This window comes from Lysinibacillus piscis, assembly GCF_026012395.1.
Classification (GTDB): Bacteria; Bacillota; Bacilli; order Bacillales_A; family Planococcaceae; genus Lysinibacillus; species Lysinibacillus piscis.
Window position 1 is genome coordinate 1,211,102 of the sequence record NZ_BRZA01000001.1, and the last position, 92,453, is coordinate 1,303,554.

The 92,453-nt window shown below is 37.7% G+C and carries 78 protein-coding genes, 1 other RNA gene, 1 riboswitch and 1 other annotated feature (1 of these 81 cut by a window edge); of the genes, 29 read left to right on the plus strand and 50 right to left on the minus strand.

The window, feature by feature from the left end; translation table 11 throughout:
- Together OPF91_RS05875 and OPF91_RS05880 are read right to left on the minus strand one after the other, a co-directional pair.
- Positions 1–410, minus strand: the start of a protein-coding gene (locus tag OPF91_RS05875) for an ABC transporter ATP-binding protein (RefSeq protein WP_264987760.1). Its footprint begins 1,312 nt before the window's first position; 410 of the gene's 1,722 nt are visible here — the first part of the coding sequence; the start codon lies at positions 408–410; its stop codon lies beyond the left edge, outside the window.
- Between the two features lie 18 nt (positions 411–428).
- Positions 429–1,322, minus strand: a complete 894-nt coding sequence (locus tag OPF91_RS05880) for a DMT family transporter (RefSeq protein ID WP_264987761.1) — start codon at positions 1,320–1,322, stop codon at positions 429–431.
- A 183-nt stretch (positions 1,323–1,505) separates the two neighbouring features.
- On the opposite strand from OPF91_RS05880, the gene OPF91_RS05885 reads away from it, so the two are divergent.
- On the plus strand, positions 1,506–3,515 hold the full coding sequence (locus OPF91_RS05885; protein WP_264987762.1) for an EAL domain-containing protein: 2,010 nt from the start codon (positions 1,506–1,508) through the stop codon (positions 3,513–3,515).
- A 50-nt stretch (positions 3,516–3,565) separates the two neighbouring features.
- On the opposite strand, the gene OPF91_RS05890 is transcribed toward OPF91_RS05885, so the two are convergent.
- Both OPF91_RS05890 and OPF91_RS05895 read right to left on the minus strand, forming a co-directional pair.
- Entirely contained in the window at positions 3,566–4,027 is a 462-nt protein-coding gene (locus OPF91_RS05890) for a threonine/serine exporter family protein (protein WP_264987763.1), read from the minus strand.
- 12 nt (positions 4,028–4,039) lie between these two features.
- The gene (locus OPF91_RS05895; protein ID WP_264987764.1) at positions 4,040–4,792 is read right to left on the minus strand and encodes a threonine/serine exporter family protein; all 753 of its coding nucleotides are present in this window, start codon (positions 4,790–4,792) and stop codon (positions 4,040–4,042) included.
- 200 nt (positions 4,793–4,992) lie between these two features.
- Here OPF91_RS05895 and OPF91_RS05900 point away from each other — a divergent pair, with 200 nt between their 5' ends.
- Positions 4,993–6,399, plus strand: coding sequence for a polysaccharide deacetylase family protein (locus OPF91_RS05900; RefSeq protein ID WP_264987765.1), 1,407 nt, complete (start codon positions 4,993–4,995; stop codon positions 6,397–6,399).
- A gap of 39 nt (positions 6,400–6,438) precedes the next feature.
- On the opposite strand, the gene OPF91_RS05905 is transcribed toward OPF91_RS05900, so the two are convergent.
- Positions 6,439–8,943 carry a leucine-rich repeat protein gene (locus OPF91_RS05905; protein WP_264987766.1) on the minus strand — a complete coding sequence of 835 codons (2,505 nt, stop codon included), beginning with the start codon at positions 8,941–8,943 and terminating at the stop codon, positions 6,439–6,441.
- A 93-nt stretch (positions 8,944–9,036) separates the two neighbouring features.
- On the minus strand, positions 9,037–12,963 hold the full coding sequence (locus OPF91_RS05910; protein WP_264987767.1) for a cadherin-like beta sandwich domain-containing protein: 3,927 nt from the start codon (positions 12,961–12,963) through the stop codon (positions 9,037–9,039).
- Positions 12,964–13,084: 121 nt separating this feature from the next.
- Between OPF91_RS05910 and OPF91_RS05915 the strand changes: the two genes are divergently transcribed.
- Positions 13,085–14,011, plus strand: a complete 927-nt coding sequence (locus OPF91_RS05915; protein WP_264987768.1) for a nuclease-related domain-containing protein — start codon at positions 13,085–13,087, stop codon at positions 14,009–14,011.
- Between the two features lie 139 nt (positions 14,012–14,150).
- Here the strand turns inward: OPF91_RS05915 and OPF91_RS05920 are convergent, their stop codons facing one another.
- The 3 genes from OPF91_RS05920 to OPF91_RS05930 all read right to left on the minus strand — a co-directional run bounded on the left by OPF91_RS05920 (position 14,151) and on the right by OPF91_RS05930 (position 24,401).
- Complete coding sequence (locus tag OPF91_RS05920; RefSeq protein WP_264987769.1) at positions 14,151–17,309, minus strand: InlB B-repeat-containing protein; 3,159 nt, start codon at positions 17,307–17,309, stop codon at positions 14,151–14,153.
- A gap of 159 nt (positions 17,310–17,468) precedes the next feature.
- Positions 17,469–21,236, minus strand: a complete 3,768-nt coding sequence (locus OPF91_RS05925; RefSeq protein ID WP_264987770.1) for a leucine-rich repeat protein — start codon at positions 21,234–21,236, stop codon at positions 17,469–17,471.
- A 210-nt stretch (positions 21,237–21,446) separates the two neighbouring features.
- The gene (locus tag OPF91_RS05930) at positions 21,447–24,401 is read right to left on the minus strand and encodes an InlB B-repeat-containing protein (RefSeq protein WP_264987771.1); all 2,955 of its coding nucleotides are present in this window, start codon (positions 24,399–24,401) and stop codon (positions 21,447–21,449) included.
- A 196-nt stretch (positions 24,402–24,597) separates the two neighbouring features.
- On the opposite strand from OPF91_RS05930, the gene OPF91_RS05935 reads away from it, so the two are divergent.
- A complete protein-coding gene (locus OPF91_RS05935; RefSeq protein WP_444980432.1) occupies positions 24,598–25,284 on the plus strand; it encodes a response regulator transcription factor in 687 nt (228 codons plus the stop codon).
- Positions 25,281–26,687, plus strand: coding sequence for a sensor histidine kinase (locus OPF91_RS05940; protein WP_264987773.1), 1,407 nt, complete (start codon positions 25,281–25,283; stop codon positions 26,685–26,687). Before OPF91_RS05935 ends, OPF91_RS05940 begins: the two co-directional genes overlap by 4 nt.
- A gap of 24 nt (positions 26,688–26,711) precedes the next feature.
- Here the strand turns inward: OPF91_RS05940 and OPF91_RS05945 are convergent, their stop codons facing one another.
- From OPF91_RS05945 to OPF91_RS05970, 6 genes are all read right to left on the minus strand, one after another.
- Positions 26,712–28,823 (minus strand): beta-propeller domain-containing protein, encoded by a 2,112-nt coding sequence (locus OPF91_RS05945; protein WP_264987774.1) that lies wholly within the window; start codon positions 28,821–28,823, stop codon positions 26,712–26,714.
- Between the two features lie 111 nt (positions 28,824–28,934).
- Positions 28,935–29,555, minus strand: coding sequence for an RloB family protein (locus tag OPF91_RS05950; RefSeq protein WP_264987775.1), 621 nt, complete (start codon positions 29,553–29,555; stop codon positions 28,935–28,937).
- Between the two features lie 2 nt (positions 29,556–29,557).
- Positions 29,558–30,835, minus strand: a complete 1,278-nt coding sequence (locus OPF91_RS05955; RefSeq protein WP_264987776.1) for an AAA family ATPase — start codon at positions 30,833–30,835, stop codon at positions 29,558–29,560.
- Between the two features lie 94 nt (positions 30,836–30,929).
- Positions 30,930–32,123, minus strand: a complete 1,194-nt coding sequence (locus tag OPF91_RS05960; RefSeq protein WP_264987777.1) for an acyl-CoA dehydrogenase family protein — start codon at positions 32,121–32,123, stop codon at positions 30,930–30,932.
- Between the two features lie 9 nt (positions 32,124–32,132).
- The gene (locus OPF91_RS05965; RefSeq protein ID WP_264987778.1) at positions 32,133–33,305 is read right to left on the minus strand and encodes a saccharopine dehydrogenase family protein; all 1,173 of its coding nucleotides are present in this window, start codon (positions 33,303–33,305) and stop codon (positions 32,133–32,135) included.
- Positions 33,306–33,331: 26 nt separating this feature from the next.
- Positions 33,332–34,810, minus strand: coding sequence for an aldehyde dehydrogenase family protein (locus tag OPF91_RS05970; protein WP_264987779.1), 1,479 nt, complete (start codon positions 34,808–34,810; stop codon positions 33,332–33,334).
- A gap of 163 nt (positions 34,811–34,973) precedes the next feature.
- Between OPF91_RS05970 and OPF91_RS05975 the strand changes: the two genes are divergently transcribed.
- Complete coding sequence (locus tag OPF91_RS05975; RefSeq protein ID WP_264987781.1) at positions 34,974–35,774, plus strand: TIGR00266 family protein; 801 nt, start codon at positions 34,974–34,976, stop codon at positions 35,772–35,774.
- 99 nt (positions 35,775–35,873) lie between these two features.
- On the opposite strand, the gene OPF91_RS05980 is transcribed toward OPF91_RS05975, so the two are convergent.
- The 7 genes from OPF91_RS05980 to OPF91_RS06010 form a co-directional block, all read right to left on the minus strand.
- Complete coding sequence (locus OPF91_RS05980; RefSeq protein WP_264987782.1) at positions 35,874–36,839, minus strand: 2-hydroxyacid dehydrogenase; 966 nt, start codon at positions 36,837–36,839, stop codon at positions 35,874–35,876.
- Between the two features lie 133 nt (positions 36,840–36,972).
- Complete coding sequence (locus OPF91_RS05985) at positions 36,973–38,199, minus strand: MFS transporter (RefSeq protein WP_264987783.1); 1,227 nt, start codon at positions 38,197–38,199, stop codon at positions 36,973–36,975.
- Between the two features lie 63 nt (positions 38,200–38,262).
- Positions 38,263–38,527 (minus strand) — a binding site (T-box leader).
- A gap of 122 nt (positions 38,528–38,649) precedes the next feature.
- On the minus strand, positions 38,650–39,483 hold the full coding sequence (locus tag OPF91_RS05990) for an undecaprenyl-diphosphate phosphatase (RefSeq protein ID WP_309297411.1): 834 nt from the start codon (positions 39,481–39,483) through the stop codon (positions 38,650–38,652).
- Between the two features lie 15 nt (positions 39,484–39,498).
- A complete protein-coding gene (locus OPF91_RS05995; protein WP_264987784.1) occupies positions 39,499–40,578 on the minus strand; it encodes a metallophosphoesterase in 1,080 nt (359 codons plus the stop codon).
- 165 nt (positions 40,579–40,743) lie between these two features.
- Positions 40,744–42,918, minus strand: a complete 2,175-nt coding sequence (locus OPF91_RS06000) for a sensor histidine kinase (RefSeq protein WP_264987785.1) — start codon at positions 42,916–42,918, stop codon at positions 40,744–40,746.
- Positions 42,919–42,933: 15 nt separating this feature from the next.
- Positions 42,934–43,089, minus strand: coding sequence for a hypothetical protein (locus OPF91_RS06005; protein ID WP_264987786.1), 156 nt, complete (start codon positions 43,087–43,089; stop codon positions 42,934–42,936).
- Positions 43,067–43,759: a response regulator transcription factor gene (locus OPF91_RS06010; protein WP_264987787.1), complete on the minus strand. Its 693-nt coding sequence runs from the start codon at positions 43,757–43,759 to the stop codon at positions 43,067–43,069. The genes OPF91_RS06005 and OPF91_RS06010 overlap by 23 nt, the downstream gene beginning before the upstream one ends.
- A 161-nt stretch (positions 43,760–43,920) precedes the next feature.
- Between OPF91_RS06010 and OPF91_RS06015 the strand changes: the two genes are divergently transcribed.
- A complete protein-coding gene (locus OPF91_RS06015; RefSeq protein ID WP_264987788.1) occupies positions 43,921–44,151 on the plus strand; it encodes an excisionase family DNA-binding protein in 231 nt (76 codons plus the stop codon).
- Positions 44,152–44,195: 44 nt separating this feature from the next.
- Here the strand turns inward: OPF91_RS06015 and OPF91_RS06020 are convergent, their stop codons facing one another.
- From OPF91_RS06020 to OPF91_RS06030, 3 genes are all read right to left on the minus strand, one after another.
- Positions 44,196–45,182, minus strand: a complete 987-nt coding sequence (locus OPF91_RS06020; RefSeq protein ID WP_264987789.1) for a homoserine dehydrogenase — start codon at positions 45,180–45,182, stop codon at positions 44,196–44,198.
- 310 nt (positions 45,183–45,492) lie between these two features.
- Positions 45,493–45,879: a hypothetical protein gene (locus OPF91_RS06025; RefSeq protein WP_264987790.1), complete on the minus strand. Its 387-nt coding sequence runs from the start codon at positions 45,877–45,879 to the stop codon at positions 45,493–45,495.
- A gap of 272 nt (positions 45,880–46,151) precedes the next feature.
- Complete coding sequence (locus OPF91_RS06030) at positions 46,152–47,453, minus strand: O-acetylhomoserine aminocarboxypropyltransferase/cysteine synthase family protein (protein ID WP_264987791.1); 1,302 nt, start codon at positions 47,451–47,453, stop codon at positions 46,152–46,154.
- A 109-nt stretch (positions 47,454–47,562) separates the two neighbouring features.
- Positions 47,563–47,677, minus strand: a riboswitch (SAM riboswitch).
- A gap of 257 nt (positions 47,678–47,934) precedes the next feature.
- Between OPF91_RS06030 and OPF91_RS06035 the strand changes: the two genes are divergently transcribed.
- Entirely contained in the window at positions 47,935–48,366 is a 432-nt protein-coding gene (locus OPF91_RS06035; RefSeq protein WP_264987792.1) for a hypothetical protein, read from the plus strand.
- 30 nt (positions 48,367–48,396) lie between these two features.
- On the opposite strand, the gene OPF91_RS06040 is transcribed toward OPF91_RS06035, so the two are convergent.
- Positions 48,397–50,076 carry a hypothetical protein gene (locus OPF91_RS06040; protein WP_264987793.1) on the minus strand — a complete coding sequence of 560 codons (1,680 nt, stop codon included), beginning with the start codon at positions 50,074–50,076 and terminating at the stop codon, positions 48,397–48,399.
- Positions 50,077–50,197: 121 nt separating this feature from the next.
- Here OPF91_RS06040 and OPF91_RS06045 point away from each other — a divergent pair, with 121 nt between their 5' ends.
- From OPF91_RS06045 to OPF91_RS06055, 3 genes are all read left to right on the plus strand, one after another.
- The gene (locus tag OPF91_RS06045; protein ID WP_264987794.1) at positions 50,198–50,848 is read left to right on the plus strand and encodes a lysoplasmalogenase; all 651 of its coding nucleotides are present in this window, start codon (positions 50,198–50,200) and stop codon (positions 50,846–50,848) included.
- 28 nt (positions 50,849–50,876) lie between these two features.
- Positions 50,877–52,106: a peptidase T gene (pepT, locus tag OPF91_RS06050; RefSeq protein WP_264987795.1), complete on the plus strand. Its 1,230-nt coding sequence runs from the start codon at positions 50,877–50,879 to the stop codon at positions 52,104–52,106.
- 89 nt (positions 52,107–52,195) lie between these two features.
- Positions 52,196–53,146: a DMT family transporter gene (locus OPF91_RS06055; RefSeq protein ID WP_264987796.1), complete on the plus strand. Its 951-nt coding sequence runs from the start codon at positions 52,196–52,198 to the stop codon at positions 53,144–53,146.
- 493 nt (positions 53,147–53,639) lie between these two features.
- Here OPF91_RS06055 and OPF91_RS06060 read toward each other — a convergent pair whose 3' ends face one another.
- A complete protein-coding gene (locus OPF91_RS06060) occupies positions 53,640–54,065 on the minus strand; it encodes a DUF4395 domain-containing protein (RefSeq protein WP_264987797.1) in 426 nt (141 codons plus the stop codon).
- A 116-nt stretch (positions 54,066–54,181) separates the two neighbouring features.
- Here OPF91_RS06060 and OPF91_RS06065 point away from each other — a divergent pair, with 116 nt between their 5' ends.
- Positions 54,182–54,889, plus strand: coding sequence for a Fe-S oxidoreductase (locus OPF91_RS06065; RefSeq protein ID WP_264987798.1), 708 nt, complete (start codon positions 54,182–54,184; stop codon positions 54,887–54,889).
- A gap of 201 nt (positions 54,890–55,090) precedes the next feature.
- Here OPF91_RS06065 and OPF91_RS06070 read toward each other — a convergent pair whose 3' ends face one another.
- The 3 genes from OPF91_RS06070 to OPF91_RS06080 form a co-directional block, all read right to left on the minus strand.
- Complete coding sequence (locus tag OPF91_RS06070; RefSeq protein ID WP_264987799.1) at positions 55,091–55,603, minus strand: YobA family protein; 513 nt, start codon at positions 55,601–55,603, stop codon at positions 55,091–55,093.
- A gap of 71 nt (positions 55,604–55,674) precedes the next feature.
- Positions 55,675–56,355, minus strand: coding sequence for a GNAT family N-acetyltransferase (locus OPF91_RS06075; RefSeq protein WP_264987800.1), 681 nt, complete (start codon positions 56,353–56,355; stop codon positions 55,675–55,677).
- A 12-nt stretch (positions 56,356–56,367) separates the two neighbouring features.
- The gene (locus OPF91_RS06080) at positions 56,368–57,480 is read right to left on the minus strand and encodes a mandelate racemase/muconate lactonizing enzyme family protein (protein WP_264987801.1); all 1,113 of its coding nucleotides are present in this window, start codon (positions 57,478–57,480) and stop codon (positions 56,368–56,370) included.
- Positions 57,481–57,552: 72 nt separating this feature from the next.
- Here OPF91_RS06080 and OPF91_RS06085 point away from each other — a divergent pair, with 72 nt between their 5' ends.
- Complete coding sequence (locus OPF91_RS06085; protein WP_264987802.1) at positions 57,553–58,791, plus strand: helix-turn-helix domain-containing protein; 1,239 nt, start codon at positions 57,553–57,555, stop codon at positions 58,789–58,791.
- A gap of 47 nt (positions 58,792–58,838) precedes the next feature.
- Here OPF91_RS06085 and nhaC read toward each other — a convergent pair whose 3' ends face one another.
- The 5 genes from nhaC to OPF91_RS06110 form a co-directional block, all read right to left on the minus strand.
- Complete coding sequence (nhaC, locus tag OPF91_RS06090) at positions 58,839–60,272, minus strand: Na+/H+ antiporter NhaC (protein ID WP_264987803.1); 1,434 nt, start codon at positions 60,270–60,272, stop codon at positions 58,839–58,841.
- A 221-nt stretch (positions 60,273–60,493) separates the two neighbouring features.
- Entirely contained in the window at positions 60,494–60,637 is a 144-nt protein-coding gene (locus tag OPF91_RS06095) for a hypothetical protein (RefSeq protein ID WP_264987804.1), read from the minus strand.
- A 138-nt stretch (positions 60,638–60,775) separates the two neighbouring features.
- A complete protein-coding gene (locus OPF91_RS06100; protein WP_264987805.1) occupies positions 60,776–61,321 on the minus strand; it encodes a superoxide dismutase family protein in 546 nt (181 codons plus the stop codon).
- Positions 61,322–61,412: 91 nt separating this feature from the next.
- Entirely contained in the window at positions 61,413–62,144 is a 732-nt protein-coding gene (locus tag OPF91_RS06105; RefSeq protein ID WP_264987806.1) for a LysM peptidoglycan-binding and 3D domain-containing protein, read from the minus strand.
- Between the two features lie 203 nt (positions 62,145–62,347).
- Positions 62,348–62,791 carry a DUF2269 family protein gene (locus OPF91_RS06110; RefSeq protein ID WP_264987807.1) on the minus strand — a complete coding sequence of 148 codons (444 nt, stop codon included), beginning with the start codon at positions 62,789–62,791 and terminating at the stop codon, positions 62,348–62,350.
- A 299-nt stretch (positions 62,792–63,090) separates the two neighbouring features.
- On the opposite strand from OPF91_RS06110, the gene OPF91_RS06115 reads away from it, so the two are divergent.
- The gene (locus OPF91_RS06115) at positions 63,091–63,729 is read left to right on the plus strand and encodes a YfbR-like 5'-deoxynucleotidase (RefSeq protein WP_264987808.1); all 639 of its coding nucleotides are present in this window, start codon (positions 63,091–63,093) and stop codon (positions 63,727–63,729) included.
- Positions 63,730–63,855: 126 nt separating this feature from the next.
- Here OPF91_RS06115 and ssrS read toward each other — a convergent pair.
- Positions 63,856–64,048, minus strand: a non-coding RNA gene (ssrS, locus tag OPF91_RS06120) — 6S RNA.
- Between the two features lie 109 nt (positions 64,049–64,157).
- Here ssrS and OPF91_RS06125 point away from each other — a divergent pair.
- Positions 64,158–64,493 carry a zinc ribbon domain-containing protein YjdM gene (locus OPF91_RS06125; protein WP_264987809.1) on the plus strand — a complete coding sequence of 112 codons (336 nt, stop codon included), beginning with the start codon at positions 64,158–64,160 and terminating at the stop codon, positions 64,491–64,493.
- 333 nt (positions 64,494–64,826) lie between these two features.
- Here the strand turns inward: OPF91_RS06125 and OPF91_RS06130 are convergent, their stop codons facing one another.
- A complete protein-coding gene (locus OPF91_RS06130; protein WP_264987810.1) occupies positions 64,827–65,027 on the minus strand; it encodes a cold-shock protein in 201 nt (66 codons plus the stop codon).
- A 284-nt stretch (positions 65,028–65,311) separates the two neighbouring features.
- On the opposite strand from OPF91_RS06130, the gene OPF91_RS06135 reads away from it, so the two are divergent.
- Positions 65,312–65,770: a hypothetical protein gene (locus OPF91_RS06135; protein ID WP_264987811.1), complete on the plus strand. Its 459-nt coding sequence runs from the start codon at positions 65,312–65,314 to the stop codon at positions 65,768–65,770.
- 203 nt (positions 65,771–65,973) lie between these two features.
- Here OPF91_RS06135 and OPF91_RS06140 read toward each other — a convergent pair whose 3' ends face one another.
- Together OPF91_RS06140 and OPF91_RS06145 are read right to left on the minus strand one after the other, a co-directional pair.
- Positions 65,974–66,612 carry a 3-oxoacid CoA-transferase subunit B gene (locus OPF91_RS06140; protein ID WP_264987812.1) on the minus strand — a complete coding sequence of 213 codons (639 nt, stop codon included), beginning with the start codon at positions 66,610–66,612 and terminating at the stop codon, positions 65,974–65,976.
- Between the two features lie 2 nt (positions 66,613–66,614).
- Positions 66,615–67,322 (minus strand): CoA transferase subunit A, encoded by a 708-nt coding sequence (locus OPF91_RS06145; RefSeq protein WP_264987813.1) that lies wholly within the window; start codon positions 67,320–67,322, stop codon positions 66,615–66,617.
- Between the two features lie 381 nt (positions 67,323–67,703).
- Here OPF91_RS06145 and OPF91_RS06150 point away from each other — a divergent pair, with 381 nt between their 5' ends.
- The 3 genes from OPF91_RS06150 to OPF91_RS06160 all read left to right on the plus strand — a co-directional run bounded on the left by OPF91_RS06150 (position 67,704) and on the right by OPF91_RS06160 (position 69,350).
- Positions 67,704–68,387, plus strand: a complete 684-nt coding sequence (locus OPF91_RS06150) for a hypothetical protein (RefSeq protein WP_264987814.1) — start codon at positions 67,704–67,706, stop codon at positions 68,385–68,387.
- 232 nt (positions 68,388–68,619) lie between these two features.
- Entirely contained in the window at positions 68,620–69,036 is a 417-nt protein-coding gene (locus OPF91_RS06155) for an SRPBCC family protein (protein WP_264987815.1), read from the plus strand.
- Positions 69,033–69,350, plus strand: coding sequence for an ArsR/SmtB family transcription factor (locus tag OPF91_RS06160; protein ID WP_264987817.1), 318 nt, complete (start codon positions 69,033–69,035; stop codon positions 69,348–69,350). Before OPF91_RS06155 ends, OPF91_RS06160 begins: the two co-directional genes overlap by 4 nt.
- 42 nt (positions 69,351–69,392) lie before the next feature.
- Here the strand turns inward: OPF91_RS06160 and OPF91_RS06165 are convergent, their stop codons facing one another.
- Complete coding sequence (locus tag OPF91_RS06165; RefSeq protein ID WP_264987818.1) at positions 69,393–70,166, minus strand: YqhG family protein; 774 nt, start codon at positions 70,164–70,166, stop codon at positions 69,393–69,395.
- A complete protein-coding gene (locus OPF91_RS06170) occupies positions 70,114–71,661 on the minus strand; it encodes a DEAD/DEAH box helicase (protein WP_264987819.1) in 1,548 nt (515 codons plus the stop codon). The genes OPF91_RS06165 and OPF91_RS06170 overlap by 53 nt, the downstream gene beginning before the upstream one ends.
- Before the next feature lie 158 nt (positions 71,662–71,819).
- Here OPF91_RS06170 and OPF91_RS06175 point away from each other — a divergent pair, with 158 nt between their 5' ends.
- A complete protein-coding gene (locus OPF91_RS06175; protein ID WP_264987820.1) occupies positions 71,820–73,916 on the plus strand; it encodes a choice-of-anchor I family protein in 2,097 nt (698 codons plus the stop codon).
- 47 nt (positions 73,917–73,963) lie between these two features.
- Here OPF91_RS06175 and OPF91_RS06180 read toward each other — a convergent pair whose 3' ends face one another.
- Positions 73,964–75,013 carry an NAD(P)/FAD-dependent oxidoreductase gene (locus OPF91_RS06180; RefSeq protein WP_264987821.1) on the minus strand — a complete coding sequence of 350 codons (1,050 nt, stop codon included), beginning with the start codon at positions 75,011–75,013 and terminating at the stop codon, positions 73,964–73,966.
- 153 nt (positions 75,014–75,166) lie between these two features.
- On the opposite strand from OPF91_RS06180, the gene OPF91_RS06185 reads away from it, so the two are divergent.
- The 4 genes from OPF91_RS06185 to OPF91_RS06200 all read left to right on the plus strand — a co-directional run bounded on the left by OPF91_RS06185 (position 75,167) and on the right by OPF91_RS06200 (position 78,466).
- Positions 75,167–75,820, plus strand: coding sequence for a dienelactone hydrolase family protein (locus OPF91_RS06185; RefSeq protein ID WP_264987884.1), 654 nt, complete (start codon positions 75,167–75,169; stop codon positions 75,818–75,820).
- Complete coding sequence (locus OPF91_RS06190; RefSeq protein ID WP_264987823.1) at positions 75,813–76,769, plus strand: LytTR family transcriptional regulator DNA-binding domain-containing protein; 957 nt, start codon at positions 75,813–75,815, stop codon at positions 76,767–76,769. The genes OPF91_RS06185 and OPF91_RS06190 overlap by 8 nt, the downstream gene beginning before the upstream one ends.
- A 144-nt stretch (positions 76,770–76,913) precedes the next feature.
- On the plus strand, positions 76,914–77,762 hold the full coding sequence (locus tag OPF91_RS06195) for an ABC transporter ATP-binding protein (protein ID WP_264987824.1): 849 nt from the start codon (positions 76,914–76,916) through the stop codon (positions 77,760–77,762).
- The gene (locus OPF91_RS06200; RefSeq protein WP_264987825.1) at positions 77,759–78,466 is read left to right on the plus strand and encodes an ABC transporter permease; all 708 of its coding nucleotides are present in this window, start codon (positions 77,759–77,761) and stop codon (positions 78,464–78,466) included. Before OPF91_RS06195 ends, OPF91_RS06200 begins: the two co-directional genes overlap by 4 nt.
- A gap of 14 nt (positions 78,467–78,480) precedes the next feature.
- On the opposite strand, the gene OPF91_RS06205 is transcribed toward OPF91_RS06200, so the two are convergent.
- The gene (locus tag OPF91_RS06205; RefSeq protein WP_264987826.1) at positions 78,481–79,062 is read right to left on the minus strand and encodes a GNAT family N-acetyltransferase; all 582 of its coding nucleotides are present in this window, start codon (positions 79,060–79,062) and stop codon (positions 78,481–78,483) included.
- Positions 79,063–79,158: 96 nt separating this feature from the next.
- Between OPF91_RS06205 and pdxR the strand changes: the two genes are divergently transcribed.
- On the plus strand, positions 79,159–80,520 hold the full coding sequence (pdxR, locus tag OPF91_RS06210) for a MocR-like pyridoxine biosynthesis transcription factor PdxR (RefSeq protein WP_264987827.1): 1,362 nt from the start codon (positions 79,159–79,161) through the stop codon (positions 80,518–80,520).
- Positions 80,521–80,583: 63 nt separating this feature from the next.
- Entirely contained in the window at positions 80,584–81,393 is an 810-nt protein-coding gene (locus tag OPF91_RS06215; RefSeq protein WP_264987828.1) for an EcsC family protein, read from the plus strand.
- Here the strand turns inward: OPF91_RS06215 and OPF91_RS06220 are convergent.
- Positions 81,379–82,344, minus strand: coding sequence for a quinone oxidoreductase family protein (locus OPF91_RS06220; RefSeq protein ID WP_264987829.1), 966 nt, complete (start codon positions 82,342–82,344; stop codon positions 81,379–81,381). The genes OPF91_RS06215 and OPF91_RS06220 overlap by 15 nt on opposite strands.
- A 53-nt stretch (positions 82,345–82,397) precedes the next feature.
- On the opposite strand from OPF91_RS06220, the gene OPF91_RS06225 reads away from it, so the two are divergent.
- The gene (locus tag OPF91_RS06225; protein ID WP_264987830.1) at positions 82,398–83,018 is read left to right on the plus strand and encodes a hypothetical protein; all 621 of its coding nucleotides are present in this window, start codon (positions 82,398–82,400) and stop codon (positions 83,016–83,018) included.
- 175 nt (positions 83,019–83,193) lie between these two features.
- Here the strand turns inward: OPF91_RS06225 and OPF91_RS06230 are convergent, their stop codons facing one another.
- The 4 genes from OPF91_RS06230 to OPF91_RS06245 form a co-directional block, all read right to left on the minus strand.
- Positions 83,194–84,147 carry a methyl-accepting chemotaxis protein gene (locus OPF91_RS06230; RefSeq protein ID WP_264987832.1) on the minus strand — a complete coding sequence of 318 codons (954 nt, stop codon included), beginning with the start codon at positions 84,145–84,147 and terminating at the stop codon, positions 83,194–83,196.
- A 137-nt stretch (positions 84,148–84,284) separates the two neighbouring features.
- Positions 84,285–85,469, minus strand: coding sequence for an NAD(P)/FAD-dependent oxidoreductase (locus tag OPF91_RS06235; RefSeq protein ID WP_264987833.1), 1,185 nt, complete (start codon positions 85,467–85,469; stop codon positions 84,285–84,287).
- 44 nt (positions 85,470–85,513) lie between these two features.
- Complete coding sequence (locus OPF91_RS06240; protein WP_264987834.1) at positions 85,514–85,942, minus strand: DUF1641 domain-containing protein; 429 nt, start codon at positions 85,940–85,942, stop codon at positions 85,514–85,516.
- 298 nt (positions 85,943–86,240) lie between these two features.
- Positions 86,241–86,864 (minus strand): TetR/AcrR family transcriptional regulator, encoded by a 624-nt coding sequence (locus OPF91_RS06245; RefSeq protein WP_264987835.1) that lies wholly within the window; start codon positions 86,862–86,864, stop codon positions 86,241–86,243.
- A gap of 118 nt (positions 86,865–86,982) precedes the next feature.
- On the opposite strand from OPF91_RS06245, the gene OPF91_RS06250 reads away from it, so the two are divergent.
- On the plus strand, positions 86,983–89,142 hold the full coding sequence (locus OPF91_RS06250; RefSeq protein ID WP_264987836.1) for an MMPL family transporter: 2,160 nt from the start codon (positions 86,983–86,985) through the stop codon (positions 89,140–89,142).
- Positions 89,143–89,712: 570 nt separating this feature from the next.
- Here OPF91_RS06250 and OPF91_RS06255 read toward each other — a convergent pair.
- A complete protein-coding gene (locus OPF91_RS06255; protein WP_264987837.1) occupies positions 89,713–91,230 on the minus strand; it encodes an MDR family MFS transporter in 1,518 nt (505 codons plus the stop codon).
- A 158-nt stretch (positions 91,231–91,388) separates the two neighbouring features.
- Between OPF91_RS06255 and OPF91_RS06260 the strand changes: the two genes are divergently transcribed.
- Positions 91,389–92,270 (plus strand): TetR/AcrR family transcriptional regulator, encoded by an 882-nt coding sequence (locus OPF91_RS06260; protein WP_264987838.1) that lies wholly within the window; start codon positions 91,389–91,391, stop codon positions 92,268–92,270.
- Positions 92,271–92,342: 72 nt separating this feature from the next.
- Here the strand turns inward: OPF91_RS06260 and OPF91_RS06265 are convergent.
- Positions 92,343–92,453, minus strand: a 111-nt coding sequence (locus OPF91_RS06265; protein ID WP_264987885.1) for an IS3 family transposase, incomplete at its 5' end; no start/stop codon positions are given.

A 92,453-nucleotide genomic window follows, 5' to 3' on the forward strand; every position in this document is an offset into this window, starting at 1 on the left:
GCACGTAGCATAATGCGCAAGCTCATAAATAGCACTGTTTGCACTTGTGTCACATCATTCGTCAGCCTTGTAATAAGTGAAGCGGTTGAAAACTTTTGATAAGTCGATAATGTAAATGCTTGAATTTTCTCAAACATGACATTGCGCAAATCATAGGCAAAACTTTGCGCTGTATGTGATGAAAAATAAGAATTAATAACACCTGCCATAAAGGCCGTCAAAGAGATAGCAAACAATACTGCTCCCCATTGTAAAATCATTGCTTGATTTTGTGCCCTCACACCATCATCAATAATTTTAGCCATAATAAGCGGTTGCACAAGCTCCACAAATAATTCCAATAACATTAAGCATAAAGCAATAATAGCCGTCCATTTATATGGTTTGACATAGGAAAAAACCTCTTTCATATATATCACTCCTTACTGTTAAGCCTTCTCTCCAGCTATTGACAGCCATGTAACGCAAAAAAGCATAACAAATATGCCAACTACTTGCCAACCGCCTAAAGTCGTAGAAAATACCAGCATCGAAATGAGCATAGCTGTTAGCGGTTCAACACTTGATAAAATACTTGTCTCCACTGCGGAAATATATTTCATGCTCGTTAAAAAAAGAACGAATGCCAACGTGCCAAAAACAATGAGTGCCAGCATCAAGCCCACTATGCGAAAATCTGTAAAAACAAGCCATTCTGATGATTGCCACACACGACCGATGATACCTAAAGCTGTGCCACCTATTAACATTGCCCAGCCTACAACAAGTAATACACTCCATTCCTTCATTAGCCGTGCAGGATACAATGTATAAAAAGCAAAAGTAAGGCCAACCGCAATACCCCAAAATAAGGCTTTATAGCTGACAAGGAAAGAATCAATTGACGCATTTGTTAATAGTAAAAATAAACCGAACAACGTACCTAAAATACCAATGACTTGATAACGTGGCGGAAATTTTCTCATCGTCAATGATATGTACAGCACAATAAAAATAGGTGCTAAAAACTGTAGCAATGTCGCAAATATAGCATTGCTTTCATGAATGGCTGCTACAAATGAATACTGCACACCTAACATACCGACAATACCAAAAATCACAAGCTGCCTTCCCCAAAGTGTATGTTTCCAAATACTAAAAATTGGTTGTTTTGTTAACGCGACATATGTAAGCAATAATAAGCCTGCTATGAATAAACGAATTGTTAACATAAAAGAAACCGTTAATGGTGTGTGGTTGAGTAACCATTCCATTAAAGGCCCCGTTGCTCCCCATAACATTGCTCCTGAAACAATAAATATAATGCCTTTTAACCTTTTCATCACATTCCTTCTCCCTACATAAGAACTAAAATATATTTTATGCTACTTATTATTTTTATTTTTTACTAAAAAAGTCCTTATTTAAGTCAAAAAAACTATTCATCTTAACATTAATAATGACGAAATCCTAATAATTAATTATAATTATGGTATATATAGATTACCCAAGGAGATTGAATAATTATGAGCCATTTGCACAAATTAATTACTAATAATGAGCATTTTTTGAATTCACTTCCTTTCCCTTCGATTATCGTAAATGAGCATGGTCAAGTTGTTTTATATAGCCACCAAGCCGAACAGCTTTTTGAGCTTCCAACGATAGATGTTAAAGGACATACTACTCTAACTATTCAAAAAAATCTACTACGCCAACTTTCTATAGAAACGTTGCAATCCATTCTTGAGAATGATAAAAATGCTTATATTGAGCAAGTTCTAGTGAATAGTTGCTCAGACAAAGAATATACGACTGCCCTATTCACAAAACCATTAATGGAGCAAGGTAAAAAATTCATCCTTATGACTTTTATACTACCTGAATGGTTTACATATTCTATGACAGACGACGCCATCATCTCTGACTTAAAAAAAGGGTTGGATGCCACATTTATGACAGTCACGATGGATACAGATGGCTTTATTACAGAATGCAATGCTGAATTTTTAAAAGTAAGCCACTGGACACCAAAGCGTATTATTGGCAAAACATTTTGGCAACTATTCCCTGACAATGAGGTAAGCGAGAAAATAATCAATGCGATTTGGCATCAGTTAAACCAACAACACACATGGCAAGGTGAAGTCGAAAAAATTACTAAAAACGGTCAACCTTATTGGGTGCTCCTAACAGCTGTCCCTCTTTTTAATACGCAAACAAATGAGCAACAATTTATGTTAATTGAAAAGGATATTACAAAATCCAAAAATATGCAGCATCAGCTCGAAAAAATTGCCTATATTGATACTGAAACAGGCTTAATGAATGCTCATCGCCTTGAAAAAATAGTCACAACGATGATTGCAGAAGAAAAACACTTTTCATTTGTTTATTTAAGCATTGATAAATTTTACACATTAAAAGAGCTGCATAATCATTCCATTATCTTAGAGTTTTCTAAACGATTGAAAACCTATTTCCAAGATAGTACAATGGCTCGTATTAATGAAAATGATTTTGTGATTATTACGCCATTAAGTGAATGGTTCACACAAGGTTTCCTTCATTATTTACAGCAACACCCTATTTACAATCACAATGTTGCAATACCTATATCTATTAGTGGTGGTATTACACGCTACCCAGAAGATCAAATGACGTTTTCTCAATTAATGAAAGCGTCCATTGCTACGATTGCAACGATTCGTGAAGCTGGTGGCGATAAAATCATGTCATTGTCTACAGCGACACATAAAGCATTAAGTCGAAAAGCATTAATTGAAAAGCGTTTATTGCAGGCATTAAACCAAAAGGATTTGAAAGTATTTTATCAGCCACAGTTTGACCTGCATTCCAGTAAAATTACAGCTGTCGAAGCATTAGTTCGTTGGGAAGATGAGGAAATTGGTATTGTGACGCCCGATGAGTTGATTCCTATCGCAGAAGAGACAGGTCTTATCAATAATATCGGTTCCTTCATGCTAGATAAAGCATGTGAACAAGCTATGTTATGGAAAAAAGCTGGCTTCGATCTAAAGGTATCGATTAATGCATCTGTACGAGAATTTCGTGATAAAAACATGGCTAAGTCCATACTTGATACATTAGCGAAAGTAGGCTGTCCTGCAAATCTTATCCAAATCGAAATTACAGAGAAATTCGCACTTGAAGCTGAGTCAGAAACCTTTATTACACAGCAAATGCGGAAACTTGAAAATGCTGGAATCGGCTTTGTATTGGATGATTTCGGTACTGGCTATGGCTCATTCAAATATATCCAAATACTTCCTATTGATACATTAAAAATTGACCAAACATTTGTCAATGCCTTATTAAAATCAGAAAAAACGCAAAAGCTAGTGCACGGCATGTTACAACTTGGGAAGTCTATGGATTTAAAAGTAGTCGCAGAAGGTGTAGAAACAGCCGAACAAGTACAGCTTTTAAAAACGTATGGCTGCGACATCATACAAGGCTTTTATATTAGTAAGCCAGTCACACCAGCAGAAATTGAAACAATGCTACAACAATAGCATATACTAAAGGGGATTACGTTATTTACAGTAAACGTAATCCCCTATTTTTAAGAACGGCTATACTTTTTTTCCTTATTGGTAAGAATCGCTTTGAAAATGAGACGTATAAACACCTCCGCAAACACAAGTCCTACAACGATAGCACCTGTAATTAGAAATGCTTTCAAACCATACTGTAAGCCTTGTAAATAATCATCCTCTACCACATTTCTCATCGCATTATAGGCCATTCCCCCTGGTACTAACGGAATAATACCAGATACAATAAAAATCACCATTGGCATTTTAAATCGACGCGCATAGAGGTGAGCGACAATGGCAATAACAAAAGCACCAAAAAAGGAAGCATTCACAACATCCATGCCTCGTTCTGCTAAGATAAAGTAAATTCCCCAGCCAACAACACCAACAAATCCACAGTGAAACAACACTTTTCTTGGTGCGTTAAAAATAACGGCAATCCCTGCTGTCGCAAAAAAGCTCACCATTAATTGTATAATGACATTCATACAGATGGCCCCCTAAAATGATAAAATAACAGCAATCGCTGCACCAATGGCAAAGGCTGTGAGAAATGCCTCCATCCCTTTAGCAATACCAGCCATAAAGTGTCCAGCCATTAAATCCCTTACCGCATTGGTAATTAAAATTCCTGGTACTAATGGCATGACAGAGCCGATAATAATTTTATCTAATTCCTTACCAAGACCAAGCTTTACAGCAATAAAGGCAACAATAGCTACCGCAAGAGACGCTGTAAATTCTGAGAAAAACTTTACTTTTGTTAACTGACTAATAAGAAGGAGTACATAGAAGCCAACACCACCTGCTAGAAAGGCAATTGGAAAATCAGACCATGTACCTTGGAACATAATAAGGAAGCAAGCACTGGCTAAAGCGGCTGCAATGACCTGCATATATGTTGGTAAAAAATAATTTGTTTTTTGTATCGACTTTAGCTCGTCATATGCGTCCTCTAATGTTATGATGTGAGATGTGAGTTTACGAGATACTGAATTTACCAAAGCAATTTTTTGCAAGTCTGTAACTCGACTAGAAATTGACGTAATTCTTGTTGGCTGTGTTTTACCAAGCGAAAAAATGATTCCAGTGGGTGTAGCGTAACATTGTGCATCGGGCATATTTTGAGAACGTGCCATACGGAGCATTGTGTCCTCCACCCGATACGTTTCTGCTCCACTTTCAATCATCATGCGTCCTGCAAGTAATAAACAATCCATCGTCATTTCGTTATCCATTTCTTGTAAGGTCATAACAACTCATTGCCTCCTTCGTAATGAATATAAGGTTCTTTGCCAATAGTATCGAACTGCTCCGAAAAACTCAACTGAAAATTTCAGCAATGTCAACTAGTGTAAATTACCATTAAATCTTTGCAAAATTGTATAACTTTTTCGATGATGAACACGTCTAAACATACATATAGAAAAAAGAGAGGAGCGTACTCATCGCCATGTCAGAACGCAACAAAAGACGGGGCCCATTAATTGATCTACTGTTAATTGCCCTTATTATCGCATTAACATCGATCATTCTTGTCATTCTTTTATCGAAAGATGGTTTAAAGTTTCAAAAAATCAGTGCCTCCAAAGAGACGCCCGTAACATCCATCGATAGTAATTTATCCACAGAAAGCTCAGCCTTTCCAGGTATTCGAATTGTAACAGATATGTCTAATGATACACATACACCATTTGCAATTCACTACCCTCAAACAGATAATGAAGCTTTTAATCAGGCTGTTTTACAGTACATAACGAAGTCTAAAGAAAACTATCTGTTAGCCATGAACAAAAATAAAAATAAAGACGCTATGGGTGAACTCAATATTAGCTTGGAAACCTTCCCATATCGAGAGCACTACTACTCATTTGTCCTTACGAAAATACTTTACCTTGGTGGAGCAAATCAAGAAGTAACAATGAAGACGTTTTTCATTGATAATGAAACACATAAGCAACTGACAATTAAAACATTGCTCCAAAATGATGAGAATAATTTAGCTACACTTGCAGCACATGTACGGAAAGATTTACAGCAAAACCCACAATTAAAAGATGATTTATTCGCTGATGAAGTCATTAAAGCAACAGAGCCAAAATGGGCAAATTTCGAGCGCTTTGCCATTGTAGAAGATTCCCTACAGTTTTATTTTGATGACTATGAAATCGCTAGTGGCGCTGTGGGTACACCGATTGTTAAATTACCACTAACATTAATCAATCCATTGTTAGCCTCAGAATTTCAAATTGCTATGGAAACAATGAAGCCTGTCACACCACCGTCAACAGATAATACTTCGGTAAAGCGTATTGCACTAACATTTGACGATGGGCCACATCCAAAAGTAACAGAGCAAATTTTAAATACATTGGATAAATATCATGCCAAAGCAACCTTCTTTATGTTAGGTAGCCGTGTGCAATACTATCCAAACATTGCAAAAGATGTACTGGCTCGTGGACATGAGATTGGCAACCATACATGGACACATCCTGTCTTAACAAAAATGACAGCAGAGCAAGTAACAAGAGAGTACACATCCACTGCAAAAGAAATCGAAAAAGCAAACGGTCATGCAGCTACTCTGTTTAGACCTCCATATGGTGCAACGAACGATACAGTAAATGCTCAAATCCCAGTCCCTGTCGTCTTATGGACAATTGATACAATGGACTGGAAGCATCGCAATGCCCAGCAGCTATTGCCATATGTGAAGAAAAATTTACACAACAATGCCATTGTTCTTATGCACGATATTCACCAATCGACAGCAGATGGTTTGGATGAAGTGCTCGCTTATTTACAAAGTGAAGGCTATGAATGTGTCACAGTATCTGAAATTTTACAATATCGTTAATCAAACAAGCACATCTCGAGAGTGAGATGTGCTTGTTTTTTAATTGAATGTACGATACAGTATTGCTACAAATTGCGCACGTGTCAGAGGGTCATTCGGTTTAAAGTATCCATTTGAACCTAAAGCGATGCCTTCTCGTTCTAAAGCGCTAATATAACTATACCCCCAATGATTTGTATCTACATCTTTAAAGGAGCTTGTACCACCTAGAGGAATATGCAAGGCTTCTACTAAAATTTTCGCCATTTGTGCACGTGTCAACATAGCATCTGGATGGAATGCTCCGTTTGAACCATCAATAACACCTGCCTGCTGTAGCTTCATAATTGACTCATAATATGGATGATTTACTGGTACATCTGTAAATGATACGACCTCACGAATCGGCTCTAGGTCAAAGGCACGCTCCATCATGACCACTACATGTTGGCGTTTGATGAATTCATTTGGTCGGAATGTACCGTCTAGATAGCCTCTGACAATGCTCTGCGTTGCGATTTCTTCAATCATTTCTCGTGCCCAATGATCTGAAATATCACTAAAAGTTATGAAAGGCGTTGGTGGTTCTACAGGTTCTGGTATAGGCACTGGTACTAGTTTGCTATTCTCTAGCCATTTAGCATAGAGCTTCGTTGTTGTCGTCACACGATCTTTTTCCAAATCCCATTTTACAATGAAATTCGGGTCTTTATACCATCCCTCAAATGTATGGCCCTCTTTCATTGGAATCGGTGGGTCTTTAATAAGCTCATTTTCTGTAATCATTCGATTGTTTATCATCGTACCGCCATTTGTTTCAAACCATACTGTAAATAATTGGGGGAAATCATCTTCAATTATGGGTGTACTATTGTATAACCATTTGGCATATAAAGTGACATTTTCCCTGACAACATCTGTAGCAAAATTCCACTTGGTTACAAATGTTGGTTCCTTATACCATCCTGTAAATACATATCCTGTTTTTGTTGGGCTTATTGGCTCAATCCCAGCTGTATCATGTGTTACTAATTGATTTGGAATACTGCTTCCACCATTCGTATTAAAGAAAATTTCATGCTTCGTAACTTCCCATTTCGCATATAGAGTGGTATTTTTCGTTATCGTATCTATCGCAAAGTCCCAAGGTGTAGTAAGTGTATCATCTTTATACCAACCTACCAATGTAAACCCTACTTTTGTTGGAGCTGGTGGTGCATCTGTTATCATCCCATCCTGAACCAATTCATAGGGAATCTCACTGCCTCCATTTGTCTTAAAATCAAGTATATACGATGCCCATTTTGCATGTACTGTCATTGCACTTACTACCATAGGAGGATTCGTATCATCCCATACAAAGGGCATGCCATCTTTTTGATACCATGCTAAGAAGGTATTATCCTGCATAGCTTGCTGTCCAAATGCATTAGGATATATAGTAGCTGTACCTTCAAATTGCACCTCACTCAACCAATTTTCAGCAAATGCTGATATGCCAATTTGGATACTATCAGGAAGTTTCACATGTGTTAGTCGATTATTTTTAAATACTCTTGAATCAATTTGAGTAACAGTCGATGGAATTTCTACATGTATTAATTGGTTATTAGCAAAAGCATCATCTTTAATGTGTGTAATGCCTAATGGTAGTTCTACCTTCCTTAATTGATTATCCCTAAGTATTCCTATTTCAATAACCGTCATGTTGGGTGGTAGTTCGACACTTGTTAATTGATTATAAGCAAATGCCTGTCTACCTATTGAGATAATACTGGATGGCAGGTTAACACTTGTTAATTGATTTTGAGCAAATGCGTTTGCTCCAATGGAAGTAACACTTGATGGAATTTCTATTGCTGCAAGTTTATTTTTAGCAAATGCACCATCCCCGATAGAAGTAATATTCGATGAGATATCTATCATCGTTAGCTCATTCTCCGTAAATACTTCCTCTTCAATAGTGGTCACACTTGGTGGAATTTCTACACTTGTTAACTTATTTTTAGCAAATGCACCAGCATGAATAGTGGTCACACTCGATGGAATTTCTATATTCATTAGCTGATTTTCCTTAAATAGCCCCTGCCAAATAGTTGTCATATTGGATGGTAGTTTGACACTTGTTAATTGATTAATAGCAAATGCTTGTCCTTCAATCAATGTGACACTATCAGGTATTTCCACACTTATCAGTTTGTTACGCATGAATGCAAACCCTCCGATAAACGTAACACTTGATGGAATTTCGATATTCGTCAATTCATTTCCGTAAAATGCGCCTTGCCCAATAGTTAGGACATTATCTGGTATTTTTACACTTGTTAATGCTTGATTCTCAAATGCTCTCTCCCCTATTGCTGTAACTGGTTTACCTCCAATTGTTGAAGGTATTTCTACATCCTTGATGGTCATATTTGTATAGCCAGTTATCGTAACCTCTACACCATTGTCTGTAAATGTGAAATCCGCTTCAGTATTGCCTGCTGCATAGACCAATTTCACCTCTCTATATGTAATAAGTATTAACAGAATAGCTAAAAGATAGTTTATTTTTTTTAACATCATTCTACTCCTTTCTATTTAATTGCCACAAATACTATAGCAAAAACAGGCGCTATAATTATGGTCACCTGTTTTTGCCTTCTACTTATCTTGTTAATTATTCGTGCGTATATTTATCGCTGCTTCAATTTCTTTGAATGCCCAATGTGTCGCTTTCACATCTGTGAAACTTGGCGTTACTATACCGCTCAATGGCTCACGCTCAAACATACGGTTCATCATGACCACAGCTTGTGCTCGTGTTAAATGGGCATCTGGCGCAAAACTACCATCTTGACGACCATTGATAATGCCCGCTGCACGGTTTGCTTCAATAATCCACTGCGCCCAGTGACCGTTTGTATCATTGAACGTAATTGTCACATTTTCTTCGATGTGTAGCTGTTTGAAGTTCGCTACTACAGTCGCCATTTGAGCACGAGTAATATTTTCTTCTGCACGGAAGTTGCCATTCGCATCGCCATTCATAATACCCTGCTCTTTCACAAAGGCAATCGCTCCCACTGCATGATGTGTGCTAGCGATATCTTTAAATGGTGCTACGCTTACGGACGTACCATCTTGATAGCCTAAAATACGAGCAATCATTGTTGCTACTTGGGCACGTGTGACGTTTCTTTCAGGGCCAAATGTGCCATCAGAGTAGCCTTTAATATAAGCTGTATGTGTGTCCGTTGTTTCCTCTGCTGTTTGAATAATTGTAAAGGTACTGAATTTATTGACAGTGAAACGCAAGCCCACCTGTCCATTTGTCATTGTCGTCACTTTTGGTGTAACTACTTTCTTTTCACCATCCGAATGCTCAATAAATATAGACAAACTTGCTAAAAAGGCTTCACGCTCTACTGAATTGGTTGGAAGTGTTACGTCTTTTAATGGCAAGGTTACAACAACAGGACGCTTCGGCAGGTTCGTTTCAATCGTCACTGGATTGGTCACCACATGTATGTTATTGTTTGCCAATACTTTGCGCACTGTACGTTCATTGTCTTTTTGCTCTAGATTTAAACCGAAATAGAAATCACTATCCACACCCTCCATTGAGCTATTTTCAATCACAAGTTGTGCATCATTTGTAGCAATTTCTAAACCAACGCCTTTGTCATGTAAAATTTTTGTAGATTCCTTTGGCACGGCTACCATCATATGATTCGCTGCATTTTGTTCATTTTGAATAGCAATGCGTACCATCGCATTGTTAATTGACTGTACTTTACTAATAGCTGCTACGATTTGTGCTGGTGTGATATTCACAAAACTTGTGATACTTCCGCTAGCTTGGTCTATTTCAATTTTTACTGTACCAAGTGATTTATCTACAGGAGGTGTTGGTATTACTTCTGTTGGTGTTGACGGTAATGTGCCGCCTCCACTTGGTGGTTTTGGTATCTCCACTTGACGAGCTCTTACCACATTTATCGTGTACGTTCTAGTTGTCTGACCTTGTGCTGTCACGTTAAGCCGAATTTCATTATTTCCTACACTCAATGCCAGTGCTGGTGATGGTGCACCACTCTGCACAGGAAATGGCCCGCTTATTAATGTTCCACCACTGTTATAAACACCCACTGTAACAGTGGCATTCATAGCGTCTGACAATGTTGGTGTTACCGTGATACTACTTACGGAATGCTCCACATTTGCGACATAGGTTCCTGCGAATGCGGGTATCAAAGTTCCACTTGATAGTGTTAAATTGTTCAAATCCGTATTACTACTTGTCCCTCGCTTCACTGTCACTGTGTAGGTCTTTGTTGTGCCATCATGTGCTGTGACTAGCACCATGATTGTATTATTCCCTATACTAAGTGGCAAGGATGGAGACATTGTACCGCTTGCTACAGGAAACGGTCCACTCACTAACACACCACTGTTAGAATATAGACTAACCGTAGCTGTGGCATTCACTGTATCAGATAAAGTTGGCATAACTGTGATACTGCTTACTTGATAATCTACACTTGTCTTGAACGTGCCTGGCACAAATGATGGCAATAGTTCACCACTCGACAGCGTCAAATCACTCAAGTCTGCATTCTTACTCTTCGCTCGATTTACCACAACCGTATATATCTTTGTTGCTAGTCCATCCTCGGCTGTAACTTGTATCGCAATTGTATTATCCCCCACCATAAGTGGTATCAAGGCCGTACCGTTAGTGATTGGCCCACCATTCACAGTCACCGTTGCACTAGCATCTGCTGCTGTTGGTGTGATAATAATATTCTTTATATCATGATCCACATTAGATGTATAACTGGTTGTTCCTGCTCCAAATGCTGGGCTTAGTGTACCATCTGATAGCAGTAAACCACTCAAATCTGTATTTTCGCCTATTGTCCTTGTTACATCAATTGTATAGGTTTTTGTTGTCGTACCATTTTGTGCAGTCACAATCACTGTAATTGGATTACTACCTATGTTTAGTGGAATTGTTTGGGATACCGTGCCATTCGTTACTGCTTGCCCATTCACCTTCACCGTAGCTAATGGGTCCAGTGCTGTTGGTGTTACAGTTATGGCACTTTGACTGACATTTGCTGAATAGCTTGTTGTATTGAAATTAAATGCTGGGCTTAGTGTACCCGTAGATAGCGCTAACTGACCTAGGCTGGCATCACTGCTTGCTAATCGCTTGACAACAATTGTATAGGTCTTTGTTGTGACACCATCCTCAGCCAAAGCCACTAGTGTAATGGGATTATCCCCTACATTTAAGTTAATATCTCCTGATTGAGTGCCACTTGCAACATCTTCACCATTTACTTTCACCGTTATAAAATTGTCAGCCGTTGTTGGTGTTATGCGAATCGTACTTATACCATTCACCACACTCGCTGTATAATTGGTTGTATTAGCAGCAAATGCTGGGCTTAGTGTACCACTCGACAAAGTGATATTGTTTAAGCTCACATCACTGGATGGGATATAGGATGTTTGTTTACGTATCGCATAATTGAATTTATCAGCGATATACAAATTAGCATCGTTATCTAGTGCTAAGCCAACTGGACCATTTAATTGTGCAAGAGTTCCTGAACCTCCATCTCCTGAATAACCATAATTGCCTGTTCCAGCTATTGTGCTGATTCTACCACTCGGCATCACTTTCCGAATTCGATAGTTATCTGTATCTGCAATATATAGATTCCCGCTACTGTCTACCGTTATACCTTCTGGTTCATTCAATTGTGCGTCAATAGCTAGTCCACCATCGCCTGAATAGCCCCGACTTCCTGAGCCAGCCACTGTGCTGATGATTCCATTTGTGTCAACTTTCCGAATTCGATTGTTGTTTGTATCAGCAATATATAGATTTCCGATATTGTCCATTGCGATTGTTTGTGGGTAGTTTAACTCTGCGTCAACGGCTGGACCTCCATCTCCTGAAAATGTTCCATAACCTGCACCCGCTATTGTGGTGATAATACCATTCGTAACTTTGCGAATTCTGTGATTTCCTGTATCAGCGATGTACAGACTGCCAGTATTATCTATCATGATTCCACTTGGGCTTTTTATTTTAGCTGTATCAGCAGAACTGTTATCTCCTCCAAAGTCACTTTCTCCCGTACCCACGACTGTAGAAATAATGCCATCCGTGCCTACTTTTCTTATCCTGTTGTTATATTTGTCTGTGATATATATATTACCATCAGCATCCACCGCCACTCCAGATGGGCTCCTCAATTCTGCGTTAAGCGCTGAGTTTCCATCCCCTGAATAGCCATAAGTTCCATTACCAGCTATTGTGCTGATTTCTTTGGTTATAGCATCGACTTTTCGTATCTTATTGTTTGTTGTATCAGCAATGTATAAATTGCCATTGTTATCAACTGCCACTGCCGATGGATTAGCTAATTCAGCGTCCACTGCTAGTCCTCCATCACCCAACTCACCATATCGTCCACCAGCCACGGTAGAGATTTCTCCACCCGTTCCTGCATAGGCAAATGGTGGCTGTACAATCAAACTTAAAATAAGTATGCAAACTGTAACTAATGACATACTCCGCTTCATTTCACATTCCTCACTTTCTAAATCCTGATACTATTAATTTATCAAATTCGCAAGAGACTTTTCTTAATGAAATCTTAATGAATTTTCAGTAAACTATTATGTAGTTAGGAGGTGAAATAGATTGAAATATAGACAGCTTGAAGCCATTTTGAGGAGGGTTGATGAACACTATGCTGATTATCCACACTTTGTGAAGCAATATGCTTTAACCACTGCTGGTATCGCAGGTGAGGAGGAGGTATTTTATTTTTTACAAGAACTTACGATACCACATCAATTGTTGCGCAATTTTTGTCTAGTAGATTATACAGGACATAGACATGAAATTGACTTTATTGTTATTTTTTCTTCTTTCATTATTTGCTTAGAAGTGAAAAACATAACAGGACAGCTAGATTTCAATGTCGAGACATCGCAGCTGTTGCGCACTCGCTCTGATGGCATGATAGAGCGATTTTCAAATCCTGTTGAGCAGCTAGTACGCCATACTCGTTTTCTTTCTACGCTTTTCCCCCATGTTCCTATTGTCGGCGCAGTTGTTATTGCAAATCGTCGTGCAATTATTGGCAACCATGACTCCCATATCCCGATTTTCCATGCAGATTATATTCATAGCTTTATTGAAAAAAATTTAAACCAATATACCAAGCCTATTCTTGATATAGCTGTATTTCACAAACAACTTACAGCGTTACATTCACCAATAAGTAAGCCGTTTTCTTTCACATTAGCTCATTTGAAAAGTGGTGTGTTTTGTGCAAAATGCTCCGTTAAAATGAAGTTTATACAAGGGAAATTTGTTTGTTCACAGTGTCATCACCAAGATAAATTGGCTCATTTTCAAGCACTACACGATTTCCGCTTATTAGTGAGTTCAAAAATTACCAATCAGCAATTTTGTCAGCTCTGCGACATCACATCGCGGTACGCAGCAAAGCGCTTGCTAAAATTTTTACCTGTTGTCCAGCAAGGTCGTGCCACTTATTATGAAATTCCTGAGCAAATTCTTACTATGACATCCTACGAAGGTTGCATTTCGCCCGATTAGTATGCAAATTCGCCCGTAAAATGTCCAACTTCGCCCGATTCGCAGCTAATTTCGCCCGTAAATTATATAACTTCGCCCAATTAAGCCCGTAAAATGAAAGGAGCCAAGCATATCTCCTTTTCAGAGGATATGCTTGGCTTTAATGAAAGGCTCGGTATAGCAATGCGACAAATTGCGCGCGTGTTAACGGGGCATTTGGGTTAAAGTAACCGTTTGAACCTAGAGCGATTCCTTCTCGCTCTAGTGCTGTGATATAGTCATAGCTCCAATGTGTTTCATTTACATCTTTGAAGGTATTTGTGCCACCTAATGACAAGTTCAACGCTCCTACTAGAATTTTCGCCATTTGCGCACGTGTTACTATCTCATCTGGATTAAATGCTCCTTTTGAACCATCGATAATGCCTGCCTGTTGGAGCTTCATAATCGCCTCGTAATATGGATGGTTTACTGGCACATCTATAAACGATGCTGCCTCACGGATTGGCTCTAGCTCGAGGGCACGTGCCAACATCACAACTACATGTTGACGCTTGATAAATTCATTGGGGCGAAATGTACCGTCTGGATAGCCGTTGATAATGCCTTGTGTCGCGATTTCCTTTATCATCTCATTTGCCCAATGTCCCGCAGTATCGCTAAATGTTACCAAAGGCTCGGTCGGCTCCTCTGGTTCAAGCATGGGTTCGGGCTCTGGTGTTGTCATGCGATTTTCTATCCATTTGGCATACAGCTTAGTTGTTGTTGTCACATGATCCGTTGCAAAATCCCATTTTGTTATAAATGTAGGCTCCTTATACCAACCATCAAACGTATAGCCTGCTTTTACTGGAATTGGTGGGACTTTGATTAGCTCATTGTCAAAAGCAACTTGATTATCTATTAGACTACCACCATTTGTCTCAAATGATAGTATAAATACGGACGGTAAACGATCCATATTTATCGGTATATTTGCCCATTTTGCATATAGGGTTCTATTTTCTTTCACTGTATCCGTAGCAAATTTCCATCGTGTAATAAATGTAGGTTCCTTATACCAGCCCTCAAATGTATAGCCACTTCTTGTTGGAGATAGTGGCGCAATAACCGCAGTATCATATGTCACCGTTTGTGCTTGGACTATACTGCCCCCATATGTGTTGAAGGTTACTGTATGCTGTGCCACTTCCCATTTTGCATACAATGTTGTATCTTCTGTCACTACATCTGTATCAAAATCCCATTTTGTTGTGAAAGTGTCCTCTGTATACCACCCTTCAAATGTATAGCCTACCTTTGTGGGAATTGGTGGCTCGGTCACTTTATTATTGTAATCAATTGTTTGACTGGGTGGGACAGGACTATCTCCATCTACTTCAAAAGATACTATATGTTGAGCTACTGCCCACTTTGCCTGCAATGTTGTATTTTCCATTACCGTATCCACTACAAAATTCCATATATCTGTATCTTTATACCATCCGTCAAATGTAAAACCGATTTTTGTTGGGTCTGATGGTTTAGTTACTTTATTGTTGTAATGAATCATTTGTGGTGGTGGAGTTGGGATACCTCCATCTGTATCAAAGGATAATTCATATTGAATTGTTTCCCATTTTGCATAGAGCGTCACATCAGCATTGTTTATTGTCAGCGAGTCACCTGCAGCATAATTTGTTCCCCCTCCATTTGCTTGGCGATTCCAGCCAGCAAATGTATAGCCTGTTTTCTCAAGTTGACCACTGTTCCCAAGTACTGTTACACTATCGCCATTTCCATAGGTTTCCTTATCAGTAGGCACAGTTCCTCCTGTTGCCTCATTCGCATCATAGCTTATCATATATGGAAATGCTTCATAAGCACCTAAATCAATTACCCCTCCTTGAATACGCAGTTTACCATAAAGGTCTTGCAGCACATTAACTAATTCAGGGTAACTAGAATTCCCCTTATTAATTGCTGGTGAACCTGCTTTTAAACGATAATTCAAGTTAGTTGGGTCGATAAATACTTCTTCTAATAAGTAGCTAGTCGGACTCTCTAAATGACCTTTACTACTATATAACTGGGCTCCATTATTCCCTAAATTCAAAAGACTATTAGTAACTTCTCCAGCATACTTATTATCATAGGCTGGACCATTATTACCTATGATAATACTATTGCGAATTTTACTCGTTGCATCCCCACCATGAATAACCGCTTTATTATCATCAGTCTCATTTCCACTTATTGTAACATTCGTTAACGTCATTATACTATTCCAATTATGAATACTGCCTCCAGCGCTGGTTGCCGTATTGTCGCTGAATAGCGCATTCGTTATGATTGGGTTACTATCACTGTTGTTCATAGCACCCCCACTGTTCGCCTTATTTTTACTAAATATCACGTTTGTTAGGATTGGGTTACTATTCTCATTGTACATAGCGCCTCCAGCGGTATTTGCCTTATTTCCAATGAAGGTTACATTCGTCAAGGTTGGGCTACTGTTCTCATTGTACATACCAGCGCCAGCCTCATTATTACCGCCTCCTGCATTTGCATTCCCACCTGTAATTGTGACACCATCTAGAATGGCTGTATTATCTAGACTCAAGCCACCATGATAAAATACATGGTAGCTATTATCACCAATATTATTTTCTGTGCCAATATCTCCACTTAAAATTGTTTTATAAGCCGCCACATTACGTTCGTCCCTTGTCTGCTCTATCCCTGCAAAGCCACCATAGATAGCTACACCGTTTTTCATTTGAAAGGAAATTGCACGGTTTGTACCTGTTGTTGGTGTATATGTCCCCTTAGCAACCCAAATCTCCTTCCCTGCTACAGCCTGCGTTAAAGCACTCTGTAGGTCTGTATAGGCATTGGCCCAGCTCGTACCATTATTAGCACCTATTGCTGCGACATTGACATAAATGATATCGGTAGCTGCTGCAAATAGCATAGCTAAAGAATTTTGAAATGGTGCAATGCGAATCTGGCGCTTTTCAATTTCAGATTGTCCGATGACTTGCAACCATATATGGTGTGTGCCTTCTGTCTCTATCGTCAGTGACTGGTTCACATCAAATGGTTGCCACGTTTCACCTAAGTCTTGGGAGATTTGTACAGTAGCACTATCTGATGAACTAGTCGTTACATGCATTGTCACAGGACTTGTAGCGACCTCTCCTTCATTATAGGGTTGCCCATCTGTCTGTAACTGAATGGTCAGTGTAGGCGTAACGGCAGCTGCTTTTATAGGCAAACTACTGAAAATTAATAGACAAACTAGCAGAATTGACACAGTTTCGTGCAATGATCGATTCATTTTATTCCTCTCTCTCTTTGAAGTGAATTGTCTAAGTTCATATATTATTAATTTATCAAATTCAAAAAAGACTTTTCTTAATGAAATCTTAATGATTTTGATTCACTAACAGAACAAGCCCACCTTCTTTACAAATAGATAAAGAGGGCAGGCTTGTTATTAGAATTGAATGTTCATTGCTCGATACATAAATGCTACAAATTGTGCTCGTGTGACAGGTTCATCTGGCTTGAAATAGCCATTATCCCCTAAAGCAATTCCATATGCTTCAAGTGTCGCAATATAATTAGAGCTCCAATGTGTAGCTGGTACATCTTGAAAGTCACTCGTTCCACCTATTGGTAATTCAAAGGCACGCACGAGAACTTTTGCCATTTGTGCTCGTGTTAACGGTTCTTCTGGCAAGAAAAATCCATTTACTCCATCCATAATCTCTGCTTGCTGCAATTGCATAATGACCTCATAATAGGGATGATTTGATGGTACATCCTTAAATGGTGTAGCCTCACGCTTTGATATTAATGTGAAGGCACGTCCAAACATAACTGCAATATGTTGGCGCTGAATTGGTTCATTTGGGCGGAATGTGCCATCTGGATAGCCTTTAATAATGCCACGAGTCGCAATGCCCTCAATCATATCTTTTGCCCAATGCTTCGAAATATCTGAAAAAGTGATGGGCTTTGTTGGTGTTATATGCTCATCTGGTGTTGGTTCTATAGGCTGTTCTGGCTTTGGCTCGTTTGGTTTCGGTGTTACTATCGGTGGCTCTGGTGTCGGTTCATTTGGTGTAGGAACATAACTACCTCCACCACCCGATACATTGTCCTGACGCCACTGTGCATGGAGCACAACATCAGCTGTATTTATTGTAAACTTGTTACCAGCAACATAATTGGTTCCTTTGCCATCTGCCTGTGTATTCCAGCCTGTGAATGTGTAGCCTGCTTTGATAAGATTCCCTTTATTTGCTACCGTTACACTTGCACCTTCTTCATAAGCATTGGCATCTACTGGTGCGGTTCCTTCTGTTGCTCCATTGCCATTGTACGTTACTTTATATGTTGGATTTGCTTCCCATTTTGCATAGAGGGTGATATTGGATGCTCCCATCTTCAGCGTAGTCCCTGCAGCATAATCATTTCCCGCTCCATCGCTCCAACCTGTGAACGTATAGCCTGTTTTAACGAGACTTCCTTTGTCGGCAACCGTTACATCCTGCCCTTCCTCATACAATTGACCATCTTTTGGCACTATCCCCTCTGTTGCTCCGTTGCCATCATACGTTACCTTGTATGTTGGCGTTTCAATCCATTTTGCATAGAGGGTGATATTGGATGCTCCCATATAAAATATATTGCCTGTAGCGTAATCATTTCCTACTCCGTCACTCCAACCTGCAAATGTGTGACCCGTTTTTGCAAGATTTCCTTTCTCCGCTACACTGACACATTCTCCTGTATCATATGCGTTGGCATCCTCTGGTACTGTACCTGTTGCTCCATTACCATTGTAGGTTACGCTGTAGGTTGTAGAATTCGGAGCTCCCTCAGCATAAATTTTCATCGGCTTTGCTACAATACCATTCCACAAATTTGTATAATCGATATCTTCATACCATTCAAATGTGGAAGAACTTGGATTTTGTTCTGCAAACGCCTTAGCTTCCAAACTAGGTGCTCCACAAAAACGAACGCTAGATAGGTAATTATTTAAAAAGGCTGAATTTCCGATTGTTGTGACACTACTCGGAATCATCAAGTACTTAAGTTTATTAATATGAAAGGCATACTTGCCAATTGTTTCTACACCTTCTGGAATCACCAAATTCTTTATACTATTAATAGAAAAGGCTGAATCCCCAATCATTTTAAGATTGGTTGATAATTCAACATTTTCTAAAACGAAATTAGAGCTAAATGCTCCTTCTCCAATCGATGTCACACTATTAGGGATTTTGATATTTATGATATTATTCCCACTAAAAACACGCTTTTCAATAGATAGAAGATTTGTTGCTTCAATATCGACTTGCTCTAGCTTATTTTCTTCAAATGCCTTTTCCCCAATAAATGTGACATTCACTGGTATCCTCAACTCTGTTAGCCAATTCATTGAAAATGCCTGTGCTCCAATAGAAGTTAGACTATCAGGTAACTCTATGCTTGTTAAACTATTTCCGATAAAGGCTTTATCTCCAATTGTTGTAAGATTCACTGATAAATCCAATTCCACTAGATAATTATCAGCAAATGCCTTTTTTCCAATAGTAATTACGCTATTTGGAAGCTCAAGATACGTCAAATCATTTAACTCAAATGCGCTGTCCCCAATGGATGTAATAGTTGCTGGCATGTCTATAGCTGTTAAATATTTTTCATAAAAAGCTCGATTTCCTATTGCTGTTACTGGCTTACCATTAATAGTAGGAGGAATCACTAAATCTATCTCTTCATCGCCAATATAGCCTATAATTGTAACGCCCGTATCATTATCAATTGTTAGAAAATCTCCTTCATTTCCAACTGCTGTCCACTGTGCATACAGCGTAATGTTCTCTGTACCCATCTGGAATATGTCATTTGCTGTATAAGGTGTGCCATTGCCATTCGATTGCGTGTTCCAACCTGTAAATGTATGGTTTGCTTTTTCAAGGTCACCCTTATCTTTTACGGTTACACTATCTCCTTGGTTATAAGCTGTTGGATCGAATGGGGCTGTTCCTGTTGCACCATTTCCATCATAAGATACACTATAACTTGGAACTCCTACCCACTGTGCATAAAGCGTGATATTTCCTGTGCCCATATTGAAGGTGTCACCTACTGCATAAGGTATTTCACCTCCATTCGGTTGCGTGTTCCAACCTGTAAATGTATGATTTACTTTTTCAAGGTCGCCCTTATCTTTTACGGTTACACTATCTCCTTGGTTATAAGCTGTTGGATCAAGCGGTGCTGTTCCTGTTGCACCATTGCTATCATAACTGACACTATATGTTGTAGTTACAGGTGTATCCTTTGTATATATTTCCATCGACTTTAATACTTGATTGTTCCATGACTTTGTAAAGTTTTTATCCTCATACCAGCCATCAAATTGTGATGTGGCTTGATCTATAAATACATCGTCCCCTAAAGTCAAAGCTCCAGCAAAACGTACTGTATGCAACTGATTATTGGCGAATGCCTCGTCTCCAATAGACTTCACCATTGCTGGTATCGTTACACTTGTTAATTGATTCCCTATAAATGCCCAGTCTCCTATTGTGTTAACACTTGACGGTATTTCTATGTGCTCTAGCTGATTGTCCCTGAATACAGAATCGCTAATCGCTGTAATGCCATTCGGTAGCTTCGCATTCTTTATATTGTTATTATCAAATGCATAATCCCCTATATACGTAATACTATTGGGTAGCTCTATTTCCGTTAAACGATTGAACATAAAAGCTCCATTTTCTATATGCTCAATGCCTTCTGATAGCTTCACGCTCGTTAATTTATTATAGTAAAATGCCGAATCATCAATCTTCTTAACACTTGCAGGAATGTCTATCGTTATCAGCTCATTAAATGCAAATGCTAGATTACCAATATACGTGAGATTCGATGGTAACGTTACGCTTTCTAACCAATTATCGGAAAATACCTCGTCCCCAATCGATGTGATACTATCTGGAATTATTACCGTTCTTAATCCTTTATCATAAAATGCCGCATCTCCTATCGCCGTCACTGGTTTTGACTGAATAAATGCTGGAATTTCTACGTCTACATCATTTCCTTTATATTTTGTAATCGTGACACCCGTAGCATTGTCAATTGTTTGAAAATCTGCTTCACTTCCTGCTGCCTCAACAGAAATTACTCCCCATTGTGAAAAAAGTAATAGAAAAACCATTAGGATATTTCTTGCTTTTTTCAATATACTCCACCTTCTTTACTAAATTTATCCACAAAAAATTGGATACTATTAATTTATCAAATTATCAAGGGAAGTTTTCTTAATGAAATCTTAATGAACAAATATTCATTTTCGCATGATACTCATAAAACAAGCATCCCCTCTCCCTTTTAAACAAAGGTAAGAAGAAATGCTTGTTGTCGTTTTTTACAGCTTGCCAAACGTTCATATTTATTGTAAATTCATCGCCCGATACATAAACGCTACAAATTGCGCACGTGTGAGAGGATCATTCGGTTTAAAATAGCCATTCGAGCCTAAAGCGATTCCTTCTCGTTCTAACGCTGTGATATAGTGATAACCCCAATGTGTTTCATCTATATCCTTAAAGGAGCTTGTGCCACCTAATGGCATTTTCAACGCTGTTACCAGAATTTTAGCCATTTGTGCACGTGTTATTATTGCATCGGGATTAAATGCTCCTTTTGAACCGTCGATAATACCTGCCTGTTGGAGCTTAGTAATTGCTTCGTAATATGGATGACTTGCTGACACATCTGTAAATGGTGTTATCTCTCGAATTGCTTCTAGTTCAAAGGCACGTGCTATCATTACCACTACATGTTGACGTTTAATAAATTCATTTGGTCGGAATGTACCGTCTGGATAACCTGTAATAATGCCACGAGATGTAATGTCCTCAATCATTTCTTGTGCCCAATTATTTTTTATATCACTAAAAGTAATAACAGGTTTCGATGGCTTTTCTGGTATTGGTGTTGGAATCGGTTGGCTATTATTCTCCAGCCATTTCGCATACAGTTTCGTTGTTGTTTTTACACGATCTGTTGCAAAATTCCATTTTGTGATGAAAGTCGGTTCTTTATACCAGCCATCAAATATATAGCCTGCTTTCACTGGAATTGGTGGATCTTTAATAAATTCATTCTCTGTAATCATTTGGTTGTCTAATAGTGTGCCACCATTTGTTTCAAACCATACTGTAAATCGCTCTGGTAAACTCTCTTCAACCATCGGTACACTGTTATATAGCCATTTTGCATATAATGTTCGAGTTTCAGTTACAACATCAATCACAAAATTCCACTTTATTTTGAATGTAGGTTCCTTATACCAGCCACCAAATGTATAGCCTGCTTTCGTTGGTGTTGGCGGTTCAATTACTGCTGCATCATGTGTTACTATTTGACTTGGTATGGCATTTCCTCCACCTGTATCGAAAGTTAATGTATACTGCACTACCTTCCATTGTGCATACAGTGTAACATTGTCTGCCTCCATACGCAGAACATCCGTTATCATTGTGCCTTCCCCATTTTTTTGCGTATTCCATCCCACAAATGTATATCCCATTCGTGCAAGACTTCCTTTATCCGCCACCGTTACAATTTGACTTTCTTCATACTCTGTGACATCTGTTGGTACAATTCCTATCGTTGCACCATTACCATCATACGTCACTTTGTACAATGGATTCCATTGCGCATACAGTATAACATCTGCTGTTTTTATAGCCACTTTACTTCCTACTGTATAAAATGTGCCACTACCATCTTTTTCTGTATTCCAACCTTTAAATAGATGCTGTGCTCGAATAAGGCTTCCTTTATCCACTGTTGTTGCCTGTTGACCTTCTTTATATCCAACGCTATCAGTTGGAACAGTTCCTGCCGTTGCACCATTGCTATCATATATCACTCTATATAACGGCTCCCATTGTGCGTACAATGTAATATCTTTTGCTTCTATAGCTACTTTACTTCCTATCGCATAAAATGTACCACTACCATCTTTTTCTGTATTCCACCCTGTAAATACATGTTTTTCTCGCACAAGATTCCCTTGATCCGCTACAGTTACGCTGGCTCCAGCCTCATATAATTGCGTGTCCTCTGGCGTACTTCCTCCTGTTGCACCATTGCTATCATAGTTCACTTCATAAGTTATATGCCATTGTGCATAGAGTCTATCGACAGTGCTCGGTACAATATAACCAGTCCCATACTTTGTGCCACTACCGTCTGGATTCACACTCCAATAAATAAATTCCCCATTCTTCGGTGGTGTTAAACCTGTATCACTCGGTGCAATAAATTGACCATCCACACGAACCATTGATAGGATATTTTCACTCCCAACACGCCCTGTGCCAAGATGAAGTATCATTACTTCTAAGTCATTAGCACTACCTACTTCAAGGACTGGACGGAATCCCCAGTTAGATAAACTCCCCTCACTTTTTGAATTATAAATCAAATTGTGGGGATCTATATGTCCTCTCCCGCCTCGTATCGTGTACAATGTTGGATGTGTATCCTGTATCCAAGAAAACGGAGCCCAATTTTTTAGCCAACTAGCATTTTTATTTAAGATTTGATCCCATTCATTTGTAGTAGGGTTGGCAGATTTATCAATATCCACTCGTTCATTTCCCCCACTTAATGAACGTATTGTATAATAATTATTATAAGGTCTGCCGAAAATCAAGTTATTGTCCCTCAATGTATTCCATGAAACAAGATTTGTGACGATATAATCTGCCACAAAAAGACTACGGTCACTTGCAATGGCATTTGTCGTTGCTTCTGCCCTGCCATCTGCTGAACTATCGAGACTATAAGCATTGATTGTTCCTACATAAGTAAATGGTACATACTGTAGCCTCGTATCAGGCAACGCAGTATTTACTGTGCCTGGTATACTTTGTCCTGACAAATCAAAGTAGTAGGTTTGTCCTGTTGGAAGTGTAAATTGTTCGGCAGATAATGCCCCCAAAAGCATAGTCTTACGTTTGGCTTGCACTGTCACTTTAATTGTGGGTAGTTGGGTATCCTTTGCTATTGTTAGATTGTTCGGTAAATTCAATGTAGGTGTAAAGATATAGTTACCTGCTGTATGCCCATCATAAGTTGGACTACTGTTCCATTTAGATACCGCAATTGTTGCTGTAGCGTCTGTTGTTACTGTCGTTATCAGCTCTTTTGGTAAAGTAAGCTCAGTGTATTCTGTGCCTACCTGAACCGTTTGAACTGTAATATCCCCTGCTAAATCCACAAAGGCCGTAATCACTTCAGAATCCTGTGCCTCGCCCTCAGCAAAAGTCATTGTTGGTAGCATAGTCAACACCATGCACACTGAAATCAGTATTTTGATAATTTGTTTCATTGTCTGATTACCTCCTATTTGTTTTCATTTCCCTCTGTGAATAGATGACGAGTATATGGCTTCACTATCAAATATTGCTTGTTCCACTTATTATTAATCTATCAAATAAAAACAAGACTTTTCTTAATGAAATCTTAATGGACTCGTGACGGGAGGTTTTTTTATCAGTTATAATCGAGAATGGAGGCGATAAATGATGAATCGAATTCTAGTAGTGGATGATGAGGCGGATGTTCGCCAGCTAATCCGACTACACTTACAGCAAGCGGAAATGTGTGTATGTGAAGCTGTATCAGGGTATGATGCCATTGCTCAACTAGGTGAACGCGCATTTGATATGATTATTTTGGATTTAATGATGGATGATGGGAATGGCTTTGAGGTATTACACTATTTAAAAGAGCAACGTTTACAGTCACTCGTCATTGCATTAAGTGCTAGACGGGAAATAGAAGATAAAATTACGATACTTGGATTAGGCGCTGATGATTATGTGACAAAGCCATTTAGCCCAGTTGAACTTGTGGCACGTGTACAGGCACATTTAAGACGACATTCTTCAAAACCTCTTCATCAAACAAACACCATACGCTTAAATAAATTGGTACTCGAAATCGACAATACTACCTTACATTACAATGAGAAAAAACAACAACTAACAATTATTGAATGTCAGCTTTTGCAATTATTTATGCGTAATGCGGATTGTGTTCTAACGAAAAGAGAAATTTATGAGCAGATTTGGCAACATAAACATTATGACGATAATAATTTAAGCGTTTTTATTAGCCGACTACGCAAAATATTAGAGAAAACAACTGGCAACCAGCATATTCGTAGTATTCGAGGGATAGGTTATCAGTTTTCGGGAGATGAACTTTGAAAAATCAGACTAAAATGTGGCTTCTGATAATTATCAGTATTTTTAGTAGTCTTATTATTTTTATCGCTGCTAGCTTTATCATGGGTGATTTCGGCAACAAAGGATATGATATAGGCGATTTAAAGACGATTTCGAATGAGGTTCTTACAACTATCGACCAACAGGAAAAGGGAATTTCGTCAATATTAGATGCCGCACATGCTGAACATCCGGCAGTTCATTTTGAATGGATACAAGCAGATGGTACAGCCATTTATAATACGGCTGGTACTCCTCAAAATTATGATTTTCAACAATTAGCCGATCATTTCCTCAGCATCCCCTATAATCTTTGGACAGAGGGGGAGACGATTAGCCTTGTGTATAAAACACATTTACAACAGCAACCCTATTATTTGCTAATGAAATTACCTAGTACAGCGATGCAGCCAGGGCAAGTTTACTTTTTCCTTCGTACAACCAAAGTCCTTTTAACATTGCTATTACCTTTAATCATTGCTTTTATGGTGCCATACTTACTCGCTATTTGGTTCTTTTCTCGGATGAACCGACGCATTCATAAACTCAATCATGCACTTACCCAAGTGAATCTTCAAAAGGATATTATTGTACTACAGGATACTTCTAAGGATGAAATAGGACAACTGACACAGCATTATAATTCGATGGTAGAGCGTATTCAAAGTCAGGTTATTGAAATTGAGCAATTTGACAATAAACGAAAACAGCTGTTATCTAATCTTTCTCATGATTTACGAACACCATTAACAATGATTTTAGGCTATGCGGAAACAATTCGTAATGGCTTATATAAAGATGACCGAGAGCTACAATCTAGTGCCAAAATTATTTTGCAACGTTCTCGTTATATGGATAAATTATTAGACCAATTGCTAGATATTACAAGACAAAATACCCATGCGTTGACATTACAACTCGCACCACATAATATCTCTGAAATGCTCCGAAAAATTTTGGCTGATTATTTATTATTTTTAGATGGTCAAGATTACATAGTAGATGTTCATATTGAGGATACAGATATTATGATACATATCGATGTAGCATTAATGGAGCGTGCCATTCGTAATATAATCGACAATGCCCTTCGTTATGGTAAGGAAGGTCACTATCTTGGTATTATCCTAAAAGAACAACAAAACGATGTATGGATTACCATTAAGGATAAGGGGCCAGGAATAGCCTCAGCAGAGCAAGAACGTATCTTTGAAAGATTTTATCGTGTCCATCAAGGGCGGCAAGGAGATGGGCTTGGCATTGGGTTATCCATTGTACAGGAAATTGTGGACTTACATCAAGCTAGTATCCATGTAACAAGCGTTCCTTATGAAGAAACATTATTTCAAATACGACTTCCTAAAAAAGAGGACGAGCTCAACTAATCATGAGCTCGCCCCTTTATGATGCTATTTAATTGGAAGGGTATCTAATGCTTTGAAATCTGTTAATTGATAGCTTTTTACTTCATTTGGTGCAATTGTGTAGAGTGCATCTCCACTATAGACAACACGTTGCACAAGTTGCTCCCAATTTTCATACTGCGCACCATCACTTTTTTGAATGATGTTAGCCTTCAGTGTAATGCCCTTTTCTGCTGTAATTTCATAAATTTGTGCTCCTTGTCCTTGGTAAACAACCTCATCCTTTTTACCCTCATCATATAAAATCACTGGGAAGCCATAGTAGTTGTAGTCTTTATGGCGGAACAAGGCTTTAGGATTGTATTGCACCTCTGAATGAGAGCCCTTGCCACCAATTTTTACGGTTGCCTGCTCTTTTGGATTTTTAAAATCTGATACATCAAACAATGACATCTTCATATTCGTCGTTACTGTAAAATTACGTTTTGAATACGCATCATAACGTTGCTCTGTGTCATAACCAATGCCGATTAAATGTGTATCATCTAATGGGTGTAAATAGTTGCTGAAGCCTGGAATTTTCAGCTCACCAAGTACTGCTGGGTTCTTTGGATTAGCAACATCAATGACGAATAGTGGGTCCACTTGCTTAAAGGTTACCATATAAGCTTTATCACCCATAAAGCGTGCAGAGTAAATTTTTTCACCTGGTGCTAAATCTTTAACTGCCCCAAGCTCTTTTAGCTGCTCATCTAAAATGAATAGATGGTTGCGAGATATATCTTTCTCATCCCATGTGTTACCTTCTGTTGTAGCAATGCGGAAATTGCCTTTATATTCATCCATTGAATATTGATTTAATACCGTTCCTTTTACTTCGGCTGTGCCAACAAAATTCAAGTTCGTCCCATCTACAGTCCATTTAAAAATTTGTGTATCTACTGCTCGTGGCATCCAAATCATATCCATCACCATTCGACCTGCTGGCATGACCGTTTCGCCATTATACATCGGCGTTGTGAGATACAGGGAATTTTCTGACATATATAGCCCACTACTACCACCTAAATAGCCCTTCGTATTCGCTGTAGCCTTTGCACCATTCTTTAAATTAATAGCTGTAATCAAGCTGTAAGTGCCATCCATTGTATTTGGTAAAATAGCTATTTTATCAATAGCTAAACTTCGATATGCTTTGCTTGCCATACTATCATACACTTTTGGCTTTAAATCAGGCGTAGCTTCTTCACGTAAAATCCAATAGTTTGGATGCATATTGCCAATTAAGTACAATGTATCCTTCGTAATACGCATATCTTGTAAATAGCCTTCTTGCCCAACCTCTCGCACAAGTTTTGGCTTCTGAGGATTAGAAATATCGTAAATCGTTGCCATTGTCATACTTGTACCCACTTTTTCAAGATACTCATCACCAATCGCAATTAATAAATTTTGATAGATAGCTAGCTTGGAAATATACTGTGATTCTTTTAACTGAATTTTTGTTGCTAATGCTAAATTTTTAGGATTCTTTGCATTGACAACCATAATAGTACGATCCTTCACCGTATAAATATAGCCATCCTTGACAACAACGATATCGCCTTCTTCTACACCGTCTACCTGATTGTTTGTAGTAGAGGATTGCTCACTTTTATTAGAGGCTGTATCCGCTGCACTTTCAGACACTGCTGAAAAATTATCTGACTGCACATGCCTTGTCGATTGCTGATTTGCCAGCACCACTTCAAAATATTGCTGTAGCTCTTTATCAGATTTAACCGTTTCAATTTTGTCAATTACATTAAACGAGATTACATGTGCTTTCGTTTTCAGTTCACTTTGTAAGAAAGCTTTCTCCTCTACATGTAATTGATAGCTTCCTACTGTTAGCTTACTGACAATAACCGTTTGTTGGTCTTCGCTTAATGTGATGGTTGCTGTGACTTTTTCATTTTTTCCATTTGTCACATACACATCTCCCACTGCAATACTATCCTTTTTTAATTTTTGGCTAAAAGATGCTTGCCAGTTTTGTGTGTTCATAACTGTATTCACTGCCTTTGCCTCTGCTGTTGGTAGCATCATAAACGCTATAGTTAGTGGTAGCACAATAAGCGTTGCCACAACCAATAGGACAATCCCTTTACTTTTCATTTTCCCAGCTCCTTTATATTACTCGTTTACCAATTAGACTACTGGTTGTGCAAAAAGTTACACCATTTTTCAAAAAAGACTGTCGAGAAAAATTCTCAACAGTCTTCCATACTAATCCCATTTATTTGGTGAATTTTCATTTAACATGTTTACAAGGTTATGTACAGTAGTAACACCTACCTGAGTTGATGGACTTTCACCATGGAGTTCTCGGTCTGCATAACATCTTGTTGCTACCTCTATTGCCACCTTTTGACGACTTTTTAGTAACATATAGAGATTATCCATGTTTTTACTATACCCTTGCTTCTCTTTCAAAGTATTTTTGAAACTTTTATCTGCTTCTTTTTCTAACTCTTTCTGATGAATTTTTGGAGATTTCCCAAAGTGCATTAAAACCCATATTTCAAAGCATTTATTGCTGTAAGCAACCTCTATGCCATGTTTATTGGCTAAATCAATCGCTTGGTCAAAATCTGTAAAATCATCTTTATCAAATACACACCATACACTATCATATTCATTTTGATTTTTAAATTCGAGCGCTTTTTCAACCAACTTACTCGTACCTTTATGAGATTTTTTCACATGAATAACACACCCACTATATGTTTCAAAGGCCTTAAAGTAATTCGGTTCGGTTTCTTCTCCACCACATACAATCAAGATACTTTTATTCTCTTCCCTAGTGCCTGTTTTACGTTTTAAATGCGAAAAGCGATTTTTAGCCATGCTTACTCACCCTTGTTATCAAAATTAGTCTCTAACACTTTGATTTCTTGCGGTAAAAGAGGAATCGCTCCATACTTGCCTTTCAAATAGTTTCTACTATAAACTTCATCACTTCGCACTCTTTTATTGTTAAATTTATATTCTACCAACGAAACCACATGTGATCGCTCTCGATTATCCTTTTCTACAAACCAAATTTGGTCTCTTCTTAAAAGTTCATTGGATAAATTAGTGATATTATGTGTAGTAATAATTAATTGTGCGTTGTTTTTATTTGTTTTTTTAGAATTAAACATTTTGATAATCGCTTCTGAAATTAAAGGATGCAGTTGGGCGTCCATTTCATCAATTAATAATGTACCACCGTTCTCTAAAGTATTGACTATTGGTCCAGCAAGAGAGATTAATTGATTTGTGCCTGTAGATTCTAAATCATTTGCTAAAAAATTCACTTTGCCTATCACTATGCCCTTATGATCATAGACATTGTGTTCTGTAAAAATCTCATAGTATACGTCTCTATCAATAAGTTCCCTTACTTCCTTAGGCAAATGGACTAATGTATCGTTATGTTCCTCTACACTCAAGCCATCAATACTAATATCTAGTGCCTGTATAAATTGCATAATAGAATTGTAATCATTTTGATTGTTCTGCTGTAATAAAAATTTCGTAAAATGCCCAGGTTCGACTGCCAAGCCTGATAAAACATTCAAATGCGTTCTAAAATACTCCATAATCTCCATAGCGAAAACAGTATTTGCACTCCCTAATATTGAAATAAACAGTACATTATTTCTTGTCATACCCCACTTTAAATCAATCGACTCATCATTCAATTTCCCTTTCATTAAATCCATTTGATTCCGCTCATAAATTAACTCTTCATTAATATAAAGCCATTCTTTCACGACTTCTTTTGGAGTTACTTCAAAACCATATCGATATAAATCATGCTGGTGATAAAAATTTATTTCAAAACAAGAAGGTTTCCCCTTAGAATCTACATCTAATTTAAAAGGCGCTACACGAATCCCATTGCCATCTTGAGAAATTCTAAATGAATCAACAACAAAATCCCTCATAAACCCCATGGCACTGAGCAGATTACTTTTGCCACTTGCATTTGCTCCATAAATAGCAGCACTTTTTACTACTGAAAAGCCTTCTTCAATTTCCACTATATTATCTCGTAATTCTGTCATTTCTGTTGCAACCAAGCTGAACGTTTCTTTCGTTTGAAACGATAGATAATTGCCAACCGTAAATTGTAATAACATACGCTTACCTCTCTTAATAGTGAGATTTTTTCACACAAACTACTATAACACAATTAAATATAAGCAAAAAACCCTGACGAATCAGGGTTTTTGTTTATTCATCAAACGGCCATTTTGGCAACATATGATTCAATGACTTATCGTGTCGTTTACCTAGTACATATTCTGCCTGCATCATCGTATGAATTTCACGTGTGCCTTCATAAATAACAGGCGCTTTAGAGTTCCGCAAATAACGTGCCACTGGGTAATCATCTGAATAGCCATATGCACCATGTATTTGCACTGCATCATCCGCTGCTTTATTGGCAAAATCACAGGCTTGCCATTTCGCTAACGAAGTCTCTCTTGTGTTGCGAATGCCTTTATTTTTCATCTCGCCTACACGATAAACAAGCAAGCGGCTCATTTGATAGCCTGCCTCCATTTTAGCCAGCATCTGTCCAACAAGTTGATGCTCTCCAATCGGCTTGCCAAAGGTTTCACGCTCATGGCAATACTTCACACTTGCCTCAATACAGGCTTGCATCAAACCAACAGCCCCTGCCGCAACGGTAAAGCGACCATTATCCAAGGCTGCCATGGCAATTTTAAAGCCCTCGCCCTCTTCACCTAGTCGATTTTCTATTGGTATACGAACATCCTCGAAAAACAGTTCACCTGTGTTCCCCGCACGAATACCGTATTTCCCTTTAATCGCCTTTGAGCTAAAGCCAGCCATAGAACGCTCGACAATAAAGGCACTAATACCATGATGCTTCTTTGATTTATCTGTATATGCAAACACGATGAAATGATCGGCAATATCGCAAAGTGAAATCCATGTCTTTTGCCCATTTAATACATAAAAATCACCATCTCGCACAGCTGTTGTGGACATCGCTGCTACATCCGATCCCGCACCTGGCTCCGTTAAACCAAAAGCTCCGATACGCTCTCCCTTCGCCTGTGGAATCAGATACTTTTTCTTTTGCTCCTCTGTACCCCATTGCATTAATGTCATACTATTTAAGCCAATATGCACGGATACAGCTGTACGAAATGCGGTATCACCTCGCTCAAGCTCCTCACAGACAATGGCAAGTGAATTATAATCCATGCCACTGCCACCGTATTTTTCAGGCACACAAACACCCATCAAGCCTAATTCAGCAAGCCTCGTCCAAATGGTTGTATCAAAGCCACCTTCTGCATCCCATTTAGCAATATGCGGTATAATTTCATCGTCCACAAATTGCCTTACCGTTTTTCTTAACAATTCCTGTTCCGTTGTAAATTCAAAATTCATCTCAAACACCTACCATTTCACAATCATAGCTGATTTATGTGAAGTTTCTTTAATGACAACGCCACGCTTTGCCATTTCCTCAATATACGCATTACCTGGCACAATCGACTCTGGTGCAAATACACCACGTTCTGTAATAATGCCCTCACCAATCATTTGCGCTACGACTGAAATCGTATTTGCTGTAGCACGTGCCATCGCCGTTTCATTGACAGTTAAATCCTTTTTCACAATCATCTCATATTCATATGTGACTTGTTGCTGTGCCTTTTCACCTGCCACAATGACACGTAAAAGCACGGCATCTGATTTATTGCCAAGCTCTAGCTCCTTATGCAGTGCCTCACGTACAACAGCGCGCACAGGAATATTTTGATTATCAACAGATACGAAATTATTATTATTTAAGAAGCCTAAATCCGCTAAAAGCTGAAACTTCTCTGCATGGCCTCGATAGCGAATTGTTTTATATTCCAGTGTTTGCACATTTGGGAATGTTTTATAAAGTGTCGATATACCACCAGATGTATAGAAGGCTTCCATCACACCAAAATCATCGAAATAAATTGGCTCAATTCCTGATAAAGATGGTACTTCCTCTAATCTTCCTTTTTGAATCACTTTTGAGGGCTGGGTGTAGTGGTCAAATACACCTTCTAAAGAGAATACACGTGTATAATTTAACGGTGGCTTTGGCTCTACTGGAATACCACCCACATATAGCTTAATAGATTCCACTTCATCTAGCTTCGATGCCCCATAGCCAGTTAAAATATTAATCATCCCTGGTGCAACGCCTAGATCAGGTATAATTGTGACGCCTTTTTCCTTCGCTGCTTCGTTCAGCTCTAAAATATTTTCGGTTACACCACCAATATGCCCACCAAGGTCCACCGAATGCACGCCCATTTCAATCGCTAGCTGTGCCACACGTTCGTTGAAAGCGTAGAACAATGCATTAACGACCACGTTTCCTTTAGAAATTACAGCTCGGAGTGAATCATCTTGCTCCGCATGTAGCTCCACTACCTCGATTTTATCTGTGTTTAATGTAGCCACAAAATTTTGTGCTACCTCTGTGTTAATATCTGCCAAAAAGACACGCTCTACTTTACTATTTTGAATTAAATCACGTGCTACTTCTTTCCCCATTAAACCTGCACCTAATACAACAACCTTCATTCAAAACATCCCCTTTGTATTGAATCTTATTCTGTATCAATCTGTGCTCGCTGTAACTTACCACTATAATCTATATAAATACTCTTCCACTCTGTATAAACATCTAATGCCGCTACACCTGAATCACGATGCCCATTGCCTGTTCCCTTCGTACCACCGAAAGGTAAATGGATTTCTGCTCCTGTTGTACCTGCATTCACATAGACAATACCTGTATCTAAATCTCGCTGTGCTTGGAAAATCGTATTGACATTTTGAGAGAAAATAGAGCTCGATAAACCGAATTTCACACCATTATTTACTTCAATTGCCTCATCTAAATTAGCTACTTCAATTAAAGACACAACAGGACCAAAAATCTCCTCCTGTGCAATAATCATATCGGGCTTCACATCGGTAAACAATGTTGGCTCATAATAAAATCCTTTATCATAAGGTGCATCTGTCAACATGCGCCCGCCAGCTAGTAATGTAGCCCCTTCTTGTTTGCCAATTTGGACATAATGATTAATCTTCTCTAATGCCGCTTTATTAATCACAGGGCCTACTTTGATGCCTTCATCTAAGCCATTGCCAACCGTCAGCTGCTGCATAGCATCGAGCAATCTCTTTTCTAACTCCTCTTTTACATCTTTATGCACAATGACACGACTACATGCTGTACATCTTTGGCCAGCCGTCCCAAAGGCACTCCATAAAATACCCTCTGTCGCTAGCTGTAAATCTGCATCATCCATGACAATAACTGCATTTTTACCACCCATCTCTAAAGAAATTTTCTTTAGATGTTTACCTCCTAGTTCGGCTACCTTACTTCCCGTTGTCGTAGAGCCTGTAAATGAAATAACCTTGACATCTGGATGCTCGATTAATGCCGTTCCCACTGTTGGCCCTGTACCAAAAACAATGTTCGCTACACCAGCAGGCAAGCCCACCTCTTCAAAGATTTTCCCCATTTCATAAGCCATCATGGGCGTTTCATTGGATGGTTTCCAAATAAACGTATTTCCCGCAACGATGGCAGGAAACGACTTCCATGTAGCAATTGCCACTGGGAAATTCCATGGTGTAATTAAGCCGACTACCCCAATTGGTGCACGCACACTCATAGCAAATTTATTAGCTAGTTCTGACGGCGTGGTTTCTCCAAACAAACGTCGCCCTTCACCAGCCATATAATAAGCCATATCAATACCTTCCTGTACCTCGCCTCTTGCTTCCTCAATCACCTTGCCCATCTCTTTCGTTAAAACGGTCGCCAAATATTCCTTTTTCTCTTTCATTTTTTGACCGATTGCATATAAATAATCCGCACGTTTTGGCGCTGGTACTAATGCCCACTTTTTCTGAGCTGTTTTAGCTGCTACTACAGCTTCGGCTACTTCTTTACCTGTAGAACGTGGTATTGTCGCCAGCTGCTCCCCATTAGCTGGATTGGTTACAGCCATATTTTGCAAATGTGTAGAAGCTACCCACTCTCCACCGATATAATTTGTAATTTCCATTACATACACCCCCTGAATCGTACTCAAAAGACTATACAGTCTACTCTTTATATTCGATATTTGCTAGCTTATTCCTTTTACAAAATATTTTAATATTTTTGAAACCAACATTACCGATAATCGTATACAATGATAGTAAATATATTCTTGGAGGAATATGACGATGAATAATCATGAAATCGACTACAAAATATTTGGGCATGATATGCAGTATGTGCAAGTAGAGCTTGACCCACAGGAAACGGTCGTAGCAGAGGCTGGCGCATTAATGATGATGGACGAAGCCATTCACATGGAAACCATTTTTGGTGATGGCTCACAAGGTGGCGCTCAAAGTGGCTTTATGGGTAAATTGCTTGGGGCAGGGAAACGTTTAATTACAGGTGAAAGTTTATTTATGACGACATTTACGAATGTTGGCTCAGGGAAGCGTCATGTTTACTTTGCTTCCCCATATCCAGGAAAAATTATTCCTATGGATTTAAGCCAATTAAACGGCAAAATCATTTGTCAAAAGGATGCTTTTTTAGCTGCTGCTAAAGGCGTTTCTGTCGGTGTGGAATTTCAAAAGAAAATCGGTGTAGGCTTCTTCGGTGGTGAAGGCTTCATCATGCAAAAGCTTGAGGGAGATGGCATGGCTTTTGTACATGCAGGAGGAACTATTCATGAGAAAATATTACAGCCTGGAGAAGTATTGCGTGTCGATACAGGTTGCTTAGTTGCGATGACTTCCAGCGTAGACTACAATATTGAGATGGTTAGTGGTGTCAAAACAGCTTTATTTGGTGGGGAAGGTATTTTCTTTGCGACATTACGTGGTCCAGGTAAAGTATGGATTCAATCATTGCCATTTAGCCGTTTAGCAAGCCGTGTATTCGCAGCTGCTCCTGTTTCTAAAGGTGGCGGAGGTCAATCTGCTGGTGAGGGCGGTATTGGTGGATTGTTTGATTTGTTTAATAAATAAAAGCAGTAAAAGACGGTTTATACCAAAAATATTGGTGTAAGCCGTCTTTTTTAATCTGTCTTTTACTGCTGTTTTTGAATTTGTATATACTCTAATCGCTTAGTAATCTATGCGATTTGTCACAGCTGCACCCTTTCCATAGGCTACAAGCTCTCGTACATTTAAGTTGAGCATGGCTTCTCTTGTTTTCAATGAAGCACTTCCGATATGCGGCAATGCTACAACATTCGGCAACGTCAGTAATGGATGATCCATTGATATTGGCTCTTGCTCAAAAACATCTAAGCCAACTGCCCACAATTTACCGCTTTTTAATGTTTCATAAAGTGCTACTTCATCAATAATACCGCCTCTTGATGCGTTAATTAATACAGCATCATCCTTCATCATGGCTAATTCTTCAGCACCAATTAGCTTATCGGTGTCGCTATTATATGGCGTCATAATCACTACAAAATCGGATTTTTTCAGTAAATCTTCTAGCGGTGCATAGCGGAATCCATACATTTCCTCATCTTCATAGCGTCGTCTGCGATTATTGTATAAAACCTTCATATCAAAGCCGATTGTCCGTCTTGCTACAGCCTGCCCGATACGTCCCATACCGATAATACCAATGGTCGCTCCTGCTACATCCTTCCCAACAAGTTGCATCGGATACCAGCTTTTCCATTTACCCTCACGTAAATAGCGTTCCCCCTCTGGAATTCTACGTGCGGTTGCTAATAACAAGCCAAATACTAAGTCAGCCGTTGTATGTGTTAGCACGCCTGGTGTATTTGTCGCCATAATCCCACGCTTACGCAATGCTTTAATATCAATATTATTAAAGCCAACTGCTAATTGTGCTACTAATTTCAAATGAGGTGCATGCTCCAGTAATTCTTCATCCACTTGATCCTCTAATGTTACCCATAATGCCTCACAATCGGCTACGGACGCCAATAGCTTCTCACGCGGCATGACCAGCTCCTCCTCGTCCCATTGCTCAATATCATAATACGCCTGCAACGGTTCCACGATATGCGCTGGAAACTTTCGTGTAATTAGTAATTTCTTTTTCATGTTCCGTCCCCCTGGTTCATTCCTAACTAAATCTTATCATCATTTCCAAAGGTTGTGTACATTCAATTACATCCTAGTTCACGCTAAAGCAAAGAAAGCATTTGTTGCTGACATTGTGCTTTCTATTTACTAATTAACTGTTTAAGGAAGAAACATCTTTTTTAAAATAGTCTCGCCGTTTTGCACCTGTTACAGCTTTCAATGCCAATAACCCTAATAAGAAGAAGGCAAATGAACCTATTAATCCTACTGGACGAACCGAAGTCAATTCAGCAGCTACACCGGCTAAAATGGTTAAAGCAACAATAAAGCCTGCTTCAATGACACTAAAGATACTCCCGAATCTTCCCATCATCTCAACAGGAACATGGCCTTGATAGAAAGTCAAATACCCTGTATTGGCGAATGTTATAGCAAACCCCATTAAAAATACAGCAGGCGTTGCACTAAAAAAGCCACTTGAACTATAAAATATGATATAACCTATTGAAGTAAAAATAGTACCCATACCTATTAAAAAATTCACTGCAAGCTGTTTTGAAAATACCGAATTAATGATTGATCCTATTATTATTCCAGCTCCAAAAACCGTTAATAAAAAACTATAATTTGTATCTGATATTGCAAGTACGCCTTTAGCAAATGCTGCCTCAAGAGAATCTATTGCCGTCATGAAGATAGTAGTGCCACTAAATAATAAATATATCTTTATGACATAGGGATAATTCTTACTGAAATGAAAAACAATACGAAAATCATTTTTTATCGTAGCCCATGTAAGTTTTTTCTCCTCTGTTTCTTCCAGCCTCGTATCGACATTCGGTAGCATCATTATAATCAATGCTGAAAAAAATAAAGCCATTGCATTCATATAAATAGCAGTATAAGGAGTCCCCATCCAAAATAAAATCCCAGCAATAGCAGGGCCTATTAATGCACCACAAGAGTTAATAAAGCTACGTAGTGCATTAAAGCGTTGTCGATTGTTTTCAGGTATTAGCTTCGTCATATAAACCATGGATGTAGGCTGAAAAATAGCACTGCCCATATTGATGATAAATGCTAGTACATAAACATACATAAGTGAAGGTAGAAGTGGAATTAACACAATACATATTGCTCTAAAAACGTCTAAGCCCATCATAAGCCATCGTGTATTTACCCGATCAATTAAACTACCTGCCCAAGCATTCGAGCATATAGTTGCAATTGGACCTAGTATATATAAGCAAGCAATAGCAAGTGGAGAACCTGTTTCATTCAATATAATTAAATTTAGTGCAATTAGGTAAACCCATGCACCTACATTTGAGATACCTATTCCTCCTAATAGTATTAAAGGATATTTCCATCTGGACATAATCACCACTCCTATTTTATTTTTTGTAAAACAAAATAAAAAAACTCACCCCCAAGATATTATCTTGAGGGCGAGTCATATCGCGGTGCCACCCCAGTTCATTTCTACATTGCTATAGAAATCTTATCGAGTACAGCTTTGTGAATAAATCAATCAGCGATACCCTATCTCGTTAACGTGAGAATACGTTGCATCATCATTGCTCCAACAGGCAAATACAATGCACAGCTCCAAGCCTTGTTTCAATATATTTCCTATCCCTCTTTTTCAGCTATCAGAGGTCTCTGTAGATAGTACGTATATTTACTCTTCTTTTCATAGCTTTTAATATAGAATTTTGTAAATTTTATACTAGATCAAATTAAAAATCAATAGTACTTTCTATCAACCATATAACATTTATAGCTGAAGTAACTAAAAAAGTCACCCACGAATGAGTGACCTTAGCTTCTACATAAAAATAATAACTGCTAAAACAGCCGCTAATACTAAACGATAAATCGCAAATGGCATTAACTTCACTTTTGAAATAAGTGCTAAGAAAAATTTAATCGATAATAAGGCAAATACAAAGGAACTAATAAAGCCGACTACATAAAAGCCTAAATAATCCATTGATAACGTATCCCAGTTTTTCAATACAGAGACAAGGCTCGCACCAGCCATAATCGGTACAGCCATAATAAACGTGAAATCTGCCGCAACTCGATGGCTCATGCCGAATAACACGCCACCTGAAATCGTTGCACCTGAACGTGAAAAGCCTGGCCATAAGGATAAACATTGCACTAGACCAACCTTCAAGGCTAAGCCGTAAGAAATTTTATCTAATGAATCAATTGCCGGCTTTCTCGGTGCAAATTTATCTGCCACAATCATTAAAATAGCCCCTGCCACTAAAGCATAAATGACATGCTCCACTTTAAATAAATGGTCATCGATAAAATCTTTAAAGGCAAAGCCAAATACAACTGCTGGCAACATCCCAATAATGACATGTAATAAGTTAAAGCGTCCTTTTACGGATTTTGCTTGACCATCGATATTATATAAGCCAACCAAGCTCAGCATTCGCTTCCACATCACAACGACAACCGCTAAAATCGACCCTAGCTGGACCACAATTTTAAATGTGTTAGCAGGATACATCCCTAAAAATTCCTCTGTTTTTAACCACATATCATCCACAATAATCATATGTCCTGTCGATGATACAGGCGCAAACTCTGTCATTCCTTCAACAAAGCCCAAAATAAGCGCCTTTAATAGTTCAATAATGTCCACATCGTCACCCTACCTTTATTTAAAATGAATATTAACCACCCATAGCTCAGAACGGCTACCTATACGCATTGGTGGACCCCAGAAGCCAAAGCCTGATGACACCAGTGTATGCATCTGTTCTTTTAACTTATAACCATAGTCTAATTCAAATACACGTGCCGTTATAAAATTATTCGGCCAAAGCTGTCCTTTATGTGTATGCCCTGACATATGAAAGTCGACGCCTGCCTTTGCAGGTGTTTGTAAATCATTTGGTGTATGGTTCATGACAAACCACGGTAAATCCTCATCCATTTTCAATGTCTCTAACGGCTTTCGATTGCGGTTGGTAATATCCTCTTGACCTGTTACTATAAACGCCTCATCCATACGAATGGTTTCGTCTTGTAAAATTTGTACATTGGCCTTTTTCATCTCTTCGACAAATTCAGGGATTTTCTTCCCATAGTATTCATGATTCCCTAACACACCATAAACACCATATGTAGAAGTAAGCTGCTTCATCACGTCAGCCATTCCGTCCTCTACAAACCACTTTGGATCATCATCTACAAGATCACCTGCTAAAAAAACAATATCAGGCTGTGCTTCATTCGATAAATGAACAAAGCGTTGTAAATGCCTTTTATGAGATAACAGACCTAAATGAAAGTCGGATGCTATGACAACTTTCAATGAATCTAGCTCACTATTCTTTTTATCCATTGTTATATCTAACTGTCGAACTACTGGTGAATAAGCTAAATAGGAGCCAACAATCGCTAGTAAAGCAAGTGTACCAACTGCTATACTACCAATAATTTGTACATTTTTGAAGGGTGTTAGCCAAATAAATAATTGTGTCAGTAAACAAATCAATAACCCATATTCAAAAATAAACATCCAATAATTCCCCAAAACCGAAAATATCCGCAATGATTCATGCAGCCTGCCTATTACAACACTAAAAGCAATGATAAACAGCAAGAGCCAATAAACAATCGGGTAACGGAACCACCCCATCGCAACAAGCCACTGCTTTAATCCCCAGCCTATGTAAAAGGTTAGCGCACCATATATACCGATAAAAAATATACCACCTATGATTTTCGACATATAGTAGTCCTCAACTTTCTTTATTTTGCATTGATTATAGCATCTCTGTTTCTATCCGTCAGTTCGACACTTCTATCCGTCACTTTCATGGTTCTATCCATCGTTTTGACACTTCTATCCGTCTACCATATAAAAAAGCCATCTCCCGTAAGAGATGACCTTCTTTTAGACGACTGGTATACGAACGATAACCTTAAATAAATCGCCATCTACATCGATTGTCATACGAGCACCATGCAAATCCACGATTGATTGTGCAATTGCTAGCCCAAGCCCTGAGCCCTCCGTATGACGAGAAGCATCCGCTCGTTTGAAGCGTTCAAACAGCTCTTCTGCATTCTCATTAATTTCATATTTCGCCACATTTTTAACTGCAAACTCAATTTCACCATCTATCGTTCTCTTCAATGTTACATACACACGTGTACCTTCCATCGCATATTTCAGCACATTGACCACTAAATTATCAATCAATCGCCACCACTTTTGCCCATCTACATATGCATAAACAGCATCATGCGGCATCGTCATACGTAAATCTAACTGTGCCTGTATAAAATCCTCTTTATGCTCACCAACTGCCTGCTGCACAAGCTGGTTGACATCTACTCGGCTACGGTGCAACTCTATATTACCACTTGCCATTTTAGATACTTCAAATAAATCCTCAATCAACACTTTCAAACGCTCCGATTTTTTATCGAGAATTTGAATATATTGCTGACGTTCTTCCTCTGTAATATTCGGCTTTTTCAATAAATCTGTATACGTAATAATCGACGTGAGCGGTGTGCGTAAATCATGGCTCACATTTGTAATTAACTCTGTTTTCAAGCGCTCACTTTTCGCCTGCTCATGCATCGATGTACGCACACCTTCTCGTAAATGATTCAAATTTTTTGCATGCTTCGCTAAAGGTGATTTTCCTTTCACTTTTATATCTTGGTGTAAACGCCCTGCTGCCATCGCCTCTGTATCCTTCATAATACGATTTAAATAGCCCATTCTGGATAAAAAGACAATAGCTGTTGGTAGACCGATAAACATACAAATCAATAACACAAAGACGCCAATTTCATGACCCATCATCGCTACAACTAAACTGCCACCACCGAAAAATGCTGCACTTAACATAATGAAGGAATGTAAAGCAATGGAACGATTTAACAATAAATCGCCTAATGAATCGCCCAATGACCATAAATAGCTACTTTCGATATTTTTCACTAGCTTATCTGTTGTATTAATATGACCATACAGCCAAATCAGTTGTACATAAAATGCCGCTGCAATCACGAACATCATAGCAGGCTCGAAAATTATACCAATTACATTAATGAAATTTGGATAATATGAATATTCAATTGCTTCATAAACAACCCACAAAGTCAGCCAATAACTAAATGCTGTAATAACCATTACCATGAGTCGGACATCGAATTTGATATGAGGCATCCATTCATGATCACGGATATCCTGTATAATGATTGCCAGATCCATACGTCTACTCCATAAGTAAATACCTACAACAATCGTCATTATCCAAATAAATGAAAATATATATTGGTGGTTTTTAAATGTTTGATAGTCATCAAATTGCTGAACAGCTTCCTTCGAAATAGCGATGGTTCCCGTATAGTCAACACCTGTATAATCATCTGAATAGCTTATGATTTCACCTGTATCAGATGGCTGATTAATTTCATCACTTGTGATTGCTGTAGATAATGGTGCTTGCTCTGTATATTGCATTTTATATGCATTATCTGCATTGATATCTCCAAAACGCTTTGTCTCGCCCGTGTTCATATTCGTTAATTCATACGACCAATAACGATATTGCTTTTTGAAATTTATTTCTTTTTGTTTCACGCCTTTCATGTAGTCGTCAATTTGCTTCTCTTTTTGAGCAATAATTTTTTCACGTACATGCTCATCATTTGTGAAATTTTCCGTGATATCCTTAATTTTATCATCACGCTCTTGCTCTAGCTTTGTTTTTAAATCTGTCGCATTGACATTGACTGCTTCATTAATTGCCTCTTCATATTGTGTTTTAATACTTTCAACTTGCTCACTTAAGCTACCATAATAGCTACGATGTGCTTCGATTTCATGTTGCTTCACAGTAATTTGACTTTTTAACTGTTCAGCTGTTGGTATATTTAACGCATATGGTCCTAATTCCTCTACCATGTAGTTCACCATAAGCTGAAATTCATTGGACTTAAAATAAGACTTCCCAATATATTTGTTACCAGCTACCATCAATGTAAATAACCCAAAAATTAGCCAGACTATACTGAAAAATAGGATGAATGATTTCCATGTTTTCCACATACACTTAATCCTCCTCTAAAAAATTCTTTCTACTAACTGCCAAAAATCGGATGAGCGGATATGGACAATATGATACGCATATAGTGCAAAATAAATTAATCCAACAATACTAGCAACAACCCCTACAATCGTTGCATAATACTCTAGTTTACTTTTCCATTTTGTAGCCAACGCCCCATACCACCTTTAAGTAGCGTGGATTTTTCGGATCAGCCTCGATTTTCTCACGTATTTTTCGGATATGCACAGCCACAATGTTTTCAGCATTATAAGCCTCTTCATTCCAAACACGCTCATAAATTTCCTGAATCGAAAAGACACGCCCTGCATTTTTCATTAATAGCTCCGTAATTTTGTACTCAATTGGTGTTAAACGAATTGCTTCTCCCTCTAAAAGAATTTCCTTCGCTTCTTCATCTAGCATCAGTCCATCAATTTGCACTTTTGTCACACCCTCATTGTACGTCCCAAGTTGTACATAACGGCGTAGTTGTGATTTGACTCGTGCCAATAATTCTAATGGATGAAATGGCTTTGTTACATAATCATCCGCTCCTACTGATAGCCCATGAATTTTATCGCTATCCTCTGCCTTTGCACTAAGCATAATAATTGGAATGTTACGCTCCTCTCGAATTTTAAAGGTCGCCGTAATACCATCCATATTTGGCATCATCACGTCTAAAATAAGTAAATGGACTTCGTTATTTTTTAATTTTTCTAATGCCTCCATACCATCTGCAGCTTTTAAAACATTATAGCCTTCGTTTTTTAAATAAATCTCAATACCATCACGAATATCTTGATCATCATCTGTGACAAGGACAGTTAATTTCGTCATGGTCCACACCTCACTCTCTATCTCTAGTCTATAGAAAAAATCTTAATATCCAGTCAGTATAAAAATGAAGAAATTCTTAAGATTTCCCTTTTCATCCATCATAAATTGTTAGCCAACAGGAAACAATATTCCTTTGTTATAATAACAGAGAGGTGAAAAAAATGTACAAAACGATAGAAGAAACGGCTGTAGACCTCGGGATGTCGGAAGAACAGATTTTACGCCTTGTTTATGAAGGGCGAATTCGTTCTGTTTATGACGGTCAGCAAGTTTTGATTAATAGTGGACAATTTACTACCTATTTTGAGCAATTGGAGCGCATTAAAGAGGAAATCGACATTTGGCGTAGCACACCTATTCCAGAGGATATTGATGTAAAAGACGAGGACTAAAAATAGAGGCACTCGATTATTTGAGCGCCTCTATCTTTATTATTTTATATTGTGACGATAAATCCCGCACGTTTACCAATAATTTCAGCGTAATCCTCTACCATCACACTAGCAGTCGGATACATACCTGCTCCTGGTCCTACAAGTGTAAGTGTACCAATATAATTCGTGTCTAGTGCTACGGCATTATTGACATCTTCTACTGGATAAAGTGGATGTTCTGCATCGACTAATAATGGCTCTACCTTCGCTACAATCTTACCATTCGCTTGCTTCTCCACCTCAGCCACATGACGGTAGCGTAAGCCCTTCGCTGTCGCTTCCTCTACTTGCTGTGCAGAAATGCCATCAATACCAATCACCTCAACATCAGCCCAATCAGGTTGCTCCCCGAATGCCAATGCACTAAGTACCATTAATTTTTTGAAGGCATCTTGACCTGAAACATCGTTGTATGGATCAGCCTCTGCATACCCTAACTTTTGCGCTTCTTGTAAAGCCGCTTCAAATGACCAGCCCTCTGCACGCATCTTTGTCAAAATATAATTACAAGTACCATTTAAAATACCTTGAATACGGCTTACATCATTCACAAGCAAAATATTTTTCATCGTTTTGATGACAGGTACACCGCCAGCCGTTGTTGCCTCGTAGCCTACAAATACACCATTATCCTTCGCTAACTGTTGAAGCTCTAAGCCTTTTTTCGCAAACATTACTTTATTTGCTGTAATGACATGACATTTATGTTCAACAGCACGCTTTAAATAGCTAAATGCAGGTTCCTCGTTAACAATTGCCTCAAATACCACTTGCATGCCTGGCTCTGCTAACACATCATCCATAGATGTTGTCATTAAGTGGGCTGTACCAGGTACACGTTCACGACTAGCATCTGTTACTAAAATTTTCGCTACTTCTAGTTCAATGCCTAATTTATGTTTAAGCTCTTGTCGCTTTTCATTTAATATATGGTAAATTCCTTGACCTACCGTTCCAAATCCTAAAATCGCTGCCTTTATAGTTGCCATTCTTATTATTCCCTCCAACTTACATTCCGCAGTTTCATTCGTACATCTTTCAAATAATTCAAAATTCAACTTAAAGCACATTGTAACGTAAATATTACAATTACACAAGAAAAATCTTCCCTAAAAAGACAGTTGTTTCTCTCAAAAGTGCAATTGAAATCGCTCTCATTCTATTGTCTACACATTTTATAGCCATTTTAAAATTTTTTCTAAAATTAAGATGGGTTTCTACTATTATATAGTCAAAAACCAAAATAAAACGCTCACTCCCTGTAGCAGCAGAGAATGAGCTTAAGATGATGAGGGAATTTCAACTAGCTTGTGATAGCCATTGTAAACGATATTGTGTTACTAACTGTTGTACAAGCTCTTCTTCTTCCTGTGTAAAACTTGGAAGCTCGTATGGTCGTTCCTCTAATTGAAACGTCCCATATGTTAAATAATAGTCTTTCTCTGGGAATGGAATATGACCTGTCCCATAGTGTTCGTATGTGATAAATACATCACGTATTGTATAGTTTGCCTCATTTATAGCAACTGTTTCATGAAAGGCTGAATGGCCAAAAATTTGTTGCCATGTATTTTCCACTGATGCAAGTAAATGCTGAATGGATAGGTTGTTCACAAATATGTGGCTTTCATTTAGTTTTCCAATTAAATAAGCTGTCATGTTTTGTGCACCATACACATTACCCATTTTCATCACTCCTTGCCATCAGTTTTATAAGAAAGTAGCTACTTTCTTATTGTAACTACTTCCGTTTCATCTATTCAAAAGTGGGGGGAACACTTTGAATACATTTTTGTTCGTTGGTTGGTAGCCTGTCGAACATTGAAGTTATTTCCTAGTATATAGCAAGGAATTGAATAAGTCAATAAAACTTATAAAATTACTAGGTATTAATTTTAATATGATACATCTACACATGCCCAAATGAGGTCCTTCAAATGAGAAGGTGTGTATTATTTTCACGCTTCTACAGTTTGCTCTACTACAACTGCCTTTGCGATAGCTTGCTCTAAATCTGCAATAATATCCTCTACAGCTTCTAAACCGATAGATAAGCGAATGAGCGATTCGGTTACACCTGCTTGAAGCAAGCCTTCAGCTGATAGTTGCTGGTGTGTTGTCGATGCTGGGTGGATAATTAATGATTTTGCATCTCCGACATTGGCAACATGTGAAAACAAGTTGACATTATCAATTACTTTACGACCTGCTTCACGACCACCTTTAATGCCAAATGTGAGCACAGAGCCAAAGCCATGTCGTAAATATTTTTTCGCTAACTCATGTGTAGCAAAATGCGCTAAGCCATTATAATTGACATACTCCACAGATGGGTGGTTATGCAAATATTCAGCGACAGCTAGTGCATTTTCATTATGTTTAGGGATACGCAAATGAAGCGTTTCTAAACCTTGCAGTAAATTAAAAGCGGCATCTGAACTTAATGTTGGTCCGAAGTCACGGAGCAATTGAACACGCAGCTTTGTGGCAAATGCAGCCGCTGCTGTATCAATACCATAACGCAAGCCATGATAAGAAGCATCTGGTTCTGTGAAATCTGGAAAGCGACCTTGCGTCCAATCAAATGTCCCTGCATCCACAACAATGCCACCTAATGTTGTACCATGCCCACCAATCCATTTTGTTGCGGAATGAATGACAATATCTGCACCAAACTCAATTGGCGTTGCCCCATATGGGGAAGCAAATGTGCTATCTACTAATAATGGCAATCCATTCTGATGTGCAATTGTGGCAACAGCCTCAACATCTAGTACCTTTAAGCTTGGATTGCCATAAATTTCGGCAAACACTGCTTTTGTGTTATCTGTAATAGCATTTTGAAAGTTTTCAGGATCTGTTTCATCAACAAAAATTGTTTTAATACCGTATTTCGGTAATGTATTTGCTAATAAATTATATGTGCCACCGTATAAAGAGCTTGCTGCGACAATTTCATCACCCGCACCTGCCAGATTTAAAATAGAGAATGCGATAGCTGCTGCACCAGATGAAAGTGCTACTGCGGCTGTCCCGCCCTCTAATAAAGCCACACGTTTCTCAAAAACATCTACAGTGGGATTGGTGATTCTTGTATAAATGTTTCCAGCTTCCTCTAAAGCAAAAAGACGTTGCGCATGAGCAGTATCTTGAAAGACGAAAGCTGTGGAGCGATACACAGGCACTGTGCGAGAACCTGTCACAGGATCGGGCTCTTGCCCACCATGTAATAACAATGTTTCTGGTTTAAAATTTGTCATCCTATACCTCCTAATATTTTTTTACGATGGCACCGGAGATGAGGAGGGTTTTTTATAAAATGAAAAACCCTCTTCAGTTAAGAAGAGGGTTGCGGTTGCAAGTTTCCTCCTCTTATCTACCAGATCCAAGTAAGAATCTGTAGGAATTAGCACCTTAGTAAGTTTGTCACCTACTGGTTGCTGGGCATCATAGGGCCTAGTCCCTCCGCCGCTCTTGATAAGAGTTATGAGATTCAATTTCCATCGTTGTTACACAGTATATAGCAAGGTCTTTTTTGCTGTCAACTATAAAATTTTAATTTTTTGAAAAAAAGCGTAAAGTAATAATATGTATTTTTCATACTATCACATAGTCAACCAAGTCAAAAGTCACTTCTATTCCTTAAAATAATGAGCTTATATTCGTAAAATTAAAGAAAAAGACTCTTTCCTTTTTACCTTATCTCGTTCATAGTATAAGAAATGGAAGGAGTTGTGCATTATGTCCCATGTTAATAGACATCTTGCTCATACTTTAGAACAACAACATAAGCGAAGTGTGAAGGGATTATTTCTTAAAATTGAAACCTTAAATATGAACTGTACTGCATTGCGTGAACGACTAGAACCACATATTGATTTCACACTGTATGAGCATGCTATTGATTATGTTAATCAATATATTTCTTACACGACCATCTTGAACTTAAAATTTATTACGAACACACAAAACTTAGAGATTGCTGTACTTCATGTATTGCTGCTATCACATATTTTAGAAAATGAAGCACCACATGAGTTTGATTATGAAAGATCTGTATTACAAGGCTATATTCAAGAAGTACTCGCACTAAATCATCACACAGAATCACTTTTCAACAATCATCAAGAAAAGATGATGCTTTATATTGCAGAAAAAAGACAATCATTGTAACGTTTTATCGCTACATGATTGCCTTTTTCTTTATTGTAAGCCTTTAATCATTAATGAACGCACAGGTAAAAATTGTTCTCCTGTCTCTCCATATTTCACAATAACCTCGTCCCCTTGCTGTAAGTAAATTGCAAGTGGCTCCGTTTCTGCACTTATTAAATAATTTTCTCCATTGTCTAGTAAAAATGACACGACTGTATAATCTCCTAAACGCTCCTTATACACACGTAATACTTTTCCACTAGCATTCTTTTCTTCAACATGTGAACTACCCTCTACTGTGCTACCACCACGACTTAAAGCCGTTTTATACAATTTCAACGCTTCTTTCGGTGTTGTAGCATAAACAGAAATTTCAGGGTTTGCTGCGGATACGATAAAGTAATTTTGTAAAAAGCCATTTGAATCAAGCACAGCTGTTAACCAACTTGCTTCTCCATAAAAATTATATAAAACAGGCATTTCACCAAACCATTTTTTCTCGATGAATTTCTTTTCAATAATTTGCAAATTCCCCTGTGAATCCATGTAAGAGGCATCTAAATTACCCGTATAATATGTCGCTTCTCCCGTTCTCGCATTCGTTAAAGAATAGCCTAGCATAGAATCGACACCCTCTTTCGGGCTTGTGAAATCGGTAAAGTAGTACATCTCTCCATGCTCATCAAAAATGGGACTAACATTAGATTCTGTCCCTTCATCAGAAGGTAATTTCACATCTTTTTTCCCAAACATACTATTCCAAAAACCATTCACATACTTACCGAAATAGCTATTTTGCAAGCTTACCGTTTCAGGAGAAACAGCGCCATCGATAAAGGCTGGGATTTTATCTAACGTCAACATTTCCGACTTCCCTGTTAACGCATCTACAAGAACAATTCCTTTCACATCAAAGCCATTACGTGCGGAAATAAAATCGCCATAGGAGCGAATATAATATGGCTTCCCTTCGTCATCTACCTCAAGCTGTACATCACCATAAAAAATTAGGAATGGATGTTGCAATCGAATGTGACGTTCTAAATTAGTATTCAAATAGGCTGATGGAATGTACTTCATTTCCTGTGCAACAAATTTAGGATTGTCTGCGGAATCTGTAGCACTCATTGTAAAATAACCAGGCGTTGTATGCCCATTCATCCAACGGAAAAATCCTGAAAACTCGACAGGTGCGATATACACATACTCGCCATTCACCTTCTGTATTTGCAGGCGACCTAACTCATAATAGCTCGTATTTGGTACTTGCCCAAACGCCTTTTTCATTTTATTGCGAGCAAACTTAGGTGGCACACTTGCAGGTGTTTGTGTTTCATCAAAAGGCTTTATCTCGACTTCTGCCTTCATATCAGCCGACTTAAATTTATCATTAGCATTCCAAAGAGGTGCAGATAATACATAAATCGCCACAGCCAAACTTGCTAAAAATAAGATACCCTTCACTTTACGTTCAATGCCACTTGCAAGGAACGCACCGACTGCTGTTAACACAATCAGCACTGGCCAAAAAACAAGCCAATTTACATCAATTTTCGTTACATATAATGTGATTCCTGTTGCTAAAAATCCTAGCACAAAGGCCATAATAAAAAAATAAACAATCACTTTACGTGACTTGCCATCTTCTCTTTTTTTCGTCATCAATGGCGTTAATAGCACACTTGCAATCAATGCAATGACCGCTGAAGCAATCAATAACTTTATCATAACGTTCACCCTCTCTTCTATAGTATGTTTACGACTAGTCATTGAAAAAGTTTCATCATAGCTCAAAGGAATTTTAGCATCTTTCCAGAACTACAATATAGATAGAGAGGAGTTGTATATTATGCTGAAAAAATGGTTACTGCCATTCATTTTATTATTTGGGCTGTATTACGTCTTTTTCTTTACACATATTCAGGAAAATTTACAGCTTGTGTTTAAAGTAATTCCTATGATTTTGATTATTGTATTAGCCACTACTACTAAAGCAGCTAGCATTCCCAAATATCATCGTCTTGTCATCATCGGTCTTATTTTTTGTACAATTGGTGATTATACATTGCAGTGGTTTCTTGTTGGTTTAACAAGCTTTTTAATTGGGCATATTTTTTATATTTTTGCCTTTTCCACTGTCAATGAGCGACAAGTACCAGCTTGGGCAAAAATTTCATTACTTAGCTATGGTATTGGGATGGCGATATGGGTGGCTGGCACAGTATTTTCCACTGGAGATATAATACTCGGTCTTGCAGTTATTGCTTACATGGCTGTTATTTTAACAATGGGTTGGACAGCTATTCGCACAGGCTCTACCTATGCAACGATTGGAGCACTACTATTTATCGCCTCTGATTCCTATTTGTCCATTAATCGTTTTGTAATAGTACTGCCCTTTTCACATGAGGTCATTATGCTAACGTATTATAGTGCCCAATTATTCATCGCATTCAGTATCGTTCAATATTCCGAAAGCCGAAGTAAAGTGTTACAATAAGAGCATACAAACACAAGGGGGCACTCCAATGAAAGAAACAGTAATTGAACGCTTAGTTCGTTATGTCAAAATTGATACACAATCTGATTTTACAAGTGAAACGACACCATCCACACAAAAGCAATTTGATTTATTACATGTATTAAAAGACGAGCTTGCAGCAATTGGCTTAACAGATATTACATTAGATGAGCATGGCTATTTATTTGCGACACTTGAAGCCAATACAGATAAAGAAGTACCGACAATTGGCTTTTTAGCACATGTGGATACAACAACAGACTTCACAGGCACAAATGTTAACCCACAACGCATTGATAACTATGATGGCGGTGCTATTCAATTAAATCCAAGCCTTATCATGTCACCATCTGATTTCCCTGAGTTAAAAAATTATGTTGGACAAACACTAATTACAACAGATGGTACAACATTACTAGGTGCTGATGATAAAGCAGGAATCGCTGAAATCATGACGGCTATGGAATATTTAGTAAATAACCCTTCTATTAAGCATGGGAAATTACGTGTAGCGTTCACGCCTGATGAAGAAATTGGTCGTGGTCCACATAAATTTGATGTGGCTGCATTTGGTGCAGATTATGCTTATACAATGGACGGCGGCCCCCTTGGTGAATTACAGTATGAAAGCTTTAATGCAGCAGGTGCAAAGGTCATCACAAAAGGCACAAGCGTACACCCTGGTTCAGCTAAAGACAAAATGGTCAATGCCATTACAATGGCAATCGCTTTCCAAAATGAAATGCCAGCAGATGATGTACCTGAAAAAACAGATGGCTATGAAGGCTTTATTCACCTAATGAGCTTTAAGGGGGCTATCGAGCATGCAGAGCTTTCTTACATTATTCGTGACCATGATCGTCAAAAATTCGAGGCGAAAAAGCAATTAATGCTAGAGGCAGCGGCGAAAATTCAAGCACAGTATGGCGATGAGGCTTTAACAATTAAAATTGACGACCAATACTATAATATGGGTGAAAAAATTGAGCCTGTGAAGGAAATTGTTGATATTGCACGTACAGCAATGGAGAAATTAGATATTACACCGATTACATTACCAATTCGTGGTGGCACAGATGGCTCACAGCTTTCTTATATGGGCTTACCAACACCAAATATTTTTGCAGGTGGCGAAAATATGCATGGGAAATTTGAATATGTCTCTGCTGAAACAATGGAAAAAGCAACACAAGTAATTATTGAAATCGTACAATTATTTGAGCAACAAGGTAAATAGTGCTCTTTAAGGCGAAGGAAGGGTTATGCCTTTCTTCGTCATTTTTTCATTTGATAGTGATTTACATGAATGATGTAGAGGTGATGAAAATGAAAGAAATTGCATTAGGGATTTTAGCTTCTTTATTTTTTGCGGTGACATTTATTTTAAATCATGCCATGGAAATGCAAGGGGGTAGCTGGCTATGGAGTTCATCCTTACGTTATTTTTTTATGCTCCCCATTTTACTGGTCATTGTTTTTTATCGAAAGGGTATGCCACAGCTCACTACTGAGATGAAAAAACAATCTAGCGCTTGGTTTTTATGGAGCTTTGTCGGCTTCGTATTATTTTATGCACCACTAACATTTGCAGCAGCTTTTGGTCCAGGTTGGCTCGTTTCAGGCACATGGCAATTAACAATTGTTGCTGGCGTATTGCTTGCCCCCCTCTTTGTTTCTTATATGGCGGGCAAAAAAGTACGTCAACAAATACCACTTATTTCATTGCTCATTTCTTGTGTTATTTTAGCAGGTATTTTATTGATCCAAATACCACAAGCACAATCTGTTTCATTGAAAAATTTAGTATTAGGTATTTTACCTGTTGTGATTGCTGCATTCGCCTACCCTCTTGGCAATCGTAAAATGATGGAGGTTTGTGATGGACGTCTTGATACATTTCAGCGTGTACTCGGAATGACAATCGCTTCTATGCCTGCATGGATTATCATGGCTATTTATGCCTTCATAACGGTAGGGCTGCCTTCTATGAATCAAGTATTGCAATCTTTGCTTGTCGGAATAAGCTCTGGTGTTGTTGCGACTACCTTATTTTTTATCGCTACAGACCGTGTACGTGACCATCAAGGCAAACTCGCCGCAGTGGAAGCAACACAGTCCACTGAAATTTTATTCGTTATTATTGGTGAAGTATTATGGCTTGGTATTGCCTTCCCAGAGCCTATTGCACTACTAGGGCTTGGTATTATTATTATCGGAATGCTGTTACATAGCTATTACACGATGGTGCTTGGTAAAAAGGCGTTAAAAACATCATGAACATTCTGTTGCTACAAAATCAATTACGCCCCAGCGTAATTGCGTCTGGATTTTTCCGAGTTCACTCGGAAAGTTCCTCTTCAAAATCCATGACACACGGTTTTTCTGTGCGAAAGCGGAGTGAAACGCAGCGTCAGCACCTGTTTTTCTGTACCGAAAGCGTTAGCGTCAGGTACAACATCCGCTGGGGCTTTATCTTGATTCAGTGAATGTCTTTTTAGTTGCCGCTGACGTTTCACTTTCGCGCAGAAAACATTTGCTGAATCAAGATAAAAAAGACGACTCATCCAATATATGGTGTGAGTCGTCTTTTGAATTTACGTTCCCAAAAAATGAGGGGGGTTTCAGGAGCGTTTTCATGAACTAGCAAACTTCTGGAGAAAAGTAGCTAAAGTTCAACCTCTCTACACTGTTTTGTAGAAGAGGAATAATCTTTATGTGATAATGATAATCAATATCATTTAAAAAGTCAACTATATTTTCTAAAAATTTTTTATACTTTTTGTGCACGCTTATATTGCCACTGTTTCCATTGGAATTGCACAAAACAACCTATGCAAAAACCTGCAATTGCTATGGAGGAGGCAATCGCAACCATAGCAGTGAAAAGATGCCCTACAAGCTGCCAATGAAGCATATAGCTTAGCCAGCCAATTCCTAAGCAAAAGCTTGCAATACCTGAATTAAATTTTTGTTGCTGCTTATCCTCTGGAATATATGTAGATAGTGGTTTACGCAAAAAAACTTTCCCAACTTTGATAATCGGATTAACCCCAACTAAGACACCCCATAAATTTGCCATTAACGGCAGAAGTAATACCCACGCATTAGCAGTAATCCATGTTAGCAGCACACTCAGCAAAATAATCCATTGATTTAGTCGAACAAGCGGTCTTGGAATGAATTGAAGTTGCGACACAAAAACCAACCTTTCAGATATGTTTTATAAATTTTACTATATCATATTCAATTTGTGAAGCAAAAATAATTCACTTATAATATAGAGTAGAAATTCAATAGAAAAAGGTGATTCAAATGCCTGCTCTGACAATGGATCAAGTACGTCAACTAAATTCTTATAGCATTTATACAACGGAGCCTAAGCGTACACTGTTTACGTTAGCAGATATTCATAAAGATTTTTACCATCCTGATTTTTTAAATTTAATGATGGGTATTACAGATGCCGCTACAGAAACTGCGGCTATTTCTCACTTCTCCCGCCGTTATGGTATGTTTTTTGCGATGCAGCTCTACATGCTAGCTGCCTATGATGAAATATGGGATGGCAAGCTCATCGAATTACGCTTTGATGCAGCAAAGGAATTCAATAGCTTTACAGTTGCCATGTTTGCCAATGCGAATGATTGGCGCTATGTAGAGGAGGATGAACGACAATCAGTGATTGAAAAAATTTTATACGATGGACACTTAGTAGTGCAACAGCTTCGTAAAGTGACATCCATTTCACCATTAACTATTTGGGAAAATTTCTTCGGTTATTTATTATGGCACTATCATGTCTTATTAGCTAATCCCTCACTGGCAGACCAAGCAATGGAGGATATCGAAATATTGGAGAACCCTAAAACATGGGCACATTTTTCTACTAAATCGTGGTGGGCAGAGTATACAGGTGGTCAAAGCCCTACAAATTTAGTCAATGTCCCTGTACGCAAATCCTGCTGTTTCTCAAAGGATATCCCTGGCCTGATGGCTTGTGGCTTTTGTCCGATAAAATAACAAAAAAATCAACTTTTCTTATATCGTTAGGATAAGTTGATTTTTTTGTTTTTTTTGTTAGTCTGTAAATAGAGAAACAAAGAAAACTAATTCCCTCTAAAAACATAAATACCGCCGAGTGTGAGATTAATGGATACAGCTAAAGTCATATATTTTTGATACTTGCCCATTTACGCACCTCTCCTCTCACCAATCTCACCATTATATATCCCCTATGGAAATAATTAAATCTGGTTTTTGTGAGTTTGAATTTTGAATACGTACACGCCAAGTATCTGTCTTTTTATCATAATGAATTTTTGTTAGAATAGGCGAATAATACGATTCTCCCGCTATCGTTTCAATACTATTGATAGCTCTTTGTACAACCTCTTTTGTTGTTAAAGTGGTGTTCTTATTTTTTTCTTCAAAAATAATTTTTACTGCATTTGTTCTACATGGATACGATAATAATTCAGCGTCCCCACCAAAAACATGAACATAATCCCCTATATCTACTTTTTCTTGTGAAGAGAACCAACAAGCATTAAAAAACGCAGCATCCCTTCCCTCTATATACTTCGGTGTATCATCTACGACCAAAAGCTCTATATCATGTATAGCTGTAACATAACCAGAATTGGTCGCTGTTGAATAATCAAGCTCAGTTGTTTTTTCTACAGTAGCACAACCACCCATCATCAAAGGAATCATCCATATCCATAATTTCTTCATTTAACATATATCCCTTCAAGTATCATACACAAATAAAAGACATGTACCCGAAATACATGCCTTCCCCCTCTTTATTTCTCATATACCACAAACCAATCATTGTCAGCTTCATACATAGCTGTCCCTACATAGCCATCCTTTAAAAGCCGCTGCTGTTGTGCTTTGTCCCCCATCGATACAGCTTGTTGTTCCCTAAAGATTGACTGTCTTTGTCGCAAATCCTTATAAAAAATATAGCGCAATTTATCGCCATACTTTATTTTTAAGCCTTTCACAACCATGCCCTGCGCAAATTTATCCTTTAAGCTCGGAATATTGTATGGTTTCACTGTGGAGCAAATATAATCGTATTTAGCTAAATCAATCTGGCTCATCACTACTTCTGCCAATGTTTTTTGTAAGCCATAGCCACGATATTTTGGTGACACATTTGATATTTCTTGATACAATACACGATTGAACTCACTCTCTACAATGCCACAATCATAGCCTAAATGCTCTTCATCGACAGGTGGAATGAGTAATGCACGAAAGGCAATTAATTCCTCACCCACATATGCACCAATCATTATCCCATCACCATCTAAAATAGCCATAAATTCCTCTGTGCTTAATGGTTGCAATATTTCTTTATCTGTTAATGATTCATATACTTCTCGCTGAAGCTGTTCAATTGCCACTAAATGTTGACATGTTAACATCTTCACGTTAAATGGCGTATCTCCAAGCATTCCTTCATAGATGATTGCCATATCCAAGCCCCCTTAAGCTGTTACAATTGTTGAAAATTTACATAGCTCCTGTAATACAGCCTCATCGACATCCACACCTAAGCCTGCTTGCTCATTTAAACAAATATAAGGAATATCATAACGTAAATTCCCTATATCTTTTGAGAATTTTAACGGGCCCGTTAGCTCTACACTTGTCATAATTTTTTTAGAGAACGCTACATGGAAGCCTGCTGCTGAGCCGACTGATGACTCTACCATTGAGCCAATTTGACATTCAATACCAGCCATTTCAGCCATTACTGCTAGCTTCATCGCTGGATAAATACCACCACACTTCATTAATTTAATGTTCACTTTATCAGCCGCTCGCTTAGCAATAATTTCACGCATTTCACGTACACCACGTAACCCTTCATCAATCATTAATGTCACATCTGACTTCGACTTGACCTCTACCATACCGTCAATATCATCACTCACAACAGGCTGCTCCAACCAATCAATATTTAAGTCCTTTAATGCACGTAAGCCACGTAATGTTGTTGATGCATTACCCCAGCCTTGGTTTACATCTACACGAATGGCAATATTCTCTCCTACACGTTCACGCACAGCTTTAATACGAGCTACATCATTCATTACTTCTGTGCCGACCTTCATTTTAAAGGACTCATAGCCCATCTCTACACGTTGAGCCGCTTCCTTCGCCATCGCTTCTGGTGTCCCAATGCTTAATACATGTGTGATTGGGAATTTTTCATGATAACGTCCACCTAAAAGTTGATAGACAGGCACTTGTAATGCCTTTCCTACAATATCAAAGCATGCAATATCAATCGCCGCCTTTGCAGCTGGTGCATCCTTCACAATTTTATTCATTTTATCATGCAATGTTTCAAATGCCATCGGGTTTTCACCAATCATTGCTGGCGCTAATTGATTTTTCAAAAGTGCATATGTGCTATCCCAAGATTCCCCTGTCACATGTTCATCAGGCACAGCTTCTCCATAACCAATAATGCCTGTATCTGTTGTCACTTTCAAAATAATTGAAGGCATTGTATCATATGTAGCATAGCTAATAATAAATGGCTCAATCAATGGTAAGTGAATTGCAAAAATTTCGATTTGTTGAATTTTCATTTGTTACTATCTCCCTTTATTAATGTCGTTAATTAGTCGTTAATATGATAAAAAAAAGAAAGGAATTTATTTATGCCTACTAAAATAGCAGTTATTTGTTCAAAAGCATTTGTAAAACGTATTATTAGTATCGCACAAAACATAGAAAATATTCAATTAGAATTTTACCTTTACAATCAGCCTCAAGAATCACCTATGTTACTTAAACAAATTAAGCCGTGTGATGCCATTCTGATTGGTGGCACATTGCCCTATTTATATGCTAAATCAGAGTTACCCAACATACCGATTCCTTGGAATTATGTGAAGCAAAGTGAAGCATCCATTTCAACCACCCTGCTATCCGTTATCGCTAATCAAGGAATTCCTTTACATAGAATGTCTATTGATGTCATGAATCCATTGCTTGTTGAAAACGTACTGAAAGAAACGGAATATCATGGACCAAAGCCTTATGTGCAGCCTATTTCCATTACAGAGCCTGTACAAAATATTTTAAATACCCATATTGAGCTATGGGAGGCTCAAAAAATAGATATAATCGTTACGAGTGTCCATTCTATTTTTGATGAATTACAACAGTTACACATACCATCCATTCGTATGCTTGATGCGACCAATTCCATCATTCAATGTTTAGAAGAAACACAAGCAAAATCCCTTTTACGCAAATCAGAATCCGTCAAGGCAGCAATAGGGCTACTTGAAATACTTACAATTACGGACATAGCCATGGTTACACAAATAGCAACAGCAACACATGCAACTTATAAGCAAATTTCAGCCAACACCTTTGAATTATATACAACAGCAGGCCATTTACAAAAAGCGTTAGAAAAAGACCCACTACAACATTTATTACAACAAATTGATCAACCATTTAAGCTGGCATTTGGTTACGGTCATTCTATTTTTGAAGCAACTCAAAACGCCAAAAATGCTTTAACCTTTGCCAAGCCCTTTGAAATCTATGTACTGGATGAATATAAAAATTTATTAGGGCCTTTTCCAAACACGGAAGTCAAATTAACATTAAAAACAAGTGATCCTTATATTTTACAAATGGCAAAAAAAACAAGCTTAAGTCCCTTAAATATCTCAAAAATTATTCAGTTTAGCCACGAACGGCAATCTGCACAATTTACAGCCTATAACCTTGCTGAATATTTGCAAGTCACACGTCGTACAACAGAGCGCATTATTAAGAAATTAGTTGATCAAAATTATGTAAAAATTGTGGGTGAGGAAATGCCTCAGCAGCAAGGTCGTCCACGTACAATATACGAATTAAACTTTGCTACCTACGGATGAATAGGTAAACCTCACAAATGTAAGTTTCTTCTGTGAGGTTTATTTACTTATACGCCCGCTAGCTCTTTATCCTGCTCTTGGCTGCGCTTTTCTGCTGTAGCCATTTCTTCAGGTGTTAATTTCACAATTGCAAAACCAATATAGCCGTAAATAATGGAAATAATCGGTACAGTAAAGTTTAAAATAGCATATGGTGCATACTCCATTGCCCCGACACCTAAAGTAGCTAAAATAAATACGCCACATGTATTCCACGGAAAGAATACAGATGTTAATGTACCACCATCTTCTAATGCCCGAGAAAGATTTTTTGAGTGCAACCCACGTTTTTGATAGACATTCGCAAACATACGTGAAGGTACAACAATCGAAATGTATTGCTCAGAACACGTAGCATTCGTTGTAATACATGCTGCAATTGTCGCAGCAATTAAGCTACCTGTTGATTTAGCAAACTTCACAATCACATCCATCAATGCCTTCAACATACCTGAGTACTCTAAAATACCACCGAATGTCATCGCAACAATTGTCATTGAAACCGTGTTCATCATTGAATCCAAACCACCACGATTAAATAGCTCATCCACCATTGCGTTGCCAGTGGAAATTTCAAATCCCGCTTGCAGTGCTTGGACAGCCGCTGCTAGTGTTCCACCTTGTACAAAAATTTGCAATAAGAAACCTGAAACAATACCTATCAGTAACGCTGGAATCGCTGGTATCTTTTTGGCTACTAATACGATAACCCCAACAGGTACAAGTAATAGCCATGGTGAAATAACAAAACTTTCCTCCATCACTGAAAGCGTTGTCAAAATACTTTCTGATTTCATCGAAACATCAGCAAAACCTCTACCCATAATTGCAAAAACAACAAAAGAAATAATTAAAGCAGGTAGTGTTGTATAAAGCATATGTTTAATATGGTCAAATAAATCTGTCCCCGTTAAACCCGCTGCTAAATTTGTTGTATCTGAAAGCGGTGACATTTTATCGCCGAAGTAAGAACCCGAAATAACTGCACCAGCAATCATCGCTGCTGGGATTCCCATACTTAAACCAATCCCCATACCCGCAACACCAATTGTTGCCATTGTTGACCACGAACTTCCGATTGCTAACGAAACGATTGAACATAGCAACATAATTGTAACTAAGAACCACGCTGGTGAAATAAGCTTTAAGCCATAATAAATCATGGTAGCCACTACGCCACCACCAATCCACGCACCAATTACTAAACCGACTAAAATAATAATAACAATAGCAGGTAGTGCAAGACGTATCCCCTTATACATCATCTCTTCAATTTCCTGCCATTTAAAGCCATGCATTTTAGCAACAATTGCCGCTACAGTTGTTCCCACAATCAAAGGCACATGCGGACTTTGCTTTAGTTGCACTACTGTGATTATCATTGTGACAATCATAATTAAAAAAGTTAAAAAAGCCCATTTAGCACTAATCTCTTTTTTCATGACATCATCCCCTTTTTTGCACTTAAATTACTTCATTATCGTTCAAGACGCAAATATTTTTTTACGTTTTTTAGCTTAATATTCAAAAAATTAAAAGTCAACGCAAAGAAATTATGCCCCTCGAAGAAATTTAACTATTCAAGTGAAAAAAAGCGTTTCTAATGCACATAAAAAAGGACTGAATGAAATTTAATATCTTCATACAGTCCTTCAAATAATCATTATAAACTTGTAAAAAAACCTGCTGGATATTGTTCATTTGTCATCATTAGGTTGGACTCTTCTTGCTCATCACTTTCTAATGATAACTCTACTTCCTGATCCATTAAATATGTTTCAAACGTCGAATTTAATACTTTTTGCATAATAATCGCTCCTTATTTATTAGAATTTTCTGATAAACTTATTGTACAACATCATTTTAATGAAAATCAATAAATAATTGCGCATTATGCATGAAAAGTATAAAAATCATCTATTTTCAAGATAATTATAGTGAAATTCTATTGGATTACACCGCAAGCAATGCGTGCACCTGAATTACCTGATGGGTCCGTTTTATAATCATCTGCAGAAGCATGAATTACTAATGCCGTTCCTTCACCAGCTACTAGTGAATTCGCTGCATTTTTATCCAACGTCAGTCCCTCAGCTAAAAAATTCATATCTACTTGTCCATCTTGCCCTACTTCTAAATTCGGTAAATCACCTAAATGATAGCCTTTCGGATTCAGTTTACCATGCTCCTTATCTGTTGGATTAAAATGCGGTCCTGCTGATTCAAATGTTGGTGGTTCACATTTACCAACGGCATGTATATGAATCCCATGTGTACCCGTAGGCAAACCAGATAGGGCTAACGTCATTTTCACACCATTGCCTTCTTCTTCAAAGTAGGCATTTCCGTAGCTTTCATTATTCATTCCCATGACTTTTGCGGTTGCGGTTGCTGGTTGCGCATTGACTTCTACCTTTTGTTCACGTTTATCAAAAAATCCGCAGCCTCCTACCATCAATACAGATAACATTATGACACTCATTTTTTTCATTTTCATACCTCCTTCCTTTGGAGCGTGCCCAAACGATATAAATTTTATACAAAAAGCTCGCTACACATACTTAGTAACGAGCCTCCCTGTATTATTCTAATATTTTTACTGTTACAGTTTTCACACCCCATTGTCGGGCTTGTCCTTCCGTAGGGATAAAAACATCAATTTTATTCCCTTTAATAGCACCTCCTGTATCAGCAGCAACTGCTTCACCATACCCTTCCACCCACACTTTAGTACCTAGTGGAATGACACGTGGATCAACCGCAATTACTTTTAACTTAGGATTAGCACGTATATTCGTACCATTCGCTGTAATACCTGAGCATCCTGCACAATAGGCTGTATACGCCGTTGCTCGCATCGTATATGATTTTCCTGTACTAGTAGGACTCTTGGCTACTGATACTGGTTGTTTTCTAGATTGAATCGTAGGCTTCTCTTTAGCCGCAGATGCATCGACAGCTAAAACATCTCCTATAACAATTAAATTTGATTTAAGGTTATTCCATTTTTTTAACTCCGCTACTGTGATGTGATAATAGCGTGCAATACTAAATAATGTATCTCCTTTTGCAATACGATGTTGCTGGTTTGGTTTCTCTTTATTTTTTAGCTGTAATGTTTGTTCAGGATAAATCCAAATAGAGTCTATATCATTCAAGCTTTGCAACTCATCCACCGTTAAATTATATACTTTTGATATTCCCCATAAGGTATCACCATTCTTCACCGTATACAGCGCCGCAGAAGAAGGGCTCACAACTACACTAACACTTAAAAGCACCATTATGATTATCGCAATTATCCGTTTTCTCATTACCTGTAATACCTCCGTATTGTATAGTTTTTTAGACAATGACCACTTTAATGACATACATGGCCAAAACCAAGGTACTATGCTTGGTATTACAAGTTATTGCTTGAAAATTAGAAAATTATACAATATCCATCATATTTTTAGTGATTCAGGTAATATTATCTACATACAAAAAAATCACACCTCTTCAATTGGTGTGATTTTTACGACCATAGTATAGGCTTAGCTACCATCAGCCACAGCATAATTAATAATAAAATAATATATGTCCACGTTTTTTGCTGAAGCAAGGAAACAAATGTTGGCTGATGATATTCAGCTGTGCCAAATGTTTTTAATGTTGGCTTAAAGGCTCTCGCCAAGAAAACAATCGAAGCGAGCATAACAAGGACTGTTAAAACAACCCATGATGTATACCAAGCATAGCCTGCATACCACATCAATAGAATGCCTGATGTAACAAGAATATGTCCAGCGTGCTTCACAAGTGTAATGGCTCCTTGAAATACGGTAATATATGGTGACATTTCTTGCTGTGATGCTGTACGCATTCTTTTTACGATGACTAACATAACAAATAGCGGCCCAATCGATACAATCGCACTAATAATATGTATATAAAGAAGAAGTGTGTAAATAGATAGCATATAATATGCGCCCCTTTGCCTAGTTCTTTTTTTATTATACCATTCCCATCTCACCGATTTAGACGGCAAATGTGAAGCCTTTGTAAACAGATACTGAATCATTATTAAATTGTTTAAAAGTTGTTTCATATGGGGATTTTTTATTGTACGATGCTTGTATAATACCAATTACGCTCTAGCGTAATTGCGTCTGGATTTTATCTTGATTCAGTGGGCATTCACTAAATCAAGATAAAAAATAGGCATTCATCTCCTTCCCAAAGAGGAGAATGTCTTCTACGGAACCAATATAAAAAGGAGTGATTTTTATAGGTATTCATCAATTTTTTACAAGTCTTAATGATTTAGAGCGTATTATTCGCTGCCCTGGTCGCTTCAAATTTGAGGAACACAACGTAGCTGCCCATTCTTGGAAAGTATCACAATACGCTATGTTCTTTGCTACATTAGAGGAGATGGATGGTACAACGATTAACTGGAAATCTTTATATGAAAAAACCATTAATCACGATTTTGCCGAAGTATTTATCGGGGATATTAAAACGCCTGTCAAACATGCCAGCCCAGAGCTGAAACAAATGCTTGCACATGTTGAAGAAAAAATGATGGAAAAATTCATCATCCATGAAATCCCGACTGAATTTCAAGCTATATTTTTTGAACGGATGAAGGAGGGGAAGGATGGTTCAGTAGAAGGGCGCTTGCTTGAATTCGCCGACAAACTCGATCAATTCTATGAAGCCTTTGCAGAACTCAAACGTGGCAATACCGACAAGGAATTTGTGCATATGTACCAAAACGTATTAGCTAAATTATTAGCGATTCCGCTCCCTGCGACCGTTCGCTATTTCCGCACTGAAATTTTAAAGGATGCCGTTAAGGAAAAAACACATATTGATATTCAAGCCCTCACAAATGAAGTATTAATGGCTGAATAATAGTTACTAATGAAGTTTTCCGAGCCACTTATCACGGAAGGCTTTTTTTAATAGTTAATCTTTTTTAGAAGTAAAAAAGCACCTTAACCAATTTGGCTAAGATGCGTTATAGATAATGCTATGTAGGTAAAAGCCGCGTATGCCGTAGTTATTATAGAAAGTTTTAAACCACCACTCCTCAAAGTGGGTGTTCGCAGAAGTTTTCCTGCTTATCCTCATGCACCTTAGTGTGAGGCCCGTCATTCCAACTCCAATAATAAAACTCCCTTTTACAGCTTAAAGGTTAAAACTTAATATTATACGAACAATGCAGCCTTTAGAAATATAATAAAGCATCCTCAGGTGACTTGCAAGCAATATGCTACCCTTGTTTAGCTGTAAAAAGTATGTGAAAATAGTGTTGAGATAGTTAAAAGGAGGAATAGATAATGGCAGCATATCCAAATTGCCCGAAATGTAATTCGGAATATACATATGAGGACGGTACTAATTTTGTTTGCCCAGAATGTGCACATGAATGGAGCACAGTGGCAACAGAGCAAGAAGATACGTTAGTAGTGAAAGATGCGCATGGCAATGTGTTAGCAGACGGTGATTCCGTGACAATCATTAAAGATTTAAAGGTCAAAGGTAGCTCATCCACATTAAAAATTGGTACGAAGGTGAAAAGTATTCGTCTAGTTGAGGGCGACCACAATATTGACTGTAAAATCGATGGCTTTGGTGCAATGCAATTAAAATCAGAGTTTGTCAAAAAAGCATAAGATGGATTATGAATCGGTGTACACCAAAAATATTCGTGTACATCGATTTTTTTATGTCCATGAAGGTCTTAATGACGTTCTACTACATGTCACAGCTTTTTTACATTTTCATACTTAAATTTAAAATACAGATAATACTGAAAAATTGTTGATATGATAAAGAATACTACAAAATATAGGAGTATAAAATTTAAGGCTACTCTTCTACCAGCATACATAAAAACCATTCCCGCAACATCAGTTTAACTTAACTTCCTAAATTATAACTTATTTTGATTTTATCATATCAAATAAAAAAGCCACCCAATTAAGAGTGGCTTTTTTCATTAAAAATTAAAGTTTTACGATGTTTGCAGCTTGTGGTCCGCGTTGACCTTCTTCTACTGTGAATTCAACTTTTTGACCTTCTTCTAATGTTTTGAAGCCTTCACCTTGGATAGCTGAGAAGTGAGCGAATACGTCTTGTCCGCCTTCTACTTCGATGAAACCAAAACCTTTTTCTGCGTTAAACCATTTTACTGTACCTTGTGTCATTTGAATGACCTCCATTAATTATATTCAATAAAATCAGACGACTTGAAAAAAATCACATATTACAAAAAGTATCCATCAAAACACGATTACCCTTTGTAATATGTGATTTCATTGTTTCATTATGAACGACTTTATTACATTTAATATACACTAAAAAATTACCTTTGTCTAGTGCAACGCAAACAATTTCATCATAAATATACACTTTATCTCTCACTTGGTTGCTCCATTTGTATAATTTAACGCTATTTTGTACATAGATGGTAGTAATAAAGGAGGTTATTATGTTGAAAAAATTATATTTTGTCTTATTCATTATAATGATATTTATAGTGGGCTGTACTAAGAAGGAAGCGCCTAAGGAAGTTGCTGTACACACTGACACAACCGTTAGTGATATTGTTGGTGAAGTTATCAAAAACCAATTTGTAGTAGAAGAAAAGGATGGTATCGTCAATATTTATATCCATGATGCCGATGTCAAAAATGGTTCTAAAAATCAAATTCTAAAGGATTCCGCCAAAATTTTTGCTGAACTATCCAAACTGAAAACGGTCAAAACACCTGCTATTTCTTGGTCTGCTCCATTAGATTCGGTAGATAGTGACGAAAAATCAACAGAGGTACTCAACATTTACTTTAGTGAAGAGGATTTTCGCAAAGTCGATTGGGCACTGTATAGTCAGCTTAACCTCGAATCCATTGCCAGCCATTATCAGCAGCATGAGCTTTTAGGTGATTAAACACAACTAAAACGATTAGCAATTTATCTACGCCGTTTTGCCACTGATGTTACGTTGCACTACACTTTCGCACAATAAACATCTGTCGATTGTCTACTAAGTTTTGTCGAATACCTACAAAGTCGTGTCGATTGTCTACGAAACCTCGCTTATTTCTATAAAGCGCATGAAATCAATTGATACTTGATTTCATGCGCTCTTCCTTATATACCGTCAATGACCGTAAATGCTGCGGCTGTCTTTTCCTGCACTTCAGCTAAAGTAACGCCTTCTGCCAGTTCAATCAACTGCATACCCTGCTCTGTAAAGTCAAAGACGGCAAGCTCTGTAATCAAGCGATGAACAACACCTTTTCCTGTTAACGGTAACTCACATTGCTTTTTAATTTTCGGCTCGCCATTTTTATTGACATGCTCCATTACAACAACAACCCTTTTTGCACCTGCAACAAGGTCCATTGCACCGCCCATGCCCTTTATCATTTTCCCTGGAATCATCCAGTTGGCTAAATCACCTGTTTCCGATACTTCCATTCCACCTAAAATGGCTAAATCAATATGTCCACCACGAATCATAGCAAACGATTCCGCACTATCAAAAAATGATGCACCTGCTACGGCCGTGACAGTTTCTTTACCAGCATTAATTAAATCCGCATCCACTGCTTCTGTGACAGGATAAGGCCCAATACCTAACAAGCCATTTTCTGATTGTAATAACACCTCATAATGAGATGGAATTGCGTTAGCAACAAGTGTCGGAATACCGATACCTAGATTAACATTCATACCATTTTGAATTTCTTTTACCGCACGATTCACAATTTTTTGTCTTGTATCCATCCTCATGCTTCCCCCCTCGCTACTGTTAAACGTTCAATGCGTTTAGCGTAATTTTCACCAAGTAATACACGTTGAACAAAAACACCTGGTGTATGGATATGATCTGGATCAAGCTCGCCCACTTCAACAATTTCCTCAACTTCCACAATCGTAATTTGCCCTGCCATTGCAGCAAGTGGATTGAAGTTTCGAGAAGTTTTACGATAGACTAAATTTCCTAACTTATCGGCCTTCCATGCTTTGACAAGTGCAAAATCTGCGACAATTCCGCGCTCTAAAATATAGTCTTTGCCTTCAAAATTTTTAATTTCTTTCCCATCAGCTACTGGTGTTCCTACCCCTGTTGGTGTATAAAAGCCTGGAATACCTGCTCCCCCAGCACGTAAACGCTCAGCTAATGTTCCCTGTGGTGTTAGCTCTACTTCCAATTCACCATTTAAAAATTGCTGCTCAAATGTTTTATTTTCACCAACATAAGAGGAAATCATTTTTTTTATTTGCTTATTAGCTAATAAAAGACCTAACCCCCAATCATCTACACCACAGTTGTTACTCACAACGGTTAGCTCATTTGTTCCCTTTTGCACTAAGGCGGCGATTAGCTTTTCAGGAATACCACATAATCCAAAGCCACCAACAGCTAATGTCGCACCATTCGGAATATCTGCAACCGCTTTCTCAAATGAATCCCATACTTTCACATTTCCCATGTCCATACCCCCTAAAATTACTCACTTCAAAAATCTACCTCATTATTATTTTACAAGTTATTGAACTTAGTTGCCCATAAAATTTTTTAATGTCGAATTTTTAACCAAATTTTAACCTTCATCATTTAAAATGCGCTTTAAGACCCAATTCACCACCAAATCTTAAGTAATACTATTATGGATAATAATTGAAATAAACAATACCATAATTATTTATTTTTCCATTTTTTAAAAATAAAAAATATAAAAGAACATTTAGACCTATAGTTTAACAAAAAAACTGAATCTATATAACTAGTTCAATGTCTTTTTGAAAATCTCTTGTTCTATAATCAAAAGAAGAATTTTGTCATAAAATATCAAAAATTGGAGCTGGTAGAAATGTTGAAACAATTGTTAGAAGAACGTATTGCTAATTTGCCCTATATGAATTTAATCTTTCAATCACATATTTATGAACTACAAAATTGCAAAGAAGTTTTAGGACTTGAAGCAACTTCAATCCACATTCAAAACAATAAAATAGTCGCTGGCTATATGGTAGACCAAAGAATATTTCTCAAAAGTATGGCTTATGGCACAACTACCGTTTCATTTACAAATGGTAAGCATGAAGCTGTAGTTCAACTGTTCATTAAACCTTCGGGCGAGATTACAGTAGAAATAACACCATATGTAGGTAATTTCGATATAGTACCTGTTTATTTCCGCACCATATTAACAGATACGATTATAGCCATTGATTTAAAAGATGCTTTAAAAAATTATTTAGTACGTCAAGGAATAATGAATCAAGCAGACGATATTATGGAAGTGCATTATCAGTCTATGCATCCAAATGTTTTGAAAAACTCCTATGCAGGTAATTTTGTTTTAGGTCTCCACCCTGATGGCAGAAATATTAGTAATACAGAGGAGTACGCATTAGCTAATCGTATAGCAAATTTACATTTTTCAAAAATTATCATGCAGCGACAAGGACAAAAAATAGCTCTCTCAAATAAAATACTTTTAACATTTATGATAAGCAATAAAATATTTGTCACACAAGAACTACTCATGTAAAGGAAACTTATATGCTAATGTTTCTTTCGTTCTAGCTAGCTTATTAACTATGGAAATTGAAAGAAAAGAATTTTAGAAGATTGGCTTATACATCTTTTACATAAGAATTGCACCCTTCTTTATTGTGCTCATTAAAAGTGAATATACACAACTTACCATTGACATATAACCATAAGGTGTTATAAATTTATAACACCTTATGGTTATATTAAAGAAAAAAGGAGCTATTTAAATGACTGAGAATATTGTTAAAACAATTCTACTAAATGCACCTATTGAAAAAGTATGGGCGACAGTCTCTACTGCTGATAGTATTGCTACATGGTTTATGCCAAATGATTTTCAACCAATTGAAGGACATGCATTTACATTACAATCCCCGTTCGGCCCTTCACCTTGCCGTGTGGAAAAAGTAGATGCTCCTCATTTTTTACACTTTATCTGGGATAATGATGGCTGGTTTGTCACATTTGAATTAAAAGAGGTAGGGGCACAAACAGAATTCACCTTAACACATGGAGGCTGGAAAGAGGACACACATATTATTCCAAAAGCAAATATGTCGGTTGAAGCTGTGCGTAAAAACATGGATGGCGGCTGGACAATGATTATTGGCCAAAAATTAAAACAAGCTGTAGAGACTCCATGACACAGCTTGCTGTAAAATATGATGTTTTTCAAGCCATCGCTGATCCAACAAGACGACATGTCCTACAGCTCCTTGCAACACAGGACCGCCCTATTTCACATCTAGCAGAGCATTTCGACATAAGTCGTACTGCTGTAGTCAAGCATTTAAAAGTGCTGGAACAAGCTGAGCTTGTGTCTGCACGTAAGCAAGGGCGCGAAAAAATCTATACATTACATGCCAACCGCCTAAAAGAATTGGAGGACTGGCTACAATACTTCAACCTATTTTGGGACAATAAACTATCACAGCTACAAACGATTGTAGAAAACTAAGTTGTGGAAAGAATCCGTATTATAGTATGCGGATTCTTTCATTTATAAAAGATAAAACACCCCTCCATTCACAATATCAACTTTAATTTTCGCCGTATAACGCTCTGCCAATGCCTTCTTTTCCAATACATAATGCTCAGGCTTTTCTTCAATATCCTCATAAAAATAATCTAATACGCGTTGATCGCGCTGCCACCTACGCCATGCCTCGTCTGCCCATTTATGATCTTCTTGTGCAATAATGGCTTGAATCGCAGCATTTAATCGCTCTACCCCTCTTAACGGTTTAATAATTGGCTGAACATGAAAAATATGATCGGCTGGTTCTATGTCTAAATCTCGTATAGCTATACTATCTTGAAAATTTTCTTTCATGACACCTGTTAATAAATTAATGCCTAATGAATATAACGTCTCCTTCGTACAATCACAGCAATAGGACACTTTGTAATTGATAGCTAACCATGGCGTTAAAATAATTTGCCCTAACGAATCATCCACTGTTTCATACAATTGCACATATGAGCCTAGTTCCCTTGTGGCATGAAAAATACGGTGCAGTATAGGTGAACCAAAATGAACCTTTACTCCCCCTATACTGTTCTCTGCTGGATTTGTAATACATGTGATAGTCGCAGGAGCAGGTTCACTATTAGTCGCCTCAATATATTGCCAATAAAAAGGTCGATTCATTATTTTTTTATCAATCTCTCCCGTTAATTGCACAGTTAAATAATCAATCGTATCTTGTAAAATGGCGCAGTTACTCTCCAGAAAGAATTGACGTAAATACTGATGAATTTGCTGTGAATGCATGATTCCCTGCTCCCTTCAAGTTCGTTAAAATCGCATCTAAATCACCAATCACTTGCTCAAAAACATCAATTTTCGTATGCAATCTTTCTAGAATTCGCTCTTCAATGGTATTAACAATAGCAAGATTATAAATATGCACATCATGCTCCTGCCCTAAACGATGCACACGACCAATACGTTGTTCTAATTTCATCGGATTCCATGGTAAATCATAATTAATCACATGATGGCAAAATTGCAAGTTAATGCCCTCACCACCTGCCTCCGTAGCAATTAATACCTGTGCCCTGTCTCGGAATAGCTGTTTCATATAATCCCGTTTACTTTTATTGAATTTCCCATTAAACAATACGCTTGTAATGCCTTTCGTATGCAAATACCATTGCAGGTAAAGTTGGCTAGCTCGATATTCAGTAAATAATATGACTTTATCCTTTGCCTGTTCAATAATTTCGACAGCCTTCTCCGCTTTGGCATTCACATCTAAAGCCATCACCTTGTTAAGTAGTGCCTCCACCTGTACACCAGCATCCAACATTTTTGTTAAGGTTAAAGCTGTTGCCTCCTTGCTGCTACACATTTCCTTTTGCAAAGTCATGCGTAAAAAAGGCTCCGTTATTTCTAACGTACTCAACATGTCGTAAACTTCTCTCTCTGCCTCTGTAAATTGCACAGGTACAATTTGCACACGGCGGCTTGTCCATTCAATACCCGTATCATCTCGACGATTGCGCACCATGACCTGATTGACTAAATCCTTTAGAAAGTCTGCATGCTCATTTGTGGAAAATGTCGCTTGGAATGCCTCATAATTTCCTAAATGACCTGGCTTTAATAATGAAATCAAATAAAATATTTCTAAAATATCGTTTTGAATCGGTGTAGCCGTTAATAATAAGCAAAACTTCTTCTTTAACCCTTGTACAAAATCATATACTTGTGTTTTATGATTTTTTAATCGATGTGCCTCATCAATAATGATGATGTCATAATCCTGTGCATAAATACGCTCCCGATGTGGGCTCTTTTTAGCTGTATCCATACTCATAATCAGTACATCATGACGCTCAATTTGTACATTCTTTTTATAAGCAGTAGCTGGAATATGAAATTTCATCGTTAATTCTTCTATCCATTGATTGATTAACGATGCTGGTGCTAAAATTAATGCTCTTTTCACCAAGCCACGCAATAAATACTCCTTTAAAATCAAGCCTGCCTCAATTGTTTTTCCAAGTCCCACCTCATCTGCAAGAATCGCCTTCCCATTCATACGATTAATAACCGTTTCAGCCGCTTCCACTTGATGGGCTAATGGCTGCAATTGGGGTAAATATTTTGGCGCTTGCAATTCGGTAAAATCAGGAATTAGCTGCATTTTTGTGATTTCATAATTCATTTTATATAACGTCCAACTATCCCATTTTGTGTGCTGTTGAAGTCTATCTAGAAAGCCATTTTGCCACTCAGACGACATCTCTATTTCCACCGTCATCACCTCATGTCGTTATTTCTAACTTAGAATGTCCAAAAAACGCTAAGCTATTACTCATACGGATAAAGAGAATATTCTATTTCTTTAACTATTCTTAACATTCCCTTTACATTCAACATGTACTATTAAACTAACTTTACTTGGAGGTATAGAATGATATGAAATTCAAAAATTTAGCAGCACTAACAGCAGGATGTGCCATTGCATTGACTAGCTTTTCACTTGGAGGAGCACCATTAGGAGCAAAGGCTGAGACAATGTTAAACCTTAATGTCACATCCCGTTATGATTCTGGGGTCCAAAATGAGGATGGCGGTACAACGGAGATTGTTGCCTATAATGCCGATAATCAAAAATATTATGTGATTAATGGCACAACAAAACAAATTGAAGTGGTATCTCTACCAAACTCGAAGTCATATACAGCTTTAAAAGCTGAAAAAAGCATCAATCTTGAAGAAGGCATCAAAAAAATCAAACCAACCTTTACATATGGAGATGTAACAAGTATTAGCATTAATACAGCATTAAATACGATTGTCGTAGCTGTACAAGCTGCTGGTACGAATGATAATGGGCTAGCTGTATTTTTAAATTATGACGGTATTATTCAGCATGTTGTTGAAGCAGGTAAACAGCCTGATATGGTTACCTTTACACCAGATGGTAAAAAGGTGCTTGCAGCCAATGAAGGTGAGCCACGTGAAGGCTATGATAAAGCGATTGATCCAGAAGGTAGTGTGAGTATTATTGATGTATCAAATGGTATCACGAACGCTACAGCACAAACAGTGTCATTTAAAGCAATGGATGCACAACGTGATAAATTAGTCGCAAATGGTGTCATCATCAAGAAAAATACCCTACCTTCTGTGGATTTTGAGCCTGAATATATAACAGTTAATCAGACAAGTGATAAAGCATATGTGACATTACAGGAAGCCAATGCGATTGCTACGCTAGATTTAACAAAGAACGAATGGACAAATGTGCAATCACTTGGCTTTAAAGACCATAGCCTGGAAAAAAATGCACTCGATTTTATGAAGGATAAAAAAATTGCCATTACAACTGAAAATCTGCTAGGTATGTATATGCCTGATGGAATTGCTAACTATGAGGTAAATGGCAAAACTTATTTAGTAACAGCCAACGAAGGTGATTCTCGTGATTGGAATGGTTATTTGAACGAAAAGGAAACAACATTAAAGGATAATGAAGTAGTACTTTTTGATACAACAGACTACGATGGTGTAGACGCTACTAAAACGTATAGCTTTGGTGGTCGCTCATTTTCTATTTATGAAGCAGACACAATGAAGCAAGTTTATGACAGTGGCAGTGATTTTGAAAAAATTATTGCAGAAGCCTTACCTGAATACTTCAATGCCTCTAACAATAATACGAAGCTAGATAATCGTAGTGGTAAAAAAGGGCCTGAGCCTGAGGATGTAAAAATTGGGCAAATCGGTGATCGACTATATGCCTTTATCGGTATTGAGCGTATTGGTGGTATTATGATGTACGATATTACAAATCCACACGCACCAACCTTTGTGCAATATGTGAATAAACGTGATTTTAGTGGCGATATAAAGGGCGATGTCTCTCCAGAAGGTCTGTCATTTATTTCAGCTGAGCAAAGTCCGACTGGTTTACCAACATTGCTTGCCGCACATGAGGTAAGCGGTACAGTGACAGCCTATACAATCGGTGCAGATGCAGCAGTAACATTTGCAGATATTCAAGGGCATTGGGCACAGGAAGCCATTGAACATTTAGCTAATGCAGGAATATTCAAAGGTGTTACAAAAGAGCAGTTCTATCCTGAAGAACAGCTAACAAGAGCTCAATTTATCGCAGTATTAGGTCGTACACAGCAGCTTACATCTACTGCTACTGCACCATTTACAGATGTGAGGTCAACAGATTACTTTGCGCAAGCTGTTGCATGGGCAGTTGAAAATAAATTGATTGCTACAGCAACGAACCAATTCAAGCCATACGATGCGATTACACGTGAAGAAGCGGCACAGGTTTTATATCGTTATTTACAGCTAACTGGCTATGAATTCTCACAGTCACAGGCAAAACAATTATACACAGATGATGCGACAATTGCTCCTACTGCCAAAGAAGCGATTTATGCCCTTCAGCAAGCTGGCATTATGACTGGTAATGAGCAACAACAATTTTCACCACAAGCTACTTTAACACGAGCAGCAGCAGCGACGATTTTACAACCATTATTCTAACAGAAAGCCCTCCACCTTATGATGAAGTGGAGGGCTTTACCTATATACTATTTCAATATTCCTTTTAAAAGCTCTTTATTACGTTGTTTGAACAAATCATTATGGGAGGATACAATCCCGCCCTCCATCGCATCTGGCTCAATATATTTCTTCGCACTATTTACTGCATGTAAGGCATCATGGAATGTGGCTGCAATGAGATGAATTTTACCTTCGTGATGTAAAATATCACCTGCCGCATACAATCCTGGCACAGAAGATGCACTCTGAATTGTACCCGAAATATAGTAATCATGCTCACGTTCAATGGCAAGCGGACTATTATCCAATAACTCCTTATCACGTACATAGCCATGGCTAATCACTACCTCATCTATTGGTAGCTCTGTGACATCACCTGTTTCATGGTTAACTAGTGCTACTGCCTTAATCATCCCCTGCTGGTCATCAGCAATGAGCTTTGTAATCTCTGTATTGAAAAAGCACTCGATTGTACTATTTAGCAATTCTGTTATCTGTGCCTCATGCGCAGATAACGTATCTTTGCGATATGTTAAATATACTTGTGACGCTACTTCCATTAATTCTAAAGCCCAATCAACAGCTGTATTGCCTCCACCAGAAATAATAACTGTTTTATCCTTAAATTTTTCATAAGACTTAATCGTATAATTTAAGTTGGATACCTCAAAACGCTCTGCACCTTCAATTTCGATTTTCAGTGGATTTAAAATACCGCCTCCAATCGCCACGATGACTGTTCGTGAATAATGAATATTCCCCGATTCAGCCGTCAGCACAAAATAGCCATCCTCATTTTTAGCAATCGATAAAATTTTTTCATCTGTATAAATGGCTGGATTAAATGTTAAGGCCTGTTCAATTAATTGATTAATCAATTGCCCACCTGTAATAGGTGTCACACCCCCGACATCCCAAATCATTTTTTCAGGATATACATGGATCTTGCCTCCAAGCTGTGGCTGTGACTCAATTAGCTTCGTCTTCATTTCACGTAATCCACTATAAAAGCTTGAATACAAGCCAGCTGGACCACCACCAATAATTGTTACATCATATAATTCTTGCTCTAACACTACAAACACACCCTCTACTTTGTTTTCACATCTATTTTCACTATCTCAATCATTTCATTATTGAATAATGCCTTGTATGCTTAAAAAAGCTTATGAATAGCATTAATTTCATTATACGATAATGATAATCATTATCAAGAATAAAATGAAAATATTTTCTCCCTTCCTCTTTCTTTTGATACACTATTAAAAAATACTACGGAGGTCACGATGAATAAAAAAGTTTTTATTCTTCCTGAAATATATGGTGTGAATGATTTTATTCACCAACAAGCCTCACAATATCAAAATGAATATACTACTGTTGAGTATGTGTCACTGTCCTCTACAACTCGTATTTTTCCATACACACAAGAGGAAGAAGCTTATCATTATTTCATAAAGGAAATTGGCTTTGATAGCCCACTAAAGGAATTAACACGCAGAATCGAGGAGGCTACTATCATTTATGATGCGGTTGTAGTCATTGGTTTTAGTGTTGGTGCAGCATTAGCCTGGCGATTATCCACACTTCCTATCCAGCAAGTTATTTGCGTTTACGGCTCACGTATCCGACAATATCTTGATACGATTCCTAGCTGTCCAACATTGGTCATTCTTCCTACAGAGGAAAAAAGCTTTGATGTTCAAACATTAAAAGAGGCTCTTACCACAATACCTAATACTCAAGTAAGGCAATTCAGTGGTCAACATGGCTTTATGGACAAAAATAATGCCAACTATTGTGCTACAAGTTGTACACAGGCACAATCTGCAATTTTACATTTTTTATCTAACACATGTAAAGGAGATTCCTATGATGATTGAACAAAAAAGTATCCACATTGACCCTTATATTGAAGGTGGCAATGTTATTTATCCAAGCTTTCAACTTTCTTTACAGCAAAATAGTATTACTGGCATTCATACAGATGTATCGAAAATTGCTACATTAATGAGCTGGTTTAGGAAGCAAAGCAATACTTTTACCCATTTTCGTGATACTGCTTTATATGAACGCTTAACCGTAACAGAATATGCTCATTTTTGCTTACAGCTTTTCCATCCTTCTGCTGAAAAAATAACAGACTTACTAAAGCAGCTTGCATTATTTGAACAAAAAAACGTTAAAATCAATAAGCTATCGAATGGTGAAAAACAGCGTTTAGCTTTCATTCCTATATGTCTCAACAAAGAAAGAATACAAATTTTAGAAGAACCATTCCAAAATATGGACCAATTTTCCAAACAAATCATACTCCAGTTATTACATACTGCTCAAAAATGTGATAAACAAATTATTTTGCTATCAAGTAATTTAGAAGATTTGATGTTATCTAGCACATATGTATATCGACTAGATACAACAGGTTTGCATAAATTGGATTTTAAAGAAGATGATATAGAAACAAACCCATTAACTTTAACACACACGCCTATAAAAATCCATAAAATACCAACAAGAAAAAATGATAAAATGATTTTATTTAATCCTCCTGAAATAGATTATATTGAAAGTGTAGAAGGCATTGTTTCTTTATATGTAGCAGGAGAGGCTTATCCATGCACATTAACATTAAATGAATTAGAGCAAAAACTGACACCATTTGGCTTTTTCCGAAGTCATCGCTCCTATATTGTTAATTTGCAAAAAGTGCGAGAAATTATTACTTGGACACGCAACAGCTATAGCTTAGCTTTAAATAGTAATGATAAAACCATTGTGCCTTTATCGAAAAATAAATTAGCTGATTTAAAAGAAATACTTGGAATTTAGTCGATTTCCCAGGAAATGAAACAACTCCTGTCAGTTGAAATATACCTCCACTAACATCTATTTTTCCTCCTCTCATCCATAATATAATGTGTAGCTCTCTATAACTCATTATCGTATAGCTATCAACTAACAGGAGGTTGCAACATGAACAATGTGATTGAGGTACAACATTTACAAAAAAAGTTTAATAAGGAAACTGCATTACAAGATGTTTCTTTCACGATTCAAAAGGGAGAAATTTTCGGTTTTCTTGGACCAAGTGGCTCTGGTAAAACTACAACCATTAAAATTTTAACTGCACAAACTGAAAAAACAGCTGGCGAGGTTTTGTTATTTGGCCGCCCTGCAAATGAAATGAGATACAGTCAAAATCGTAAACGTTTTGGTATTTTAACCGACAACAGTGGCTTGTATACAAGACTTTCTATTGAAGAGAATTTAGCATTATATTGTCAGTTATATAATCTACCAAATAAATCCATAAAAGAAGCCTTGGATTTTGTCAATTTATACAATGAACGCCAAAAGAAAATTAGTCAGCTTTCTAAAGGCATGATTCAACGTGTTACATTGGCACGTGCTATTATGCACAAGCCTGAGCTATTATTTTTAGATGAACCAACTTCTGCTCTTGATCCTGTTAATACACAGCATATTTATAATGGTCTACGTCAATTGAATGCGATGGGAACGACAATTTTTTTAACAACGCATGATATGAATGAGGCTGAAATACTGTGCAATCAGGTTGCCTTTTTACACAAGGGAAAAATTCGTGCAATTGGTGCGCCAAAAGAATTAAAGAAGCAATTTGGCAAGGATTCAATCACTGTTGAACTAACAAATGGTCAAATTGAACATATCGCACATGGCGCACAGGATGCCGAAAAGCTCTATCACTGGATGCAAGCCAATGAAGTTTCTCGTCTTTATACAAATGAACCAACATTAGGTGATATTTTTATGCAAATAACGGGGAGTGATTTAGTATGAATATTTCAATGACACGTATACAAGCCATTTTCATGAAGGATTATAAGGAGTTTTCTCGTAATTATGCAGTATCTGCGATGGTGTTATTACCATTAATTTTAGCCTTTGTTTATAGTAAGACAGGTGCAAATGATCTCAATGCTTATTTTTTACCAATCAATATCGTCTTCTCTGTTGTGACAACCTATGTACAATGCTGTTTAATTGCTGAAGAGAAAGAAAAGAACACTTTGCGTAACTTAATGCTTTCTCCTGCTTCACTTGGTGATATTTTAATTGGAAAAAGCCTTTTCGTTTTCATTGTGACTATCATTATTTTAGCTTTAACCATTTTTCTTGTTGGCTATGAGCCTGCTAATATAGTCATTTTAGCTATTGCTTTAGTAGTATCATCCATATTCTATATTGCTCTTGGTACATTATGTGGATTATTTGCTAAAACAATTATGGAAGCATCCATTATTGTATTACCTGTCATGTTCCTTTTCTCATTTGGACCATTGGCACTGTTATTAGCCACTAATTACCCTATTTTAAAAGTAGCTGAATGGCTACCAAGCTCACAATTATTGCTCTTAGCTGAAGCATTAGAAACAGGTTATACACTAACAGATATAGTCATTCCACTTGTAGCTATCATTGCATGGAGCATTGTCGCTTGGTTTATTACTGGTGTGGTCTATAAAAAAAGAATGGTCGATTAATCCGACCATTCTTTTTAATGTCTCTCCATCAATCTCTCTAAATTGCTCTTCACTTGTGGCCATTCCTCTAATGTAATACTGTACATCACCGTATGACGAATTGTGCCATCTCTACGTATCATATGGTTACGCAAAACACCCTCTTTTACAGCCCCAAGACGCTCAATTGCTTTTTGAGAACGATTATTTTCATGGTCTGTTTTAATTTGTACACGCTGTAATTGAAGCACCTCAAAGCAATATTGGAGCAACAAATATTTGCAATTTGTATTCACCGCTGTACGCCAATACGCAGGAGTAAGCCATGTAAAGCCTATCTCTAATCGTCCATGATTGTCATCAATATCCATAAAGCGAGTAGAACCGATAATGGCTCCTGATGCTTTATCAATAATGACAAAAGGAAATTCCTTACCTTGCTCTTTCACCATTAATGCACTTTTGATAAAACTTTCTACAGCATCCATACTATCTAGCGCTACAGACATATGTGACCAAACTTCTGGATAGCTCCCTGCCTCGAAAATTCCCTGTGCATCTACCTCTGTCAAAGGCTTAAGAATAACTGTATCATTTTCCAATGCTCTAAATTTCATGCTGTCTCACTCCTTTGTTTCCTATTTAAACGCAAAATTGATATGATGAATATAACCAATTTTCAAAAATTAGACCATACCAAGAGGTGTATAACAATGGAGCTTTCAATTACATTCACTAATACGACAGCAAAATATATACAAATTTACGAGGAAATCAAACAAGCTATCTTACATAAAAAACTCCATGCACATGAACAGCTTCCCTCTAAACGATTACTTGCACAAACATTGAATGTTAGCATCCATACAATTAAAGAGGCCTATGAGCAATTATTAGCAGAGGGCTATATTTATAGTAAGGAGCGCACTGGTTATTTTATAGCGCCCTTTGAGTTTGAATGGGGACAACCATCACATCAACAAACGTCTCGCCCACTAGCTTCGACTGCTGATACAATTCAATTCGATTTTAATAGTGGGCATGTGGATAAAGAGCATTTTCCATTTGCACATTGGCAAAAACTTTTCAAAAAACAGCTCCATGCAGAAAATTTAATAACGAGCTCTTGGCAAGGTGAAGTATTACTACGTGAGGAAATTGTACACTATGTTAGTCGCTCAAGAGGTGTTGTTTGTGAGGCATCCCAAGTGTTTATCTATAATGGGACGCAAAGTCAGCTTCAAGCACTATGCCATTTCTTCGGTACAAAAACACAGGTTGGTTTAGAGGAACCTGGCTTTCCTAGAGTGCGCGCAACCTTTCAGCAATGTGGCTTAGCTATCAATGCTATTCCTGTTGATGATTTAGGTGTAACGATACCAACAACAGCTACACATATACTCTATACCACACCAGCTCACCAATTTCCACTCGGTATGGTCATGCCAATGGAGCGACGTATTGCTTTACTACAATGGGCTATCGCCAGTGACGCTTATATTATTGAAGATGATTATGATTCTGAGTTTCGTTATAAGGGTTTGCCGATTCCTTCCCTTGCTAAACTAGACCAATTACAACGTGTGATTTATTTTGGCACATTTTCTAAAACCTTGATTCCATCATTACGTATGAGCTATATGATTTTACCAATGGCGCTCGTACAGGCTTTTCAAGATTTTTATAGACAGCAAAAATCAACTGTTTCCAAAATAGACCAGCTTGTCCTTGCAGATTTTATGCTTCAAGGATTCTTTGATAAGCATCTTGCAAAAATGAGGACAATCTATCGAAAAAAGCAGCAGACACTCATAACCGCTATTCAGACTTATTTTTCGCAGGATTTCGAGGTCATTGGTGAAAAATCAGGATTACATATTATTATCAAGCTCCCTAAGTACTTAACAGAAAAGGATGCCATCCAAAAAGCATTCGCAGTAGGCATTCAAGTATATCCTTGTTCAACTTCTTTTCACTCGCTAAACGATGATGCTATGATTATCATCGGCTATGGTGGATTATCCATCCCGCAAATAACAGAGGGCATTCGACTACTTGCTCGAGCTTGGCAATAACTCGAAACTTTTTCTTTCGTTTTGCGTATGTTAATTAATGAAAAATGAAGGGAATTTAACAATATGGAGAATCGGGACTATTTACAGCAGCACCTACAAGAAATTCAAGCATGGGAAAAAGACCAGCAAGGCTTGTGGTTTTGGGAAAAGCTAGGTCGCATACCGTTTATGCTACTCGATAAAATGACACCTGCCTTTTTACAGAAAAAAATTGCGGTGCTCGTTGATGAGCTCGGCAGTTATATTCAATCAGGTGGTAAATATTTAGTGGATGAACAAGCAATGATTAAAAAAATCCGTAGTCAATCTTCCTATCAAAATATTTTTGCCATTACAGATATTGGACAAATGCCATTGGAGGATATGGTGACATTGAGTAATAAGCTCCAAAATGAGCGTGTAAAATTAGCTACTGTTCAAGGAGCTTCTACAGGGATTGGGGGTATCTTTACATTAGCCATTGATATCCCATTTATTTTAGGGATGGCTTTAAAGACATTGCAGGAAATTGCCATTATTCATGGCTATGACCCAAATGATAAAATGGAGCGTATTTTTATTGTCAAATGCCTACAATTTACCTCAGCTGATATTGTTGGTAAAGAGGCTATTTTAAAGGAATTGTCTGCCATGCATGAAACAAATCGAGCATCTGAAAATATGATTGCTCAGCTACAAGGCTGGAAGGAAGTTTTCTACACATATCGTGATCATTTTGGGTGGAAAAAGCTGTTTCAAATGATTCCTGTCGCTGGTATTATTTTTGGTGCGTTCGCCAATAAAGGCATGATACAGGATATTGCTGAAACAGGCATCATGCTTTATCGCAAACGACGTATTTATGAAAAATTAAAAGAATTAGAGACGAATTAAAATTTTTCCCTGATGCTGACGGCTTTCCATTAATCGATGTGCTTCCTGTATTTCTGATAAAGCAAAAATTTGTGCAATCGGAATTTGGAAGCTATCGTCTTTTAACATTTCAAAAAGAGGTTGTGCCACTTCTTGTAGAATAGCGGGCTTTAATGCTCTAGTCGTACCTAAGCTAAAGCCTTTGACATTGCGACAGCTACTGTGTAAATCGGATGTTTTAATCATACCAGCCTGCCCACTGCTATTACCAAATTGGACAAGTGTGCCATAAGGGGCTAAGCATTTCAAACTTTCTTCTGTTACATGTCCTGCTATGGAATCAAAAATAATCGTAGCCCCTTGATGATTTGTATACGTATTGACCTGTTCACTAAATTTTTCATATGTTAGGACATGATGTGCCCCAAGCTGATAAACAATATCCGCCTTTTCTTGCTTACTGACAACACCGATAATACATTTAGCTCCTAGTCTTTTTGCCATTTGTACAAGCATCGTCCCTACTCCACCAGATGCTGCATGAATCACTACACAGTCATCAGTCTGAATGGGGGCAATTTGATGTGTCAGTAGATAGGACAAAAAAGCAACAGTTGGAGCAGCAGCAACTTTTTCAAATGAAACATCCTCAGGTACTTTAAATACTAATGATTCTGAGGCAACAACGTATTCTGCATATGCTCCGCTTTTTGGAAAAGCAATAACCCTGTCTCCTTTTTGAAACAAGCTACCTTCACCAGCTTCCTCAATCACTCCTGCCATATCTAAACCAAGCGTCATTGGAAAAATGCCCTTTGCCTTACCACCCGTCCGATTTTTAATATCTGCAAAATTAACACTCGTATAGCTTGTTCGTATTAATACTTCACCCTCAGCAATCGTTGGTTTTGGACAATCTACATATGTTAAAACATCTGCTGTCCCAAATTCATTAATGATTACAGCTTTCATAAAATTTCCCTCCCCTGTTATAGTAAAATCATAACATATTAAGAAGGGATTTTATGAAAATTAAACCAAAAACAAACCAGTATAATGATATAACCTATCACCATTTTGATAACCAAAGTGATAAAATTTGCTTTATGTTCTCGGGCACAGGCTATACATATGACAAACCACTCCTCTACTATCCAACCTTACTAATGCTCGAGCTTGGTTATAATGTAGTACACGTTTGCTATGAATTTCAACAATCGCAATTTGAGCAAACACCCGAGGAAATTTCGAAAATGGTTCAACAAGTCGTTCAGCCTATTGTGAACTATTGCATTGCTAGTAAATCTTATACAGAGGCTATTTATTTCGGAAAATCACTTGGGACATTACCTATTGTTGATTTTTATATACAACAGCAAAGTGACATCCCTTGTCGCTTTATACTGTTAACACCGCTATTATCCTTGACACATGTTATGCAAAATTTGCAGAACAAACATGCTTTTATTGCCATTGGTACAAATGACCCTCACTATAGTCAGGAGCGAGTAGCAGCATTGTCCTCACATCAGCTCACTGTCATTGACAATGCAGACCATTCATTGGAGATAATCGGAGATATTGATACATCGATTACAATTTGTCATACATTAGTAAATGCACTGAAAACCTATCTACAACAATAAACACTTCCTATAACTGTTCATCGAACGCTATCCGTCAGTTTTGGGGTTCTATCCGTCACTTTGAAAGTTCTATCTGTCTGTTCAGCTATTTTATCCGTCACTCTTCGGATTCTATCCGTCCGCCCAATAAAAAACAGATTGCATCCATGTCATGATGAGGATACAATCTGTTTGTTTATTTAGTAGATGGGAAATGCTTTACTTGGTCTACTGCCTCTAACAATTTTTTCGTTACGATTTCAGATTCATCAATATGATTCGTTAACACACGATTCGTTTCATCAAATAAAGCTGTTGTCGTTTGAAATTTATTCATCACATCTTCATTTGATATTTTTTGATTTTTAATGAAGCCTAGTAGCTCATTCACCCCTGTTTGAACATTCGTCATAATTTGTAATAAGTTATCAATTTGAGCAGAGGTTTTAGCACTTTTTTCGATTCCCTCTGTTACCAATTGCATATTATTCTTATTATCCTCATAGGCTTGAGCTACTTGCTCCTCAATTTTTTTCGTCAAATTAGCAATGTCTTCTGTACTTGTTTTTGTACTTTCTGCTAATTTCCGCACCTCTTCCGCAACTACTGAGAATCCCTTCCCATGCTCCCCTGCTCTGGCCGCTTCAATAGAGGCATTCAAAGCCAATAAATTCGTTTGGTTGGAAATTTCACCAATAACATTCACGATTTCAGCAATTTGCTTTGAACGCTCACTTAAATTGCTCATACTTGAGGATGTTTTTTGCGATTGCTCTCCTAAGGAATCAATTAGCTGTTCTACTTCATGAACGGCTTGCTTACTTTCTACTGATAATGTCACCATCTGATTGGATGATGAAATCAAAGAATTACCCTTATCCAATGCATTTTCTGAAATATGATTGGACTGAATCGTACTGTTCTCTACCTTATTAAATTCGCCTAAAATTTCGCCAACCATTTCCCCTAAAATCACATGCTGATTATTTACTTTATCATGCTGCTCAATTGTTGCAATAATGTCTTTATGTAATTCATTTAAAAAGATTTGAAATTCATTGTCCTTCTTATCGAGTTTTGCGTTCAACTCATCAATTTTTGCTTTAAACTGTTCCACATCTTCTTTTTTTGATTGAAATACCGTGAACATTGCCCATCACCTCAAGTAAAATTTTGCTTTCCTGCTAATTTTACTTAGTTTCCTCACATTAATCAATTATCCCTTTATTCTTTACATTACAAAAAAATCCCTTTAAGCAAATGATATGCCTAAAGGGACGGATTATTTTAGTATGCTAAACCGAATAGTGCTTTAATATGTGCTAAGTAACGAACATTTGATGCTTCTTTCATTAATGTTGCTGAAAGACCTTTTAGTTCTGTATTGCTTGCACCAATTGTTGCAACAGCATCTTTACGACCTAAGCTAGCTAGTGTACCAGAGTTCACTGCTGAGAATGATTTTAATGCTTGGTTTTTGTATTGTGCAAATACGTTATAACCTGCATATTCACCCATTTGCCATGCTACTTGAGCCGTTGGGGCATATAATGGACGACCACCATCAGCTGGTAGTGCCACAGACGCATCACCAATAACAAATACATCTTCATGAGATGTTGATTGTAAAAATTCATTGATTGTCGCTTTACCACGATCTGCTGCAAGACCTGATTCACCTACGATTGGTAGTGGTGCTACACCGCCTGTCCAAATAAGTGTATTAGAAACGATTGGCTCACGATCTTTCAATGAAATAACATTACCTTCAACGCCTGTAACAGGTGTACCTGTAATGAATTCTACACCACGTTTTGTCAAGCTTTCTGTTGCACGCTCAATTAATGTATCTGGCAATACTGGTAAGATTTTAGGACCTGCTTCAACAAGCTTGATTTTAAGGTCAGCAAAGTTCACACCATGTTTCGCTGCAATTTTCGGGAAGTTATCCACGATTTCACCAACAAGTTCAACACCTGTTAAACCGCCACCACCGATAACAATTGTTGCATCTGCTTCGTCTTTTGTTTGTGCATATGCTTTAATGCGGTCTTCGATGTGCTTGTTAATTTTGTTTGCGTCGATGACAGATTTTAATACCATTGAGTTTTCTTCTAGACCTGGAATACCGAAGAATCCTGTTTGGCTACCTAAAGAGACAACTAATGTGTCATAAGATAATGTGTACCCTGTATCAAGGTCAACCTTTTTCGTATCCACATTGAATTTTGTTACTTTTGCAATTTGTAGGTCGATATCTAAACCTTTGAAGATTTTTTCAAGCGGTAAAGCGACAGCGCCCTCCGCAATTGTACCACCAGCTAAACGGTGTAACTCCGTGATAATTTGATGTGTTGGGAATTGATTCACTACAGTAATTTTAGCTTCATCAGCTGTTAAATACTTACGTGCTGTTAACGCTGTTAAAACACCTGCATAACCAGCACCTAAGATGACGATTTCTTTTGACATGATTTATAAATCCTCCGTCCTAACAATGAAATATATCTTGAATCTTATCGAGCTTTACGTTCTGCATTTACTTGTAAAAAGGCATTCACAAAACGGAAAATATTTTGTACTTGTGGATCTTTTAACATTTTCATTAAACCAAATAAACCGATTACTTCATGGCTTTCAGAAGCACGATCTTTTGCTTCAATTGCCGTAGCTGCAAGATTTTTAGCAGAATCAACTACTGGACCAGCAATTTCTGTTACAGCGCCAACTGTATCACTTTTTAATACTTCATCTGTTGCTACAGTTTGTGCAAACTCATATGACTTCGTTAATAATGTCATCATTTCTGTTAGCTTTGGTAATTGCTCCACTAATGTTGTTAGAGATTCTTGCACCTCTGGCTTTAATAATTGATCTAGCACATCTAGTTGCTCTTTGCTCACAGTTAGTTGCTCAGACTGTGTTTGGTTAGTCGTTTCTGACATGTTGAACTCTCCTTTGCCATCACTAATACATATTTTTTTGCTACATGTAAAAAAGACCATTAAGGCTCTTCTTAACAGTCGTTATAACATATATCTTACACCCTCACCAATCATAAGGGCTGGGCCATCATTTATAATGTTCAATTTATCTCGCAAAAAGCGCATGATAATTCCATCCTTATCTTGGTGATATTACACTTCTCATTATAAGATTGTTTACAAATTATTTCAATGAACTTTCGACAATCTTTTTAACTTTCCTTTATATTTCTTCATTCCATTATAAAATATACTTACTTTATGCCATTCCAACGGATTGCCAGAAAAAACGGACAATTTCCTTCGCTGCCATCGCAGGCGTTTGAAATAATGATTTGCCATCATTATCCTTCACATAGCCAACAGCTAACAGCCCCATAAACGCATGTGTAAGAAAGGCAGCATCCCCATCTTCGATAACACCTTTTGTCATCTCCATCTGCAATACATCTTCTATTGCTTGATACATCGCACGTTCTGCAGCATACACTTCTTCAAGCTGGCTATCTGATAAATTCATAGCTGCTTCTCTCATAAAGTTTTTCATATCAATATCCATTGTTGCAGATAAATGCACCTCTGCAAGCTGTTCTAAACGCCCTTTCAATGGTATTGCTGGTTGCTCCAAAATCGTTCTAATCGCCATTTGAATTCTATTCATCATGACTACAAGTGAGCATGTATATAAATCTCCCTTTGTCGGGTAGTAATAATAAATAGTTGCCTTTGTCACATCACAAAAAATAGCTAATTCATCCATCGATATATTTTTATAGCCATTTTTGATAAAAAACTTTATCGATGTTTCAAGAATACGCTGTTTCATTGGCTGAGCATTTTCATCGTATCGTGGTCTGCCAAGTGCACGTGATGATGGTTTCAATTCGTTCACCTTCCCTATCATTTTTACCTAGTATACCATATGTAAAAATTATGAATTGATTAATTAACTGTTTAGTATATATAATCAAAACAACAACACTAAAACTGGAGGTATTAGGATGCAAAAACAACCACTTGAGCAATGGGGTGCAATTGTGGCGAGTAAAAAAGGGCGATTTTTCACACTTATTTTTTGGATTTTACTTGTCGTAGCATTGTCATTTGCTTTCCCACAAATTAATAGCATCGATAGCGAATCAGGCAAAAATTTACCTGATACAGCTATGTCTGAACAAGCAGCCACAATCATCACTGAACAATTTCCAACTGATGCAGGAACACCGCTATTACTTGTCTGGCATCGTCAAAACGGCTTACAGACAGATGATTTTTTAGCTATTCAAAAGGTCTATAATGAGCTACAGACAAATCCTTTGCCACATCAAACCCTTATTCCGCCTTATGCTGAATTGCCCCCACAGGCTTTTTTAGCTGACGTATCTGACAATGGCTCCACGCTTGTCACACCAATCTTCTTTGAAAAAGGCGTGGCGACAGATGCTTTACGGGAGAGCCTTCAATCATTAACGATGATTATCGACAGCGAGAAAATTCAGCACGCACAAAAATTATCTACAGATGCACTTCATGTACGCTATTCAGGTCCTATTGGCATTGCTGTAGATGCAGTCAATTTATTTTCTCAAGCCGATGTCAAATTATTAATCGCTACCGTTGTACTTGTTTTAGTGCTCCTAATTATTATTTATCGTTCACCATTATTAGCTATCGTGCCATTAATCGTAGTTGGGCTTGCTTATGGTGCGATTAGTCCCTTGCTTGGCTTTTTTGCACAACAGGGCTGGATTGACAAAGATTCACAGGCCATATCCATTATGACAGTACTACTTTTTGGCGCAGGTACAGATTATTGTTTATTTTTAATCTCTAAATATCGTGAATTTTTATTTGAGGTAGAAGATAAAGCAACTGCTATTAAATTAGCTTTGAAGGAATCTGGTGGCGCTATTTTAATGAGCGCTTTAACAGTAGTGATTGGGCTTGCTACCCTTAGCCTTGCACATTACGGTTCATTCCAGCGTTTTGCCATCCCATTTAGCTTCGGTGTACTTGTGATGGGATTAGTTGCACTTGTCGTCTTACCTGCTATTCTAGTGATGATTGGGCGTGTTGCTTTCTTCCCATTTATCCCACGTACAGCAGAGATGGCGCATAATAAAGGGACAAAACAGCATAAACCATCCCATCGCATTAGTCGCAAAATTGGGCGCTTTGTAACACATCGCCCATGGATTGTTATTGTGCTTACAGTGGCTCTATTAGGTGGATTGACTGCTGTTGTACCACGTATTCAATATACATTTGATTTATTATCCTCTTTCCCAAAGGATATGCCCTCACGTGAAGGCTTCACTTTAATAGAAGAAAATTTCTCTGCGGGTGAATTAGCGCCTGTCAAATTAGTCATCGATACAAATGGCAAAAACATTGATTTACAGCAAGAGCTTATGACAATACCTTATATTAGTCATGTAACTGATAAAGAAACGGGTCAAATGAATGGCGAGATTCAATTATACGAGCTCACATTGACAAGCAATCCATATGCAAAAGAAGCATTGGCACGTATACCCGAATTGAAAACAACTGTTGCTCAAATGTTAGAGACGAAAGGTGTCAAAAATGCCGAGCAGTCTATTTGGCTAGGTGGAGAAACAGCAAGCCAATATGATACCCAACAAATTACTGCACGTGATGAAGCTGTCATTATGCCAACAATGATTGCGTTGATTGCTTTATTATTAGTTATTTATTTACGTTCTATTACAGCAACTGTGTATTTATTAGCTACAGTCATTCTTTCGTATTTTGGCGCTTTAGGTGCAGGTTGGCTCATCCTACATCATTTGATGGGCGCTGAGGCCATTTCAGGATCAATTCCTTTGTATGCCTTTGTCTTTTTAGTCGCACTTGGTGAAGATTATAATATTTTTATGATTTCAGAGATTTGGAAGAAGCGACATACGATGAAACATCTGGAGGCTGTAGAGGAAGGGGTTGTCCGAACAGGCAGTGTCATTACCTCGGCTGGTTTAATTTTAGCAGGAACATTCGCTGTTCTCGCTACACTTCCGATTCAAGTACTTGTACAATTTGGTGTGGTAACGGCTGTCGGTGTACTGTTGGATACATTTATTGTTCGCCCATTGCTCGTACCTGCTATCACGGCTGTTTTAGGCAAATATGCGTTTAAATAATTCTATCAAAAAGCCTGTTAGCGTAGTTGCTAACAGGCTTTTTGATAGGGTTGAAAACAAAATGGTCAATGTCTGTCTTCTGAAAATGGTTCATAGATAAATAACTGAAAGACGCCACTCTGCTATGGACCTTATCTTTTTTCAACAACCAAAGTGTTATCTTTGTAGCAATTATTTTACTAGTGACAATAAAAGTAGTTATTAGCTAGATACCATAAAGAATGGATTTTTCCAGCACCAAAAAAGGAAAACACTTTTGCAGAATAGTTGATTGGAGTGGAGCCAGCGTGACTCCTAGGGGATTATGCGTCACAGATGAGACCCTGAGGCTAACACGATGTTAGTCACAAAGACGTTGTCACAGGACGTGACGCTTTTAAGCCTTTGTTCCTTCCTTACGAGTGAAGCGGCTCATCGGACGCCCCCTGGAAATTTTGTTCTGTGTGAAAGCGTGAGTGCAACGTAGCGACAGCAACATATCTTTTTCTGCGCGAAAGTGAAACGTCAGCGACAAAGCACGCTGGCGGAACAGAAATCAACCCTCGCTTTGCTAAAAGTGACTTTCTACTATTATTTAGTTGGCTTTTTTAAATCCATCGAAGCCGCTGCACTTTCAATTGGCACACGCTTCATAAATAGTGCTAAGACAATTGCTACCACTGTCATAATTGCTGCAATTAGGAATGAATGCGTAACACCGTCTAATAAAGCATTTTGCATAATTTGTTCCTGCATTTGCTGCATTTTGTCAGCTGTTGGTGCTGTACCACCTTGTGCTGCATTGGCTTTTGCTTCTGCTACTAATTCCGCTGCTTTTGATTTCGCACGATTGTTCATAAATGTGACCATAATCGCACTACCAATCGCACCAGCCACTTGCTGTACGGTATTGTTAATAGCTGTACCATGTGGATTCATCGATTGTGGTAATTGATTTAAGCCATTCGTCATCACTGGCATCATTACCATAGACATACCAAACATACGAATTGTATACATCGATACAATAAATGTATAGCTTGAATCTAATTCTAATTTCGTTAAACCAAATGTTGCGGCTGTTGTGATTGTTAAACCAATTAAAGCTAATATACGAGGCCCAAACTTATCAAAAAGTTTCCCTGTAATCGGCGACATCAGTCCCATCGCTAGTGCCCCTGGAAGCATCATTAATCCCGCTTCAAACGGCTCAATGCCACGAATAGATTGCACATATGCTGGTGTTAAAATCATCCCTGAGAACATCGACATAGAGACAATCACCGAAACCATAGAGCTTAGTGCAAACATTGGATATTTATAAATACGAAGCTCTAGTAAAGGCTCATCCATACGTAATTGTTTCAAGATGAAGATTATTAAAGCGATAACGCCAGCTGCGATTGTGCCATATACCCAAGGATCTGACCAACCTTTTTGTCCTGCTGTACTAAAACCATATAAAATACCACCAAATGCAATCGTTGATAATAATACAGATGAAATATCTAAATGTACTTCTCGTGTATCCATTACATTTTCTAATTTCCATACACCGAATAATAAGCTAAGCACAGCAAATGGAATAATCATTTGGAACAGCATACGCCAATCGTGATGCTCTACAATATAACCTGATAATGTTGGCCCAATCGCAGGAGCCATAATCATTACTAATCCAAAAATCCCCATTGCCGCTCCACGTTTTTCTTTTGGGAAGCTTGCTAACATAACATTCATTAATAATGGTGACATAGTGGATGCACCAGCCGCTTGTACCATACGACCTGCTAATAACGTGCCAAAATTAGGTGCAAAGCCAGCCATCACAGTACCAATTGTGAAAACAGACATTGCTACGATAAATAAATGCCTATTTTTAAAGCGTGTTACAAAAAACGCTGATGCTGGTATTAATACCCCACTTACTAGCATATAGCCTGTCGCTAGCCATTGTACGGTTGAATAGTTTTCAATGTTCAAATCCTTCATAATTGTTGGCAATGCCACATTTAGTAAGGTGTTATTTAAAAAAGCAACAAAAGCACCAATAAATAGAATCGCAATCATACCATATGGTGGCTTTTTCATCATTTGCTCATTATTCATTTTGACCCCTCAATTCTTTCTTGTTTTTTTCGATAAAACTTATTTTATACTCATGGTCTATTTTTTTCAACACTTATGACTAAAAAAATTATAAACATTGATATATAAGTATTTATAATATAGAATAAGAGTATAATAAATAAAAAAAGGTGAGGTTATTGAGTAAAAGAAAACGACAAATCATTCAAGTTGCACGTGAATTATTTATTGAAAAGGGATTCATCGAAACATCCATTAATGATATTATTCAGGCTGCTCAAATTTCCAAAGGAACATTCTACAATCATTTCCCATCCAAAACAGAATGTCTAATTGCTATCTTAGATGAAGGTCGTGAGGAAGCTAGCAATCGTCGTCATGAGCTGATTCATGGCAAAGATGCTACAGATTTAGATATACTCACTCAGCAAATTACCGCTTTAATGTATGTGAACCGTGAGTATAATTTAGTTCGTATTTTTGAATCTGTCTTTCATTCAGGTGATCATGAGTTGAAAAAAATTATCCTTAATTATCATTTGCAGGAGCTCAATTGGCTTGCGGATCGACTGGTTCAAGTATTTGGCGAGGAAATTAGAGATATTAGCTATGAATGTGCTGTTCAAACATTAGGTATGATTAATTTGACATTACGAGCTGTCTTTATCGCAAGGGAAAAGGACTACAAACGCGAAACTGTTGTACGAGTAGCATTACGCAATATTAGTGCCATTATTCCTGTGATGTTAGCATCAGATGAGCTCATTATTAGCACAGAAATGGTCAACGCTATCCAACATTCCGTGAACTATGAAAAAATCACGAAGGATCTACTACTGACTCAGTTACAAGGCTTTGTAAAAGGTTTGTCCAAGCAGGATGAGCGAGAGGGCTTTGAATATGCTCAATTTTTAGTAGAAGAACTACAACAAGAAGAGCCAAGATATTTCATTGTTGAATCAGTTCTCACACCATTCCGTAAAGCCTTTATCGATACAGAACATGCCGCTGAGGCACGTGATATTGCCAATCGTTTATGGAGTTATATCAAGCAAGGTTAAACAGTAAAAGGCTACTCGTTTCCCTTTTGTGAACTGCTCCCTGTCAAGTAGACAGTGGAAATAATAAAAATTCTATGCGGCTTGAGCCCCCCTGTATTCTAAGGGGCTCAAGCCGTTTAATCTTTCTTGGTACCTTTCGTTATGATAGAACCAAATATATGTATCAATCGCTTCTTTTAACGC

Bases quoted from the DNA above. Each gene is read 5' to 3' on its own strand.
- OPF91_RS06110 (WP_264987807.1), bottom strand. From the start codon at position 62,791: ATGCTATCTATTTACACACTTCTTCTTTATATACATATTATTAGTGCG.
- OPF91_RS06025 (WP_264987790.1), bottom strand. From the start codon at position 45,879: ATGGGTAATGTGTATGGTGCACAAAACATGACAGCTTATTTAATTGGA.
- OPF91_RS06015 (WP_264987788.1), top strand. From the start codon at position 43,921: ATGTACAAAACGATAGAAGAAACGGCTGTAGACCTCGGGATGTCGGAA.
- OPF91_RS05880 (WP_264987761.1), bottom strand. From the start codon at position 1,322: ATGAAAAGGTTAAAAGGCATTATATTTATTGTTTCAGGAGCAATGTTA.
- OPF91_RS05955 (WP_264987776.1), bottom strand. From the start codon at position 30,835: ATGTTATTACAATTTACGGTTGGCAATTATCTATCGTTTCAAACGAAA.
- OPF91_RS05985 (WP_264987783.1), bottom strand. From the start codon at position 38,199: ATGTCCAGATGGAAATATCCTTTAATACTATTAGGAGGAATAGGTATC.
- OPF91_RS06205 (WP_264987826.1), bottom strand. From the start codon at position 79,062: ATGAAATTTAGAGCATTGGAAAATGATACAGTTATTCTTAAGCCTTTG.
- OPF91_RS05980 (WP_264987782.1), bottom strand. From the start codon at position 36,839: ATGAAAAAGAAATTACTAATTACACGAAAGTTTCCAGCGCATATCGTG.
- OPF91_RS05930 (WP_264987771.1), bottom strand. From the start codon at position 24,401: ATGAAACAAATTATCAAAATACTGATTTCAGTGTGCATGGTGTTGACT.
- OPF91_RS06195 (WP_264987824.1), top strand. From the start codon at position 76,914: ATGAACAATGTGATTGAGGTACAACATTTACAAAAAAAGTTTAATAAG.
- OPF91_RS05900 (WP_264987765.1), top strand. From the start codon at position 4,993: ATGTCAGAACGCAACAAAAGACGGGGCCCATTAATTGATCTACTGTTA.
- OPF91_RS05890 (WP_264987763.1), bottom strand. From the start codon at position 4,027: ATGAATGTCATTATACAATTAATGGTGAGCTTTTTTGCGACAGCAGGG.
- OPF91_RS06250 (WP_264987836.1), top strand. From the start codon at position 86,983: ATGCAAAAACAACCACTTGAGCAATGGGGTGCAATTGTGGCGAGTAAA.
- OPF91_RS05945 (WP_264987774.1), bottom strand. From the start codon at position 28,823: ATGAAAAGTAAAGGGATTGTCCTATTGGTTGTGGCAACGCTTATTGTG.
- OPF91_RS06100 (WP_264987805.1), bottom strand. From the start codon at position 61,321: ATGAAAAAAATGAGTGTCATAATGTTATCTGTATTGATGGTAGGAGGC.
- OPF91_RS06035 (WP_264987792.1), top strand. From the start codon at position 47,935: ATGTCCCATGTTAATAGACATCTTGCTCATACTTTAGAACAACAACAT.
- OPF91_RS05965 (WP_264987778.1), bottom strand. From the start codon at position 33,305: ATGAAGGTTGTTGTATTAGGTGCAGGTTTAATGGGGAAAGAAGTAGCA.
- OPF91_RS06085 (WP_264987802.1), top strand. From the start codon at position 57,553: ATGCCTACTAAAATAGCAGTTATTTGTTCAAAAGCATTTGTAAAACGT.
- OPF91_RS05935 (WP_444980432.1), top strand. From the start codon at position 24,598: ATGAATCGAATTCTAGTAGTGGATGATGAGGCGGATGTTCGCCAGCTA.
- OPF91_RS06065 (WP_264987798.1), top strand. From the start codon at position 54,182: ATGCCTGCTCTGACAATGGATCAAGTACGTCAACTAAATTCTTATAGC.
- OPF91_RS06130 (WP_264987810.1), bottom strand. From the start codon at position 65,027: ATGACACAAGGTACAGTAAAATGGTTTAACGCAGAAAAAGGTTTTGGT.
- OPF91_RS05950 (WP_264987775.1), bottom strand. From the start codon at position 29,555: ATGGCTAAAAATCGCTTTTCGCATTTAAAACGTAAAACAGGCACTAGG.
- OPF91_RS06135 (WP_264987811.1), top strand. From the start codon at position 65,312: ATGTTGAAAAAATTATATTTTGTCTTATTCATTATAATGATATTTATA.
- OPF91_RS06220 (WP_264987829.1), bottom strand. From the start codon at position 82,344: ATGAAAGCTGTAATCATTAATGAATTTGGGACAGCAGATGTTTTAACA.
- OPF91_RS06140 (WP_264987812.1), bottom strand. From the start codon at position 66,612: ATGGATACAAGACAAAAAATTGTGAATCGTGCGGTAAAAGAAATTCAA.
- OPF91_RS05975 (WP_264987781.1), top strand. From the start codon at position 34,974: ATGAATAATCATGAAATCGACTACAAAATATTTGGGCATGATATGCAG.
- nhaC (WP_264987803.1), bottom strand. From the start codon at position 60,272: ATGAAAAAAGAGATTAGTGCTAAATGGGCTTTTTTAACTTTTTTAATT.
- OPF91_RS06255 (WP_264987837.1), bottom strand. From the start codon at position 91,230: ATGAATAATGAGCAAATGATGAAAAAGCCACCATATGGTATGATTGCG.
- OPF91_RS05895 (WP_264987764.1), bottom strand. From the start codon at position 4,792: ATGACCTTACAAGAAATGGATAACGAAATGACGATGGATTGTTTATTA.
- OPF91_RS05960 (WP_264987777.1), bottom strand. From the start codon at position 32,123: ATGAATTTTGAATTTACAACGGAACAGGAATTGTTAAGAAAAACGGTA.
- OPF91_RS06170 (WP_264987819.1), bottom strand. From the start codon at position 71,661: ATGACGGTGGAAATAGAGATGTCGTCTGAGTGGCAAAATGGCTTTCTA.
- OPF91_RS06020 (WP_264987789.1), bottom strand. From the start codon at position 45,182: ATGGCAACTATAAAGGCAGCGATTTTAGGATTTGGAACGGTAGGTCAA.
- OPF91_RS06055 (WP_264987796.1), top strand. From the start codon at position 52,196: ATGAAAGAAATTGCATTAGGGATTTTAGCTTCTTTATTTTTTGCGGTG.
- OPF91_RS06070 (WP_264987799.1), bottom strand. From the start codon at position 55,603: ATGAAGAAATTATGGATATGGATGATTCCTTTGATGATGGGTGGTTGT.
- OPF91_RS05885 (WP_264987762.1), top strand. From the start codon at position 1,506: ATGAGCCATTTGCACAAATTAATTACTAATAATGAGCATTTTTTGAAT.
- OPF91_RS06150 (WP_264987814.1), top strand. From the start codon at position 67,704: ATGTTGAAACAATTGTTAGAAGAACGTATTGCTAATTTGCCCTATATG.
- OPF91_RS06190 (WP_264987823.1), top strand. From the start codon at position 75,813: ATGATTGAACAAAAAAGTATCCACATTGACCCTTATATTGAAGGTGGC.
- OPF91_RS06230 (WP_264987832.1), bottom strand. From the start codon at position 84,147: ATGTTCACGGTATTTCAATCAAAAAAAGAAGATGTGGAACAGTTTAAA.
- OPF91_RS05920 (WP_264987769.1), bottom strand. From the start codon at position 17,309: ATGAATCGATCATTGCACGAAACTGTGTCAATTCTGCTAGTTTGTCTA.
- OPF91_RS06235 (WP_264987833.1), bottom strand. From the start codon at position 85,469: ATGTCAAAAGAAATCGTCATCTTAGGTGCTGGTTATGCAGGTGTTTTA.
- OPF91_RS06240 (WP_264987834.1), bottom strand. From the start codon at position 85,942: ATGTCAGAAACGACTAACCAAACACAGTCTGAGCAACTAACTGTGAGC.
- OPF91_RS06225 (WP_264987830.1), top strand. From the start codon at position 82,398: ATGAAAATTAAACCAAAAACAAACCAGTATAATGATATAACCTATCAC.
- OPF91_RS06145 (WP_264987813.1), bottom strand. From the start codon at position 67,322: ATGGGAAATGTGAAAGTATGGGATTCATTTGAGAAAGCGGTTGCAGAT.
- OPF91_RS05970 (WP_264987779.1), bottom strand. From the start codon at position 34,810: ATGGAAATTACAAATTATATCGGTGGAGAGTGGGTAGCTTCTACACAT.
- OPF91_RS06075 (WP_264987800.1), bottom strand. From the start codon at position 56,355: ATGGCAATCATCTATGAAGGAATGCTTGGAGATACGCCATTTAACGTG.
- OPF91_RS06010 (WP_264987787.1), bottom strand. From the start codon at position 43,759: ATGACGAAATTAACTGTCCTTGTCACAGATGATGATCAAGATATTCGT.
- OPF91_RS05910 (WP_264987767.1), bottom strand. From the start codon at position 12,963: ATGAAGCGGAGTATGTCATTAGTTACAGTTTGCATACTTATTTTAAGT.
- OPF91_RS06080 (WP_264987801.1), bottom strand. From the start codon at position 57,480: ATGAAAATTCAACAAATCGAAATTTTTGCAATTCACTTACCATTGATT.
- OPF91_RS06165 (WP_264987818.1), bottom strand. From the start codon at position 70,166: ATGCATTCACAGCAAATTCATCAGTATTTACGTCAATTCTTTCTGGAG.
- OPF91_RS06095 (WP_264987804.1), bottom strand. From the start codon at position 60,637: ATGCAAAAAGTATTAAATTCGACGTTTGAAACATATTTAATGGATCAG.
- OPF91_RS06155 (WP_264987815.1), top strand. From the start codon at position 68,620: ATGACTGAGAATATTGTTAAAACAATTCTACTAAATGCACCTATTGAA.
- OPF91_RS06160 (WP_264987817.1), top strand. From the start codon at position 69,033: ATGACACAGCTTGCTGTAAAATATGATGTTTTTCAAGCCATCGCTGAT.
- OPF91_RS06000 (WP_264987785.1), bottom strand. From the start codon at position 42,918: ATGTGGAAAACATGGAAATCATTCATCCTATTTTTCAGTATAGTCTGG.
- OPF91_RS05905 (WP_264987766.1), bottom strand. From the start codon at position 8,943: ATGTTAAAAAAAATAAACTATCTTTTAGCTATTCTGTTAATACTTATT.
- OPF91_RS06040 (WP_264987793.1), bottom strand. From the start codon at position 50,076: ATGATAAAGTTATTGATTGCTTCAGCGGTCATTGCATTGATTGCAAGT.
- OPF91_RS06125 (WP_264987809.1), top strand. From the start codon at position 64,158: ATGGCAGCATATCCAAATTGCCCGAAATGTAATTCGGAATATACATAT.
- OPF91_RS06175 (WP_264987820.1), top strand. From the start codon at position 71,820: ATGAAATTCAAAAATTTAGCAGCACTAACAGCAGGATGTGCCATTGCA.
- OPF91_RS06045 (WP_264987794.1), top strand. From the start codon at position 50,198: ATGCTGAAAAAATGGTTACTGCCATTCATTTTATTATTTGGGCTGTAT.
- OPF91_RS06200 (WP_264987825.1), top strand. From the start codon at position 77,759: ATGAATATTTCAATGACACGTATACAAGCCATTTTCATGAAGGATTAT.
- OPF91_RS05995 (WP_264987784.1), bottom strand. From the start codon at position 40,578: ATGTCGAAAATCATAGGTGGTATATTTTTTATCGGTATATATGGTGCG.
- OPF91_RS06030 (WP_264987791.1), bottom strand. From the start codon at position 47,453: ATGACAAATTTTAAACCAGAAACATTGTTATTACATGGTGGGCAAGAG.
- OPF91_RS06215 (WP_264987828.1), top strand. From the start codon at position 80,584: ATGGAGAATCGGGACTATTTACAGCAGCACCTACAAGAAATTCAAGCA.
- pepT (WP_264987795.1), top strand. From the start codon at position 50,877: ATGAAAGAAACAGTAATTGAACGCTTAGTTCGTTATGTCAAAATTGAT.
- pdxR (WP_264987827.1), top strand. From the start codon at position 79,159: ATGGAGCTTTCAATTACATTCACTAATACGACAGCAAAATATATACAA.
- OPF91_RS06105 (WP_264987806.1), bottom strand. From the start codon at position 62,144: ATGAGAAAACGGATAATTGCGATAATCATAATGGTGCTTTTAAGTGTT.